The organism is Cupriavidus sp. C2SS-8b (genome assembly GCF_057073745.1).
The window spans coordinates 228,410-342,397 of sequence record NZ_CP172718.1 but is presented as its reverse complement, the minus strand read 5'-3'; the positions used below and the strand labels follow the sequence as shown (position 1 = coordinate 342,397).

The following is a 113,988-nucleotide window of genomic DNA, read 5'->3' as shown; positions in this document are numbered from 1 at the left end:
TTGAGCGCACGGACGTGGAGCTGGAAATCGAACGCGTGGGTGACGAGCTGCGCATCCGGCCGGCACGCCGGCCGCTCGCTGGTGTGCTGAAGAAGTTCGCCAAGTTTGGACCGGATTTCCTGGCCGAAGGTCGGGGCGAGCAAGAGCAAGCTGAACGCGAGGCCCTGTAAATGCCACGCTTCTTGCTCGACACGAACATGTGCATTTACTTGATGAAGAACCAGCCTGAACAAGTCGCAAAGCGCTTTGCACAGTGCTATGTGGGGGATGTGGTCATGTCCGCGATCACGTATGCCGAGTTGGAGTACGGCGTTGCTATGTCCGCGAACCGCGCACGCGAACGCCGGAACCTCGCTGCGCTGATCGAAGACATTCCGGTGGTGCCATTCGATGCATCAGCGGCACAAGCCTACGGCCCGATCCGCGAGGCGACGCGCGAGCGCAAGAAGGATCACTTGGACAAGCTGATTGCTGCGCACGCGGTGGCGCTCGATGCGGTGCTGGTCACCAACAACGAGCGTGACTTTGCCAGTTATCCCGGCGTCAAGCTTGGGAACTGGCTTTACGACTAGGAAAAAGGCATCCAGCAGATTCAGACGGACATGCGCAAGGTGATGGGACTCAACCAGGCCCAACGAAACGGGGCGTCATGCAAGGTAACGGGCTCAAGTTGATGGCCGTCGTAGTCGGGCTCATTGCAGTAATCTCAGCAGTGCGCAAATACCGAGCTTGGAGTACTTGCCATGCATTCGTACTCGGCTTCGGCCATACAACGTATGAAATGATCGCGGCCCTAATCCGTTGACAACATGGTCAAGAAAAGCCGTTGCCCCGGCACTGATGGCAGCAGGAATTTATCAACTTGAGAAGGAGCAAAGCATGACGAAAACCGAACTGATCGACGCCATCGCGGCTGGTGTGGACGGCATGACGAAGGTCAAAGCGGAGCAGGCGCTGAACGTTACCATCAACACCATCATGGCCGCCGTGGCGAAGGGTGACACCCTGAACTTGATCGGCTTCGGCAGCTTCAGCAAGGGCGAACGCGCCGAGCGTATTGCGCGCAACCCTCAGACTGGCGAAGAGATCAAGGTCGAAGCAGCCAAGACCGTGAAGTTCAAGGCGGGCCAAAAGTTCAAGGATGCTGTCAACAACTAAATAGGCGAGCTGACGCCTGATCCTTGCCGCTGCCTTGTGGGTGACTTCAAGTGGGCAGCTTGATCGGAAAAAAGCGGCATGGCAATCAAGATCTACGCAACGCTGCGCAAACGCTTCACAACCGAAGTGCTACGCGTTTGGCTCGCCACTGGCAACAATGAAGAAAAAGCCAAAATGAAGAAAGCGATTAAAGAAGCAGCAACCGAGGGGCTTCGCCTCCACAGTATCGTATTCGTGACCGGCGTGGCCATAATGGCCGGCGCCCTCATCGTTTTCTGCCTGAAGTTTGGGGATGAACCATTTTCGGCCTACTTTGCTTCGATGATCCTCGGGCTCTTGGGTGGCGGGGTCATGCTTCTCGGCAGATCCCTCGAAAAGGATGCCCAATTAGGAAAGGCGCACGCGGGCAATGCGCGTTCTGGCGCCAACCCCGGCAGATCTGGCGCAGCAGGCACAATTGGTTTATCCTTGCGGCTACTTCAGCGTCCCTGACGCATCGACCTCGCACCACCCGGTGCGCAGCTTTTTGCAGTAACTTGGCCTCCCGCTTCGCCGGGCTGCCAATCTCACTTTTCTTACCCCATCGGGAACCTGTTCCCGGTGCGGCAACGGGTTCCCATTTCCGTTTCGGAGAACCCCATCATGCTGAACCCCACCATCGCCATTGGTAAGATCAATCCTGGCCGTAATCCGCGCAAGTATTTCGATCCTGCTGAAATGGCCGAACTCACCGATTCCGTTCGCGAGAACGGCGTCATCCAGCCGATCCTGATTCGCCCGTTGGGCGAGGACGCATTCGAGCTGGTGGCCGGTGAGCGCCGCCTGCGTGCTGCGAAAGCGGCGCACGGCGACGACTACCCGATCCCTGTCACCATCCGCGAGATGACCGAAGAGGAAGCTGACCGGCTCGCCCTCATCGAGAACGTCCAGCGTGCGGACATGGCGCCTTCCGAGGAAGCCGTGGCTGCCGCGCGGATCGTTGGACAACTCAAGGGCGACCGCGAGGAAGCCGCCAAGAACCTGGGCTGGTCCCGCTCCACGCTGGACAAGCGCCTGGCGCTCATGAACTGCAGCACGTCCGTTCTGGACTCGCTCAACACCCGCACCATCCAGCTCGGCCACGCCGAACTGCTGGCGACGCTCGCCAAGGACAAGCAGGACAAACTCCTGCCCGTCATCGTGGGCGAGAAGAAGTCGGTGGCCGAACTGAAGAAGACCATCGAGGCCGCCGCGTGCAGCCTCGCTACGGCGATCTTTGACAAGGCCGACTGCGCTGCCTGCCCGCACAACTCGTCGTTGCAGACGGAAATGTTCGGCGAGGCCATTGCGACCGGCAATTGCACCAACCGCGCATGCTTCACCCAGAAGACCGACAAGCAGTTGGAAACGGTTGCCTACGGCCTGAAGGATGAGTACCCGGTGATCCGGATTGTGCGTGCAGGGGACAACCATACGCGCGTGCAACTGGTGGTGGACGGTCCGACCGGCGTTGGCGAGGAACAGGCGAAGGCCTGCCACGCCTGCGAGCACTACGGCGCGGCCGTCAGTGCGCTGCCGGACAGCATTGGCAAGGTCTTCCGCGGCCAGTGCTTCGACACGGCTTGCAATAGCAAGAAGATCGCAGCACGCCTGAAGGCCGAGCGCGACGCCAAGGCGAACGCGCAGGAGCCTGTCACGGCGGCCGCGGGTGCAACCGCAACTGCCAAAGGCTCGACCAAGGCTCCCGCTGAAGAAAAGGCTGTCACGCGCATCAGTGAGACCGAGAAGGTGAAAACCTACCGGGTCGCGCTGTGGCGCAAAGCGCTGCGCCGCGAGGCAGCAAGCGTTTCCGAGACCGCCAACGTCTATTTGCTGGCGGTGGCGCTGTCCGGCCTCTCGCGCAACATTGGTGGCGACACCATGGGCAAGATCTTCGAGAAGCTGACGGACGAGAAGGTTTCGTCCACCGACCTCAAGAAGAACCTGATCACCGTGCAGGAGCTGGACGCCGGCAAGCGTGCAACGCTGACCACCGCGATGACTGTCGCGGCCATCGAGGGGATCGAAGTCCATCACCTCGTGGCGATGTGCCAGTACCACAAGCTGGACCTGCGCCAGCATTGGAACCTGCAGAAGTCCAAGGACTTCCTGGAACTGCTCACCAAGTCGGAAATGAAGGTGCTGGCCGACGAGCTGGGCCTGCGTGCCGCGCTCGGTGACAGCTTCACCAAGGTCTTCAACAAGTCCAAGCCGGATTTGATCGAGGCGTTGCTCAACGTCGAAGGCTTTGACTATGCGGGCAAGCTGCCGAAAGTTCTGCGCTTCTGATCGCGACCGACCGCCCACCGGCGGTCGGACTTCCCCCTTTATTCCATCTATTCAAGGATCTCCCCATGTTTCAGGAACTCGTTCCGCTCGTCGCCGCGTGCGACAAAGTTGTGCTGACGCTCACCATGAAAGGTGAAGCGATGGCTGTGGTTGTTGCCCCGGTGGTTTCCAAGGCCGCTGACGCGGCACTGGCCACGCCTCTCGCCCTGACCGCATCCCCGGCGGAACTGGATGAAGGTTTCGCCCAGGCGATCGCCTCGGTGTCGGTCTCGCATCGCTCGTTGGCCGACCAAATCGAAGCGACCGCGTCGATCCTGAACGCCGCGACCAGCGCGCAGTCCACCAAGGCACAGAAGGCACTCTCCAAGGCCAACGGCAAGCCGGCCGCATCGTCTTCGGATGATGAGGGCGGGGCTGACGGCACGGAAGACAACGACAACGACGAGGGCGAGGGCAACGCTGCGGCCCCCGCGCCCCAGGCGTCGTCGCCCGAGTCGATCGGCACCAACCTCGCTGACCTGCTGTAACGGACAAGGAGCCAACCGTGAGCCTGACCGTCCAGCAACTGATCCGTGAGTTCACCTACAACGGCATGACCCTGATGGATCCCGGCCCGGCGTTCTCGCCCGACCAGGTGCGCGATATGTACACCGCCCAGTACCCCGAGCTGACCACCGCCACGGTGGACGGCCCGGAGCACAACGGCACCGTCATGCGCTACACGTTCGTGCGCGCCGCCGGCGCCAAGGGCTGCCATGCGTAAGCGTGACTTGATGCAGGCACTGTCCAGTCCGGACTTCTGCCTGCCTTCCAACCAGAAACCGTCCGACAGGGCGGTCTTTTTACATTCTGAGGAGATGGAATCGTGCTGTTCGATCCTCGCCCATCTGATGAAAGCTTCATTACATCAGGGCCCGGCTGGACGTCATCGCGACAGCCTCCCGCTGCCCGTCGTCGACCTGCCCATGGTTTTCTGACGCTGCCCACGCTGCCGGCCGAGATTCCTGCCCACGGTAAGCTGCAGTACAGCGACAGCGCGGACACGCTCAAGCTGATCCGCAAGCAGTTTGAGACCGGCGTGCTGGCGGCCCGGGACGTGCACGGGGCGACCAGTGCCGGCGATGCGTTCGCGCAGGCCATGTTCACCTGGCTGCGCCGGCGCACGCCCAAGTGCAAGCGGCTGAACTTCGGGTTCGCGCTGCTCGACCAGCCTGCCGCAAGGGAGCAGGTCGATCAGTTCGGTCACGACGCCGACCTCCATGCGCCGTTGTACCTGGCGATCGAGCTGGAACAGGAGGATGTGTTCGAGATCGGCGAGCGTGCCGATCTGATGCGCCGCGCCGATCCGGCCTTGCTGTACACGGCCATTTACCTTGTCAACCAGGCGGCGGGCCGCTCGCTCTACGTGCGCACGCCGGACGAGCTGGCGGACATGTTCGCCCGTTGGTGGTGGGAGTGCGATCCGACCATGAGCGACGACGAAGCGCGGGAGTTTCTTGCCGAGCGGTTCGGCGACGACCACTTGTTGGTCGAGCGGTACTTGCCGTCCTCGGTCCTGCCAGTGCTGGCCCCGGATGACGCGGTGCCGGCCTTTGCGCGCCGCGACAAGAGGCTGCGCATCGAATGCCTGCGACCCGCGCAACTGCAAGCGCTGGCGGTGCGCCAGCGTGGCCTGCCGCGCCGCATCTGCCGGGCGCTGCTGAATCTGCAGGCGGTACTTGCCCGCACCACGCGCAGCCGTGCACTCAAAGACTCGCAATGGGCGGAACCGGCCTACTCGGCGACAACGCTCTGCATGTGGAGGGGGCACTGGGTTGGCGAGATCCTCGATGACCACTTTGAGTCCCTGAACTCGGGTGGCGACGCCACGATGTATCAATCTCTGATACCGCTGGCAAACACCCCGCGCGCCATCCGACGCCAGTTCAAGCAACTGGCCGACATGATGGACGTCATTGCGGCATTCGACCGCGTTCTTACCTTAATTTCGGAATAGGAGGGCCACATGGCCAAGATTCAAAGTGCTTCCCGCGACCATGATGTGGCCCTGCAAGGGGCCATTCTGTTTTATGGGACTGGGCTCAGTGCATTTTGCTATGCCACCGCGCATCGCATCGAGACCGACGGTCAGACGGGGCGACCCGTCATTGGGGCCGGCACGCCATTGAACCGGCGTGCACTGATCCAGGCGGTGCGTCAGGTCGCCGAGGCCTCGCTGCCCAAGGGCGAGTTCCTCACGCCCAACGTGCTGTCGATCAGCCCGGAGGCTATCACCTGGTGGTGCCCGCCCGGCAATCGCCGCGTGTTCTTCGACTGTGAGGAACTGGGCCAGCGCAGTGCCGTGGTGCCCCATCCCGGTCTGGTCTTTCATGCGTCGCCTGCTGGCTTTCGTGTGTTCGCCCTGATCGAGGACGAGCGCCCGACGCCGGACTCGATGCTGTACGAGCCGCCTTATTTCAATACCTGGGACCTCGGGAAGATCTGCATCGGTACGGCCCACGTGCCCAAGCAGATCGACGCGGCGTGCATCGCCGGCTGGGAAGAGGCGTTCTTCGCCTCGGCCTTCACCCATCCCAATCACGGCGGCAAGCGTGTCGACTATGCCGATGGCTTCTACGCCTTCTGGCGCGACATGCTGGATGGGAAGTTCCCAACCTTTCCGCAAGTTGCCCTCATCCCCATGAACCAATCCCTCGGCAACCTGATTGCCGGGAAATTCTGAGACTGAACATGCATCCGATGGACATTACCCTGCAGCAATCCTTTCCGACCGTGATGGTGCCTCGCTTCGGCGAACTGGCGCCGCTGGAAACGACCGGAGAACGCATGCTCATCACCGCCAATGGCGTGTTTCTGGAGGTGTCGCGACCCTGGCTGCGGCTCGTGCGCCGTGTGGGCCAGTTCGACGTCAAAACCGCTGTGCCGTATGGCATCGTGGCCGAGGCGACGGATCTGCGCTGCGGCAAGCTTCCTGCGCACCTGATCGGGCAGTTTGCCGAGATGGCGCGTTCGGCCATGCCCAACGAGACGGGCGGCTGGATCGTCTGGAGCCCGGCAACCGGCGCATTCCGGTTGGTGCCAGTCCAGATCCTGTCGTACGGGCACGGTCATTTGAAATACGACCGACCGGTGCTGACCGATGACGAGGTGCTGGTGGTGGACTGCCATTCGCACGGCACCTTCCCGGCGTTCTTCTCATCGACGGACAACGAGGATGACCAGCACGACGTGAAGTTCGCGTTTGTGATGGGCAACTGCCTCGCGGCGACGCCCTCGCTGTGTCTGCGGCTCTGCGCCAAAGGGATCTTCGAGACCGTCGAGCGCGTGCCGGGTGACTGGTACGCGGCGGTCGCTGCGCGGGAGGTGGTGTGATGACGTTCGAGCACCGTATCCCAGAATCGATGCGCAACGACGCCTGGAAGGTGGTGGTGGTGGGCGCCGGCGGTACCGGCAGCGCCTTGCTCCCGGCGCTGGCCCGGCTGCACCACGCCATGCTTGAACTCGGTCACCCGGACGGCATCGAGTGCACGGTTTACGATGACGACACCGTGAGCGAAACCAATGTCGGCCGGCAGGGCTTCTACCCGAACGACGTCGGCCAGCACAAGGCGACGCTACTGGTGAACCGGCTGAACCTGCTGATGGGTACCCGTTGGGAGGCTCGCCCGCGACGGATCGACGGCAAGGACCGCTTTGTTTGCGACATGGTGATCGGTTGTGTGGATTCACGCACGGCCCGCAAGGCCATTCTTGGCGCGATGGAGCGCGGTCCCGGTGGCTACTACCTAGACTGCGGCAACGAGACCGATCGTGGACAGGTGATTCTTGGCCAGGTGCGCGGCGAGCGGAAGACGCGCCTGCCCCACGTGGGGGACCTGTTCCCGGAACTGATCGATCCCAAGGGCGACAAGGCCGATACGGCACCGTCCTGTTCGATGGCCGACGCGCTGCGCAAGCAGTCGCTGGTCATCAATCAGGCGATCGCCGTGCAGGCCTTCAACCTGTTGTGGACGCTCTTCCGGACGGGCACGCTGAAGTACTCGGGCGTGTTCGTCAACCTGGAAGCAGGACGCACCAATCCGTTGCCGATCGACCCCGCCGCATGGGTCCGATTCGGCTACGACGTGACCGCCAAGGCCACGCGCAAGCGTGCCAAGGCGGCATGACGGCGCGTCGCGATTTCATGCACCCACCCCCGAACTCAGTGGGTTTCTTTTCTTCGTCGGCACAATTGCACGGCCCGCATCCAGGCTGCTACCATCACGGCACTTCTCGCGTCCCAGACGCATCGACTTTTTCAATTCTGACCTCGGTCAGGCCTTCATCACCCGCAGGGGCATTGTCCCTTGCGGCTGTGCTCCTGTTTTTTGGGAGCACACACGTGAATCAAACCATCCAGATTGAACCGCGCCAGCTCAAGGCGATCGCGTTGCTCGCGCCCAAGCATGACTGTCGCTATTGGCTCAACGGCGTCTTCGTTGAGGCCATGCCACGTGAAACGCGCCTCGTTGCCATGGACGGCAAACGCATGGGCGTTTTCCGCGCAGAGAAGGCCAACCAGCTTGGCGACGCCATCTGCGTTGGCTGCATCCTGCCCCACAACGTCATCGAGTGCGTGAAGCCGGTGCGTGGCAGGTTCGGCTCGTTGGAACTGCGCCTCGATACTGACCGGCCCGGCTGGGCCGAACTGGTGCACGGCGGCACGCCCTTCGAATTTGTGCGGCCCGATGCGGGCTACCCCATCTACCGCCGTGCCATCGGTCCCCATCGGGGAAGCGGTGAGCCTGGGCAGTGTGATCCGCGCCACCTCTACGACTTCCATCGCGTCCTTCAGGCGCTGGAAGGCAAGTTCGCCGATAACCACAGCCGCGTCTATCTCCATCACAACGGTACCGACAATACGCGCGTCAGCCTCTACGGGCGCGAAGACTTTGTCGGCACCGTGCGACCACGCAAGCCTGACGGCCCGGCACTGCTCTTCTGGGCGGATTCGCCGGCCCCCGTCGCTCGCGTGGAGCCCGCGGACGTACCGACACCAGACAGCCAACGGGCTGCAGCGTGACGGCGTCCGGATTACGGTCACCCCCCGCTCTATCCGCATCGACGGGTACGCCTGATGAGGCTCCACAAGCGGTGCCCAGCCTGCTGATATGACTCCCCGTGTCAATCGAGATTGGTTTGGTTCAGTTTCACAGATTCATATTGCTCCTCACCCAATTTCCTGAAGGCGACGTAGCAGTAAGTCTCGACGGTGGATCACGCTGATATCCGCGGGTTGGTTACCGCATTACAGAGGTCCGCCCAATGAGCCTGCCGCCATCTAACGCCGCAAGTCCGGATGGAATCCGTTGCCTAGCAGGGCCGCGGGTTGCTCGTGTGCCGGGCTACGCCGCCTTCAGGAAACTGGTTTCACAGCAAGGTCAGATAGATTGATACTTCGCGTGCTGGATTACGTTGCCTGTGCCTCGTTCGGTACAGCCAGCGACATCGCGAGCCGGCTGACGTCCCAGATGAATCCGCTCAGTTCGCGGGCCACCGCCACCACTGCAATGTTCGGGTTCTTGCCGCGCGCGGCTAGTTTCCGATAGCGCCGGCACAGTCGAACCTGGGCATCCCAGGATCGGTCGACGATGGCCTTTGGGATGCCTTCGTGCCGGCGCTGGATTCCGAGGCTCACGCGTGCCGGATGCCGGTAACTCCAGGCCGCCTCGACCAGCAGCTTTCGTGCATAGCTATTGCCGTTCTTGGTGATGCTGCCCTGGCGTCGTTTCTCGCCTGATGAGTGCTCGGTGGGCGTCACGCCGAGCCAGGCCATCAGTTGGCGCGGATGCGTGAAGCGCGAGAGGTCACCCAACTCGGCGAGCATGCCAACTGCCGTGGTGAATTGCACGCCGCGCATGGTCTGCAAGCCAAGTACAGCCGGATAGAAACGCCAGTTGACCACGGCCTCACGTAAGGCCGCTTCGAGACGACTGCATTGCGCGAGGCGATCCTCGATCGCACATCGATACTCCTCAAAGGTGAGTTGCTGCCACACGATGTCGAATGCAAAGGTACTGATCCAGCGCCGATGGGCTGGTCCCCAGTCGGCTCTGCCGGCATAGCGCACCCCGTGCGAGAGTAGAAAGGCCTTCAGGCGTTGGCGGGCGCGCTTCAGATCGTCCTTGGCGCTGACCCAGGCGCGTGACAGGTCCCGGAATGCTTCATCCTCGACGCTTGGTACATATACCGCCGACAGGTCGCCGGCGCGCAACGATCGCACGAGCTTGATCGCATCGCGCCGGTCGGTCTTGATGCGCTCACCGGGCTTCTTCGGGATCAGCGACGGTGCGCATACCATGCACTCGATCCCCTTGCTGGCAAGCTGCCGGTAAAGTCCATACCCACATGGCCCCGCCTCGTAGACGACGTGAATGTGTCGTGCCTTGTCCTGCAGACGCTTGCACAAGCGATCGATGTCCGGCTTCGACGTACCGATCTTGCCAAGCAGTTCGACCTCGCCCAGTCCGCGTGCGTAGGCGACGGTGATCGAGTCCTTATGAACATCCAGACCCACGTACAGCGTGCTATCGTGTTCCATGCTGGCCTCCGTGCTGAAAATCGCCGGGTGTGGCCTTGCCCACTCCATGCGGCTCTGGCAGAGATGCTAACCCGCGTTTGATTCCTCACGGCGGCCAGCCCTTGCCTCCACGGGAGTCATACTGACTAACATTGCTGCACTTCTCGCGTCGTTGACGCATCGACCTCGCCGGCATTTCTGCTAGCACAGCTTTTCCCTTCCCCTACGGGCCTTCCTGCCCGTGGGCATGTTGGCCCATTTTCAGGTGAGGCCATCATGTTCCAACGTATCTTCCTGATCGTCGCCATCATCAGCCTGATCACCGGCTGCGCTGCACAAGCTTCGCCAAATGTCTATCGCGGCTCCGACGCCATGCGCGCCGGTTCCGCCGAGCAGGTGACGGTGCTGCGTGTGCGCAATGTCGTCATTGCTGGCGACAGCATGCTATCGGCTGGCTCGGGCGTGCCGGCCATCCTCAGTACGGTGGTTGGCGCGGTACTCGGTGCACGTGTCATCGGCAACGGTGACGGCCGTTACATCGCTGGCGCGCTCTCGGGCACGGCAGCCGGTGTCATCGGCCAAGTGGCGGCCACGCACCTGTCGCAGCGCGACGGCGTGGAGGTCATTGTCCGCACGGACAGCGGTCGCCAGCTCGTCGTGGCACAAGGCGCGAATCAGCAGTTCGTCACCGGCGAGCGGCTGTATCTGGTGTCCTCGGGCGGCGGCTATCGCCTGACGCGTTGATCTGAGCAGCGGCTTGCCGGTGCTCCCATCCCTTGCAAGCCCCGAGAGGGCTTGCCCCAGCCTTCGGGCTTGGGCAAGCGCTTTTGATGGCGTCACAGACGCATCGAAACTCATGCCTGGCACCGCCAGGACATCCTTTGCACCCACGGGGCACCGCCCTCGTGAGCGGCGTCCCGTTATATGGAGCCGACTATGCAAACCGTTACCCCGATCCAAACCGAAGGCAAGACCGTCGACCAGGTCACCAACCTGCTGGCACGCACGCTGCGTGCGATCGAACTCGAACCCGAGTGGATCATCCCGGCGAATTTCCTTGCCGATGCCAACGAAGCGCAATATGGCCTGTTGCCCGACGCGGCCTGGCCGCCGGAGCACGCCCGCCATCGCTTTGCCGTCTCAGTCGAACGCGGCTGCTCGGAAGGATGGCGCGTGCATGTCGATCACATCGAGACCACCTTGGAAGGCGCCACCGGCACCACGACACTGCGCAAGCTGCTCAAGGCCAAGATGTTCAACCGCGAACAGGCGTGGCAGACGGCGCGTGTCATCTACCGTGCGCTGGATCTCGACTGATCTGACGATTCCGGAATGCGTGGCGCCTCCGGGCGCTGCGCTTCCCGCGCGAGTGTGCTTACTCAATTGGTGAGCGATTCGGCAAACACTTTTTGAACGTCTCCGACGCATCGAACCTCCGTCTGGCTTGCCCAGACCTTCACCCTTTGCGGGACACCGTCCCGTTGGGGATGGCTGTCCCGTTTCACCAGAGACTTGCCATGAAGATCCCCAAATCCTTTACCCAACCGCATCAACCCGGCAACGCCGCGGCCTGCGCGACCCTCAAACGCGACGCGTCCCGCGTCATGCACCGCCTGGCGTGCGACCTCGGCCTGCGTCAGCGTGATTTCACCGTCCGCGAGCGCAGGCATCACCGCCACCAGGCAGAGATGTATGCCCTGCATACTGACACACTGTATGTGCAGATTGCCCACGCGCCACAGCAGAACGCGGCCCGCCTGAGCTTTCGTACCTGCCGCGGACGCGATGACCATACGGGTGGACGCGACAATGCGGTCTGCCTGCAGTCGATTGGATCGCCCGAAGGCTATGCCTCGCTCGTTGCCACGCTGCGCGTGGTGGCAGGCCGGCGCAGCTGAGGTGTTACCCATGACGACCCTCAGCAAAGTCACCTTTACGTCCACCTCGGGCGAGGAGACCACCGGCAAGGCCCAGTACGATCATGCCGCTGGCCTCGTGACCTTGCCCGGTAGCTTCCAGGCGCTCGTCAGCAGGCGCGCGCAGCCGGCGGCTGTGCCCCGGTGGCACATGAGAACGGCGACCAGCTGCCGCTCGTCCATCAAGTGGGCGCGGCCTTTCGCATGGATCACAGCCGGCGTGCGGGCCGCGGCCTGCTGCTTCAGGCACGGAAGGCCGTTGCTGAACCGACCAAGGAGCAGCGACAGCAGTCTGGACGTTTCGTCCATACCCTGTCTGCGGCGGCGGTCATCGGTGCCGCCGGCTATCTCGGTACCAACCACGCCTGGTCAGTCCGCGTCGAAGCTGCCGCGGACGCACCGGTCACGGCCTGACCGCAACGCGAGCTGAGCCTCGCACCGCCATTTCCTTTCCACCCAGACGGGGCAACGCCCCGCTGGGCTTGCTCTGTTCGCTCCCGGAGCAAACCATGTACGTTGTTTCCACTGGCCCCGAGCGGGTCGAAACCCGCACGACCCTTGCCGGCGTGCTGGCCTTCCTGAACCTCGAACCCGGGCCCAGGCCAGGCCTGCGCGCCGAAGACATTGCCGTGCGTCATGTTGAACGCGGCGCCATCCCCGTCCTGCGGCTGCCCTCCGGGGAATTCGCGGTGCGGCCCGCCGGCGACCCGAAGGCGATCCTCACGTCCATCCTGGACGAGGTGGAGCGCTTCATTGTCCGTCCGCATGGCAAGGTGCTCCGCCCGCACGAAATGAGCCGCACGTCCTGGCAAGCCGTCTGCGCGGCGGGTCGGCTGGCGGTCTTCACCAGCGAGGCCGTCGGTTCCGACCAGGTCGCGAGCCTCGGATGCGCCAACTTGGATCTGTTTGCCGTGGCCGAGCCGCTCGATGCCTACGCCTTCGTGCAAGGCGAGTTCCACCGGCGCTTCGGCTACGGGACCAACGGGCCGGAGTTTGCACCGGGGGCCGGCATCAACTGCCGCCACGAGGTGCATGTCGCCTACGCCTTGCAACGCGGCGAGCCGGTGCGGGACTGCATCCTCAACGCCTACCGCAGCGGGGGTGACGCCTTTGGCACCGGCCGCCATGACCTGCACTGGCTGTCCACGCTGATTGCGGTACCGGCGCTGCGCGGTGCCCTGTCGGCCGATCAGTTGCAGGCGCTGTGCTCGGTGATGCGCCACGACAAGCTGGCCATCACGGCGCGCAATGCCGCGCGCCTCATTGCACTGGTGAAGCCCCTTGCGCAGGACTGCACGTATGTCGACGTTGACGACGCGCTGTTTGCCGACCAGGTGATTCCGCCGCTGTCGGCGCCGTTGGGCAAGACCCCGACCGGAGACGACGCCGCCCCGGTCTCGCCGCTGGCCGCGCGGCTGCACGCCTTGATTGGTGCCAGGCGCTATGCGGAACGCATTGAGCGGGCGCAGGCAGAACGCGCCAAGGGCAATCTGAGCGAGCGCCGACATCGGCGCGAACTCGCCCTGGCCGCCAGCGAGCGCGATCATGGCAGCTTTAACTGGCCCAACCGGTTCGCGCTAGCCGTGCTGCAGCGTGAGTTGGGTTGCCTGTTGGAAGTCCTGGACACGCCCAGCGACCACAACACGCTGTCCAAGCGCGTGCTGCGCGAGGAATGCGGGGTAGTGCTGACTGGCGTGCCGGCTGCCACGCGTCGCCGTCGCATCTTCGAGCTGTGCGGCTTCTCGGAAGCGGAGCAGCGTCAGTGGGATGCACAGGCGCTAGCCGCGTGCTCGCAGCGTCTGCAGGCGAAGGAGGCCGAACGGGCGCGTGAGCGTGCCGAGGCCTCACGCTGGAACCTGAACGGCACGCTCATGAACGGTCGCGAGTACGTCGATCTGTGCATTGGCGAAGGCTTCCGCCAGATCCAGCATGTCCCGCGCGGCAACTCGCGGGTGTACTACATCGAGCAGCCGGAGACGCGCACCATTCGTCGCCTGCAGGCCGGCGATGGCACGTTGGCGTATGCCCGGGCCCGTCTGAGCGAACCTGAGCCAGCGCTGGCGATGGCCGCCGCGTGAGATTTCTTTCAACCATCCCCCAGGCTACGCGCCGGGGGATCTTCCCCTTTCAAAAGCGATAGCAAATTCGTCGTCTTTCGGCGTGATGCCCGCGCATATTGACTGTAAGCTATGCCGATCGAGCGTTGTTCGCACTGATACGAATCAGTCCAAACCACGTTTTACCCGCGTCTCCCGACGCATCGACCTCTGCCAGCACTGCTGGCGCATTCATTGAAACTTCCCACAGGGACACTCTCCCTGTGCGGAAGATGTCTTTGTGGGACTCCCCTTTAGGATTCCCATGAAGGTCAACCCTTCCCAACTGCACACCCTGCTCGCGGCCTTCATCCCCGCACGCCTGCCCGTCCTGATCACTGGGGCGCCTGGCATCGGCAAGAGCGATATCGTGGATAGCGCCGCCAAGGCTGCCGGCCACGACCTGCTGATCTCCCACCCCGTGGTGGAGGATCCGACTGACTCCAAAGGCTTGCCGTTTCCGGCTAACGATGGTGATGGTGCCAAGTTCCTGCCGTTCGGGGATCTGGCCACGGCGCTCAACAGCACGCGCCCGCTGGTCTGGTTCATCGACGACCTCGGACAGGCCTCACCAGCGGTCCAGGCCGCCAAGATGCAACTGCTGCTCGCACGGCGCATCGGTGAACACGTCCTGCCGGACCACGTCACCTTTGTCGCAGCCACCAACCGTCGTAGCGACAACGCGGCGGTGTCCAACATTCTCGATCCGTTGAAATCCCGCTTCAGCACCATTGTGGAGCTGGAACCGACGATCGAGGACTGGACGCGGTGGGCGGTCACGAACCACGTGCCGCCGGTGCTGATCGCCTTCATTCGCTTCCGCCCGGATCTGCTGCTCTCATCCGAGCGCAGCAAGGAGGTGGAAAACCTGCCTTCGCCTCGAGGCTGGGGGCATGTGGCGCGTCAACTGCCGCTGGTGCCGCCGGGCATGGAAATCATCGTCACGGCCGGCGCGGTAGGCGAGGGCGCAGCGCTCGAGTTCGAGTCGTTCCGCCAGATCTATCGTGAACTGCCCAGTGTCGATTCGGTGCTGGCCGCCCCGGAATCCGCCAGGATCCCGGACAAGGTGGCCGCGCAGTACGCCATCTGCTCGGCGCTCGCCTCCGTTGCCAACGAGAACAACTTCGATCGCGTGATGGTGTATGCCAATCGTCTGTTCGAAGCCCATCTCGGCGAGTTCGCCGTGATGCTCGCCACCGACGCCGCACGCCGCGATTCCCGGATCTGCGCGACGCCTGCGTGGATCAACGCGCAGGGTGGCAAGCTCGGTGAGTTGCTGCTCGGCAACTGATCTATCTTTCTTCTTCATCCCATGACGGCGAGCCACCTGGCTCGCCGTTTGTCTTTTCTGCCGTATCCATCCCATTTCCAGGAATCATCATGAACATTCAAGACATTACCAAGCGCGTCATGCTCGCCACCTTCAACACGTCGGTGTGGCGGGCGCGCAAGTTCGACACCCGGGCGACCGAGGAGGTCGAGGCGAACCACGACACCAAGGACATTGGCCGCTTCAACAAGAAGCTGCTGACCGAGGGGGCGACGTCCTACAAGGAGGTGTGTGCGATCGCCAATCGCGCCCGCGCCTATTTCGATGCGCACAGCCTGGACTACGACCAACTGGGCGTGCGCCTGTTGCCCACCGACGTGTACATGGAGGTGGCCGATCGTCAGCGTCAGTTCCAGGACGAGTTCAACGCCGCGACCGCGGTGTTTCTTGCCGACTATCCGCGCCTGAAGGACGAGGCGCGAGAGGCGCTGAACGGCCTGTTCGACGAGGCGGACTATCCGACCCAGGCGGAACTGGCGAAGAAGTTCGGCATGCGCCTCGCGGTGCTGCCGTTCCCGGACGCGAGCCAGTTCGACATTGCGCTGCCGGCCAACGTGCTGGACGGCCTGAAGGCCGATATGGACCAGCGCGTGCTCGGCGCGGTGAAAACCGCCAACGACGACCTGGTCGGCCGGCTGTTCGAGGCCGTGCAGCACTTCGCGAATCGCCTCTACGGGGCGACGAACGTGCGGCTGGACGTGGCCGACAAGGTTCGCGAACTGAGCGCGCTGCTGCCCAAGCTGAACTTCTCCGGGGATCAGGCGCTCACGCGCATCTTGGGGGACACCCAGCAGCATCTGGCGCGGCACAGCGGCCTTGATCTTCGCAACTCGAGCGACCTGCGCAAGCAGGTATCAGAGAAGGCGATGGAGATCGAGGCACAGATGGCCGCCTTCATGGGAGGCCCGCCCCCGTCGTCAGATGTCGCTGCGCCCGCCTCGCCGATGTTCCAACTGCTGACTGCGTGAGGCCGTTATGCGCGATCGAATCTCGAAGCAGCGTTCCCAGCTCATCCTGTCGCAGCCGTTCTTCGGGGCGTTGCTGATGCGGTTGCAGCTGGTCGAGGATCCGTCGTGCAAGACGTTCTGGGTGGATGGCGTGTCGCTGGGCTACAACCCGGCGTTCGTCACCACCCTGAGCGATCTTGAACTGCGCGGCAGTCTGGCGCACGAGGTCCTGCATCCGGCCAACGGGCATTGCTGGCGCCGCGGCGTGCGTGATCCTGGCCGTTGGAATCAGGCCTGTGACTATGCGATCAATCCGTTGGTGCTCAACGCCGGCCTGCAGTTGCCGGCCGGCGCGCTCATTGACGGACGCTTTCTCGGCAGGTCCGCGGAAGAGATCTATGCCATGTTGCGCCAGAAAGGGTCGGAGCAACCGCAGCAGCAGCCACAACCGGCGCCACAGCCACAATCTCAGTCACAGCCGGACGGCAGCGAGAAAGGCGACGGCAATGAGCCATCCAATCCGGACGGTCAGGGCGGCCAAGGCGATGGCAACGCCGGTGACGATCCGTGGCAGGCATCGCCGGAGTTCTCTCCCGGCGAGGTGCGCCAGCAACCGCAGGCAGACCAGCAAACACTGGCCAACGAGTGGAAGGTGGCGACCATGCAGGCGGCCAAAGCGGCGCAGATGCGCGGCAAGCTGCCGGGCGAGTTGAGTGCGATGGTGGCGTCAGCTACGCGGGCATCGGTGGATTGGCGCTCGGTGCTGCACCGCTTTGCCTTCGAGCAGACCCGATCGGACTACAGCTGGGCCATGCCGAACCGGCGGTACACCCACATGGGCCTGTACCTGCCGGCCCTGCATGATCAGTCGGTCGGCGATGCGGTCTTTGTGCGCGACACCAGCGGTTCGGTGTTCGACGAGACGCAGGCGCAGTTCGGGGCGGAGATCGAAGCGGTTTTCACGTCGCTGCAGCCGCGGCGTTTGTTCGTGCTGGACTGCGACTCACGCATCGCGCAGGTCCAGTGCTTTGAACGGGGCGAGGCGATCGAGCTGGGCCCCATTCGCGGCGGTGGCGGCACGAGCTTCGTGGCGCCATTTGCCTGGCTGGAAGAGCAGGGAATTCACCCGGCCTTCCTTGTCTACCTGACGGACATGGCCGGGAAATTCCCGGCTGCGCCGCCAGCGTATCCCACGTTGTGGGCCTCGACTACGCCGCTGCGGCGGATATCTCCGCCGCCGTTTGGCGAGGCGGTCGAAGTCATCGTTTGAACCCAACCCCGGAGCTTGCTTCCGGGTTTTTTCATTTTGGAATCGCGCCGTGCTGCCGATATTGACGCAGGCGCCGCAGGTTGAAGGACGGCGACCGGCCGGCGCAAGCGCCGGCAGCAATATGCAGTGGAAGCAGTGGGAGGCAGCAGTGGCAGTATTGGCAGTAAGCGACACGCAGATGCTCATCGAGGTCGAGCGGCTATCACGCAGGATCCCCGTGGCATTGCACGCGGCGTGGTTGCGGGCGCAGGGGGCCGGTGACACCGATCTGGACTATGACGGATGGCTGGAGGCGCAACTATGGCCGCGCCCGGTTGTTGAGCACCATTACCGGCAGGGCCTGGCGCAGTTTGGCTTGCGGCACCGCGGCCGGTACCAGGTTGAGGATCCGATCCTCGGCAGGCGGTGTTTCCGCTGCCTGATGGACGGCCAGTACCCGTTTGTGTCCTTTGTCGGCACGCAGGGATATAGCCTGCCATGGCTCACGCTGCCCGGATTGTTCTCGGTCGGCACACTGGTGTCGCTTCAGCGCCTGGCGCGCTAGCCGAGCCGAAAGCAACAAAGCCCGGCAAACCGGGCTGTTGGGACTCATAAGAGATAGGAAATCGTGCGCGTTTCCGTCTACACCCCGGACTCACGTGCTCGGGGTCTCGGTTGTGTCTGCCTTGGCAAGCTCGACGGGATCGGCTGGGCCAGTGGTGACGGCTTCCCGCGCAAAAACGTGGGTGTCCGTTCCGGTGCCGATGGCGGCGACCCGGGTGATCCGCCCTTCAAGATTGGCATTCAGCCCAAGCCGGATCGTGCCGGCGTAGAAGATTTCGCCCTTCACGCGGCCGTTGACTTGCAGCGTGCTACGGGCGGCCACGTCGCCCTCCACGATGCCGTCCACGATCACGTGGTCGCCTTCGACCTTGCCGCGCACGATGCCGCCGTTGCCGACATGGAGCAGTCCCGCAGACGAGGACAGGTTGCCGTCGATGAGGCCAAGGCAGGTAATGCCGTGGTCCGCCGCCACGTCGCCGTGGATGCTCATGCCGCGATTGAGCACGCTGAAGGTTGGGGTCTCTTTCATGGTCGGTCGCCTCAGAACAGCTTGATTTCGGCCGCGCTATTGGCCGGGTGGGAGGCAGCGGATGGCGGCGTGGCCTTCGCCAGCGCCGGGGCTGGGCCGGCCTTGCGTGTGGCCGGGGCGCCAGCCCGGGCGGCCGGAGCGGGGCGCGGCTGCGGACGGGGCGCCGACGCAATGACGGGCGCTGGCGGCTGTGCGGCCGGTTGCGGCGCCTCCATAACTTTGACGGGCACTTCGACCGACTGGGCATTCACAGGCACCGGCGCGGCCTCCACCGCAACGACGGTCACAGCCGGCGCCCGGACGGGATCCCGCGCGTTCGACTTGACCTGCGCCGCCGCGGGCGTCGCGGCCTCTCGCGTGGTGGCGGTGGTTGCCCGTCCATGCTTCCAGTTGGCGACGGACATGCCGAGTGCGCCCGCGGCGACGATGCCAGCCACGATGCCGACGATGAGGCGGGCGTTCCCTGCACGCTCGACCCAATGTCGGGTCAGCCCTGCGCCGGCGTAAGCGCGCGGCGGCAACAGGCGGCTGGCTCGATGGTGCGAGGTCGTCGGCGCTTCCAGGGTGAGCCGGGCGTGTGCAAACTGCTCGTGCAGGCGCTGGATGTCTCGAATGTCCACGGTAATCCTTGGGGTTCGGAAGGGCGGGGGGACAACAGGGGCCGTTAGGCCAGCCGGCTGCCGTCGTCGGCAAATCGGTCGTTGTCCGGGATGCAAAGCGAGTGAATGATGTTGATGCGGCGGCTGGCGATATCGAGCTGCGTATCGCGTTCAGTGCCGGAGATGGAGCGCCCGACGTGCGCGAACAGCGTAGCCGAGGACAGTTTGTCGTACTGGTTGAGTAGGCGCAGCAGCCGTCCGGCGAGTGCGTTGGGCACTTCGAGGGAAACGGACTCGTAGCCAATCGAGAACTCAAGCTGGTTCTTCGTGGCGAGCCACTCGGTCACGCGCGTAAACCAGATTTCAGCATCGCGGAAAGCTTCGTCGAGCGCCTTTACCTTACCGCCGCGCGCCACCGAACACTTGGCCGCGCAAAAATTGTAGTCATCGTGCAGAAACCGGCGCGTGAAGACGGACGAGAACGACACCTCTACTTTCGTTGAGGTCTCGGGAACGATGCGCCCGATGCGATCTTCGCTGATCAACCGCGTGAGGGGCTTAAGTCCAGTGTCTGGCTTGGCTTGCTCGGGTGTGCCCGCCTGAGCCAGGTCGGATTGCAAGTCTGGTGGGATGTGGGGGAATGTTCCCAGCTGCTCGGCCATGTCCTTAAACGCAAGTCTCTCTCGGAGGAGATTCTCGGCCAGGACAAGGGCGGATGCGTATCGTAAGGTTACCGATTTTCGTGAGGTTACGCGCTTTGCCTTGGCGCGCATTCGATACATAATGATCTCACTTCTAGCGTCACCGACGCATCGACCCGACTCCCTCGCGAGTCCATTGCATTTTCAAGTCGTGCTTTAGCGCATGCGCCGACTGGTTGGCTACCAGTGTGGACATTCTCTTGTGATGAGCATTTTCGCCATTTGCTCCCCATCTATCATCCGTAAAACGCGTCCTGCACCAGTGCTGCTTCTTGCATGCGCTGTGGACACCGTTCGAGCTCGGGACCATGTGGGTCTCTCTCTCTTGGCCCCTCCTGGGCAGAGCGGCCGTCGTCGGCTGATCCGTGATCCTGCGGTGAACCTTGTGTTCTAAATGGGTTGATGTGCAGCGTGACCATGCTGCACGGGGACGACTTTACGTCCCCACATAGAGCTTGCGCATTGGCGTATAGCTCCCTGTTTGCCACGCCCCCGGAAGGGGCGTGGCAACGGGCTTCCTGCGAACAAGCTCGCTTCCGCATCGCCGGAGCGGGCTTTTTTTGTTTGTAGGAACCCTCGAACAGGAGCTGATCATGCTGACTGCCATCGACCAGAATTCCCAGATTCGTGCCGCCATTGCGGCCACGCTTGCCCGTAGGCGACCCGACTATGTCGATATGCCGCACGCGTGGCGAAGTTTGTGCGAAGCGGCCCACGTGGCCGGTCTAGCGGAGCCCGCGCGAGCGGCGTTCCTTTCCCAAGTAACGACCCAGCGCGGGGCCGACACAGCCCTGCGCCTTCGGGAGCATGCTGCGTCCATCCGCGTCGCCGTCGTTCAATTTCTTGAACGCAGGAGCAGCGCATCATGCAACGAGCCATTGGCTACAGCGACTTCAGCAGTCCACGCAGTCTCATAGAGGAACGGCCCGCCAGGCCGCCGATCATTGGCAAGATCCGCCCGGGCATCAAGGTGCTCACCAAGGCGGGCAAGGCCAACCCGGAGGCGGTCAAGATCCACGACGCCATGTTGGCGCGTGGCGAGTCGTTCGAATCAATCGGCAACGAAATCGAGCGCAAAGCCAAGCTGCGCAACGCGCTCGTACCCAAGAACACCGGGTGGTTCACGTGTCGCGATTCGGATTTTACCAATCCGGCCACAGCCGAGGAGATCCTCCAGAAGTACGGCGAGGACCGCGGCGACGGGCTCAAGCTGTGGCGCTTCCCGGTGATCTTCGCCTTCGACGACTGGCTGGCCAACATGCCCAATCAGTTGAAGGTGTGGGGCACACGCGGCCTGCAGTACTTTTCGGACTACGGGCCGGACGGCAAGCGGTACTGCAAGATGTACGCAGCGCCGGAGGTCGATCAGCGCGCGCAACGTGCGAAGCGCCTGTTCGGCGGACGGACCATCATCCTGCGCCAGGATGACGCCATTCCCGATGGCGTGTGCGATCCGCACCAGTGCCCACAGTACCAGGAGCGCAAGTGCAATCTCAGTGCAAGCTTCTTCTTCGCGGTTCCCGACATCAAGGGCCTCGGCCTGATCGAATTGCCCACCAACTCCATCTACGTGCTGCAGAAGGCGTACGCCGCCATGCAGACGGTAGCCATGGCACGCGGTGGACGACTCGCCGGCATGCGCTTCTGGCTTTCGAAGAAGGCGGTCGAGATCACCCGTATCGGTGAAGATGGCCTGCCGATTCGGCAGGAACAGATGCTCACCACGCTGGATGCGGAGATCGACCTGGGCGCGCTGCTGGACGGCGCGGACCAGCTCGCCATCGAGGGGGCAAGCCATGCGGTTGCGTTGCTGGAGCGCGCATCGGCAGGAACTGAGGATGCGCCCTTGACGTCGACCGCAGAGTTTGCGGACCCCGTGCCAGTCGCCACGGCATCGGAAGGCATGGCTGGCGCGTCCGACCCCGAAGATCGCGAGAGCATGCTGGCCGACCTTGCGGCCCGCCTCGGCATGGCAGCCGGGCAGGAAAAGATCGATCTGCTGAGCTTTGCCCGCATCGAGTATGGGCAGGGTTGGACCAAGCGGCCCAAGGATATCGATAGCCTGATCGGCGAGATGCAGATGGCGCTGTCCAACCCGATGGCTTTCCGCGAGCAAGTCCGCGCCCGCGTGCGCGAGGCCACCTTGCCGGTCTGACGGCATCGAGGAGGAACGGCGCAGTCGCGTCGTTCTTCCTTCTCGATTTCCCCTCTTTTCCTTCACCTGCGGCCAGATCGGCTGCGCCTTTCCCTGTCTGCGCCTTGCCGGCGCAACGTACCCCTTTGGAGGATCACCTCATGCTCAATGCAAATGAGAGCCTGCTGTTGGCTCACTTTTCTGATTTGCACTACTCGCCCGGCCATCTCGACGAAGCGGATCGCTGCTTTGGCTTCGCGGTCCAACACGCGATCGCCGCGGGCAGTCGGGTTGGCGTCGTCTCCGGCGACTCGACCGACCATCGCTTGGATGCCCACACGCCGGCATTGCGTGTGCTGGCCGAACGGATCCGGCAGCTCTCCGACCACATGGCTGTGGTCATGCTTCAAGGAACATATTCCCACGAGCCGCCCGGCACGCTGGATCTGTTTCGCCTCGTTGGCAGCCGCTACCCGGTCTATATTGCTGACCGCATCCACCAGGTGGCGCTGCGCGATGGAGCGTTCATCCCGTCTGCTGGTGCGCTGTTCATGCCCGCGGAGATTGACGGGTTTCTCGCAAGTGGCGTTCCGGAGGTGGTCTTCACCTGCGTCCCCACGGTCAACAAGGCGACGCTCGCTGCGGCAGTCGGAACGACCGAGGCTGCAACCGCGGTGGGGGACCATCTGGCCACCTACCTGCATGCTGCCGGCACCGTGAATCGTGTTCTGCGGGCCCGGGGCGTTCGCACAGTAGGCATCTCGCACGGCACCGTGAACGGCTGCCAGACCGAGCACGGCGTGCCGATGGCTGGGTTCGACCACGAGTTCACCATTGGGGCGCTGTTCGATGCGGAATGCGACGGCTTCATGCTCGGGCATATCCATCGCGCCCAGCAATGGGACCGCGAAGGCCGACTGGTGGCATATCCGGGTTCAATCGGACGCTTCCACTATGGCGAGATCGGTGACAAGACCTACCTGCAATGGCAGGTCACGCCAGGGTGCGCGGTAACCACCCCAGTGGTGACGCCGGCCCGTGAGACCCTGTGCATCGACTTCGATGGCCCGCCCGACATGTCGGAGCTGGCCCGCGTCGCGGCGCAGGCTTCCGACAAATTCGTGCGTATCCGTTGGGTTGTGGACGAGGAGCACCGTCAGGTCGTCGATCGCGACGCCATTGGCGTGCTGTTTGCGGGCGCTGCCGAAGTGAAGCTCGAAGGCCGTGTGCTGCCTGCCGTGCGCAGCCGAGCGGAAGGCATCAGCCGTGCCGCCAGCCTGTCGGAAAAGATCACGCGGTGGGGTGAGTTGACGCAAGTCGACACTGTCCCGCTGCTGGATCGTCTGTCGATGCTGGAGCATGCAAATCCGCAAGCCATCGCGGACCTGGTGCTGCTGCAGCTCGACAATGCCGGCGGCTCGATCGAAGTTGCCGCAGTGTCTGCGCCTGACGTTGCGTCCTTACCGGTGGCTGACACCAATGTGTCTGCCGCACTGCCAGTGCCGGTCGCGCGTGCCGAACGTTTCCTCGAGGAGATCAGCACACCGCCACAAGCGATGGACTGGCTCACCGATGACCTGTTTGCGGAAGCGACCGCCTATTGAGACTTGCATAAATGCTGACATCACCACAACTCGGCCTGCTTCCAGCACGCGGCTATGATGTTGGCGCGTTGCTGTGCGCTGCGCAGCCGATTGCGGGCGGTCGTTTTGAGTTCGGCGAGCGAGTGTGGGCAGAAGTTGGCCAGGGCATGGCGCTTGAGCCAGGCCCAGAGATACTCCACTGGATTCAGGTCCGGGCTGTAGGGCGGGACAAAGGCCATCTGCACTGCACCACCAGTGCTATCGAGGTAGTCGCGCACGATGCGACTCTTGTGCTGCGCGGCGCCGTCCCAGATGATCATCAGGCGGCGTTTGAGGTGCGCGCGCAGTGCCTTGAGGAACTCCACAATCTGTGCGCTCTTGATCGCGCCGTCGTAAAGGCGGAACAGGCAGTTGTGATAACTCATTCCCGCGATGGCCGAGACATGCTTCCAGTTGAAATGAAACTGGATGACTGGCGTTTGACCTTTCGGAGCCCAGGTGCGCACGCGCGTGGGGCGTTCCGAGAGCCCAGACTCGTCAATGAAAACGATCAGCCGTTGCTCCCGCGTACACTTTTTTTGAGCGCGGGCCAAGTCTTGCGCTTCCACGCCAGAACGGCGTCCTCGTCGCGCTCGATAGCGCGTCGATCTGGGCGTTGGGGCGAGAAGCCGAGCGAATCCAGAATGCGCCAGACATGGGCCTCGTTGTATGACACCCCGAAGCGTTGCTCGATGAGTAGACGCACCCGTTTGAGCGTCCACAGTTCGGTGCCAAAGCCATGCTCGGTGGGGCGCTGCAGCAAGGCACGACACAACTGCTCGCGCTGGGCATCGTCGAGCAACGACGGCCGTCCACGGGCCATGGTGCGCAGCGCATCGATGCCGCCTTCGTCCAGTCGCGCCTTCCACGTGTACACCGTCTGCCGTGCCACGCCCACCGCAGCCGCAACCTCCGCGACCGGCTTGTTCGCTAACAGCATCCGTCCAGCGCGAACCCGCTTTCTGGTCGCTTCGTCCATCTTCCCTGCCATGCAATCGACTCCCGATCAACGCCTTGATCAGATAACGCGTCAGACTCGAATCGGTTGTCATGATTTATACAAGCCTCAATAGACCGTGAACTTGGCCAGAAGCATGTTCCGACAGCCCATTGGGGTTGTCGAAACAAGGTTTACCCCGCGTCCCTCGGACGCATCGACCGCTGTTTCATCCCTTTGACCCCTGACGGGTGCTTCCCGTCCGGGACAGCACTCCGTCTTATCTGGAGTGCACCATGATGTTTTACCCTGCGGGCGCCGATTGGGCCCAAACCTTTGAAACCACCATCGCCGCGTCCGACCTGGCCGCGCGACTGGCAGACGCACATGGCTTTACCCGCAGCACCTTGTTCCAGCCCTTCGGGGCAGGGCGCGGCGCGGTGATTGCCCAGCGCGACCATCTGCTGGTCCTCGCGGTGCACGCCGCCGACGGCCAGCACTGGTACGAGGTCACCCCCTCGCTCGAAATCCAGAACCTGCTCTGGTCGTTCACCAATGGCTACGCCAGCCAGTGGAGCGCGCTGGAGTTGAAGTCGCTGTGCGGCTGCACGGCGTGGCCCGACGTGATTGCGCTGGCTCGCCAGCAATTCGCGGCGGCCGTGCGCTCCCTGGAGCGTGCGCTGGCCGGGCGGCCCGAACATGACGCCCCAGCTGCCGCCCCTGACATGCCGTTCTACGACGGCGACGTGATGGAGTTGCCGGCTGATTACCTGGCATCCATGACCGGTACAGAGGTGTCCGAATGCGTCCACTGAAGCTGACACTCTCGGGCTTTCATGGCGTGCGCGATGGCATGCGCCGTGACAGCGTGACGTTGGACCTGATCCACTTGCCCCCCGGCTTGATCGCGCTAGTCGGTCCCAACGGGGCTGGCAAGACGACGCTGATGGACAACCTGCACCCGTACCCGATCATGCCGAGCCACGCCTCGAAAATGACCGCGGATGGCTTCTCCTACTGGGATCACCTCTGTGGCACCCGTGGCGAGAAGGATCTGGAGTGGGAGCACGCCGGCAAGCTGTACCGTTCGGCGTTCGCTTTCCGGAATCCGGGCAAGAGCCGCAAGGCGGAGTACTACTTGTTCGAGAAAGGCGCCGCAGGTGACTGGGTGCCGCTGCAGCTTCCCGACGGCACGCTGTCGGATGGCAAGGCAGATACCTACAACCGCTGCATTGAGGCGGTGTTGGGGTCGCCCGAAGCGTTCTTCACCAGCGTGTTCTCTGCCCAGAACCGTCGGCCGATCGCCAGCTACCAAGCCAGCGAGATCAAGCGACTGCTGGCTGAGTTGCTTGGGATCGAGCACTTGCGCGACCTGTCGGCGAAGGCCGGCGACGTGGCAAAGTTGCTTGGGCGCAGTCTGGACACCCTGCAGCGCGAGTTGGTGGGTCTCTCCGCCCAGCGTGACCGGGCGGTGCAGTTCGGACGCGAGATCGGCCAGACCGTCGAGGCATTGACTACGGCTCGGCGCGAGCGCGATGCGGAAACAGCCAACGGCGATAAGCTCCTTCAGGAGCGCGCGACGCTGGCCGCCTGGCAAAGCGCGAGTGCAGCGACTGACGCGCGTCTGCGCGAACTCAGGCAACGGGAAACCGAACTGGGGGCGCGCCGGCGGCAACTGGAATCCGACCACCGTGCAACGGCCACCCGTACCGCAACGCGGCGCCGGGAGCTAGAGCAGTTGGTGGCCAGCCGCAAGCTGACCGTGGCCGAAGGGCCGGTGATCCTCGCGGCAGGCGAGCAGCGCGATGCCTTGCAAATGGCCATTGGCCGGAAGCAGGGAGAGCTTGGCACGTTGCAGCAGGCGGTGAGCCAGTTGGAAATGCAAGGGACGCAGCAGGCCGCGCTTTCCACCGAGTTGCAGGGGCTGGAAGCCCGCGGCAAGTCGGCGGCGCAATTTGCTGGCTCGCTGAAGGCCCAGGCCGATGTGATCGACACGGTGCCGTGCCGGGCCGATCCGATGCACAACACCTGCCCGTTGCTGGCGCAGGCGCGCGAAGCCCAAGGCAAGTTGGCCGAACAGGTCATCACGGTGCGGGACTTGCGGGCCAGCTACCAGGCCAAGCAGTTGGCGACGAAGCCGCTGGCCGACGCGCTGGCGGCTCTGCCCGGCCAGCGTACGGCTTTGTCTGCCCTGCAGGCGGAGTTGGCACGTGACCAGCAGGAATTGCAGCGCCTGACCGCGCTGGCGGCCCGCAAGCCGATGCTGGATGTGGCCCGGGAGGGCCTGGCGCAGGCCGAGCGGGACCTCAAGGCACTCGGTGACGAGGAGGCGGCTGCCGCGGCGATTTTTACGCGGGATGTGGCGGATGCCGACGCTCAGCTGTCCGCCGTGCAGCGTGAGCTGTCTGGGCTGGCCACCGAGGACGTGACCGGCATGCTGGCTGCGCTCGATCTGCGCACCCGCCAGAGCCGGGAAGCGGTGGTGGCCCTTGACGGGCGGATCGAAGTCCTGATCCGCCAGCAGGCTACCTTGTCGACCGAACTCGAACGGGTGGAAGCCATGGTTGCCGGCCTGCCCGCGGTTCAGGGCAAGGCCGATCGGCTCTCTGATGAGATCGCGCAGTGGAAGCTGCTCGCCAAGGGATTGGGCAACGACGGCGTCATCGCGCTGTCCATCGATGACGCGGGCCCGGCCCTCACGCGCATCGTCAACGATCTGCTGCTCGCTTGCTACGGACCGCGATTTACCATCGCGATTCAGACGCAGACGACGCTGGCCAATGGCGAGAAGCGTGAAGGGTTCGAGATCGCCGTCAACGACGGGGAAAACGATTCCACGAAGGACTTCTCTGTGATGTCAGGCGGACAGAAGATCTGGATCAACGAGTGCCTGACCCGCGGGATTGCGCTCTACCGGGCGCAGGACACCGGGCAGGCCTTCCAGACGCTGTTCACCGACGAAGCCGATGGCCCGTTGGATCCCGAGCGAAAGCGTGCCTTCATGCGAATGAAGCGCGAAGTGCTGCGCCAGGGCGGGTACGAGCGGGAGTATTTCATTTCCCACACGCCGGACCTGATAGACGAAGCCGACGCCGTCATCGACGTGGCTGCCCTGGCGGCACAGTAGTCCGCATTTCCTTCCTCTTAATCATGGCCCGCACCCCTAAAAGGGGAGCGGCCCTTTTCATTTTGACTTATGAACAAAGCTTCAATCCCGGCCGCGGCCGCACCACATCTGCTGAACGACGAGCAAGAGAAGTTCATCGCCGAAGCGATCGAACTTGGAAAGCGTCAGATTCAGCAAGAGATTGCCACGGGACGGATTCCACCGACCATTACCGAGTTCGCCAGACTTCACAATTACGTGGATGCCAACGAGTTCGGAGGTCTGTGTGAGGACGGCGGTGAGATTCACCGCCTGTTCCCGCGTGCCACCGACGAGGACGCCGAAATTTTCTGCCAGGCGGCCAATAGGGTGCAGGACGCCCTGAATCAATGGCTTGGCTGCGCTGAGCGCAATGCGCTGCTAATCGAGCACCTTGTCGAATCGGCACTGAATGCGGCATGCCTCTCAGTCCAGGAGGGCCTCAAGCTCAACTACGGCGACGTGGCTGGGGTGTTCTTCTCGGGCTCGCAGAAAGAGGCGTTTCAAAAGATGTTCTCCCGGTACGTGCTTTGCGAGATAGCCATAATGGGCGATTCCGAAGAGGGGTGATTCCTCGCCCATTCACACCAAGGAACTGACCACAGCCTCCTTACCAGCGACCCGCTGGATGGAGGCCTGTTCAATTGCTCTGGCGTGTAAGGTCCGCCTGGTTGTAAGGCCAGGCCATTCCTGCCAATGCCCTCCTTCGGAGGGTTCTTCATGTCGCTACTTCGGCCTGCTCCCGTGGCCCGCAAGCGTAGCCAATGAAACCCAAGCGGGAATCCCTTCCTGCGGGAAGGACTCCGCTCAACGCAAACTTGAAAATGGTAAAAAAATACTTCGACGAGACTGGCCTTCTGGCGCTGAAGACAGTTACACCTGTAATCAGAGCGCTGTTCCAGGACTTTTACCTTGATCCCTCGCGTCCCAGCAAGGGCCGAGCATACATCGCGCGATCCTCCGAAAGTAATGTGCCTCAGTGGGAAGACATTCACGAAAGCCTGCGTGAACTTGTTCTCCAACTAGGCCTTAGCGTTCCAAATGACGACACCATAGAGAACCATCTCAATGTCTTGGCCAGGCACTTCGGGGCAGATGGTGACGCCACACTTGCTACCCTGATAGACCGCGCCGCCCCCTTCGATGGGCGCGTCGAGCCTGGCGTGCTGTTCGAAATCGCTCGCCGTCTTGACGATGGCCATGGCCTGAAGGCCTTGAATATCGAGGGATGCTGGCAACGCAGCAATGGCCGCCTTCTCGAGTATGGAGGATACGGCGAATACTATGGTCGCCGCGTCTCTGTGAGCGAATCTTCCAGTACCGCTCTGAACCTTGGTAAGGAGCTGGACTTGGCCTTGGAAGCGGGGGATCTTGGTAAGGCTATCGAAGGCCTGCTGACGCATGTTCGGAGCCTTTTGGCCGGCGTTACCAACGACGAAACTCGGGCAGCTCTGCGTACTGGGATAGCCAAGGAATTGCTCGGCCCGGCGGATACTTCGTATGGACAACGCGTCGAACACGACGGATCGCGCGGCATACCGCGTACAAGGATCGCCTCCAGCTAACCCTTGGATACGACGTTGGGGTCTTACGCAAGCGGACGTCGCCCTTCCGCCGGCGGCACTGTGGCGTGGGGGCAGGTCGCGACGCCACAGCATTCACTGATTGTCGTCAACATGCAGAAAGGCCCCGGAATCGGAGATTCCGGGGCCTTTTCATTTGGTGCGGTTGCGGAGTAATTACGCCGCGGCGTCCTTCAGCTTCTTCAGCGGTCGGACCTTCACCTTCACGCTGGCCGGCTTGGCGGCGAACCACTGGTCTTGACCCGTGAACGGGTTCTTGCCGAAACGCTTCTTGGTGGCCGGCACCTGGATCGCAGCGACCTTGAACAGGCCGGGCAGCGTGAACTCGCCCGCGCCCTTCTTGTTGATGGCGCTGACGATGGTGTTCTCCAGGTGGGCGAGCACGGTCTGGACAGTCTTCTTTTCCAGTTGGGTTTGCTCGACCAGGTGCGCCAGCAGGCTCGACTTGTTGAACGTGTCCTTGATCGGCTTCGCGACCGGAGCAGCAGCGACTGCCTTCTTGGCCGGTGCGGCCTTCTTTGCGGGGGCTGCAGCCTTCTTTGCAGCGGTCTTCGTTGCAGTCTTTGCTACGGGCTTTGCTTTGGTGGCCATGGTCTCTTTGGTTGGAATGCGCGCCAGCCGCGGGATTTGGCTCTCAGCGCTGCCGCGAAGCATAGCAAATGGGGGCCGTCATGCAAGTAGCGCTTACCCATCCACTATCGAACGGTGCGATCTTTGTCTTCCTCGATAGTGGCGGCGATACGGTCGCAGGTGCGAAGGCTGGCCAGGCCCAGCATCTGGCTGACTTCCTCGCGCGAGCGTCCGGCCAGTAAATGCCGCCGGCCGAAGGTGTTGCGCAGCGTGCGTGGGCTCATCTCCGCATCCGACCCGCCGTTCGCTTCGAGCACCGCCGACACGGTGCGTCCGAAGCTCATGTCCGTGATTGGGCGTCCGTCCGGAGTGAGCGTGAACAGTCGATCGCCCTCGATCGGCAACGTCTTGCGCCGCGCCAGCCACGCACGCAGTACGGGCACCGCAAAGTCGGACAGGTGCACCGTGCGGGCGTCTCGTGGCCCGGGCACGAAGAGGTAAGGGGGGCGGGCGTTCGGGACCAGGTCCACGATGCGCGCGGCGCGGGCTTCGGCGGCGGTGATGCCCGTCGCCAGAAACGTGGCGACGATGGCGCGGCTGCGCAGTTGTGCCAGATCGTCGGCAGGGGACTGCAGATAGGCCTGCAGCCGCGCATCGGCGTCGGCGTCGAGATACTGCGGCGTGGGTTCAATGTCCGGCCACCGTTCGACGGCGAGAAGAGGGGCGGCCGGGTTGTCCCGGCGCACGCCGGCGAAGACCAGGTGCCGGCATAGCCGGTCCAGCAGCTTCACGTACCGCATGCGCGTGGCCTGCGAATAGGTGCGGGCCTCCGCGCTCAACCAGAACGCCTCGATGTCGTCGGCGCCAAACGCGACGACGGACGTTTCCCTGGCCACCAGATGTCGGCGGAAGTGCTCGAACATCGCCTGGTGCTGGATGATCGAGCGGGCTGAGAACGGGCGGTGATCGGCGCCGGAGGCCTCGCGTGCCTGCCAGTCCCGGTAGGCCAGGGTGGGATTCTTGAGCCAGAGGGTATCCATGACCGCTGTTATATACTGAATTTGCCCCTCCCCATACCCCTGCCGCCTCGTCGAGGCGGATATTGCCTGTAGGAGACGGGGTCACTCCCGCCGCCGGCCGTAGCGATTCCGACGGGCGCACAGCCTTGCACGCGTTTTGGCATAGTGGGGATAGGCGGCATCCAGCATGCCCGTGAGCCGCTCCAAGCGGTGCTCCTGCGTGAAGCAGCACGCGAGCAGGCATTCCCAGGCGCAGTAGCGCCTGCGGGAACTGGAGATTGCCGACCTTCGCCCGCGCCTTCAGACCTGCGCGTCGGGCGGCGGTTGAGCTGTGCCAGACCGGGTCAGCCACGCCAGACAAACTCGTGGCGTTGGCCCATGCGTCGAAGTCGAAGAGTTCGTACGTGGGCGCGCGAGAATCTGCCCGCACTGGGTCAGCGTTCCATCCTTTCACCGAGGAGCCGGCATGAGCGACTTTGACCGTCAACTGCGATCCAGTCATGCCGGCGATAGAGCGGTGTGCCGTTTAGATTTTGGCCGGTCCTCTCGCCGAATTCCGGCAGAGGTCAATCGCACAAGCCGGCGGTTCCAACTTCGTGCCGGAGCAGGCGAGCAACAACAGGGCCGGTGCATGGGTGAGGGTGTGCGACGGGGTTGAGAACAGGGACAGTCGCGAGGGGGTGGTAAGCATGGGAAGCGGTATTCACGACGATGCTTCCAGATTGCCCACGCACGGGGAACGTCAAGGATGCGCGGCACTCAGGTAGTGTCGAGCAGAGGTCGCCGCATTGTCCGTCCTACGCCAACGCGCGCCACGTGGTTCGGGGCGCATGGGCTTGGGCGCGGGCCGTCCCGATTCGCCCCAATCAACATCGGCGGGCGAAAACGCTCATTCCCGATACCCCAGAGCTCTTAACACCGAGGGCTGGCATGAGGCAGTTCCCCTCCGCAGAGAAGGCAGCCAATCCCGTTTCGGATTATAATTTCACGATCATGAAATCACCTGGCCAGCAGCCTGCTCTCTGGCTTGCCTTCTTCACGGACGGGCCTTTATGCCGCGACCACTACCTGATCCGACGCCGCCTTCGCGCGCGACAATTCGCACCATTCACCAACTGGGCGACCGCATTCGCGCCACGCGGGCAGGGGAGGGGATGCCCATTGACCAGGCGGCGAAGCTTTGCGCTGTCTCGATCGGCATGCTGTCCAAGCTAGAGAACGGCAAGGGCGTCAATCTCGAGCACGTCCTGCGTGTGCTGGACGGACTGGGTTTGGCGATGCTGGTCGTGCCGAAGGCGCATGGTTCTTGGCTCGAGCAGGCTGCGGCCCATGCGGCCAAGGTCGGCGACCAAGCCCCTTGGGAACGCCATGCTTAGCGGGCGGATGGTTGGCCGGTGGCCGATCCGGACCATCCCTGGCGCACTGGAACGTTGCACGGGGGTGAGAAACCGGTCAGTCAGTGCCGGCTTCTCCCGTCAACCGATACCCCATGGCGCGATACCCTCGTTGGCGCTTGTCCCACATCCGCAGCAATGCCGGATGGCCGCTATCGACAAAATCGATGATCCGTACATCAGTCTTGTCGGCATGTTCTCGGTGCAGCCGGCCGGCGTACTGTTGCAGCGTCCCCTTCCACGACACGGCCATCGCGAGCACTAGGGTATCGAGCGGCGGGTGATCGAACCCTTCACCGACCAGCTTGCCGGTCGCCAACAAGACGCGAGCTGCGTCGGCGGGTAGGGCGCCGAGCGCCGTGATCAACGCGGCGCGTTGCGGCTTGGACATCCGCCCGTGCAGAACGAATAGTTGGGAAATCTGGCCAGTCAACGCGGCCTGAAGGACGTCAAGATGTTCGGTGCGTTCTGTCAGTACCAAAATCTTGCGTCCTTGATTGAAGGCCTCTGTCACGGCCGCAGCGATGGCGTCGGTCCGAGTCTGATCGTGGACCAGATGTCGGAACACATCCTGAATGCCAGACTCGGTCGGCAGCTCTATGCGCGCAGGGCGTGTGCGCGGTACGACCACCAAGTCGCAAGGTGAGCTGGGCGCCTTTGCCGCGGTGTACCGGATAGGTCCGCATTGCATAAAGATGATGGGCTGCTGGCCATCGCGGCGAATCGGGGTGGCCGTCAGGCCGAGCACGTACTTTGCCTTGCTCCGTTTCAGAATCGCGTCGAACGAGACCGCGCCGACATGGTGGCACTCATCGACGATGATATGACCGTAGTTCTCGACCAGCGGACTAACCTCGCCCAGCCGCGACAGAGATTGCATCACAGCGATGTCGATCTTGCCGGAAGGCTTGACCTTGCCACCGCCGATGGTGCCGAGCTCGCCTTTGCCGACCCCCAGGAAGGCTTGCAAACGCTCTTGCCATTGCTTGAGCAGTTCGGTGCGATGGACCAGCACCAAGGTGTTGACGCCGCGGCGGGCGATCATGGCGGCCGCTGTGACCGTCTTGCCGAAGGCGGTCGGTGCACACAGCACGCCAGCGTCGTGCTGCAACATCCCGGCAATCGCGGCCTCTTGGTCAAGGCGCAGCATGCCGGAGAAACTGACGTCGATGGGCTCGCCCACGCAGCGCTCGTCGCGCAGATCACAGCGGATGCCGTTATCACGCAGCAGTTCCAACGCAGCTTCGAGACAGCCGCGCGGTAGGGCAATGTGCTGCGGAAAGTTTTCGGCGTTGCCGATCACGCGCGGCTTGTCCCACACCGACATGCGCATCGCTTGCGCCTTGTAGAACTCGGGGTTCTGGAATGCCGCCAAACGGATCAGGCGATTGGCTAGCGGCTGCGGCAGTTGTGCCTTCTCAAAATAGAGTAGGTTAGCCAGCGTCACGGTCAGTGACTCAGGCATAGGGCCCGCCAGGTTGTTTGACGCGAGAGCTTTGCGCTTCCACGGCGTGGACAAGTCCTCGTCGGTGATAAAGGTGACATCCAACGGGTGGACGCCCTCGGTGGCGCGAAAGATTGTTGGCTCGATGTCGTGCGGTGCCATCGGCCGGATTGACGCCAGGAATGCCCACTGGTCGGGATAGGGGCGAAAATCTGCATCGACGAACACGCTGCAGCCTTGCTCACGCGAATGTTTCTGCAGTGGCAGGGCAATCAGATTGCCGAAGCCACCCTTGGGCATCGTGTCCTGGTTGGGGAAAAGGCGGTCATAGGACGCGAGCTTGAGTTGCCGAGTGCGCGAACAGGTGTGACTGATGATCGCTGTGCCAAGGCGGCGCGCATCGCGTGCCGACACCTTGGCCGCAAAGAAGACCCAGGCGTGAGCGCCTTTGCCGGAACGGGAAATCTCCAGCGCGACCGGGACATCGAGTTCGCAGCAAGATTGCGCAAAGGCACGGGCATCGTCCCGCCACTCGGCCTCGTCGAAATCGACGGCGAGGAAATAACAGGTGTCATCTTCCAGCAACGGATAAACGCCCACCGTGTGCTGGCCGGCCAAATGGTCGTAAATGACCTTGTCCGAGAGTAGGACCAGCAATCGGTTGCCGCAGTCGCCGCACTTGATGCGCGGCTTCTCGCAAACGCCGGGACGCCATTCGTTGGCGCAAGCCGGCGCGTAGCCAGATTTTCCTGTGGACTTGCTCTCCCACCGGATCGGGTAGACATCCGTGCGGCCGCGAAACAACCTGCGGAACAGCGTCACCTTGTCGCCCGTGGAAAAGTGCGACGGCTCGGCCTCCTGAACGCGCGGCGCAGGCTTCAGCGGCACGCGCCATTCGATCCCGTGCGATTCCAGTAAGGCAATCAGACGGGCGTTTTCGGCTTGCAGCGCGGCGAACGCATCATGATTGGCCATCGACAGCATACTCGGCAAGCAAACCATCCATGTCGTCGGCCACGCCGTAGCCGAAGTCTTGGCTGACACGACGCACTTCATCCAGGCGTGCCCAGAGTCCCCGCCGCTGCGCATCCGGCAAGATGGCGATCGTTTTCAGCGACTGCTCGAACATCCGCACCAAGGCATCAAAGTAGCCATCGTCCTCGTAGCCAATGTCGGCGCTGAAGCCGGACGCCCGTTCGCAATAGAACACCATCAGTTCGGCAATCCCTGCGGGCTGGCCAATGGCCTTCTTATAGTCCGAAATCCCCTTCTTTGCCTTGGCCACCGAGGTGTCCTGGTTTTTGAACGCATCCGGCCACAGCCAGCGGTCGATGGTTACCTTGTATGGCTTGAGGACATCGCCGCCCAGCGCAAACCGAGCGTGCAGGAAGGCCTGGTTGTCTTTGTTCGCCACATACAAAGCCTGCACCAGTCCGATCAGGTCGGCATGGTCCAAGCTGGTCAGCTTGGCTTTGACATCGCTCCAGGAGGGCGAGGTTTTCCGGGCGGCCTTTGGCCTTACATCAGGCATTGACATGCTCCCCACTATGGAAGAATCGCTCCAGAGCCACTGGTAGGAGGAGCGCGAACGTAGCGGATTGCTGCAGATTGCAGCGCGTCCATCGGCCTGATTGTCCCGGAATTCTGTCGACCTGTCCGCATTTGGCTGGCCATCTCGCCGCCCTGATGCGGGCTGCGCGATTGATCACGCAAGGGCTTGGGGACGGGCGGCGCCAGGCAATAGCAGCTGACGGAGGCTGTCATCCCGCAACGGCAGTTCGACAGCCCGAAGGAGCTTAGCGAGGCTAGGGAGATCGCTGCAAAGGACCGAGCGCGACCTGACAGACCTCAGCCTGACACGAGGCGCGCGCCGGTCTGAGCTGACCGGTGTACCTTCTTCGCTGGTCTTATTTGTGCCCTATCTATACCATGGGTTGTCATGGTTGACATAGTTGCGCAGAAAACCTACGCTGCGTATAAGGCATCAAGAATGGTTTCAATGAAAGCCGCAGTTGCAGTAAAGTCCGACGTCGTCCTCGCGCCCGAGGCTGAAAACTATGTGCGCATTGCCGCCGCCGTTGCTCTCGCTCAAGGGGCGGCGCCGGCGAAAGCGCTGCTTGACGTGCCCGATGCCGAACTGGGCAAACTCCTCAAGAAGGGTATCGCCGTCGTCCTGAAGAACGCCCAGTTCCTTTTCAACACGCCGTCTTTCCAACACGTTAAAGCCGGGCAAAAAGCGCGCAAACAGACCGGTCATTCGGTCAGCGTTCCGCGCACAGCACGCGTGTCCAGTCAAGCCAAGTCCAAATTCCCGAGCGAGGCAGAAGCCATCAACGGCCGCCTGCGGCTTGTTAGAGAGGGGCTGCTTCTGGCGCCAGCCATCATGTGGGAACGACTGGGTGTCACCCGACAAGCCCTGAACAAGGCCCTGTCGTCTGGTCGCATCTTCACGGTAGATGTGGGGGCCGACCAGTACTACCCGGCGTTTTACCTGTCGGAAGAACTCGACCGTCGCAAGTTGGAGGCTGTCACAAAACTGCTTGGCGATTTGCCTGGCTGGAGCAAGTGGCAATTCTTCACAACGGCCAAGGCGTCCCTCGAAAATATTTCACCATTGGAAGCGCTTGAGCGAGGCATGCTCGAGCAGGTCAAGGACGCGGCCGAAGCGTTCGCCGAACGCTAGGAGACCCCTTATCGCTGAATCCGCCCTGCAAGCGTCTCGGCCGAGATCCGCCACGCCCCCTCAAACACGCCGAGATAGCTCTTCATCGAAGAGTGTTCCCCGCAAGCGTTGCAGCGAATCGAGTTCCCGACCAGCCTAGATCCGGTGAGCGCGTAGGGGTTCTTTATTTGCCAACACCTTCGTTGTATCCCAGTACCAACACTCGTCCGGCACCACGTCAGGGCACGGCTCAGCGGAGTCGCTCAAATAACACCGGATTGTGGGCGACGGGTCACCTGTGATACAAGATGGTCACACGCCCGGCGCAGGCCGGCGGCGTCGTCAGCGATGACCTGTTCGCGCACTTCTCCGAGGTTCAGGGAAGCGGCTTCAAATCGCTTCAAGAGGGCCAGAAGGTCAGTTTTGAGGTCAAGCAGGGTCCCAAGGGCAAGCAGGCAGCGAGCATCAAACCGCTGTAAGCTTTCTGCACTGCGAACGCGTCCTGCCAGGGCGGCGATTAGGCCGACGCGTGATCGCTGCGGATCTGAAGCAGGGGCGAAAAGGGATGCATGCCTCCGCCTTTTCTCAATGCTCGAGAAAGGGCCTCAACTTTTCAGCGCGACTGGGATGCATCAGTTTGCGCATCGCCTTGATCTCAATCTGACGGATCCGCTCGCGGGTCACGTCGAACTGCTTGCTGACCTCTTCAAGCGTGCGATCAGAGGTTGTATCGAGGCCGAATCGCAGCCGCAGGACCTTGGCCTCGCGCGGCGATAACCCATCGAGTGCCTCATCGATGGCGGCGCGCATATTCGCCTGGATCGCGGCCTCAGCCGGTGAACTCGCCGAGACATCCTCAATCATGTCGCCGAGCGTCGCGTCGGCGTCGTCGCCCACAGGGGTCTCGAGCGAGACCGGTTGCCTCGCGCTCTTGAGGATACTGCGCACTTTTTCCTCGGACATCTCCATGCGCTCGGCGAGGACGGAGGGATGCGCTTCCTGTCCCGTCTGTTGCAGGAATTCGCGCGAAATCCGGTTCAGCTTGTTGATCATCTCGATCATGTGGACCGGTACACGAATGGTCCGCGCCTGATCGGCAAGCGCACGCGTGACAGCCTGCCGGACCCACCAGGTGGCGTATGTCGAAAACTTCCAGCCGCGGCGGTATTCGAATTTGTCCACCGCCTTCATCAGGCCGATATTGCCTTCCTGGATCAGATCCAGGAACTGCATGCCGCGGTTCACGTATTTCTTGGCGATGGAAATGACCAGGCGAAGATTCGCTTCGATCAGCTCTCGCTTGGCCTGCCGCATTTTCAACTCCGCGGCACTCATCTGGCGATTGATCTGCTTGAGCTGCTGGAGTGGCAGCGAGACCCTGGCCTCGATCTCGATGAGTTTTTGCTGGCCGGCCTGAATGGCCGGCAGATGTCGCTTGAGCGCGGCGCCTAACTGCGGCGAAGTCGCCGCCATGTGGTGGGTCCATTTCAGGTCAGTCTCGTGGCCCGGGAACGACTCGACAAATGCCTCGCGCGGCATGCCGCAACGGTCGACGGCGATCTCCAGGATGCTGCGCTCGATCGCACGAACTTCGGTAACCTGTTCGTGCACACTGGCACACAGGCGGTCGATCGTCTTGGCCGTGAAGCGGATCGGCGCCAGTTCGCGCTGGATCTCCGAGCGCAGTTGCGCAACGGCTGCGGAACGGGCTTTCCCGGTCACGGGCGTGTCCGGCAACTGCTCGAACAGTGCCCGCACGCGCGCGAAAATCGCAAGACTGCCGACCGTGAGTTCTTCGAGGCGGGCTGCGTTCGCTTTCTCCGGACCCCCGGCGTCCGCCTCAGCCTTGTCACCGTCTGAGTCATCGTCGGAGGCGTCTGCTTCCACTTGAACTTCATCGGACTCTAGCGCCATTTCGCTTTCGTTCACGTTTTTGCTGATGCCATCGACCAGCGCGTCGATACGCAGTTCGCCGGCAACGATGCGGTCCACGTCGGCGAGAATCGTGGACACAACTGACGGACACGCGGCGATCGCCTGAATCATGTCCTGCAAGCCGCCTTCAATGCGTTTTGCGATTTCGATTTCGCCGGCGCGAGTGAGCAATTCACTGGCGCCCATTTCGCGCATGTACAGCCGGACCGGATCCGTCGTGCGGCCGAATTCGGAATCGACGGTCGACAGTGCAGCTTCCGCTTCCTCGGCCGCCTGATCGTCGGATGCCGCAGCAGGCGCGGCATCGCTTAACAGGAGCGTCTCCGCGTCGGGCGTCTGCTCGTACACGGTCACCCCCATGTCGCTGAACGTGCTGACGATCGTCTCCATCGCAGCAGTTTGCGTCACGTTGTCGGGGAGGTGATCGTTGATGTCCGCGTGGGTGAGATAGCCACGCTCACGGCCAAGCGCGATCAGCGCGCGCATCTGACGTTGACGCTCCTCGTCCTGATGCGCCATGGACGCTTTGTCCAGCGGTGTTGCGACCGCCTGGATCTTTCTTTTTGGAGAGCGGCGGCCGGTCTTTGACGTGACCGCGATGGTGCGGGGTGCTGAATCGTCGCGAACTGGATTTGCCAATACACTCTCCTCGACGGATTGGCCGACAATCGTCGCGGACATGACGGCTGGTCAAGGCTGCCGGGGTGCGAACGAAATCGTGGAATGACGCACGGATAGTCGAGGCCGGAATGCCTCTCGCGGAATCCGCTGTGCGCAGAATGGGGAATTTGAATTTTACCAGATGTCGTTGTGCGGTGCAACATGTGCCTCGCATGCGGCCAAGATTAGCGAGGGTGCGGCCGCCAGGGACCAGCATGCATGGCCGGAAGCGTAGCCCCCGATCAGGCAAGGCCTCATCCTCGGATGCGGTCCTCGACCTGTGCGGAAATACCATTCGCTTGGCGTGCGGACGCGCCTTACGCCTAAGCTGGTCCATCCGATGCGTTGCTGCTCCCGCGGGCGGCTTTTCCCGGTGCGGCGTGGACGGCAATCCACGCGTGAGGGGGAATCTGCGAGGAAACAATCACTCTGTCCCAGCCCCTCCCACCACCGATGCCCCCAGCGATTCCGTCGTACAAGCCGCAGGTCCTGTGCGCTCAGTACTTAATATATAGTACAAGGCACTCATAACATCTCGTAAACGAGACACCGTTCCATAAATTGGTCTTAATGTCGTGATATCGAGACGTTAATGGCGCATTGTGCTTGCTTCGATGCAAGGTAACGCTATAGTGACGTTAACGTAAAATGGTGGTTAATGTCCCACATAGGTGACGTATGAACCTTGTTGAACTCGGGATGGCTTTCAAGGCCGCCCGTCTCCAGGCGCGCAGGACGCAGCAGGAAGTCGCTGACCTGACTGGTATTTCGCGCTCGCGCATTAGTGCCTTCGAGAACGGTGGACTTCCCGAGCTTGGCGTCGTGAAGGTGTTGTCGCTTTTCGAAACGGTCGGACTCCAGTTGGTCGCTCGTCCCTTGGGGCAAGGCCACACATTGGATGACCTGGTGGCAGAGCAGTTTCAGAGCGTCGGTGGTGCGCATGCCTCCGACATCGAGCACGTTCTCCCGAAGTCGTTATTTGAGCGGAATCGCATTCTGCGGCAGCGGGTCCGCAATGTCCGGGCAGGCGAACAAGATTTCCGACCTGGCCTCGCAAGTTTCCTCAAACCAAACACTGGTAAGAAAGATCCCAAGAAATGACAAAGAACCTCGACGTGTATGTCGACGGCCAGATGGTGGGTCGACTCACGGAAGAAGGGGCGGCCGGGGTTTTCAGCTATTTGCCTGGCGTTGATCCGGACAAGCTCGTCTCTCTCTCCATGCCAGTTCGCCTGCAGTCTTACGTATATCCGCGCGGCATTCATCCTATCTTTCAGATGAATCTTCCGGAAGGCTACAAGAAGGATTTCCTTCGAGAGGCCGTTGGCCCGCACGCGGACATGAGTGAGATCGGTTTGCTTGCGCTCACCGGAGCGAATGGTATCGGTCGCGTGCAGGTCGTGCCGGAAGAATTGGAGCTGGCAAGCGCAAAGGACGTTGAGGACATGGCCAGCGTGCTGGCTTCTGCCGATTCACGCGAAAGCTTGCTGGGCCTCCTCAGAACGGATATCTCTCAAGGCGTTTCTGGGGTCATGCCAAAGTCATTTGCAGTGGAACGTGTCCCAAATCTGCGTGAGCAGGACAAAGTCACCGCCCGAACGCCGAACTACATCCTGAAGACGGGCTCGGCGGAGTTACCTTGGATTGCTATCAACGAATATCTCTGCCTCGAAGTGGCTCGGCATGCTGGCTTGGAAGTGCCAGTGACTCGCCTTTCCAATGATGGGCAGGTGTTGGCCGTGAAGCGATTCGACCGAACTCCTGACGGATCGATGATTGCGTTCGAAGATTTTTGTTCACTCGCAGGCCTTCTTCCAGTGGACAAATACAGCGGCGGTCCTAGCGGGGGAGGGTCACTTGAGGCGCTGGCCAGGATCATCAAGCTACGCGTTCCGCCCGAGCATCAACAAGAGGATATGGCAAGACTGTTTACGCTCCATCTCGTGAACTATGCGTTGAAGAACGGCGACGCGCACCTCAAAAATTTCGCACTTCTTTACACGGCCCACAACAATGCTCGATTTGCGCCGGCGTTCGACATTGTCACTGTGACCGTCTACCTGCACTTGAAGCGAGACACACCCGCGCTCACACTCGCAGGCAAGAAGGTATGGACGTGCGGTAAGACGCTTCATGAAGTTGGCGGTAAAGTCATGGGGCTCCCGGCCTTCGTGAGAAAAGCCTGCCTCGAGAAGGTGGAAGATGCGGTCCAACAAGTCCTGCCGATCATGCGAGAGATGACGGAGCGATTCCCCGATTTTCGGGAGACAGCGAAACTGATGGCGGACGAGTGGGCAAGGGGCTTGGAGGACATCAAGCCGACTGCCAAGCCCGGGAAGACCGAGCCCGCGCCGCTACGCGAGCAAATTGGCTTGTCTGGCCCGAAGGGCACCTCAAAAAAGGAAGTGAACCCCTATATCAACCCGGATGGCGCGTTTAGCCACAAATCACGATAGCGCTGGCCAGGCCGCATGGGAGCCGTTAAAGAGACCGGGCCGTGAAGTCGGTCCAAATCCGTGTATGGCAACGTTCATCGACGATGGTGCACTTCGGGCGCATCCCGCCCAGCGACGTACCGCGGCCGCGCAGGTAGCGCAAGTCGGCTTCGGTCTCCTGATTCATCTCCACCGCGCGAGAGGCTGCCATCAGGTGTGCGAGCTCTAGCAGCGGCGGTGTGCCTCGGCCGTCGTCTTCGATGACCCGCAGGAACTCCTTGGTATTCTGGTCGACGAGCCGGACGGCGCCGATTCGACTCACATCGTCGACGCCCAGCAGGGTAGTCCAACTCGCTCAATTCGGCGGCGGGGACGGGCTTGCCGTCCTGCTGCGCCCGTTTGCGGCGCTTGGCGTGGTCGCGCGCGATGACCCGACAGCCCCAGCCGTCGGGCTCAGTGTCTGCGAACGAGCTCGCCAAGAGCAATCCCGGCCTGGCCCAGCACGACGCTCACCTTCTTTTGTTTGAGGGCCATTAGAGTGCTCCCGTCTTCTTGGCACTCTTGCGCCGCACGCGTTGGGGCAGCCGCTCGTTCATGAGAGACAAGCCAATCTCATCGGACGCCGTGTCCATCAGGTCAGTGATTTTGTTGAGCTCGCCAAGGACGAAGAACGCTTGGACGACTGTCCCGATTTGTACCCGCGAGTCACCCTTTTCCATCCGACGCAGGGTGGCGACCGACGTCTGAATGCGCTCGGCCATGGACTCCTGTGTCAGCTGTCGGCGACGGCGGGCCAGCGACAGGTCGTGGCCCAGTTTTATCAAGGCGCGAGAGACTGGCGTCGGCAAGACGTATTCATCATTAGCGCTCATCTATGAGCGCTTTTGTACGGTACGGGTGGCCATGTGAGCGGTTATGAGGTGACAATACCGCAGTATTTTCGTCAACCATCGTTGATAGGTCCAGTTATCGCTTAGATATAAGCGATAAATATGATTATTCGCTTATAGGTGAGTGCTTATTGCGGGGTTCGGTGAGTTCCAGCTGGGAGCCGTTGTTGTCGTGTCCAGTATAATTTCACGATAGCGAAAGAATTCTGTGAGCCGCCTCCACGCTGGCTCTTCTTGGCTCGAACAGGCATGCGGCTCATGCAGCTAACGGCAGCGACCAGCTGCTTGAGTACCCCATGTGGCCGGCCGATTTATCATGCAAAGGAGCGCCTGCCGTTTCTCATCGAGCGTATTCCGAGATTGGAGAACATATGCATATCAGGCGCGCTAAGACCCTGAAGCCGTCTCAAATTCGTCAATGTGTCCGACGCAGACCTCCGGCCGGCTTCGCACCGAAGTAAGCTTACGTGCAACGATCACAAAGGGTTGCCGGCAGCGCTGCATCTACTTGAGCCACCCGAAGACTGTTCTGGCCCTAAAGCGCTACATCGACTGGCGCTGGGTGCATGACAAGGGCACCGCGATGGATCGCACCAGGTATAGCGGCCTGATGCCACAGACATCCCTCATCCTGACGCACAAGGGCAGTAGGTACGAGCCGAGTGTTAAGCGCCGCACGAACGAGGCCGATGCGCCGGCGGAATACCTGGCTGCCGACAGCCTGCAGAGCTACGTTACAGGTCTGTATCGTGCAGCTGGCTTTGGCCCCGGTTTTGGCAGTCACTCTGGTCGCCGGACTTTTGCCAGCCCCGTGCTCGCGGAAGTAGGCTTCCTGTTTATCGAAAGCTAGGCGACTCCCGATGTGCTCGCACCTCCAGCCGGTCGGGATGTCGCCATCGACTAGGTCGGACAGCAAGTCGAAGTCGCCTTGGTAGTCGAAGCACAGAATCGGCTTGGGCTTAGCGGGCACGGCGAGCAGCCATGCCCGCAGTTCGGCCCTCAGTTGTGAGCCCGACATCGACCGGCCCGCTATCTGACCGAGTTGTGGCAGCACGGCCGCGCGCACGAATTCGCTGCATGCCGACAGATCGAAGTCGGAACACTCACCGTAAAACTCGCGCCCGTCCTCGCCGACAATCGCGATGCTAATAAGCTGGCAGTCCAGAAAATCGGTGAACTCGGTATCGACGAAGTAGCGGCACTTCCAAGGACTGCGCGGTCTCATGGTTTTCGGGAGGCGGCTCAACCGGTAGAGCGCTCGGAGCGCCGCCGGGTCGGGGGTGGCGGTAGTTCCGAATCTCGCATCATGAAAGGCTCAAGCTCTCGAATGTCACGTTCCGAGACGCCGGCCTCTCGGAAGACCTCGCGCCAGCCCGACACCGTGTCCAGGAGTCGCTGGACTTCCATATAAGCTTCGGCAGGCGTCAGCATGAAGCGGCCAGCTTGGGAAAGCGCATTGGTCAGCGTAGGATCGGTTCCTTCATCGCCAACAATGAGTTGCTGGTACTGAATTCCCTGCAACTGCGGCTGAACGTCGTAGACGGGCGACAGTCGCCAACGGTCCGCACCCTGATGCAGGAAGGCATGATTCTTTGCATGGTCGTCCGTGTTCTCGATCAGGATATTCAGGACCATGCGGCGGAACACCTGAAGGCTGTCTTCCGCGGGCGTGGGAGAAAAGCGGCGAGCGAACTCGGCGACGTCCGCATAGGCCATCTGCTCTTCGGGAATCCCGTCTCCGAGCAACATCGTGCGCGCACTCGCAAAGTGAATCCGGCCACCGCCAGGCTCCCGGTCAAATCGCTTCACCAGCAACGTATGGCTGCGGCCCAGCTGAACCAAACGGGACTCCGGAGTCTCGATGCCGCATTCCCTCGCCAAGCGCAAGGAAGCATGTTCAATGGCGCAGAAATCGACATCATCGCCTTCGGCCGGGAATTTTGCGATCCAGGCACTGCCGTCGTCCTCGATGACTGCCTTGGGGCGAGCCCCGCCGGCGGTCCCTCCCGGGCGCAGCAGTTGGCGGAGCCTGTCATCAATCGGCAGCTGAAGCTCTACCGCGCGGGCGGCCTCGATGAGGCTAGGCAGATCGCCGCGGTGAAAAGCGGGAACGTGATTAACCTGGTAGACGTCATCCGAGTCCGAGAAGCCCAAGGCTCCAATTCGGTCCTCGCCCGCGAGAGCGAGGTAGTCGATCGCGGCGCGCCGGCGCGGGTTGAAGGCCCGATCAATGACGCGGCGACCCCAGCGGTCCGGTCCGGCATCCTCGAACACCGGATGCAGCTCCAAGCCGACTGGCGCGGCGTACTGGCCGTCGCGCAACGGCAGGTCGGGGCACAGCGCGATGGCGGCTTGCCGGCTCAGGTACTCGCGCGCATAGGCAAACAGACATTGCCGGCCACCGATTAGATCCAGGCGTCCGCAGAGCTGCGGTTCGTGGCCGTGGGGCGGATAGAACCAGACAAACAGATGGTCATTCATGGCTTTTTCCACTGGGCCTGAGACTTGGCCGCTGGGCGCTGAATGCGGGAGAGCTCAAGGTCGAGCGCCACGTCATCGGCCGCGGGGTTCGCGATCTCCGGAAGCCATTTCAAGCGGCCGACCAACCAGAGCGCCATCGCATAGACCGCCACTGACACTGTCGGATCGCCTTGCTCCATCTTCCGGAGCGTAGGAACGGAGACTTGCATCCGCTCAGCAAATGACGCCATGGTCTCCTTGCGTCGTTTGCGGGCGACTTGGAGGTTGAGGCCGAGCTGAATCAGGGAGCGACTGACCGGTCCTGGCAGCGTCGAGACGGCGTTGGCTTTTCTAGGCATGATGGAATCAATAATATCCAAACTAGCCAGAGGTAGAAACTATTATTTGCTTTTTGAGATCGAAGCACGCGGATCCGCCTACAACGTCTCAGGCCGGCACGTGCAACTAATGTGATGCACAATCAATTTTGCGTCGAATAAGGATTATGTTAAATAGAAAAATGTTCCGATCGATGGGGGTGGCTCGATTCGCTGCTGACTTTCAAGCTTGAAAGTCAGCAGCGGCGTCTGCGGCGATGGTTGGGCACAGGCATATTTTCCGACATGAGTTGTATGGGGCACATATTCAACTAACAGTTGATGGTTCGTTCCAACTGCTCGATTCGCGCAAGGACGTCCTCGAACGAAGGCGGATTCTCATCGAACATCATTGGAGCCATCGCCCGGTAATCGGCGTGCAGGTCCTTAATACGCGCCGCGCTTGGGATGAGCTTCAGCGTGCCGGGACACGCGATGTCGTAACGTGACCAGCTTGATCGGAAGAACGTCGCCTTGTGCGTCACCACTTGTGCGAATAGCTCGAGGTCCCTTGCGGCCGCCTTACCCTCTGGGGTTTCGAGAAGCATGGCGAGGTCATAGTAGTGTCGCGAAAAATACTGTGGTGTCGACGACTCCGCTGGGCGATGTGCCTCCGCATGCAGTGCTGTGGCTTTCTCCCAAAAGGTACGCTGCGCCGAGAGGACCGTGACGGTACAGTCGGCCTCGTCAAAGAAATCGGGATAATCTTCCGCCGCGTAGGGACGAATGACCCGCTGTTCGGTTGGCCAGGGATCGCCGCGCGCGCCAAGTTCGAGCTTTACCCGCGGCGTGATGTACGCCATGCCCGCATATTCGGGGGCAGGCAGCGCGGTCGGATAGTGGAAGTTCACCGTCTGCGCATCGTTTGAGTCAATCTCCAGGGACCAGTGACCTTGATTCGGCTCGCCGAGCTGCGCCACGATCACGGCTCGAAGCGCTGGTAACAGCTTTTCGGCGATGTGGTGCTCGACATCGTCCACCAGCTCCTTGATGAGCTGGTTTGCCTGCTTCCGGCTAATTCCATCTGTCTCGGGATCTCGGTCACCCGTGTAGCCGAGGTCGGCGCGGTCGAAGGACAGATCGATGTCTTCGGAAAAGCGCCGGATCGCGCCAAACGCTTTGGACAGCGATGTGCCTCCTTTGAAGACAAGGGCCGCAGCGTCCTGGCGCTGTAGACTGAACAGCCGCTTCAACGTCCAGCAGACCCAAAAGTCCTTCTCAATGATCGTATTGGCGACCCCCCTTCCAGCGCCGGTTTCGCCAAAGAGCGCGGCCCGATCCTCCGCCGGGAGTCTGGCGACCTTATCCATGGATCTCACCCGTTGCCGCGTTCGCGATCGACACGAGAGTCGGGCGCATCCACGCGGGCGCTTGGACCGCGGTCGATGCAAGCGTCCGCTTGTCGCTTGTCGACAAACGACTCGCTGCGATCTGCACCACATCCGCCGCACGCGAGGGCCCGACATGGCGAAGGGCCTGAAACACGGTCCCCGCTGCGCTGCCCGGGGCAATCAGGTGTTTGGGTGAGGCATGGCGAAGATCGACGATCCTCTTGCCGAGCACGACACGGCGGGCGGGACCGTTGGTCAGGTAAGTGCTTTTCGCCGGAACCTGAGTTGTCAGACCTAACACATTGGCCGCGCGTGCACCTGCGATCTGCACTTGTGACCCGGTCTCCCGCGCAAGTGCCTGCGCGACGTCATCCGGCGCCGGCGAAAGCGGGCCAAGCTTCGGGTGTACCTTCGGATAGTCGTACAGGCCTTGCGCCAAACGACGTAGTTTTCCACCTTTGGTTAATCGCGACAGCGCTTGGTCAATCGCGGCCCTAGCTCCTACGTCCAGAAAATCACTGGGTGTGAAGACTCCGCCACGCCCGACAGCTTGGGCGCGCCGCATGATCTGGTCTGGAACGGTTGGAGTGGTCGTTTTCATATGTCATAAAATAGCCTATATTTTTCTGACATTCAAGCGACGGTGGTCCAGGCCGCGGCAACGACCCGCTGAAAATCAAAGGATGACAGCCGCGAACTCAGAGAGGCGTTCCGTCCAGGTGACAACTGTATAAATATACAGTACCCTGGTGACAGGATCTGCCATGCTCACCGTTGCCCCCGAAACCATCCATCCGTCACTTTGGCTCGCTGCTCAGCTTGCCCGCGGCAACGCGCGCACCGTCTCGACCGGCTATACCGCGCTGGATAAGGAGTTGCCGGGCAGCGGCTGGCCGGTCGGCAGCCAGACGGAGCTGTTGCAGCAGCAGCCCGGCATTGGTGAATTGCGGCTGCTCCGCCCTGCGCTCGTTGCCCGCTCTGCGCGCCCGATCGCGCTCCTGGCTCCCCCCCACGCGCCACAAGCCCTGTCGTTGGCAAATTGGGGAATTCCGCCGGAGCGACTGCTGTGGATTGAGGTGCAACGGACTGCCGACGTCTTATGGGCGGCCGAGCAAACCTTGCGGGCCGGCACTTGCGGTGTTTTGATCCTCTGGCAATCCCACCTTCGAAACGACGCCCTGCGACGCCTACACCTGGCGGCGCAGACGTCGGACACGCTCTTCTTTGTCGTACGCCCCGCGGCGTGCGCGCGGGATGCCTCGCCGTCACCGTTGCGCCTGGCCCTCGAGCCGGCCGCCGGCGGCGTGACCGTCAACTTTGTGAAGCGTCGCGGGCCGCAGCAAGAGACCCCTCTGCTCGTCGCGCTGGAACCGTCCCCCATTCTGTTGTACCGCCATGCTGCGCCTGTGGATCTGCCTACGCCTGCCGTCGCTCCCCCTCGAAGTCTTCCGGCCGACCTGGTCCACCACTGAGCTGGCCGTTGCGGTCCTCGACAAGGAACGGGTCCATCTTGCTACGCCCCTGGCACTGGCCGCAGGCGTAAAGCTGGGCATGCGCCGCGGTGGTGTGCAAACCATCGCGCCGGCCACCATCCTGTTCGACCGCGATTCCGGCCGGGAAGGCGATGCGCTTGCACGAATCACCATGGCGACGCTGCAGTTCTCGCCGAATGTGGCCGCAGCAGAAGAAGCCGCGATCCTGATCGACGTCAGCACCACGCTGCGACTCTTCGGTGGCCCGCGCAAGCTCCGCCGAACGACCTTGGAGACGGTCCAGGCGATGGGCTTCAGCGCGATGGTCGGCAGTGCGCCGACGGCGCAAGGAGCGTGGTTGCTCGCGCGTGCCGGCGGTGGCACCGCTTTGACCATGGCGTCGCTGCAGCGCCAACTGGCCAGCCTGCCGATTCTTACCCTACCCGCGGCGCGCAAGTTTGCCGACTGGTTCGATGGCCTTGGTTGCCGCACGTTGGAGGATCTGCGCCGCCTGCCTCGCGCCGGTCTGCAGCGTCGCTGTGGCGCCGACTTCCTGGATGCACTGGATCGCGCCTACGGGGAAGTGCCGGAAATCTTCGAGTGGGCCGAGGCGCCGCCAGCATTCGATGCGGCGGTGGACCTGCCTGACCGCATCGAGAATGCCGAACAGACACTGGCGTATGTCCGCGGCCTGCTGGTGCAGATGGTCGGCTGGCTAACGGCCCGGCATCTTGCCATCAAGCGGTTCCGAGTGGAATTGCGCCATGAGCGCGGCCGCGCGGCAATCGCGCCGACGACCATCGAGATCGCGCTCGCGGAGCCCAACTGGCATGAGGAACATCTGGTTCGCATCCTCAAGGAGCGGCTCGCCCTCGTTGCCGTTGAAGCGCCGATGATCGCCGTGGCCGTGTCTGCGATCGACACGGAGCCCGTGGCGCCGCCTACGGATTCTCTCTTCCCGGAACCCGGTGGGACGCCTGCCGATCACGCCCGGTTGCTCGAGCTGCTCAGCGCTCGCCTCGGCGCTGACAAGGTTCGTCAGCCCTGCATGCGGGCAGATTACCGACCCGAGGTGGCCAACGACTGGCAGCCGGCTACGGAGAGGCCAGCGCGCATCTCCCTGCCCCCAGCCCTACCGCGGCCGACCTGGCTCCTGGGCAAGCCGGTTCCGCTTATCGAGCGAGATCACCGGCCGTTCTACGGTTCGCCACTACACATCGTCTCGCCGCCAGAACGCATCGAAGCCGGCTGGTGGGGTGGGCAACTGGTCACGCGCGACTACTTCGTGGCGGAAGGCAAGGACCACACCTGCTACTGGATCTTCCAGGAACGTATGGGTAGCCGCGAAGGGGACGAATCGCGGTGGTACCTGCACGGCCTCTTCGGGTAGCCACCATGAGTGAGATCCTCGCAGCAGGCCTGCCCGAGTATGCCGAACTGCATTGTGTGTCCAATTTCTCGTTTCTCACGGGTGCATCCCGTCCTGACGAGCTGGCCGAGCGCGCGGCACAGTTGGGCTACCACGCGCTCGCGATCACGGACGAATGCTCGCTGGCGGGGATCGTGCGCGCCCACAGCGAGGCGAAGAAGGCAGGCATGCGTTTGGTCGTGGGGGCTTCGTTCCGCTTGCAGAATGCCGATGGCTCCCCCGCCCTGTCCTTTTTGGCCCTGGTCAGAAACCGGGACGGCTATGGCAACCTATGCGAGCTCATTACGCTGGCCCGCATGCGCGCCGCCAAAGGCTCGTATGTCTTGACCCCACGCGACCTCGCGGCACCGGAGGCGCCCTACCAGCACCTCAAGGGGTTGCCCGACTGCCTGATTGTCTTCACGCCGGACTACGGCGTGCCGGCCGACAAGCTCGACATGCAAGCGGCATGGGTGAGCACCACCTTCGCCGGTCGGGCCTGGATGGGCCTGAACCTTCTGTACCGCCCGATGGAAGACATCCACCGCGGGACGGTCGAGGCAGCCGCGGCGCGCCACCATCTGCGCCTCGTGGCCACCGGCTGCGTCACCATGCACGTGCGCTCGCGCAAGCCAATGCACGACGTGCTGACGGCGATCCGCGTGGGCCGGCCTGTCCCAGAGTGCGGCTACGACCTGGCACCCAATGCCGAGCAGCATTTGCGTTCGCGTCTGCGCCTGGCGAACATCTACCCGCACCGCTATCTCACCGAGTCCATCCACATCGCCAACCTCTGCCAGTTCTCGCTGGACGAGTTGCGGTATGAATACCCCGACGAAGTGGTTCCGGACGGCACCACCCCAGCGGACTATCTGCGCGCAGAGACTTACACCGGAGCCCACCGCCGCTTCCCCGCCGGCATCCCTCTGGCCGTGCAACAGCAGCTCGAGCATGAACTCGCGCTCGTCCGGGACATGGACTATGAGCGGTACTTCCTGACTGTCCATGACATTGTCCGCTTCGCACGCTCCAACGGTATCCTGTGCCAGGGCCGTGGCTCGGCGGCCAATTCCGCGGTCTGCTACTGCCTGGGCATTACAGAGGTCGACCCCGCGCGCGGCAATCTCCTATTCGAGCGCTTCATTTCCAAGGAGCGCGGCGAGCCCCCGGACATTGACGTCGACTTCGAGCACCAGCGACGCGAAGAGGTCATCCAGTACCTGTACCGCAAATATGGGCGAGATCGGGCAGCGCTCGCAGCTGCGGTGACGACTTACCGCCCGCGCAGCGCCTTGCGCGATAGCGGCAAAGCGCTGGGCGTGGATCCGGCCATTGTGGACCTCGTCGCCAAGTCGCATCACTGGTTCGATGGCAAGGCGGACTTGCTCAAGCGCTTCGCGGAGAGCGGCGTCGACGCCGAAGCCGAGCTGTCCCAACGATGGGCGAATATGGCCGTCTCATTACTCGGCTTTCCGCGCCATCTGTCCCAGCACACTGGCGGCTTCGTGCTCGCGCGCGACAAGTTGTCACGACTCGTGCCCATTGAGAATGCCGCGATGGTGGACCGCAGCGTGATCCAGTGGGACAAGGATGATCTGGACGCCTTGGGTTTGCTCAAGGTGGACGTGCTGGCGCTCGGCATGCTGTCCGCCGTGCGACGCGCGCTGGACCTCGTTGCCGATCAGCGCGGCGAGGCCTTCGAGCTGCAGGACATTCCGGCGGAAGACGCGGCGACCTACGACATGATCTGCCAGGCCGATACGGTGGGCGTCTTCCAGATCGAATCGCGCGCCCAGATGTCGATGCTGCCACGCCTGAAGCCTCGCACGTTCTACGATCTGGTCATTGAGGTCGCTATCGTCCGCCCCGGACCCGTGCAGGGCGGCATGGTGCACCCTTACCTGCGCCGACGGCAGGGCTTCGAGCCAGTCACCTACCCCAGCGCCGAGATGGAAAAGGCGTTGTCGCGCACGCTGGGTGTGCCGATCTTCCAGGAGCAGGTGATGCAGGTGGCCATGCTGGCCGCCGGGTTCTCGGCCGGTGAAGCCGACCAGTTGCGGCGCGCCATGGCCGCGTGGAAGCGCAAGGGAGGTATCGACAAGTACTACGATCGGATCGTCTCGGGCATGCTCGAGCGCGGCTACGACCGCGAGTTCGCCGAAAGCATCTTCCGCCAGATCCAGGGGTTCGGCGAATACGGATTCCCCGAGAGCCACGCGGCCAGTTTCGCCCTGCTCGTCTACGCCAGCGCCTGGCTGAAATGCCATGAGCCCGAGGCCTTCCTTTGCGCGATGCTGAACAGCCAGCCCATGGGCTTCTACACGCCCTCGCAGTTGGTGCAGGATGCGAAGCGCCACGGCGTCATCGTCCTGCCTGCTGATGTGTCGGTGAGTGGCTGGGACTCCGCTCTCGAACATCCGCCGGGAGACGGCATGCGGGCTGCAGTGCGACTCGGCCTGTCCCTGCTGCGCGGGATGCGGCGTGAGGCCGCACACCGGATCGAGGAGGCCCGTGCGATTCGGCCGTTCGCCAGCACGGCGGAGCTGGCTCGGCGTGCCGGGCTCGATCGGAGCGACCTGCAAGCCCTCGCCGCAGGCAATGCCCTGGCATCGATGACGGGCGGCCGCCGACAGGCCCTTTGGCTGGCCGCCGCGGCGGTACCCGACAAGGACATACTTCGGGCCGCTGAACTCGTCGAAGAGCCGGCGGAGTTGGCGCCGGCGACGGAGGGCGAGGAGATCGTCGGGGACTACAGGGCGATGGGCCTGACGCTGCGTCGCCACCCACTCGCTTTGCTGCGCCCAATGCTGACCGAGCGGCGCTTCGTGCCAGCGTCGGAACTGGCGCAATACCAGCCACGGCAGACCGCCCGAGCGGCCGGCATTGTGACGGTACGGCAGCGCCCGAGCACCTCGAATGGCGTCATCTTCATGACGTTGGAAGACGAGACCGGCGTTGTGAACGTGATCGTGTGGCCTGGCGTCTTCGAACGCTTTCGGAAAGAAGTCCTCGGCGCGAGGATGGCCGGCATCTACGGACAGTGGCAATGCGAAGGCGAAGTCCGCCATCTGATTGCGCAGCGCGTCGTGGATCTCTCTGCGCTGCTTGGCCGCCTTGACACCGCCAGCCGCAATTTCTGCTAACACCGACTCGGCGGATTTTTTCCGAGGAGCGGCTTCATCTGCGCGCCATGGGTGCGCGTGCGCGCGAAAGGCCCCTTTCGTGATTCCAAAGATCACGTTTATCGCGGTGTCTGGCAAGGGACTCATGCGGCATGTGAACAGGCATAAGCGCGCGCGTCCCCCGGCGCAGGCGGCTGGATTAACGAGATCGCGGTAGCCTGACACAGCTTGGTATGCTTAACGACTCTGGCATTGACCTCCTTGTCGGTGCCTTAAGTCGACATAATCCACGAACGAGATACTGCATAAGACTTAAATATGAGCTACCCAGGACTGGAAGAAATGTTGCGTCGGGTTGTAACCGGCGATGATAGTGACGGCAAATCGGTGATCATCGTCGACGGCCCACCGTCAGGCGCTTCGGTAGAGGCAGGGCTTGGCGGCTTAATGGAGATCTGGGCTGAGGGGCTTGGCGATACGCTTAGTCCGGGGCTGGTGGAAGACAAGGGGCCGGTGTCAGCGATTCTTGCGCCAGACGACGAGCAGATCAAGGTGCGCTGGTTCGCTATTGAGCCGATGCCAGGCGGCGTTCCCGCTGAAACGCTACGGTCGCTGGCACGAGCAGGTTTTGCCCGGATTGGCGCGGATCACCACATGATTGACCAAAGCCGCCATCCCGGCATGCACGAGACGGACACTTTGGACATCATCTGTCTACTCAAGGGACGAGCAAAACTGATCCTCGAAAATGCAGAGACGGAGCTCGTGCCAGGCAATGTGGTCATCCAGCGCGGTACCAACCACGCTTGGACTGCAGTTGATGGAACTGCGCTGTTTCTGGCCATTCTGATTGATCGAAGGCGTATCTAGCGGTGCGGTATCCGAGCTGGCTGACTACCGTAGCGATTAACCGTAGTCGCTTCTCAAGGTAATTGGCCCAGCGTTACCTATGCGCGCGAGATCGACGCCTTCATTTGGGTTGGATCCCGGTCACGTTTTTCGCGGTATCGGGCAAGCGAGTCGTGCGCCATGGGAACAGCATCGGCTGACGCTCCCCGGTAGCGTAGGCGGCATTTTCCTACAGTTCCCGAATCCACGTAGTCAGGCCGCCAGGCGATGCTCGTAATAGGGCCTGTTGCGGTCTTCCAGAATGGCATCGAGTGCCGGCAGGTTCTTGGGATCTGGGTGCAACCACGCGTCGACGTTCTCGCGGCGGATCGGCACTATGCAACGGTCGTGACCGGCAGCGCTCACTTCGAACGGTGGCTCGTCGGTGATTGCGGCGAACGAGTAGAGGTCAGCTTCGCCCTCCTCCCCCTTTGTAAAGGACCACAGGCAGGCCACCAGCATGTCCTGCTGCGGCTCCGGGCGGAATTCCAATACCACGTTCTCCTCGACCTCGCCCGGCGCTAGCTCGCGATGCTCCATCCGATGCCGAGCTACGTTTTCGTAGAAGGCATTGACGATCACGACGCCGTGCTTGTAGCCATAGAGCTGGCGCCAGGCCTTCTTGAGGTTGTCGCGGCGCGCATTGTAAGTCCCCGGCTTCTGTCGTTCCATCGCCGCAGTCCAACCAGGCAGGCGGCACTGATAGCGCATCGGAATGACGGTGAGCAGGCCATCCTCAACGACGAGCACGGGCGCGTAGTAACCCGGAAATATCCGCGAATCGCGAGGCAGTAATTCGGTGCGCTGTAGATCCGCCAGGTTGCGCTGCGCCCTTGCGATCTTGTCCGTGGCGATGCGGTGGTCGTTCTCCGCCTTCTTCGTTGGCTTGGTGGCCAGCGTGCGCTTGGCAGCCGTCAGACGCGTCTTCTGCTGGAACAGCTCTGCCTCAAAGAGTCCGGCCTGCTCACGTTCGGCCGTGGCGATCAGGTCCGCAATGACACGCTCACCCTCGTTGGTCGGGGCCTCGAATGCGGCGCGCATGGCCTTGGGCAGCTTCGACCAGCCCCCATCGCGTCGCTTTTCCCAGAAAAGATCCACAAAGCGCTCGAGGCTGATGTGCGCACCGAACTCTCGCACGTACCTGCGATAGCTGGCCTGGATTTGGGCGGAATAGCACATCAGTCTTCTCCTGACGAAGGATCCTTCTTGGGACTCGTTGACGGCGTCTGATCGCTGGATCGCTGGCGTGCCGCCTGAAAGTCGGCTACGTAACGGATCGCTTGTACGCACTGTTCATGGCTCAATGCATGAATACTTGGTGTCGACAAATTGAAATTAAGCTTGCTCGCCAGCCACTTGATTGCCTTGCCGCGCGCCTCGAATGGGTTCACGCCATCACGGCGCATCTTTGCGGCCACCAAGGGCTCTAGCGCGTCATGCAAGCGCTTCTTCGCGTCGCGCAGTTCTGCATTCGCAAGTCGACCGAGCGGTATGTTCTGACGGCTGCGAGGACGCGCGCCGATCCAGGCCTGGCATGGCACACAGATCCAAACGGGACCGTGATCCTCAAGGTAGGGATATGCGGAGTCGCCCGTCTGGGCGAACCGGGCAACGTTGCCGCAGTATTCGCAGACGTGCTGTACTGGTGCAGGTATGGGGCGTCCAACGCGCATTGCTGCCGTTTGATGAAGAAGGGCTGGTACCAATATTACCGAGATTCACACTCGGATTCATACGGCCGACTTCGAACTGCAAGTCTGATTGAAAAGGGAAATTGCGGACGAGTGGCACAGCGCGCCAGAGTTGGCGGCCATCTTTGCGGACTGGGCAGGGCAGCGTGCGGTACAGCGCCGGGCGCGCCGCTAATACCTTCGTAAAGACTTAAAGGTTTAGAGTAGAACCCAATCATCGACACGTGTCCGCCTCATACGTGCCCGCGGTTGCGTGAACTCACCGCAACGGTCGTCGGCGCCTCGGCCAGGGGCACAAAATGTCGTGTCGCGCCGTCAAGCGCATCGATATTGCCCGTCTCGATGTCATAGACCCAGCCGTGCAGATTCAGGCGGCCCTGTTCGAGCGCGAGTGCCACAGACGGATGGGTGCGTAGGTTCGCCAGCTGCGCGATCACGTTTTCACGTACGAGTCCGTCGAGCTTGGCACGCGGCGTATCGAACTGATGCGCCGCGTTGATCGCCTTTGCAGCGTCGGAATGACGCAGCCAGTTGGCCACGGCCGGCAGATGGTCGAGACAGGTGCAGCGTGAGATGGCGCCCATCGCGCCACAGTCGGAGTGGCCGCAGATGACGATGTCGTGCACACCCAGCACTGCCATCGCATATTCGACGGTGGCCGACACGCCGCCGGGTTCTGGACCGTACGATGGCACGATGTTGCCTGCGTTGCGGATGACGAACAGTTCGCCCGGCTCACGCTGTGTGAGCAGCTTGGGCACAACGCGGCTGTCCGAGCAGGTCACGAACAGTGCCTTTGGGTTTTGCGCCGTCGCGAGCTGCTTGAAGAGCTCAACGCGCTGCGGAAAGACTTCGCGCTGAAAGCGCAGGAAGCCGTCGATGATGTCGCGCATGGCGTCCTCCCTGGTTCAAATGGAGGCTGGCACGACTGCCCGAGACGCCGCCATGCCGGTGTGGCCGCCATTATTGCCGATCTCGGGCGTTGGCCGAACCTCGGCCCACAGCGAGTGGGGCGATTTCGGGCCGGTGCCGAAAGGGATCGTCCTCACTCGGGCCAAACGGTATCCGACCCGCGCTCCCGCGTGCCGGTCTGCCTGGCCACGAATACCGGCCCGCGTTGCGCCGGGCCGCCACACCCTCGCGCCAGGCGGCGCTCGCCCCGGTTACTGGCATGAGTTGCTACGTGACAACCGCCAAACATCCAAAAAAGTCAGACGACGAGAAAAGTGATGGGGTAAAATCTGATAAGAATTATCTACTTACGTAGACTTTGTCGCTGCATTCAACACATATTTTCGTCTTTTTTGGGGATGAAATATTCTATCGGTTCTACGCCGAAGATGTAATTGTGTGTCTTTTTCGGGAGCGACCGCAGCCGTTGTCATGCTGCCTATGTCTCCGCTGGCGTGTGAGCGCCGCCTACCCGCCCCTACCTCCCTTGAGCTTGCAGGCAAACGGCGAAAGCCTTGGTTCTGCGCTCTTGTCTCAGAGCTCCTAGTAATCGCCTGCAGTTCATGGAGTTCATTCCGCTCCACTCCACACATTGTCCCCGCAACCGAAAGTATTTTTTTGGGGAAAGTCCTTGGGTTTAAATGCGAATTTTGCGATTTTCTGATAATAAAAAATATTAAAATTATGCGCACTATGCAACCAGTTTCATAGGGTTACTGATACCGTTATCTACTCACAAAATTTTCTACCATATATTCTCCAAGACTCGCCGTTGTGACTCATCATGTATCACGCCGCAGACCAGCACAGATTGAGCCCGGCTGAATTTGTTAGAAATCCAAATCGCGGCCACGCGTCGGTCTATTTTTTTGATTCCCCAAAAAATGATCGTCGCTTTGGCATTTTCGGCGTGGTTGCATTTTCGCATTTATTGCTAGCCGAAGGAAATCCTGAAATACTGTCGTATCTTCCATCCAGGCCACCAAAAGAAAAATCTGAAAAAAAATACAAACAAACAGTTGATGTTTTATATCAGTCTGGCAAGACGGAGTGTTGGCACTTCAATCACTCTAGGAACGGGGAACCCACGCGACACAAGAATAGGATAACCAAGACCGAAGGCGAAATCCGAATGGCGCAATGGCTGCCCCATAATTGGATGTTGCTATGTTCCTATCGAACACGCGTTAGAGGAGCTATAGACCCGAATCCCAGGGCCCTCCCAGGATTAATTAGCGCCAGAAGTAGCTTCACGCTCCAGGAGGTTCTCGCACTAGAAGATTGTGATCCCGCACACTTACTTGCTAGTGTGGCGCGCTACTTGGCAAACGGGAAACTTAAAACCGAACTTCGTACTAGCGCATTTCACCGACGTTCCCTTCTAGAACGGGTTGAATAATGGGCGGGGGCGCGCGGAGATCGTTGATTCAACAATATCACGGTGAGCTTGTCGACTGGCCCCATCCCGATATCACCGTTCTTGACGATGCGACTCGTCGAACGTTTCTGAATCGAAAGCTTGCCGTTGAGTTATATGCTGCCGATATTCCCTACGGTGAGATTCAAGAACAGACAAAATTCTCGCCAAACGAAGTGAGGCGCTTGCTCCGACGATGCGTGGCATCAGCAGGGGAGGGGTGTATTGTAGGATTTTATGCGTTGCTTCCGAGTTTTCGCATTAAGCCTTACTTCAGAACGAAACCCATTATTGCGAAGCATCCATTGGCCGATCAACGCTCTAGTGGTTACGCTGGCGCGCTGGCGCAGTTATTCGAAAAGTTTCCTGATGTCAAGAAAGATTTAATACAAAAATTCTTTCTGCAGCCGGATAAACAAAAGAAGTCAAAAAATAGCCGTTCGCCGCAGTTAGGGCCGCAGCCTTATATTGAAATACATGGCGAGTTTCTTTCTGAATTACGGACAAAAGGGGTTGGAGAGAATGAATGGCCCTTCCTGACGGAAGACAAGGGTAGACGATCCCTTTTGCGCTTCCTTCATTCTTTGAAGAATGAAAGATCAGAGCGTGCGGTAAAAGCCAGAATGGGTGCTGAGGCGACTAACAATCTAGGACATGGTATGGGTCCTAATGCTCTCATATCGCCACTTCTCCCGTTTGCAGTCGTAGAGCTTGATTACACAGTTATTGATATTCCCACTCATGTTAGGGTGATTGATCCCAACGGTACAGGGCATTTGATACCTATATCTCGTTGGTATCTAGGGTTGCTGGTCGAGGTAAAAACAAGCGCAATTTTGGGCGCACATATCTCTCTGGAAGTTAACCCGAGCGCCGATTGTGCGTTGCAGACGATGTTGAGCAGTGTGCCTGTCGTGTTAGACGCACGGAATTCTGGTGACGTTCGCATTGAGGTACGTAGCACCAATATGGATTTTGTTGCACGCGGCCCCACCTTGATATGCTCGTTGATACCGCAGTTGGCAGGGCAAGCATTCAGTTTGCTTAGGGTGGATAACGGTTGGTGCAATATTGCAAATGATTTTGTAAATAACGTTATTGATGTATTTGGTTGTGCCATTGAGTTCGGCCCCCCACGTGCCTGGTGGGGAAGGTCGTTAGTCGAAAGGATCATTGGGGTTTCAAAAGAACGCGGAGAGCATCGCCTGAAGGCCACATACGCGTCGGGCCCCGACGATGTTCGCCGGCCCCCCGATGTCGAACAGCTCGGTTTAAATGACGGAATCGACCTTGATTTTGTGGTCGATATGTTGAATGCCGTTGTCCGTGAACATAATACTATCTCAACCGGTGATCGACTTAATGGTGCAACTGTAATTAATGTTCTGCAAAGATTCGTAGATAAGCATGAGCTTCTATGGGTTCCACAGCCTCTACCAAGATCTATCAATTCAAATGATCGACTCCTTATGCACCGACGAAAGGTGGAGGTTAGGGGAGAATGGGGCGTCCATACGCGTAGGCCGTACATTAATACGGCATACTGCCGATATACAAATCCTCGTATCGCTTCTGATTTTTCTATGATAGGAAGAAAAGTGTTTGTCTACATCAATCGTCTCGATGCGAGAGAGGCATGGGCAAGTGACGCGGAAACTGGCGAGAATTTGGGCAAGCTATACGGTGAGGAAAAATGGGAAAACTGGCGATGTGCATTGCGGGTCAGAGAACTGGTAGGCGCAAAAGCAAAGGGACGGCCCCGAGGCCGGAGCCCCGATATTTATGCTAGATCCGGAAAAGTAGATTATGAGTTTGTAACGAGCGAAAATAGCGGCGAAAATATCGGAAAAAAAACTGCGCTTGCGATAGCGAAAGTAGCTCGGGATAGCTTTACTGGTTCGAAATCAGCATCCCTAAAGCCGGCCGAAGAAGATAACCACAATAATAATGTTGGGAGTGATAACGATCTGCTTCCAAATATAAATCCGCGCGGAATATTCAAGCTGGATTCGGGGAATAAGAAATGATTGCGTGCGATCGTGGAGAAAGAAATGGATGAGGGTCATCTTCGAGCATTAATGCTGCAGCACCCGATTATATCCAAGAAGAGCAGAGCGGAATCACCATTATGGACACTCCCGATATCGAATTTTTATGACAACGCCAGAACTTTATTGTTTCTCAGGCAAAGTTTTTTCATAGAAGAGATCGCTGGCGAGGGAAAAACCATCATGATGAATGTCCTTCGTGAGCGGTTACCAAGAGATCTCAGCGAAATTCACGTACTCTCTTATAGAGGCTTAAATAGGGAAATATTTTCTCATGGTGGATTTGTGAGGGATTTGCTTTATACGGTTAATCATGCTGCTCTTGATGGAAATTCATACGAATTAAGTCGGAGATTGATTAATGACATTGTGGCTTCTGCACTGGAGACTAATTGGAAGCTAATTGTGATGCTGGTTGACGAAGCGCAGGCCCTTCGTCCTATAGATTTCGGTTTTATCAAAGATCTGCATAATGAATTAGAAGAGGTGAGGATTGATTTCGTCGTGATTTGTTGTGGCGAGTCTCCAAAAATTCGTGAATTATTCAGAACCTTATCCAGTGAGCAGCAAATAGGCTGCCTGGATCGGTATTTTAGGCATCGGCTGAGACTCAGCGGATATGGATTGGAAGAGCTGCAAGATCTGCTTGAGGTGATCGACGTGAAAAGATGGCCGACGGATTTTGGACCAACATGGACAGAATTTTGTTTTCCACTCGGATATGCCTCTGGCTTTCGCCTAGCTAATCAAGCCAGTTTATTTTGGCAGGCAATGAAGGAGGTACATCTTATAAGAGACGATAAAATATCAGAACCAAGTCAAAATGGAAAATTGCTTTCGAGGCGTATTTTCGATGCTCTTGGGTTTTTAGCGTTTAAGGGTATGGATAAAGATTGCCCAAACTTCGAGTTTCCAAAGGAAGATTGGCAGAGTGCCGCTAAGTTTGCAGCTAAATCGGCCTGGGATGAAAAACCGGATGCCACGGATAGACCAGACTGCTCTCAAGCTTAGGCATGAAAGACGCTCACTGGTGCGGTGGTGGATTAGATTCGATACCAAATGAGTCTTCATTCGGGTATTTTCATCGGTTGTGTTGGCTGAATGCAGTTGGCATGCAAGCCGCAATGAGGTTACTCGATGCTCCGAATTTTCCCACGCGCACGCAGACTTTTTTCGGCAAGCTGAAACGAATCCGCCATGTCATAGAGCGAGTTAACTTCAATAGTACTAGGTTTCCAGAGGAGCGTTCGCTGGTGGCTGGGGAGGTTTCAAATTTGTTGGGCGCCATTTTTACTAGTCGCCTTAGATTTTGTCCCGTTTGTTTGGAGTCCGGATATCACTCGATCTGGTTTCAGTGTAGCAAGTTAGCGCGATGCCCGATTCACAATGTTGATATACATGATCGTTGCATGAAGTGTAGTAGCCTTCTCTCCGATATAGGTATTTTGGAAAACTTCAGAGAGGCGCTTCATTGTCCGGTATGTCACTGTGCATTATCGGGGGCGCCCCTTAGTCCAGGAGTTTTTGTCGAAAGCTACCTCCACGAACATCGAACCCACGTAAAAATATATCGACAAGCATTCTCTACGTTGAATGAGTGGGTAGAGGATGTCTCCGCTCGCGGTGACAGTTGGATCGCCTACTCCAACGTCGAAATATGGGCCGCGGATGCGGAATGTGCCTTTGCGATTGCATGTGCGCTGGCAAAGCCTCCGGAGATATTGGAACGGCCATCATGCAACGGCGTAGCCCTGTTCTGGCAACGACATTTGGCGGGAAATATGTCATTCGTGCCTTTGTTTACTATTAGACGGCGCGAAGACGAGCTTATACGCGTTGTCTATTGCTGCACTTTGCGGCTTCTGCGTTCTTATGCTGCGGGTATTGCGAGCTCCGGGAGGGTTCCGCTGAAGCAATTTGTCGTCTTCAGGAAGGGCGACGGAATACAAGTCAGCACAGGGGATGCACGAGTACAGGCCTACCTGCTGCTACGCTATTTTGTGGAACAACCTGCCAATAGTGTTATCGCGCTTGATTCAGCAGTAGAACAGGTGTCGCCAAGTAGAGATTTGGGATGGTTTCTCTCCAGGGACGAGAACTCGAGAGCATCGACCCGAGCAGGAATTCTATTGGCGTATGCGACAATGCATCGTGCGATTCGAGAAGCAGCGACCTCCGGATTTGTGAAATGGGATCGTCTGATCGAACTGGTACAAGGTGTCGTCATGGCCCATCAATACTCGGAGACTGTCGAGCGGGGAGTCGTAGTATTCCGGATGCCCGTGGGAATGCCTTTGGCTCCGTTTCGGCCTTTGCCGAATCTTCCCCGCATTTCTGCGTAAGAAATCTGAAATCGGGCATCGCACGGTGGTGGTCGGAGTCATGCGCCAACTCGCCAGCAGCGAAAGCACCTTGAAAGCGGGAAAGCCAGCACGCCCCTTATGATCCCGAGAGGGCGTGGTCGGACCTTCAACGGGCCGATATTTGAGGCTGTGTGGCCGAAGGAAGCACAGTTTAGACGTCCGGCCGTTTCTCATGAACTCGCCGGGCTTTGCGTCAGTGCCGCTGCAGCGTTTCGAGCTTCCTTGGCGGGTATCCGCCATCACTTTGTTTTCGTTGGAGGCAGGCTGGAACGAAAACTAGTTCCGGAGGTAGCGAATGTCACCCGATCGGCAGCGATGTCTTGCCTCGAACTGTTATGGATTCTGTGCGGGCCAGCTTCTCCAGGGCATACCGACCAGTAGGCCGAGTGCCCGATCAACTCTCGGCAACTGACCCAACGTTGGACATTGATCGGCGCTTTCAATGGCTGGAACGCCGCCGCACGCTCCAATACGAGTGATTCTAAGAAAGCTGACGGTACATGCGACGTGAGCCACTCCGCGTACGCGCTGGTTGCGCTAGCGTAATTCGTATTGTGCAGAGCCGGTCCAACCCTGTGCATGGGAGCACGTGCGATACAACTTGTTGCCTCGGATTTCATATTGAGGAACTGCGCTCCAGCTGTCTGCATGCGACACGGTACGGTACACCTTATCGCCACGGATCTCATACTGAGGCAGGCCAGTTCAACCGCTAACATGGGACACCGCCCGGTAGACCTTGTTGTCGCGAATCTCGTATTGCGGGAGGCCAGTCCAGCCATCGACGTGGCTCACCGTTCGGTAGCTTTTTGCCATCACTTTCGCCAGATATGTCCCACACCAAAGCCACATCGGCCCAGTCATTCGGCAATGCCTGACGCGCGTGCTAGGTCGGGAGCGTCAGGGAGGCTTGATAGCCGCCGCCAAACGCGCCCTCGAAGTCATACTCATACAAGGTTGTTCGTCCCATACCCGGCTGACGCTGGCCCAGGAAGAACGTAAAGGCGTTGGGCGCCGCAATAAAAATATGCATTGGAGGTTTCACGTCCTTCCGCTCCATATTGATGCGCTGAACCAAGGCTTCGGCGAGTTCGAAAGCGTGCCTGCCGCTTGCGACCGACTGCGCTCCCGATCCGCACGACGGTTTCGCGACTAATAGCTTGCTGACGCCAGGCAAGGCGGTGGCAATATAGCCGCGCACCGCGTCGGGAATATCGTGGGTGAGCGCAACAGCCACGGCCATCTCTCCTGACTCTGACGTCAAGTCTTCCACTTCAAAGTTCCACGTCGGCCAGTCTGGATTGGTGAAAGTGTCCGTCGCGCTCCAGCTTTGCCGGTCGATCGTACGCTGCTCGATTTCCACGTGCCGTCCAGACTTGATGTTGACGACGGACCCAGCGGCAAACGCCAGCGTCAAGTGGGCGTCTAGCGCCAGGAGTAACGGTTGCGGTTCGCGCGCCGCGTCAATGAGAAAGCGCTTGAGCGCGGGGTACAGGTTGCCGGTCCAATCTTGCTGGTCGCGAATGGCCCGATCGTTGAAATACGGTATCAAGTCCAGGACGGTGCTGCATCGTTCCTCTAGTCGGTCGAACGCGTGCTCGAACGACTTGACACCCACTAGTGTCCTTGGAGAGTTCCTTTTCGCAAACAGATTCTCGCGCTGGCAGGCGTCCCGAAAGGTGTCCCGCGTGAACTCGAGGCGACCCTGGGCGAGCCATTGGAAGACGATGTCGTCATACCGGAAGCTACTCTCGTTCAGCGGTATGCGAAGCAGTCCCCGGTTCTCGAAGTGCATGTCCAACAGTTCGCGGAGGTCATCCAGCGATGTGGAGTCGGTGTCGAGCGAAAGCGTGCGGGCCAGTAGACGCAATTCGGCATCGTCGATGCCCAGATGTTCCCGCCACAGTTTCCGGATCCGGCCTGTCGCCGACGCATCGGTCTTCGTGCCAAACAACTGCTCCAGGCGAATGGCTTTGTGACGCTGATGGATAAGGGGTCGGAGCGGGTCGGTCTGCGCGATCCGCCAGTTGGTTAGCAATTTGAATCGGACCCCGATCCCGTCTTTCGCGTGGGCGTGCTGAGCATTTCGGGCCCGCTGAAGAAAGGAAAAACGATTGGCGTTGATCCACTCGGGATCTATGAGGTCGCTATGTCCGAAGTCGCTTACCGAAACGTGCCACTTGCATTGCGTGTACTCCCGCAGGATTGGTTTTCCTTCTGGGTCATTTGGTGCACGGCTGGGGTCATATTCCACCCATACGTCGTCGAAGCCTTTGGGACCGGATTCGAAACCCACGCGAATGACGGGGCTGTTAGGGTCAAGCAGGCAAACGGCCTTGCGCCAGAAAATCCGGGCCTGGAAGTTGTCGCCGTCCCGACGCACAGGCGCTTTAGTTATCGGCAGTCGATAGCTGACGCGCGGCGGGACATGCATCCGCATCGATGCCGTAGCCCAGCAAATGCAGGGCCGCGGCATGGATCGACGCGTGTTCGTTCGATATAGCTCCCGCGAAGCTTCCATAATTGCGAACTTACGATAATTTCGATTATGGAAGGGCTTCCATAATCGAAAGGCATGGCTCTTCGCAGACACCGTGGCCGGCGCCAAGGCAAGCGCCATGATCTATAGCCTGATGCTGACGTGCCGGGCCTGTGACGTCGAGCCATATGCCTATCTGCTCCACGTGCTCACAGAGTTGCCACAGCGAACGCCAGACGCCGACATCAGCGACCTGTTGCCGTTCAGCTTCGCCCCGCCGAAAGCCGCCCCGCCGCATCCTGCCTGAATACGCTCGTCGCACTCAAGGTGTGCCGAAACTGGCGCTTACGATGGGCAAGCCCTTTCGATGCCGGGCGCCATAGTTGACCAACGTAGACGCGTTGCTCCGCAGGTACCCGCAGACCTTATCTAGATTCCACCACAGCGTACTGAATTCATACCCCGCTCTGGTCAGGAGCTGCGCGTCCAATGCCTTGATGCGCTCCAACGCTTTGCGGCCCTTGCCATGCCACGCGAGCCACTTGGCGTGCGTGATTTCGGTCTCTATCGACTCTCGTTCCAGTGAATCGATAACCTTACTGCCGAACACGGAACGCTGCGCCGCTTTGAACTTCATAGCGATGTGGAACCAATCGAGAATCCTGCCGCGTGCGAGCTGACTGCCCCGGATGGTCTTCTCAAATTCACCGGCGTCGTCGCTGATCACGGTAACGCGCTCGTCGGTCGCCACACCGTTTCGAGTGAGAAATTGATCCAGCCGCGCTACTGCCGAGGTAACTTCCCGGTGCACATAGGCATAGAACTTTGGCGGCCTGTCGGTGAACGTCGCTCGTCCAGCGATGAGGTTGACATGTCGGCCAAGGCCCCTCACCGAGTCGCAATGCCGCAACCACGCCGAGTCAACGCTCACGGTCGCGACATGGCTGGATTCGCGAACCTGGACGCCTCCGTCGAAAGGGGGCAGCTTCGCAATATCACGCTCGATGTCAGCGTCGAGTTGCTTTCCGATAGCACGAATCCGATTTCGAGTGCCGCTGAACGAAATGCCCTTGTCCAGAGGCAGTATTTCCTTCAGCATCGCCGTGGCCTGCCGATATGGCAGATGGCTTGCCCACTTCGCCTGGAGGTATTCCAGCTCTGGCGTGGCGCGATTAGTCAGCGCTTTAGACAAGGGATGGATCACGGATCGTGGCGTCGGCACAGTCCGTTGGCAAGCACACGACCACAGCCTCGGACTGTTCACCATCACCTTGCCATACACCGTGCGCACCACCGTCGAGCGCTGGTCCTTGTGGCTCAAAGCCGCCCCGCAACTCCTGCAATGAGTCTGGCCCGAAAGCCATCCCGCGACTTGTTTCGAAACCAGCTCGGTCTGAACCTTGGCCAACAGCGAGCGGCCCTCCGCGAGGGTCAGGCCCAGATCCGCAAGACTACCGTCACGGCGCTCGATCACTGCCAAAACGCCCTCACCGGCATGGCCAATATCGCTGCCCTCGTCCGCCAACCTGGCTTCGATGATCAACCGCATGGCTTGCTCCCACCGTTGCGATACCGATCAGCCTAGTTCACATACAACCGGCGCGGTGCCTAAGCGGCACTTTCTTGGTGTCCTCCCCAACCTTTGCACGCTCTCCAACGGATAGCGAGAAGATGTTGTTCGAGCGTGAGAAACGCAAATACAATGCGATGCATAGGCCAGTCTGTTCTGGTTGTCGTGTGGCGCCTGGAAAACATCGCACGATATCAGAGCAGTACTGGCCTTCCTTATGTCCGTTGCGTCTCGCGCTGATTGCGGAGATGTTCAGAAAATCGCCCCAGCCGTTCGCGGGATAAACGGCCCTCCCCAAACCTCAGATTGCGCGGGACGTAACAACCCGCAGCCGCAGAAGCTCGATATTGGCGCGGCCATACATTTGGCGCTTGAGGAGCTTGAGCCTGTTGACATGACCCTCCGTCTGGCCATTGCTCCATTGCAGCCTGACACGCGCGGTGGAGCCTGCATGCCCCCATGCCCTTCATGTCGCCTGTTTGGAAGCACAATCCGTTTCTGCCGCGGGAAGAACACTCTCGGAGACGCTGCGCAGCTTGTGAAGCAAGGCAACAGAGTCGCGCTCAATTCGCTTACGCAAAACCAGCCGATCAGCCATGCGGGCCACCACACTGGAAAACCGATACTCCAGCGTCCGCACGAAGCGCGTGCCAGTGGCTGTGCCGATGCACTCATACGTGACGAACATCTCAAGACCCCGGTTGCCACGGGCCCGGGTTCGCCAGAGCCGATCCGGAAGACTTTCCACGACTTCCCACTGCAACTTGCCTGCACGGCCGCCGACGTACGCAAAGTGGCTCCCAACCGGCAGCGACCCTCCCTGCCCGGTGATCGCTACGTGGTAAGGATGCCACTCGTGCCAACGAAGCGGAGTACTCACGTAGGCCAGTACCTGGCTTGGCGTCCGGGCGATATCAATGGAATGCTGCATCTTGACGGTGGGGACCAGGCTCTCGCTTGCTTCTTCGGGCTCCCAATGAAGGGTTCCATAGATCCAGTCCCACAGTGGAAACACTACGGCGAAGTTCTTGGTCTGCATCAGGTCACGGCGGTGATGCAACTCATGCAACCGCCGCATGTGGCGAATCCACGGCAGGCGACAGATCGGATTCTGCGGCGGGAGGTGCTCGCAGGCATGAAAGATCTCGTAGCTGAGATAGCCGCCCAGTAGCGTGGCGGCAAACAGCGCAGCGACGTTCGCATTGACCAGGCCGATGATCGACCAAGCGAGCAGCGCGCCAATGCTGTAGACAACGATCAGCCATGCCGGGAACAGAATCACCCGCCAGTCCTTGGCGAACTCGTAGCGCATCTGGTCATCTGCGAAAAAACTATGATGGTCGCCCGTGTGGCGCTGGTAGAACGCCTTCGCGAATCGCTTCTTGTTGTGCCCGAGACCCTTATGGGTGCGGTACTCGCCACTGCTGTAGAAAATTAAGGTGGCCGGCACAGTTAGCCACTCCACCGCGCTGACGTGGTCCAACTTGTTCAGCAAGAAGAGGATCAAGGTCACGCCGAAAACAAGAACGAAGCCAGCATGCAGCCAGGGGTTGTAGTAAGGCGAAATGTTCGCCCGGTATTTCTTCCGGAAGGTTTGGGTATCAAAAGACATGATCGGCTCTCAAAGACTGTTGCGCTGTCGGGCTCGCGATACGTGGCCAGTTCCGCCAAGCCCCCGCGGACCTTTCTGACGTCTGGCGCCAGTAGGTCGCTTGGTGTTGTAGTCTATTGGTGCGATCATTTTCATTCCAATGGATATTGATGATGAGAATTATTGATGAATCAGAATTTGCAGCAGATTGATCTCAATCTCCTCTTCGTGTTCGACATGCTGATGCAGGAGCGCAACCTGTCACGCGCGGCCGAGCGACTGCACAAGAGCCAGCCGGCGGTGAGCAATGCGCTCAGTCGTCTGCGCGAGCAACTGGGGCAACCTCTTTTCCGCCGTACCGCTAAGGGACTCGAGCCCACTGCCGGGGCGATGACGCTGCACGTGCCGGTACGGCAAGCCCTGCGCTTGCTGCAGGCAGGGCTTGCCGTTCAAGAGAGTTTTCAGCCGGACACGGAGCGAACCTTCCGACTGTCGATGAATGACTATGGGCAGCTACGGCTGTTACCGAGCCTGATGACCCGGCTGATGGCGCTGGCGCCGCAGGTGAAGCTGCAGGTACTGTCGGACGAAGGTGCCCTGATCCCGCAGCGACTGGCCAGCGGAGATCTGGACTTGGCGATTGATTACCTGTACTTCGACGACGCCGATTTGCTCTACCAACCGATTCACGAAGAGCGCCTCGCAGTTATCGGCCGACCGGGCCACCCTGCATTCAGGGAAGGCCTCGACAAGACGGCGTATCTGGCCGCACAGCACGTCTCGCTCTTGCCGCGAGCCGGCCGCGGCAGTCCGCTCGAGATCGTCCTGGGCTCGGCCAAAGTGCAGCGCCATGTGCAGTTGCAAGTTCCGCACTACCTGACCATTCCAGCCATCGTCGCCAGCACCGATTTGCTGGGTACCGTGCCCTGGCACTTGGCCAGGCATTTCGTGCACAACTATGGCTTGCAGCTCGCGGAGCTTCCTTTCGAAACGCCTGCGGTGCAGGTCAGCTTGATATGGCACCGTCAACAACAACACATGTCTGGTCTGCAATGGCTGAAGGAGCAAATTGCGCAAGTTGCACAGACCGAATCGAGCTGATGTGGCGGGCCTCATTGGGCTGCCTGCGCGATGGATCTTTGAATCCATAGTGGCGCTGCCTGCGCTGTGTCGGGAAATCGGGCGGCGCGTTCGAGCCCTGCAGCCGCACCAATAAAATCAAGGGTTTACAGGGGTTTTCCTGTAAACCCTTGTGCATTTTGCGGTCTATGTAACCGCCATGTAACCCGATTGGATCGCCGCGATCCATCTGGAACCATGTCCTGCCTGCGCCTACAGTTGCTTCGTGCCCCATTTGCTCGTGTGGCACATAGGTCTCGCGCGATAAAATCCTACCCACTGCATCAAAGGGGACCGGGGTCGTGTCACAAGCAACAACGCCACAAGAATGCGTCGCTGCCGCAAGGCAGCTTTATGCCGTTTTGAAAGGGCATCTCGATCGTCCAACTTGCACCAGCAGGATGTGCGGAATTCCCTCGTGAGGCGATGGGCCTCGATGGAAGACCGTTCAACGTCATCGACCGTCAGACCAAGGCTCGCGAAATCATGCGGCTATGGGAAGCCTTGGGACGATCAGGACAGTAATGCATGATGGCAAGGTGTTGCACTTTTGATTTGAGGCCGCCATTTATTGTCGAGGTGGCGCAGTACTTTCGCGAATTACTAGGTCAGGCTCGAACTCGGTCTGGATGTTTTTGGCTCCTCCTTCGATCTGCTCAATCAAGTTGCGCGAAGTAAGCTCGCCAATCAGAACGGGATTCGAGTGCACTGTCGTTAGCGCGGGTGTTACCAGTTCCGCCATCTGCCAGTCGCCGAAGCCTGTGACAGAGATGTCGCTCGGAACCGAAAGTCCCAATGTGCGGCACTCCGCGATCGCCGCCACAGCAATGAAGTCATTGATGCATATCAGGGCGGTCGGCTGTTCCCGATGCAACAGCAAGTCCTTGCGCTGCAGGCAGACGCGCACCGCTTGTCGCACAGCAGATGCATCGTAAGGGGTCGGAAAAATGCGGTTATCGGGTAAGGAAATGTCGTTCTCGCTGAGGACGTCTCGGATCCCCAGAAGCCGTTGAGACGATAGAAACTGAGTTTCGAGAGGACCTGGGAGCACTGCAAACTGCCGGTGTCCTTGTTTGACTAAGTAGGTGGTTAGCCTGCGCATAGCCAAGCGGTTGTCATACCCCACCGTCGGATGCATCCCTTCGCGGTCCACGGCCCACATTAGTACATACGGGATAGCGTGCTTGTGTATCAGCGAGAAGACTTCGGGATGATGTTGTGAACCGATTATTGCGATCCCGTCCACTCTACGCTCCAATAGGGCGCGGGCGCAGCGCAATTCGGTCTCACTGTCGTCCCGATGGCAAGTCAACAGAACGGTATATCCAAGCCGGTCGAGCTGGGCCTCCAAGGTATCTACTGCTTTGGCGTAAAGTTCATTCATCAGTGTCGGCGCAATTATGCCCACCGATCGCGTGCGCCCCTGACGTAGTTCGCGAGCCGCCGAGAAGGGAACGTAGTTGAGGCTTGCAATAGCGTTCTGCACTCGCTCCAGCGTGTCAGGTCGCAGCCTATCCGGCGATGTCAGTGCACGGGAGACTGTTGCCGAGGAAACGCCGGCGAGGAGGGCGACTTGCTTGACATTCACCATATCGGGTCAGATGTTATCTTCAGCCGGAATGACGGCCGTCTGCCATCCATTGTAACGATTGGTAGTCGAAAGCAGTTCCCGTCGTTGGAGGGTTCCCGAAGACGGATCGACATCCCTGGTGAGGCTAGTCGAGCCGGACCTTTGCTGAATCTGCCACTCGCTTCCACTTCGAAACTTCGGCGCGAAGCAACGCATTGAACGCCTCAGGCGTGCCGCCTGCGATCTGCGCTCCTTGAGCCATCAGCTTGTCGCGGACCTCCGGATCCTGAAGGGCTTTGTTGAACTCGCTGTTCATCTTAGCAATGATGGCCTGTGATGTCCCGCTCGGGACCATGAACCCGCCCCAGGAAACGGCTTCGTAGCCGTTTATCCCGAGTGCTTCATCTACCGTGGGCACATCGGGCAGTGACGGTAATCGAGTCTTGCTCGTGACCGCGAGCGCCCTGAGCTTTCCACTCTTGACTTGCGGCATTCCCGCGAGCGAGGTGGGAAGGGCAACATTGATCTGCTGACCGAGCACGTCTGTGAGCGAAGGCGCGTCTCCCTTATAGGGAACGTGGTTCATCTTGACGCCAGCCATGGTACTATTGAGGCTTGTATAAATCATGACAACCGATTCGAGTCTGACGCGTTATCTGATCAAGGCGTTGATCGGGAGTCGATTGCATGGCAGGGAAGATGGACGAAGCGACCAGAAAGCGGGTTCGCGCTGGACGGATGCTGTTAGCGAACAAGCCGGTCGCGGAGGTTGCGGCTGCGGTGGGCGTGGCACGGCAGACGGTGTACACGTGGAAGGCGCGACTGGACGAAGGCGGCATCGATGCGCTGCGCACCATGGCCCGTGGACGGCCGTCGTTGCTCGACGATGCCCAGCGCGAGCAGTTGTGTCGTGCCTTGCTGCAGCGCCCCACCGAGCATGGCTTTGGCACCGAACTGTGGACGCTCAAACGGGTGCGTCTACTCATCGAGCAACGCTTCGGGGTGTCATACAACGAGGCCCATGTCTGGCGCATTCTGGATTCGCTCGGCTTCTCGCCCCAACGCCCAGATCGACGCGCTATCGAGCGCGACGAGGACGCCGTTCTGGCGTGGAAGCGCAAGACTTGGCCCGCGCTCAAAAAAAGTGTACGCGGGAGCAACGGCTGATCGTTTTCATTGACGAGTCTGGGCTCTCGGAACGCCCCACGCGCGTGCGCACCTGGGCTCCGAAAGGTCAAACGCCAGTCATCCAGTTTCATTTCAACTGGAAGCATGTCTCGGCCATCGCGGGAATGAGTTATCACAACTGCCTGTTCCGCCTTTACGACGGCGCGATCAAGAGCGCACAGATTGTGGAGTTCCTCAAGGCACTGCGCGCGCACCTCAAACGCCGCCTGATGATCATCTGGGACGGCGCCGCGCAGCACAAGAGTCGCATCGTGCGCGACTACCTCGATAGCACTGGTGGTGCAGTGCAGATGGCCTTTGTCCCGCCCTACAGCCCGGACCTGAATCCAGTGGAGTATCTCTGGGCCTGGCTCAAGCGCCATGCCCTGGCCAACTTCTGCCCACACTCGCTCGCCGAACTCAAAACGACCGCCCGCAATCGGCTGCGCAGCGCACAGCAACGCGCCAACATCATAGCCGCGTGCTGGAAGCAGGCCGAGTTGTGGTGATGTCAGCATTTATGCAAGTCTCAATAAGGAGTTCCCCGGCCAGATGGCTGCCCGAACCATTGCCGGCGCATCCAAAGGTGATCTGCCCTGGCCTAGCCTTTGCCATCGAGACTAGTTGGCGCAGGTCCTTTATTGGCGAATTTGCTGCTGTGACGATAATGAGCGGCACCGTTGTCACTAAGGAATTGCTGATCAATGAGGTTTGCGCTTGATGTTGCACAAGCCAAGGACTTCAGCTTTCGCAATCCGGGAGAGATGGGCCGATTCAAGCCGTCTTTCTCGCGTTTCGCACCTTTCCTGGTCGCGCTTTTGCGCGCTCAGGACGGATTGCTCCCCTCTAAGGACAACAACAGCCTCCTGGCGAACACCAGATTCGCCAAACCAAACAGGCTGAACAACTGCGCCGTGTTCTTGAACAGGCCCTTGTAGCGAACCTTGCGATGACCAAACAGATTCTTGATAACGTGGAACGGATGCTCAACCCGCGACCGAATCTGTGCCTTGACCCGCTCGACGGCGATCAGCAAGTCCTTGACGGCTCCGTCACACATCGCCTTGATCTTGCCGCGCTTGACGGCCACCTGCCACTTCACGGTCTTGCCTTGCATCTCCTCGCGCTTGTCCACGCCCGTGTAGCCCGCGTCGCCAAACGCATGCTCCTCGTGGCCATGCAGCAAGGCATGGGCCTGCGACACGTCCGACTCTTGGCCGCTGTGCCCACCACGCTATGCACCAGCCCAGAGGCCGCATCCACGCCGACGTCGGGTAGCAGCGGCGCATTTCTGCGCCACTGCCCCCTAAGGTAGGGTCGAGAACTGGCGCGCGCACCTTCAGGTGCCGGTGGTGATTCCACCGCTTTCGCGATGGCCCGCAATCCGGCGACCATAGTCACGTTTCCAACTCCCGCCACGTCAAACGCAGCATGCGGTTTTCCCGCACTACGCTTTCCTGTTTGCTTCATGTCAAGGTATATGGGACCTATCATGCCGGGGCCGCTTTCGTCGATGGTCGACGACGAACCCGATAGCCGTTGAACAGCTTCAGTTCGTCATAGAGCCACCGCCTACTCCACGTCTTCCAGCCGAAGCCCCGACGATTCCGGGAGCGCTCCAGATGGCGCCTGACCTTCTTTTCCACCCAGTCCTGGATGAAGCTGAAGCACTCACTGGAGTGTCCGACCGCGAAGTAGTTCACCCAGCCACGTAGCACCGGATTTATCAGTTGCACCACCCGATCCACCGGCTGCGACTGGTATCGCCTGAACACCTCCTTGAGTTTGCGCAGCAACGCCGTGCGTTTCTTCAACTTGGGCGTATAGTGCGCTCGCCACACCTGTCTCTTTATGCTGCGCAATCGACGGAAGTCGAATCCCAGAAAGCCAAAGCTCTCACCGCAGTCCAAATCCACCGTGCGACTCTTCTCTTCATTGACCTCGACCTGCAACTTGGCAAACTCTTCCCGAAGCCGTCGGCTTTCGCGTCAGTTCATGCTCGACGAGCAGGCGGCGAAACTTCAGCAGCGTGGTCGCGTCTGGCACCGCCTCGACTGCCAGGTCGATCCCGGCAAACGCCCGCATCGCCATGCTGTCGTACAGCGCGTCTTCCAGTGCCTCGTCCGACAGCCCGTACCACTGCAGGAGGAAGTAAATGCGCAGCATCCGCTCAAGGCCGATCGGCGGCCGGCCACGTTTGCCCTTGGGGTAGTACGGCTCGACCGCCGCAATCAGGCGCGCCCACGGCACCACGCTCTCCATCTCCGACAGGAAGCGCTGGCGGCGCGTCACACGCTTCTTGCCGTGACTTTCCGCTTCCGCAAAACTGATCTGTCGCTTCATCACAGGACCTGAATCATGGACACGCTCATGACAACGCGCTCACCCAATGCCTCGATGACTCGCGCACTGATTTAATCAGATGGTATGGACGCCTCCCCCCGGCAACGGGGCGCCGCTTACCTGCAAGAGTAACTGTAAGGGTCCTCGCTGCCATGGCATCCCTATGCCAAAGTGGAGGTGTCGATTGCAAACGACCCTGATCGGGACGATCCAAAATGAAGCTTACCGTCATCGGCATGGATATTGCCAAGCATGTCTTCCAACTTCATGCGGTGAATGCCAACACCGGTGAAATCGAGCGCATCAAGTTGAAGCGGAGCCAGGTCACCGACTTCCTTGCTCAGCGGGAGCGTTCACTCATTGCCATCGAAGCTTGCGGCAGCGCCCACCGTTGGGCACGAGAACTGCAGAAGCTCGGCCACGAAGTGAAGCTCATCTCTGTGCGATCGGTTCGTCCCTTTGTGTTGCGTAATAAAACCGACGCTGCCGATGCCAGAGCTATCTGGACAGCAGTCCAGCAGCCCGAGGCGCGGTTTGTTGCGATCAAGAGCGAGCAGCAACAGACCATTCTGGCGCTGCACCGCATCCGGGCTCAACTGATGAAGTTCCGGATCATGCAGACGAACGCATTGCGCGGCTTACTCTATGAGTTTGGTGAAGTCCTTCCGGAAGGATCTCGGGAATTTGCCGAAAAAATTTCTGGTGCGCTTGCCAAGATCGCGAATCGCTTGCCAGCCATACTGATCGACAGCCTACGAGAGCAATGGGCACGCGTGCAGGCAACCGACAAGGAAATCGCTGTGCTGGAACGTCGGCTCAAGGTTGCGCTTTGCGACAATCAGGAATGCCAGAAGATCGCTGAAATTCCTGGCGTGGGGCTGCTAACCGCCACGGCTGCGGTGGCTGCGATCGGCGATGCCAAAACGTTTCGCTCCGGGCGTGAGTTCGCTGCCTGGTTAGGCTTGGTACCGAAACAAACGGGCACCGGTGGTCACGTGCGCCAGCTTGGCATTAGCAAGCGAGGTGACACCTACCTGCGCACCCTACTCATACACGGCGCCAGATCGGTGATCATCAAAGGCGCATGAACCGCCTGGCTCGACGGATTGCTTCAGCGACGTCCTTTCAATGTAGTGGTGGCTGCCGTAGCCAACAAACTCGCCCGGACCATCTGGGCGGTGCTAGCAAGGGATACGAGATACACGGCACCCGCCATGGCTGCATAGCCAGGTGCGTGGCCCGCCTGAACTGACTTCTTCTCAAGGAGCGCAAGCATTGATCGCATGATGGCTAACAGGTTGGACCGGGGCGAGGAAAACCCGATAGGGAATGTGAGCAGCAACGCTCGATGATCAGATGAGGACCTCGCCAGCGAATTCCATATGGGCCAGCAGGCTGAGCGGCCTGCACAAAAGGGCCGGACATAGGCGTGCTGCCTTCACCTGTCGACCACCATGTCAATCGGCTTGCAATCCGGGAGGCGTCCACATAAGGCGATTCCCTAGTGACGGATCGCGCCGCAGCAACTATGACAGTTGTGCATCGCCAGAACACCGGGTTGTCGCGCCATCATCAGTACGAGCACGCTGACAACCAAGGTGGCCGCATTGATCTGGAGTATCGGATGCGGGCTCAAAGTACTGGCTACTGAGCGGCCCCAGATCTCAATGCCTTTACGTTGACCGCCAGCCAAAGCGGCAGTGTCGCAGACACCACGCATCAGAACAGCTTCGAAGATTGATCCTGCCCGGCAACTTTCATGTCGCAGAATCGTCTGCGTAGCTAGGTACGCCTCCGCTACTCCCAAATTAGGGCGTCATCTCCTGGATGCAGCTTGATGCGGGTTTCAACGTGCGTTCCTTCGGCGCGAGTATGCCTGCGGACGGTCCATTCTCGATCGTCTGTTGCGAAGATATTGGCGCCAACATGGGCGTTGCCGTACGGGGCGTTAGTATGCGCAAGTGATCTGCTAATGCGATTTCCAGCGTCCCATTGCCAGTTGCAGCTAGTAGAACGACCACGCCTGGGTTACGGTGAAATGGGAAGCGCTGATCATCCAAGAAATCAGAATCGTGCGTCAGTATGATGCGTCGCGTTTCACAAGCCGTCGCGAAACTGGCCTCGTCGGCGTGTCCAATGAGCGCCATGCTAGGGTAAGCCGCCTACTTTTCCGATGAGAGTAAGGCGTCCGGGCCAGCCCTTGCGCCCGCAGCGCTCGTGCCGCCGTGATGCCGTGATGCCGTGATGCCGGCGGCGGGTGTCCCGACGACTACGATGTGCTCACGGGAAATCATCAGAGATCCTCGTGAACCTCGATTGCAAGCGCCGGACAGATCCCAGCGGCCAAGCGGGCAGATTCGTGTTGATCAGTCGACGGTTCCGCACCCGGGGCGATGAGCGAACTCCCTACGCTGGCCCCATCCCAACAAGCCTTGAGACCATCGCTGCGGCATTCTGAAGTGTTGGAATGATTTCATTCTCGATCCTTTCGGGTGTCGCCTCGGCTGGCGATGTGGAAATCCCGATAGCCAGCTGGCGGTTGCCAACCCGAGCAAGCGGGACTGCAACTGAGATCTGATTGCTCTCTGGATACTCGACCATCGCCCATTCACCGACCCCGAGGGTCAACGCCTGTGTGAGCGCGCTACTTGGAGGCAGGATGCTTCCAACCCGGAGATTCATCACCACGAGGCGACGGCGTTCCGCGAGTGCCATCGCCCTTCCAATAATGATCACCCCGTCGGGGTTCGCTTCACCCAGGTTGGATGTTCCTGCGTACGTGTCAGCCAGTTGCTGGAGCATCTGCTGAACCGAGTCTGTCACTCCCAAACTTTCCAAAGCAGCAAAGCCGATTTCGAAGACTCGGGTAGTCAAGCGCCATTGGTTGCCCTCGCGCGCGACATATCCCTCCTCCTCCAAAGTCAATAGAAAGCGCAGAACGGTCGGGTGCGGCAGGTCTACGGCACGCGACAACTCCGCCAACGTAGGTCGCCCGTTCTCTCGGAAAGCGCGCAGCACCGCTAGACAGCGTTGGATCGATCTATTATTCTTCATTCGTACACCCTGTGTACCGCTAGTTCACCTAGTGAACATCATAAACCAGGTGCCCTTGAGATGCAACCTGCTTCTTGAGGTCAGGAGACAACGAATGAAACGATGGATATTGGGCTTTAGCGCCGCTGTGGTGGGGTGCTGGGCAGCGACCGGTCAATCTGTTGCGAACGCCAGCGAGTCCTGGCCGAGTCGCCCGATCAAGTGGGTCGTGCCGTATCCGCCGGGCGGCACCACTGACATGCTGGCACGTATCGTCGGTGCCAAGCTCTCTGAACGACTCGGGCAGCCCGTGGTGATCGAGAACAAGCCAGGCGCTGGGGGCGATGTTGGCACGGCCTATGTTGCGAAACAGCCCGCTGATGGATACACCATCGTTATGGGCAATATTGGTCCTATTGCCATCAACCCCACGCTTACTCCCGACGCTCGCTTTTCTCCCACGCGAGATCTCGCGCCGGTGACGCTCCTGGCGGAGGTTCCCAACCTGCTGGTGGTCAACCCGCAACTGCCGGTCAAATCGGTGAAGGAACTCGTTCAGTACGCGAAGCAACAGCCCAATCCCTTGTCGTACGCAACGCCTGGCAACGGAACATCTTTGCACTTGGCGGGTGAACTGTTCGCTTCGACAGCGGGCCTGCGCATGGTTCATGTGCCATACCGCGGTAGCGGCCCCGGCCTGAACGACACGATGGCAGGCCATGTACCGATCATGTTTGACAACATGCCTTCGGCATTGAATCTCGTAAAAGGCGGAAAGGTTCGCGCACTCGCCATCACGAGTGCTGTCCGTTCCCCGTTGCTGCCGGACGTCCCAACGATGACTGAAGCTGGTCTGAGCAACTATCAGATCACTGGTTGGTTCGGCGTCTTGGTACCTGCCGCAACGCCGAAGCCGATCGTCACCCGTTTGGATGCCGAAATTCAAGCTGTACTCAAGATGCCTGACGTCCGCAGCAAGATTGGCGACATCGGCGGAATCATCTCTGGCGCAGGACGAGATGAGTTCGGCCGATTCATCCAGCAGGAGTCGGCGAAATGGCAAAAGCTCATTCGTACCGCGCACATCACCGTGCAGTAGGTCAGTTACTTTAAGGAAGAAGCAATGTTGAACTCGGTTGACAGAATCCTCGTTGCGGTGCGCGACCTCGATCAAGCAGAGCAGAACTACAGGGAAGTACTTGGGGCGCAGTATCTTGATGAGCTTGCAAGCGACCATCTGAATGCCCGTGGCCGTAGCCTGGTAATCGGCGAAAGCACGGTCGAACTTTGGACCCCGCGGGGAGCAGGGGTCGTAAGTGATCATCTTGATAGCTTCGGGGAAGGCCTCTTCTTTGGAGGGGTCTCGACAGCTAGCCTGGCTGAATGCCAGAGGTTCCTTGCCGAGCAAGGTATCCGATTTGCTGAAGCCGACGGCCGTCTCTATTTGAACGCGGGCGGCCTCTATGGCATGCCACTCGTTGTCAGCGAAGCGGCAGCGCGGGTTCGAGCGAATGGTCCTGTGTCGTTTCTGTACGAGCTCACCATGGTTCTCAGCACCGACTGGCGAGAAGTCGCGGATTGCTACGCGCGAAAACTGGGCCTGCAGCGCGACAAGGCAGTAGACATCACGTTCGCGCGATTTGGCTATGAAGGCACGCTGCTGATGTTCGCGCCGGATCGTCTCGATCGCATCGAATTGGCTGAAGCGCATGATCCCGCCTTTGCCATGGGCAGGTTTTCGGGCAAGCGAGGTGACGCACTTTACATGTGCTACATCGAAACGCATGATTTGGCGGACGTAATCAGGCGACTCGAATCGCGCAACGCAAAGTGGACCCGAAGGACCGACACGGGCAAGCCCGAGCAGGACGGCCTCTGGATCCATCCGAGCGCGCTGAATGGCGTCCTACTTGGTGTATCCCGAACCTCGTTGGCGTGGGGATGGTCCGGTAGCCCCGAGAAAGTCGAAGAGATTTCAGAGGTGCAGTCGTGATGCCGGAGATCTTCGATCAGCAATACATCGGGGGATCGTGGCGCCGTGCTTCTGGCACACAGCTCATCGACGTAGAGGACCCGAATACTGGCCTGGTATCGGCCCAAATTCTTCCAGGTACCGAGGAGGACGTCGGTCTCGCCTTGGGTGCCGCGCAGAACGCATTGGCCAGCTGGTCCGCAACATCCGTGTCGGACAAATGCGCAATTCTTAATCGCCTAAAAGACCAACTCACAAATCGGCAGGAGTCGTTGGCCGATGCTATCGCGGCTGAGGTTGGCACGCCCTTGAAGATCTCACGCATCGTTCAAGTCGACTCGCCCATTCGGAACATTGGGAACTTCGTAAAGCTGGCGGAAGGATTTCCATGGCAATCGCGAACGGGCCCATCTGTCATCGTCCGGGAGCCATTCGGCGTCGTGGCATGTATCACGCCATGGAATTTCCCGCTTCATCAGATCATTCTGAAGGTGGTGCCCGCGCTTCTGGCCGGGAACACAGTCGTGCTCAAACCAAGTGAATTGACGCCCCGAACAACGCGCCTTATCTGCGATGCCATCAATGACGCAGGCTTTCCTTCGGGCGTGGTGAACGTTGTGAACGGCTTGGGTGCGGTAGTGGGCGCAGCGTTGGCGCGAGCTGACGGCGTGGACATGGTTAGCTTCACAGGATCCACGGAAGCGGGTCGTGCAGTGTCTTGCTTGGCCGCGTCGACCATTAAGAAGGTGACGCTGGAATTGGGCGGCAAGTCGCCTTCCTTGGTATTGCCGGGTGCGGACCTGACTGTGGCCGTCAAGGGAACGCTCGCTTCCTGCTTCCTCAACAACGGTCAGACTTGCAGCGCGCTGACCAGGTTGATTGTTCACTCGCGTGATGTGTCGGCCGTCGAAGCCCTGGTGAAGCAAGAACTCGCCAAGTTCTCTGTCGGATCCAGCCTCGTCGAAGGCCATCGGATCGGCCCGCTCATTTCTGGCAAGCAGCGTGACCGCGTGCAGGAACTAGCGGAAAAAGGGGTAGCGGAGGGCGCCACGCTCATCGCGTCAGGCCAGGATGTTCCGCCTGCAGGATTCTTCGTCAGCCCGAAGGTGTTTCTCACAGATCAACATAACTATCTGGCCAAGGAAGAGGTGTTTGGCCCCGTGCTCTGCGTGATTCCCTACGACGAAATCGACGACGGCATCCGCATCGCCAACGCAACGGTGTATGGCCTGGCGGCGGCCGTTTGGGGCGATCCTGACCTCGCACTCGACGCCGCTAAGAAGATTCGTGCAGGACAGGTCGATATTAACGGCGCCCGATTCAACCCCGTAGCGCCCTTCGGCGGCTTCAAACAAAGCGGTGTTGGCCGGGAGGCGGGTCACGTCGGTTTGGATGAGTTCCTCGAGTACAAATCTATCCAAATGAACGAGGGATGACGGGATGTCTCTTATGCAGAAACAAGCTCTAGGGAACATTCGCGTATTGGATATGACGCGAGTGCTCGCAGGGCCATGGTGTACCCAGATGCTGGGCGACATGGGAGCCGATGTCATCAAGATTGAGCACCCATCGCGAGGGGATGATACGCGGCAGTGGGGGCCGCCGTATGCGATGACGAGTGAAGCGGAAGTGCTTGAGGATTCCACCTACTTCGCTTCCGCAAATCGGAACAAACGATCGGTTGGCGTGGACATCGCCAACCCAGACGGTGCGGATCTGATCCGTAAGCTCGTTCTTGAGTGCGACATCTTTGTAGAGAACTTTAAGGTTGGTGATCTGGCTCGTCGAGGGCTTGACTACGACAGTCTGAAAAAGATCAATCCGCGCCTGATCTATTGCTCTATCACCGGGTACGGCCAATCCGGGCCGTACGCTGACCGCCCCGGCTACGACTTCGTTTTCCAGGGGGAAAGCGGGCTGATGAGCATAACGGGCGAGCGTGATGACGAGCCTGGTGGTGGGCCACAGAAGGTCGGGATCGCCATTGCTGATCTGACGACGGGACTGTATGCGACGGTCGCGATCCTCGCCGCGTTGAACCACAGGAATGTCACGGGAGAAGGTCAGCACATCGATTTGGCACTGCTCGATTGTCTGGTTGGCTTGTCGTCGAATCAGGGATTGTCGTGCCTGATCAATGGCGCCGAACCGCACCGGTGGGGGAACGCGCATCCGTCTCTCGTACCGTATCAAGTCTTTGATACGGCAGACGGTAAGGTGGTAGTTGCTGTGGGGAACGATTCCCAGTGGCAACGCTTTTGCCAAGCGATCGACGCCAAAGAACTGGCCCGGGATTCGACGTTCTATTCCGCATCCGGACGCATTCGGAATCGAGAGGCGCTAATTGCGCAGGTGTCGTCGGTTCTTGCGGCGCGCCAAACCGAGCATTGGCTTGCCGCGTTCTCCGCAGCGGATATCCCGCACGGTCGTATCAATACCTACAAGGAAGCCTTTGCTCACCCACAGGTCATCCACCGTCAGATGGCGATCGACGTGCCGGTTGACAAAGGTATCGGCTCGGTACGGGGCATCGCCAATCCCATCAAATTCAGTAAAACGCCGGTGCACTACGTTCGGGCGCCCGCGAAACTCGGTCAGCACACAGAAGACGTGCTTTCCGACTTGCTAGAACTTTCCGCGGACCACATCGCCGGTCTCGAAGAACGTGGGGTGATTAGTTGCCAAACGTCAAAAAAGACACTTCAGGAGCAATCATGAGCATCCAAGCTAATAATGTCGGAAACGTCCTGGAGATTTGCATTGCGCGTCCAGAAAAGCGCAATGCGATCAGCGCCGCGATGTACCAGGAACTGACCCGTCTTCTGGATGAGGCCAACGCGGACAAGGAATGTGCCGCAGTCATCGTGCATGGTGCGGGCGGACACTTCACTGTCGGTGCCGATATCAATGATTTCCAGACCCGGCGGGGTAATGAAGATTCCCCTGCTGTCACGCTTCTCCGGAAGATGGCCGCGATCGATGTGCCGCTAATCGCAGCAGTCGAGGGACTGGCGATTGGAATCGGCGCCACGATGCTGCAACACGTCGATTTTGCCTACGCATCCCAAGATGCGCGCTTCCGCATGCCGTTCGTATCGCTGGGTCTGTGCCCCGAGGGCGCATCCAGCTACCTGCTCGAATCGCTGGTAGGTGTCCGGAAGGCACGTGAGTGGTTGATGCTTGGAAAGTTCTTTGATGCAGAAGAAGCTTTCGATGCCGGGCTTCTGACGTCGCTGACGCAGGACGGGGAAGCCCTTGCACGGGCGCGCGAAACGGCTGCCGAACTGGCAAAGCTTCCCAAGGCTTCGGTACGCGCGACAAAGCGGATGTTGAACCACGAGAATCGTGCCGCTGTGGGTTCTGCGCTCGACCTGGAAGTGAAGATGTTCGCCGAACTCTTGAATACCGAAGCCACTCAGGAAATCTTCAAATCCTTCCTGAACAAGAAGCGTTAAGAACGCCATGGCCGAGTTGATAAAAATCGAATCAGAAAATTTCGTCCGGGTCATTACGATGAATCGGCCGGATAAGAGAAACGCGCTGAACTCGGAAATGTGCGACGCGTTGCACGACGCGTGGCAAGACTTCGCGGGCTCAGAGGATCGCGTTGCCCTGCTACGTGCAGAGGGGTCGGTGTTTACGGCAGGCCTCGACACGAACGATCCACCGGATTCCTTTTGGCATGCCATTCCCAATGTCGCATTTGACATTGGAAAGCCGGTTATTGCAGCGGTTAATGGCCCCGTGATAGCGGCGGGCGTATCGATGCTTGCATTCTGCGATCTTTGTGTAGCGACTTCGGCAACGACCTTCGTTTATCCCGAAGGTCGCCTAGGCATGGCAGCCGGCTTGATTAGCTCGCTGGTCGGTCGGATTCCCCACAAGATCGCGATGGAGCTCATGTTGACCGGGCGCCCGGTATCCGCCCAACGGGCCTATGAAGTCGGATTCGTAAACGAACTCTGTGAACCAGGAAGCGAAACAGAGGCAGCTCTAGTGACAGCGCGTCAGATTGCGAGCGCAGCGCCGCTGGTACTGCGTTTCCTCAAACAGGCGGCGAGACACTCGATTCCGGTAGGACTGGTTGAGGCAGGCTATAGCGCCCAGTACCAAGCTCAGATGCTGGCCAGGAGTGAAGACGCCCGGGAAGGGGCGTTGGCGGCCAAGGAGCGTCGCGCTCCCGTTTTCGTGGGCCGCTAGGACTAACTAACACAGTAGGGGACTGAGAAATGGATCTGAATTTCACAGAAGAAGAGCAGGAATTTAGAAAAGAGGTACATGCGTGGATCGACGCCCATTTGCCGAAGGAGATCTCGCACAAGGTGCACAACGGACTGCAGCTATCCCGCACCGATATGCAGCGTTGGCACCAAATTCTGGGGAAAAAGGGTTGGCTGACGTATAAGTGGCCAGTCGAGTTCGGCGGCACGGGCTGGACACCAGTGCAGCGGCACATATTCGAGGAAGAGTGCGCGTTGGCAGGAGCACCGCGACTCGTGCCCTATGGGCCTGTCATGGTGGCACCAGTCATCATGGCATTTGGTAACGCTGAGCAACAGGCGCGCTTCTTGCCCGGCATTGTGACGGGCGATGTTTGGTGGAGCCAGGGTTACAGCGAGCCGGGATCGGGTTCCGACCTGGCTTCGCTCAAGACACGAGCGGAGCGAAAGGGAGACAAGTACATAGTCAATGGTCAAAAGATCTGGACCACGTTGGCTCAGTACGGGGAGTGGATTTTCTGTCTCGTCCGGACCAATACAGAAGGGAAGCCGCAGGCAGGGATCAGTTTCCTGCTCATTGACATGCGTTCGCCTGGCGTCACGGTTCGGCCCATTAAGCTGCTGGACGGCGAGTGCGAGGTCAATGAGGTCTGGTTCGACAATGTTGAGGTCCCCGTTGAGAACCTGATTGGCGAAGAAAATAAGGGCTGGACCTATGCCAAACACCTTCTCAGTCACGAACGCTCGAACATTGCAGAAGTCGGGCGTGCCAAGCGTGAGCTCCGACGCCTGAAGCGAATCGCGGCTGCAGAAGGCATGATGGACGACCCTCGTTTCAAAGACGAGGTTTCGAAGCTCGAGGTAGATATTATCGCGCTCGAAATGCTGGTTCTTCGCGTTATCTCGGCAGAAAAATCCGGGAAGAATCCATTGGATATCGCAGGCCTACTGAAAATCCGAGGCAGTGAGATTCAACAGCGCTACAGTGAATTGATGATGCTGGCTGCAGGTCCCTATAGCCTCCCATTTATTCAAGACGCTATGTTGACGGAGTGGGATGGCGAGTTCCCAGGTGGAGAGCGACGGAACGCTCCGCTTGCCGCGACATATTTTAATCTGCGGAAAACCACTATCTACGGTGGCTCCAATGAAGTGCAGCGTAACATTGTTTCGCAAGTGGTCCTCGGATAAAGGAGTAGAGCATGGATTTCGAATTCACTGACGACCAGGACCAACTGCGAGATGCAGTAAGAAAGTGGGTAAAGCGTAGCTATACGTTTGAGCACCGTCGCAGTTCCGAGAGCAGCGGCGGATTTTCCCCGGACGCGTATTCGGAGCTTGCGGAGCTTGGGCTGACTGGACTTTACGTCCCAGAAGAGTATGGCGGCGTCGGTATGGGGCCGGTCGACGTTATGGTGGTTATGGAGGAACTGGGGCGGGGCATCGTACTCGAACCGCTGGCGCAAGTTCTACTTGCGGGTGCAGTGCTGTCGAACTACGCCGAAGCAAGCGTACGTGCGGCGTGGCTGCCTACGATCGCTTCTGGAGAAAGTCTGGTCGTACTGGCCCAGCAGGAGCGCGCGAATCGTTATCGCATCGATACGTGCGAGACGCGAGCAGTCGAGACGGCGGAAGGTTGGGAGCTTACTGGGAGTAAGAGCCTCGTGCCGGTTGGCGATCATGCTGCTGCGTACATTGTACCCGCCATGATTGCTGACACTCTCGGAGCGTTCCTTGTGGAGCGCTCCGCCCCAGGTGTATTGGTACACCCTTATCAAACTGTCGACGGCTCGCGCGCCGCGGAGCTGACGTTGTCGAAGGCGCCGGGCACGCTAGTCACCCGCGAAGGCCAGGATTGCCTGTCGTATGCCGTGGATCTTGGCATTGCAATGACGTGTGCAGAGGCCGTGGGCGTGATGGACGTAACCCTGGAGGCTCTGGTGGATTACATGAAGACGCGCAAGCAGTTCGGCGTCGCTATCGCGAGCTTCCAAGCGTTGCGTCACCGCGTCGCAGATATGAAGATGAGTCTAGAGCTCGCGAGGTCTATGAGCTACTACGCCTCGCTCAACGTCAACGCGCCGGCGAACCAGAGACGTCGCGCCATGGCACAAGCGAAATATCAGTTGGGCGGGTCGATGCGATTCGTCGGCCAGCAGGCCGTGCAATTGCACGGTGGGATTGGAATGACGGATGAGTATATCGTCAGCCACTATTTTAGACGCCTTACCCAAATGGAATCGGTGTTCGGAGATACGCTGCATCATCTGGCGCAGATGTCGGACTCCATGCATCCCGAGCTTGACAAGGCTGCCTAAGGCGCCGCGAAGAGTAAGTGCTCGATGAATTGCGATGGCGGGTGACCCTCATCGTTTCCGGCAGCGCGGTGGTACATCCTCGCGCTGCTCATAGTATCGGACCGGGATAGTAGCGTAATTGATGCAGACGCAACTTCAGTCACGAAGCCAAGTCGGGATCCATGATATTTTTCTTCCAATTCCAATGAAAGTGACTTCGTTGAGTGGCGAGCAGATAATCATCCGACAAGGCTATTCACGCGTAATTAAAGAGGGGAAGTTCGTGAAGCTCCCCGCTTTTTCTCCTGCGAGTCTGTTCTTGGGCGGCTCTATTTTTAAGAGCTCGCATTGCAGCTTCGATCTGGATGTAACTAGTTATTCTGTGGTGCGTGATCAACCAATGCACGATCTGTGGGATTCCAGGCCGCTTTGGGAGGCAATTTCATTGTCGGTGTTTATGAATCCAAAGGAAGCTTGGAATATTGCAGATATAGCGGATAGTTTGCAGACAACATCCTCGAGAGTCAGGCGGACCCTCTTCAGCCCATTTGATTACACACATCTCAGTCGTCAAGTTCACGCGCGTACCTGAGGCCTGCGGCGAAATCCACCACTCGCTGCAGGCCTTGCCAGATAGTCTTGACTCCGGGTTCGCCGTCGCCTTTGCGCGCCAGGAAGCCACCGAGCATAGCGACCAAGCGCACGACTTCGTTCAGACGCGGTGACGTCTTCGGTGGTTTCTTCTTGTTGAGAATGAATGCCGCGCGCCATTCATCCCGCTCGAACAGCAGTCCTGCATCCAGGTCCGGGCAAGTTCGGCCCAGTCGCATCAACCGAGCGATGCGCCATGCCACCACCATGAACAGTGCCAAGGCACGCTCAAGCCGCGCCATCGATGCGAGTTGCAACGCCTCGACCCGACAGCCGTTCTTGAGCACGTGAAAGAACAGTTCCACCTCCCAACGCGCGCGGTACCAGTCAATAAGCTGCGCCGCTGCGTCAAGGTCGCCCACCTCGCGATTACTCAGCAGTCGCCATTCAATCGGTTTGACGCCGGCCGGCGGGTCGACCTCCCGGGCGACGATACAAGTGGCACTCACCACGCCGCCTGCAGCATCAGGCAACGCGACACGTTGCGCCCACACCTGCTGCCGTACTGCGCGCGCCGGCTGAGCCTGACGGGCTGCCAGCGTAAAGTGAATCCTGCCCACTGGCTCACCCGCGGTTACCTGGTCCCACAGCTTGCCGCCGCCAGGCAAGGTGCGATTGTGCTGCGAGCGCAGTAACCAATCCGCCGGGTGGCCCAACTCCTTTGCTTTGACCATCAGCGCCATGATGTCCGATTCCCGGTCAGCCACATAGACGAGTCGCGTGGCAGGCAGTGCGGCCGCCTGTTCGGCGACCCGCTCATATCCTTCGGTCCAGCGGGTACTTTCCTTGATGCCGGGGCGCACGCCATCCGCACCCTTGGGCTCGCGTGCCCACATGTAGGCGTCAAGCACGCCCAGCGGTTCGCGCGCTGGCGTTACCGCGTATGTCGGGTGCAGATATAGCCCGCGTTGCGCCTCATACGACAGCGGTCCCAAGCCGGCGATGGCCTGGCCGTTAAAGTCCAGCTCCGTGGTGTCTTGGATGCATAGCACCACTTCGCAAGCTCGCATCCGCTCGGCTGAGTTCTGCCAGTGGGGAGCCAGAATATCGCGCCAGTCCAGTTCATCCTGAGCCAGGAAGCGGTATGCCGCAGCCGTTTCCGCCCAGCCGCCGCATGCGCTGGGGATGCTTGCCGCCGGCTTCTCTGCGAGCCGCTCCGCTAGCAGCACCGCCCGCTTGTTCAGGCGCTGGTCGCCCAAGTCAATGTCCTTGAATTCTGCCGCTGCCCAACTCGTTGCCTCTCGCTTCATGTGCCGCCCAAAATGCAAGAGTGAACGACAATCCGAAAGAGTTTACAACCCCACCCGCTATGTCATTGACCGTAAACGACTTTCTGCGGAGCACCAGCCGCCAGGAGTTGTGTGTAATGAGGTGTCTTCAGCCAGGGCAATTGCTTCACGGAAATATGTAACACGCAGCGGCTTATGCGTTCGCTGTTCGAATTGGCAGGACTGGAAAGATCTATACCGGATATTTCGAACAGAATTGGGTGGAGCCAATCCTATGACTTTGAGTCATCTTTCTATAATAGATTTAAAGTTTCGGCAGATGTTATTTGCGGAATGAAATTTTATGCCCGCTAGGCGATCTATTTAGAGGAGCTCTACTGAACGTTTGCCAGCCATCAACCGCTTCGAAAGAGATGGGCGGCCGTTGGGCAGGCCGCCCTCTTTTGCGATGGAAGTACCATCCGCCCCAGCCTCGCGCGCGCAGGCTGCTCGTGCCGCCGTGATGCCGGCGGCCGTTGCCCCGATGACTACGATTTGCTTAGGGGAATCATCAGAGAGCCTCGTGAATCTCGATTGCCAACGCCGGACAGATCCCAGCAGCCAAGCGTGCAGATTTTGTATTGATCGGCCGACGGATCGGCATTCAAAAGAATGACGATTCCGTCATCCTTTTGGTCGAACAGATCCGGCGCATTGACGACGCATTGGCCGGAACCGCAGCATTTTTCGGGATAGATTGTGATTTTCATCGTGATTCGCCGTAGTGGATTTACCAGCTAACGGGCAGTGCCCTAACACCATACATGAGCGAATCGCTCTTGAACGCGAGGCTCTCGATGGGCACGGCCAGCCGAAGATTCGGCAGGCGCTTCAGTAGGGCGGTGAACATGATCTGCATTTCGACTCTGGCGAGAACTTGTCCCATGCACTGATGCGGGCCGTATCCGAATGCGATCTGTGTCCGGGCATCACGGCGGAGGTCAAAGACGTGGGGATCTTTGAACTGCTCCTGGTCGCGATTTGCGGAAATACTAAGCACGACAACGGGATCACCGGCTCGGATCAATTGCCCATTCACGACAACGTCCTCCAGTGCGACACGTCGCGTCCCGGACTGTATGACATCCAGGAAGCGTAGCATCTCCTCCACCGCGTTTGGAACGAGGCTTGGATTCTGGCGAAGCTCTTCCCAGATGTCCGGCCTCTGAAGTAGGAAGAGCACCCCCATCGACGTCGTATTTGCCGTCGTCTCGTGCCCGGCAATCAGCAGAAGCCTTCCAAGCGAGACCACGTCTGTTTCAGTGATATCGCCCTTCCGTACATGATTAACGATAAGGCGACTGAGGATGTCCTCCCCGGGGCTTTCGGATCTCTTCGCCACCAGTTCACGCAGGTATTCGCACAACGCTTGATTCGCGGCGCTAGCCTCTTCCCTCGTCGCGGTGCTCGACGTCATGATCATCGCCTGTTCTTGGAAGAAGTCGTGATCGTCGTATGGAACACCAAGCAACTCTGAGATAGCCAATGCTGGTGTCGCCAATGTAAAGGCGCTAACCAGGTCAGAAGGCTGCGGCCCCATCGCAAAATCTTCCAAGAGCTTGTCCACGATGGCCTGAAGTCGCGGCCGCAGATTCTCGATCTTTCGGATCGTGAATTCGCTGGTCAGCATCCGCCGTTGCTCTGAATGCTTGGGTTCATCCATGGTAATGAAGGTCCGGTTACTACTCCGAACAACCTTTACTGCGGCGCTGGAAGAGGGAAATCCCGGATGTGAGACGTCGGAGCTAAAGCGAGAGTCCGACAAGACAGCGCGAACATCGTCATAACGCGTGACAAGCCAAGCGATCTTTCCGTCCCAAAGCTTACCTTGTGCCAATTCGCCCTTCTGTTGCATCTGGAAGAACACCGGCGGCGGCGCCAAGGGATCTACGCGCTTAGGGGGGAAATCTGGGATTCCGCCGCTGTCGCCCTCAGCGTGAAAAGGACACGCTGATTTCGGCTCGTTCGCAGCCGCATCAAAAGGACAGCGCCCTTCTACCGCGGAAGATGGGTTGGAGGAAGGGGTGGGAGCAGGCGACTCCGTCATGGAAATATCTCCGAGGGCGATTGGTGGCTAATGTTAGGTAGCCTACCTATGTGGCGCAAAGGGGGGTTTACCCTCAACAACAGAATCGAAGGTCGACCCGTAGACATCAGAAGAAAGCGGAGAACCCATATGTGGCGATATGCCCGCCGACGTTGGAGTGCTTGCCCGCCCGCAACACCATCGCCATGGCATTCCAGCGCGCCATGGCGGCCAGTCGGCGCTCGATCGAGGTGTCGCCTGGGTACGGCTGCTCGCCCGATTCGGCAATCGTATTGACGTAGGGCGTCGTGATTGCGCCATGGAAATCCCCGTGTCGGGCCGCGTCCGATTCATGCAGGCGGCCGATCAGGTAGTGGGCGCGTTCGCGGCCTTCCACTTCGGTCACGGCGGCCAGGGCCTCAATCCATTCCTGGGTTTCCTGCGGGTCCACATCCAGCGGCAATACGTGTAGCGGCAACACCGGGGCATTCATCTCTGTCTCCATGGGATTGACGGGGCTTCGGTTCGCATCAGGCCCGGTCGGATAGGCGTGGCCATTGCGCTTCAAATAAATTGCAGTTGCAATCGTCTGGGCATTGTGAGCGCTCTGCGGCATAATTGCAACTGCAACTATTGGAGATACCATGTCGACTGAGAAGCCGGATTTGTGGTTTTCGTTTGTACGGTCGCACCGGGCCTTGATACGTGAGGTGGATCGGCGTCTTGCCGAGGCTGGACTGCCTGTCTACGCGTGGTACGACGTGCTGTGGGGGATTGAAAGCGGGCCGGAGGAAAGCCGCCGGATGCATGAGCTGGCCGATGTGCTTGCCATCGAGCGGTACAACCTGACTCGCCTGATTGACCGGCTGGAGCGTGAAGAGCTGGTGACCCGTATCCGGTCAGAGGAAGACGGCCGCGCCGCGTTCGTGTCCGTCACACGGCAAGGTAAGGCCTTGCGCAAGAAGATGTGGGGCATCTACGAGGCGGCGGTCAAAGAACTGTTTCTGGCCGAGTTCCGGCCGGAAGACATCGGGCGATTTTCTCGTGCGCTGGATGCGGCGGCAGCCAAAGCGGGGTGGCCGAAATAGGTTCGAACTCCCTTTTCGTGCGGTGACGCTTCTGGCTCGCGCCGGAGGGGACGAATGTGTCCGCTTTTTGGGACACGTTCGACTTAGTTGGCAACGGCGGTACCCTGACGCCTCAATCAAAGGTCAGTGGCATGACCGGCGCTTACCGGCCCACCCTAAGCGGACATCAGGATGGAGCAGAGACTGATATCCATTAGGCGCCCCGCATGACTGAAGAATTCCCTCAGAACGTTGTCTGCAACGCTTCATTTAATAGCTGGACAACGTATGCTTCGACCGCTTTGTGCCCGGTGAGGGCCTAGCTAGAGCGACGGCTGAGTTCCGTCCGTAGCGACAAAACGTAGTTTGGCTCACCAACTATTGGGGCGGCGCCGTACTTTCGCGAACTACAAGGTCAGGCTCGAACTCGGTCTGAATGCGTTTGGACCCGCCTTCAATCTGATCAACCAGGTTACGAGAAGTAAGTTCGCCAATCAGAACGGGATTCGAGTGTACGGTCGTGAGTGCGGGCGTCATCAGTTCCGCCATCTGCCAGTCGCCGAAGCCTGTAACTGAGATGTCGCTCGGAACCGATAGTCCCAATGTGCGGCACTCCGCGATCGCTGCCACAGCAACGAAGTCATTGATGCATATCAGGGCAGTCGGCTGTTCCTGATGCGGCAGCGAGTCATTACGCTCGAGACAGGTCCGAACCGCTTGCCGGACGGCAGATGCTTCGTACGGTGTCGGGAGAATGCGGTCGTCGGGTATCGAAATGCCGTTCTCACTGAGGACGTCTTGGATGCCCAGAAGTCGTTGAGAGGAGAGAAATTGAGTCTCTAGTGGCCCTGGGAGGACGGCAAACTTTCGATGTCCCTGTTTGACCAAATAGCTCGTCAACCTGCGCATCGCCAAGCGATTGTCATATCCCACCGTGGGATGCATACCCTCACGATCGACGGCCCACATTAGGACATACGGAATGGCATGCTTGTGGATTAGCGAGAAGACGTCAGGGTGATGCTGTGACCCGATAATGGCGATTCCGTCGACTCTGCGCTCCAAAAGCGCGCGCGCGCAGCGTAGTTCTGTCTCACTGTCGTCCCGGTGGCACGTCAATAAAACGGTGTATCCGAGCCGATCGAGCTGCGCCTCTAAGGTATCGACCGCTTTCGCGTAAAGCTCGTTCATCAGTGTCGGCGCAATGATGCCGACCGATCGCGTGCGCCCTTGACGCAGGTCCCGAGCCGAGGAAGACGGGACGTAGTTGAGGCTTGCGATGGCGTTCTGCACGCGCTCCAGCGTGTCAGGTCGCAGCCGATCCGGCGATGTCAGTGCACGGGAGACTGTTGCCGAGGAAACGCCGGCGAGGAGGGCGACTTGCTTGACATTCACCATATCGGATCAGCGGTTATCTTCAGCCTGGGATATCGGCCGACTGCCGTCATTGTAACGACCTTGGTAGTCCACAGGCAGTTTCCGTCGTCGGGGGGTATCCCGACGACGGACCGGCATTCCCGGTGAGGGCTAGTCGAGCCGGACCTTTGCTGAATCAGCCACGCGCTTCCATTTCGTAACTTCGGTGCGCAGAAACGCATCGAATGCTTCCGGGGTGCCGCCTGCGATCTGCGCGCCTTGAGCCATCAGCTTGTCGCGGACCTCCGGATCCTGAAGGGCTTTGTTGAACTGGCTGTTCATCTTAGCAACGATGGCTGGTGAGGTCCCGGTCGGCACCATAAATCCACCCCAAGAAACGGCTTCGTATCCGCTTATCCCGAGCGCTTCATCTACCGTCGGCACATCGGGCAGTGCCGGCAATCGAGTCTTGCTCGTGACCGCAAGAGCCCTGAGTTTTCCACTCTTGACATGTGGCATTCCAGCAAGCGCGGTGGGAAGGGCAACATTGATCTGCTGACCGAGCACGTCTGTGAGCGAAGGCGCGTCTCCCTTATAGGGAACGTGGTTCATCTTGACGCCAGCCATGGTACTAAGGAGTTCCCCGGCCAGATGGCTGCCCGAACCGTTGCCTGCAGATCCAAAGGTAATCTGTCCTGGCTTGGCCTTTGCTAATGAGACCAGTTGGCGCAGGTCCTTCACCGGCGAATTTGCTGCCGTGACGATAATGAGCGGCACCTTTGTCACCAAGACAACTGGCGTAAAGTCTTTCAGCGTGTCATAAGGAAGTCTCCCGTATACGGCCGGGTTGATGGCATTCGGCCCAAGGTTGGCCATCAGCACGGTGTAGCCGTCAGGCTGCGCCTTCGCAACGGCTTCATTAGCGATGATGCCGTTTGCGCCAGGCCGGTTCTCCACAACAACAGACTCTCCCCATGCCTGGCTAAGCTTAGCGCTTAGGAGCCTGGCGGTCACGTCTGAGGCGCCGCCAGGGGGATATGGAAGAACGACCCGAATCGGCTGGACCGGCCATTCCTTAGCGTGGGCGGCGGCCAGACCGATGGTCAGTGTCACTCCGCAAACGGCTAATGCCCCCGCAATTCGTAGCAATCGATGCATGTCTGTCTCCTTTGAACGTGATCTTTATGGTGATCACTGTGGTCGGGCGGATTACACGTCAGATCGTCCCATCGCGGCGCATTGCCTCAATTTGCTCCACAGACTTCCCGAGCTCATTTTTCAGGATGGTTTCAGTGTGTTCGCCCAGCGCTGGGGGCGCGCGAAGGTAGTCGATACTGCTGCGAGAGAACTTGATAGGGTTCGCAACCTGGGGCGCGCTTGCACCGCTGCTGTGGGGCAAAGAGAAAACCATTTCACGCGCCCGGATATGGGGATCCTCCAGTGCTTCTGGAATGCTCTGGATCGGGCCACAAGGTACGCCGACCGATTCCAGCAGTTTGAGCCACGTGTCTCTCTCTTCTTCTTCAAAGCGAGCCGAGAGCACCTCCACAAGACTTTCACGGTTCTTTAGACGATCCGCATTGCGTCGATAGCGGTCATCATCCGGAAGATTGATTAAACCCAGCGCTTCGCACATGGCTCGGAACTGCCGGTCATTACCGACTGCTACGATCAGAGAGCCATCGCTTGCAGGGAATGACTGATAAGGTGCGAGATTGGGGTGCGCGTTGCCCCAACGACGCGGGTGGCTCCCGCCCACCAAATAGTTCGAGGCCTGGTTTGCCAGCCACGCCACCTGCGTATCCAGCAGGCTCATATCGATGTACTGCCCGCGGCCACTGCCGACTCGCTCAAATAGCGCGCTGACAATTGCAACGCTTGCATACATGCCAGTCATCAAGTCCGATATGGGCACCCCGCATTTTTGCGGGCCGCCACCGGGGACGCCGTCGCGCTCGCCTGTGATGCTCATCAGCCCGCCCATGGCTTGCACCACGAAATCGTATCCAGCCCGCTTGCGGTATGGGCCCGTCTGCCCGAAGCCGGTGATGGAGCAGTAGACGAGCCGAGGATTGATCTCACTCAGGGTCTTGAAGTCCAACCCGTAACGTTGCATATCGCCGAACTTGTAGTTCTCAACGAAGACGTCGCAATCTTTGACTAGCTCGTGCAGCAAATCCTGACCGACCTTGCTGCTGACATCCAGAGTGATCGAACGCTTCCCGCGATTGGCGCAAAGGAAGTACGCCGACTCTTCCGTCGTCGTGCCATCCTCACGAGTAAGGAACGGCGGGCCCCAAGCTCGCGTGTCATCGCCGGTGCCGGGACGCTCAACCTTCATCACGTCAGCGCCCAGGTCGGACAATAGTTGCGTGCTCCAGGGTCCAGCAAGGATCCGGCTCAAGTCTAGGACCTTGATACCTGCAAGGGGGCCTGCCATATCTCCTACTCCTCTTTTTTGAGTTTCTAACTAATTAGCTCGGGTCGAACAGCACGCCAGGGTTCAAGACCTGGTGCGGATCAAAGGCCTGCTTGGCGGCCTTTAGCGCGGTGCAGAACAGCTCCGGCCGTTCCTTGTCGTACCAAGGGCGATGGTCCCGACCAAGCGCATGGTGGTGGGTCACCGTACCGCCTGCGTCCACCATGGCTTGCTCTCCAATGCGTTTGATCGCTTGGAACTGCTCGGGCAATCGAGCCTTATCGCCATAGGCAAACCACGTGAAATATGGCGCAGGGCCATCAGGGTAGAGGTGGGTAAAGCGGCAAGTCACCGAACCCGGGCGGCCGGTAACTTCGCGAATGGCCCGATGCGTTTCTGCCTTGACGTGCGCGTGAAGAGCGGCGAACTTGTCCCACGTGCACGCGGTTTCCATGGTCTCGCGCATGACGCCGCGAGCAATGGCGTACTCGCGCAGGTATGGGCCGCGCAGGAACTTGTTTCGCCAGCTCGATGTCGCAGCGTCCGCACCACCTTGGTTTCCGCTGACCGGATCATCGTCCCATTCGCCGCCGCACTCCGCGCAAATTTCCAGTGCTCGCTTCAGGCGTGCCTCGACCGGGTGGTCGGCGGACTCGAATCCCAGCACGAGAATGTCATAGCTGCCGTCGCTCGAACCCGTGTACAAGGCTTCTTCGCGTTCCACAAGGCGGGCATTGGCAGGGTTCAGTCCAGATTGAGACAGTACCCGTGTGGCCTCGACAGCGCGCGCATAGTCACGGAAACGTACGGTCACCTGCTTGCGGAAGACCGGCCGGCGGTGAAGCTTGACCCACGCCTCGGTAATGATGCCCAGTGCGCCTTCGGAGCCGAGGAAAAGTCGATCCGGATTGGGTCCCGAACCCGATACCGGGAAACGTCGGGATTCAATGGCACCCTGGGGCGTTACCACTCGCATGCTCTCGACGTGGTCGTCGATCTGAGTGAACGCGGTCGCAAAGTGGCCTGCTGCTCGCGTTGCGATCCAACCCCCCAGTGACGAGAACTCCCACGCTTGCAGGAAGAATCGCATGGTCAGGCCGGTGGGCTTGAGCTGTCGTTCCAGCTCCGGGCCAAGGACGCCCGCTTGAATGCGCGCGGCCTGCGATGTTTGGTCTACCTCCAGCACTTTGTTGAAGTGCTTCATGTCGATGGACACCACGCCACGGTAACGATCGTGCTCGGGCGGATTCACGCCGGCCACGACGCTGGTGCCGCCGCCGTACGGAACTGCAGCAACGTTCTGGCGCCCGCACCAGTCGAACAGGTCCACGATGTCCTGCTCAGTGCGCGGGTAGGCGATGACGTCCGGCGGGTTGGAAAATTCCCGGCGCATTGCGCGCGCAACATCCATGGTGCCCGCGCCGTAGGTGTGATACAGGCGGTCGTAATGATCGCTTGTGCAGATTTCGCGAAGCGACGCGGGCAGCTGTACGCGAGGTTTGCGCAGCGAAATTTCTTCGGGCGTCGGAAAAGGTGTCGCTTCGAAGTGCTCGACACCCAGCAAGCGTGTCCACGCTGCCTCGAACTCCCGGATTTCGTCCGGCGTGACGGTGTCACCCTCATAGCCCCACCCGTAAAACTTACGACGACGTTCCTGCATTGTTGCCTCCTGTGTGATGTGGTAATCGATTACATACGTTACGGTAACCTGCATCAGAGACTGTAAATAACCAATGCCAGTACGGTGATGAGGCGAAAACAGCACTGCGTGCAATCGATTACATAAGTTTAGATTGGTGCGGCATAATGTCAAGCAGTTAACGCAGTCGCGGCCATGGGTTGGAGCAGGAGTCGACGAAGAGATCGGATCGCTAAGAGACCTTCCCGCGGCGAGGTCACTGTGGGTTGGAGAGCGACTTACTTGGTGGTCTTCCCTTGCAGGGCGTCACGTACGTCCTTGCCTGAGGACCCAGTGAGTCGATCCTGAGCAAGCAATCTGGGGGCGCTTGCTCGTTGCAGCGTTGGCATGGTGCTCGAGCGACAGAGCAGCAAGAAGTGTGGCCGCTCCCTAGGCCTCAAGCGATGACATGCGGCATATCCGCCCTGGGTAGCCCACCAAACGGAGAGAAGATATGGCCCTGCAACACATCCCGCCCATTCAATGTCTTGTCACCTTCGAGACGGTTGCAAGGCTTCGGAGCGCCACACGTGCCGCCGACGAGTTGTGTGTAACAACCAGCGCCGTGAGTCATCGAATCCGCCAGCTTGAATCTCACCTCGGTGTTGAACTCTTCGGGCGGAGTGACTTCACGCTTTCTGCACATGGTGCAGCGTACCTGGCGAATGTCCGAAGCGGCCTCGCTGCGCTACAGCAGATGCCGGTCAAAAATGGAAAAGCCTCTTCCACGCGACTGCGGGTCGCGGTGACCCCAACTTTCTCCAGGCAGTTCCTGATGCCCAAACTGGAACTGTTCCGCAACAAGTATCCGGACATCGACCTTATCTTGCAGGTCTCCATCCCATTCCTGGACGTCACAGCCGAGCCATCCGATTTGGAAATCCGGTACGGCGCCGGCGGATATGCGGACGTCGATCATCGCGTCGTTCTCTCGGAGGAGGTGGCGCCGGCTTGCAGCCCTACCTATCTCAACGAGTTCGGCCCCTTCGAAGGCTTCGAAATGGCGGGTGAAATCGACCAGGCGCGTCTGATACGTAGCCCGCTTGAGCCTTGGACGACATGGTTCTCCTCATGTGGATTGACGAGAACGGAGCCGCATGTGGGCGCTCAATTCAACGATCTAGGGCTTCTCTATGACGCAGCCGCGTGCGGGTTCGGCGTGGCACTAGTGAGGACCCGTATGGCGCAGTCATGGCTAGAGGGGGGGCGACTCATCCGCATATCGGATCGATCCGTGCCTTCACCGATGGCGCACTACTTATGCTGGGAACCTGGGGCCCTGGAGAGATGGGAGTGCGCCGCCTTTATGGAGTGGCTCACCGACTCGCTAAGTTGAGCGGCCCAAACACGGCAATCAAGTTTTCTGCAACTCAACCGCAAATAACTCTCAACCTGCTATATCGCGTGATTGTCTACAGTCAAGTCATGGCGTCTCGTCGACGCCTTTGACAGAAGTGTATTAGAACCTCCCCACACAATGCATCGCATTCATCGCTCAACGTTTGAGCCTCAGCGCCCGGAAGCAACGCTCCGCCTTGGAGCTGCAGCATCCGTCCAGGCTGATTGCGCGGTTCGCCGGCTCGCTACGGTCGCGCCGTCGCTCCGCACTGATTATCCAATAGACCGGCACAGCACGACGCAGCTTCATCGCACCAGGAGGGCAAAGTCATGAATGCGACGCGTGACGGCTGGTTGGCACATCCTACTGACGCTGAGCGGAGGGAAGCCCGGCGTGCGGAAGTGGTTTCCGCGCTAGAAGGCGTGCTGCCTAGGGACCTTATCCTGTCGCAGCGCGAGGACACCCAGCCATTTGAATGCGATGGCCTTACGGCCTATCGGGCGCAGCCGCTCGTCGTGGTGCTTCCCGAAACAGAAGAGCAGGTTGTTGCCATTCTGCGAACGTGCAAGACGCTCGGTGCGCCCGTCGTGGCTCGGGGCGCAGGCACGGGATTGTCAGGCGGTGCGCTCCCACATGAGATGGGCGTGCTCCTTTCGCTCGCTCGTTTTAACCGGATCGTCAGGGTAGATCCTGTGAGTTGTACCGCAGTGGTCCAATGCGGTGTACGCAACGCCGCAATCAGTGAGGCAGCCGCTACGTATGGGCTGTACTACGCCCCCGATCCGTCCAGCCAGATTGCCTGCACGATCGGTGGAAACGTGGCCGAGAATTCCGGAGGCGTCCATTGCCTCAAGTACGGACTCACGTTGCAGAACGTAATGAAAGTACGGGGATACACCATTCAGGGCGAGGCGATAGAGTTTGGATCGGAAGCCCTTGATGTCCCTGGGCTCGATTTGCTCGGCGTCGTTGTAGGCAGTGAAGGGATGCTCGCAGTGACATTGGAAGTCACCGTCAAGTTAATTCCTAAGCCAGAACTTGCGCGATGCATCGTTGCAAGCTTCGACACCGTCGAAGCCGCTGGTGACGCCGTAGCCAACGTCATCGCGGCCGGCATCATCCCAGCCGGCCTGGAACTGATGGACAAGCCGATGACCGCCGCCGTAGAGGACTTCGTGCATGCTGGCTATGACCTGGACGCGGCCGCAATCCTATTGTGCGAGAGTGATGGGACGGCGTTGGAGGTCGAGGACGAGATTGTGAAGATGAATGCCGTCCTCACCGCCAGCGGGGCCACTCGTCTTGAAGCAAGTCAGGACGAGGCGCAGCGTCTTCGTTTCTGGAGCGGGCGAAAGAATGCATTTCCCGCGACGGGGCGCATGAGCCCGGATTACCTGTGCATGGATTCCACGATTCCTCGCAAGAGTCTCGCTGCGATCCTTCGAGCAATCAGCGAGATGGAGGTGCGCTATGGGCTTCGCTGCGTGAACGTGTTCCACGCCGGCGACGGGAATCTACATCCGCTGATCCTTTTCGACGCCAACAATCCCGAAGAACTGCACCAGGCGGAGCAATTCGGCGCTGAGATTCTGGAAACAAGCGTCACGCTTGGCGGGACGGTGACCGGAGAGCACGGTGTGGGCGTGGAGAAGCTGAACTCAATGTGCGTTCAGTTCTCAGGCGCAGAGCGAGAACAAATGTTTGCGCTGAAACGTGCATTCGATCCGCAATCGCTCTTGAATCCTGGGAAGGTAATTCCGACGCTGCATCGATGTGCCGAATATGGTCGCATGACTGTTCGGCGTGGGATGCTGCCGCATCCAGAAATCCCGAGGTTCTAGAATGACGACGATCCCCACGGAAGTGTCTCATCTGATTGAGACAGTCCTGCATGCAAGAAAAACGAAGACCTCTCTCAACATCGTTGGCGGCGGTACGAAATGCTTCTACGGTGAAGAGCCGTCGGGTGAACCGTGTGATGTCCGGCGCCTCAGCGGAATTTGCAGCTATGAACCGTCTGAGCTGGTTGTCACCGCTCGTGCAGGCACACCGCTAGAAGAACTTGAGGCCGTGCTGGCCGAGCACAATCAGTACCTTGCCTTTGAGCCGCCACGCTTTGCTAAAGGAAGTACTGTCGGAGGAGCGGTCGCGGCAGGTCTGAGCGGGCCAGCACGCGTCGGGGTAGGGTCCATTCGGGACTTCGTTCTCGGCGCGACCATGATTAACGGCAAAGGCGAGCTTCTGACATTCGGCGGGCAAGTGATGAAGAACGTTGCCGGTTATGACGTTTCGCGTCTCCTGGCGGGCTCAATGGGAACACTCGGTGTTATCTGTGAGGTCTCGCTGAAGGTTCTGCCCATTCATTCATCGAGGATCACCCTGTTCATTGAACGCGACGAAGCAGGGGCGTTGTCTCTCTTAAACGGGCTGACTCGGCAAGCATTGCCAGTCAATGCGAGTGCCTGGCACGACGGAAAGCTGTTCCTCCGACTGAGTGGTGCAGCCTCTGCTGTCACGGAAGCCAGAAAGCGTTTGGGCGGGACTGAGCTGGAACCAGACGAAGCGTTGTCCTGGTGGGATGCCGTCCGCGACCACCGCCACGACTTCTTTTCACAGAGCGACGCGCCTCTCTGGCGTGTTTCCGTTCCGGCAGTCTCCCAACCCTTCTTGGCCGCGAATCAGCTTATTGAATGGGGTGGTGCATTGAGATGGCTATACACCGACGATCCCATCGAGGACGTTCGGGAAATGGCGTCATCGCTTGGTGGTCACGCCACGCTGTTCAGGGATCCGCATCATAGGAGCGGCGTGTTCACGCCACCGAGCGATGCGCTCTTCGAGATTCATCGCAATCTCAAGCAAGCGTTTGATCCCGATGGCATCTTCAATGTTGGTCGACTCTACCCCGGCCTGTAAGGGGCTCCATATGCAGACAAAACTAAGTCATGAGTTTGCCAACACTCCAGAAGGGGCGGAGGCCGAAGAGATTCTGCGCAAGTGCGTGCATTGCGGCTTTTGTACGGCAACGTGTCCGACTTACCTGCTTCTGGGCGATGAACGTAACGGACCCCGGGGACGCATCTACTTGATGAAGCAGTTGCTTGAGGGGGAAGAGGTCACAGCAAGCACCCAACAGAATCTAGACCGCTGCTTGACGTGCCGGAACTGTGAAAGCACCTGTCCCAGCGGTGTCGAGTACGGCAAGCTAGTTCACATTGGGCGGAAGCTAGTCGATGAGCGAATTCCTCGTCCGCCAAAAGACCGCGCGGTGCGTTGGCTGCTGCGTGAGGGGCTAACTTCGCCATTGTTCTTGCCGGCCATGAAGATTGGCCGAATGGTTCGGCCGCTACTTCCTTCCAAGCTCGCCAACAAGCTTACGCCGAGCAGACCTGCGGGTCAGCGCCCAACGCGCCGCCACGCCAGGAAAGTGCTCATGCTCGAAGGTTGTGTGCAGCCGGCGATGATGCCGAACATCAATTCTGCGACCGCGCGGGTACTCGATGCAGCCGACTTTCAGGTTGTAAGTGTTCCTCGAGCCGGTTGCTGTGGCGCGATCCGGCTGCACACCGGAGATCACAAGGGCGGCCTCGATGATATGCGCAGAAACATCGACGCCTGGTGGCCGGCGATTTCCAGCGGTGAAGTCGAGGCAATTGTCATGAACGCGTCCGGCTGCGGCGCGACCGTGAAGGACTACGCCGACTTGCTAAAGCATGACGCGGAGTACGCCGAGAAGGCAGCTCGGGTTAGCGAGTTGACCCGCGACCTGAGCGAATTGCTTCCTGAACTTCTGCCAAGACTGCGCGGCAAAGTCAAAGCGTGCGACAAGCCGGCCTTGGCGTTCCATCCGCCGTGCACGCTGCAACACGGCCAGAAGCTGCGGGGAGTGGTGGAGGAGCATCTGGGACAGTTGGGCTTTTCCGTTCATCGTGCCAGCGTGGAGAGTCACCTTTGTTGCGGCTCAGCCGGCACCTACTCCGTTCTGCAGCCCGAAATTTCACTCCAGCTCAGAGACCGCAAGATCGAGCATCTGAGCGAGAAGCAACCTGACTGCATCGTGTCCGCGAACATCGGTTGCATCCAGCATTTGCAAAGTGGAACGCCCACGCCAGTAAAGCACTGGATCGAGGTACTGGATGATGCAATCGAGCCGGCAGTCCAACCAGAGGAACAAGTATTTATCTAGCGGCAGGGCAAGAAACGGCGTCGAAGTCGGCACGGGCTGCGAGAGCGGCCCATGCAGTAGTGTTTCGCCTCCTGCAAGTAACGCGGTCGGCGAAAAGTTAGTCACATCAAGATAAGAGGAGCATTTTGTGGCGATCTATCGAATTGGAGAGAAAGAACCGACAATTCATCCGAGCTCGTATGTATCCGAGCATGCGGTAATCATCGGCGACGTGGAAATCGCCGAAGACGTGTCCATCTGGCCCGGCGCTGTGATCCGCGGCGACAATGAAAAGATCACGATTAGGCGAGGCGTGAACGTCCAGGAGGGGGCTGTGTTGCACACCGATCCTGGCTTTCCCGTCGAGGTAGGCGAGATGGTCTCCATTGGACACCAGGCGATGCTTCACGGTTGCAAGGTCGGAGCACGTAGTCTGGTCGGCATTCAGGCTGTGATCCTGAATGGATCCGAACTCGGACAACAATGCCTCGTGGGGGCCGGATCCTTGATCGGCGAGCGCAAGAACTTCCCGGCAGGAGGCTTGGTCATGGGCACACCTGCAAAGCAGGTACGTGAACTAACGGAGGAAGTCAAAGCTGCGATCGAGAAGAACGCTGACGACTACATTAACAAGGCGAAGACGTACAAGAAGGACCTGGTCAAGCTGAGTTAGCAAGCTCCGCGCGTCGGCGGATCAAGCGTCGACGCCTTGAGACGAGAGCGCCAGCCAGCGCCTCGTCTCGTCATCCCTCTCCATCAAGATTGGTGCTCCGGCCATCGCGAACGAACGCGACAAGGCCCGGCCTTGAGTTGCTACCCGGCCACAGGCACAGAACCCCTTCACGCGCCGCCGCTGTCTGCGTGGTCGCTACCCTCACCAGTCGGACCATATCGACTCGGTGCCTCCAGGTACTTCGCGCGATCATTCTTCACTGAATCGTTATATCATCTGCTCAGTGATTGCCCCCTTTTTGTAGACATGACAGAACCTACGGTTGAAATGCTTGCGGACGAACTTAGACCCCGCTTGATGCGGATCGTTGTAGCGCTGCGGCGGGAAATGAGAGCGGCGCACGTGCCCCCCGCGCAGAGCGCTGTTCTTAGTGCATTGCTCGTAAGAGGGCCGATGCGAGTTAGCGATCTGGCCAGGAATGAAGGCGTCAGATTGCCTACGATGACGCAGATTGTCGGGCGGATGGTCGACGCCGAGTTAATCGCGCGCTCCGCACCCGTCGGCTCGTACAACAACATGATTCAGATTACTGATGAAGGCCGGGCTGTGGCCGGCAAATTGGCCGCACAGCGGACGGCGGCACTGGGCAAGCGCATGGAGGGATTGACGCCCGAGGAGTTGCAGACGGTGATCGCGATGTTCCCCATCATCGATAAGATGTTCAAAAGAGAACCGTGGCTGGACCACGAGTAATACCAACGAAATCTTCCTGGAAGACGACACGATTCGAGAAGGCTTATCGCTAGCCGGCCGCGCTTGCGCTGCAACTGCGGAGCCATGCAGGGAGTTGTCAGAGTCGCCGAGAGCAACCGCATCGCCCAATATGGGGCGCACTGCCGCGACCTATACGCTAATAAAAAAGGCGCCTAACACTCACTTAGGCGCCAAAACCTGACTGGGAACGTAGCTTCGGGGGAAAGGGCGACGTATCGCCCTTTGCGGCCCCCGATCTACACTTGAGTTACAAATTTCGTGACGAGATAGCCGTCGAACGTCTCGGTCCCACCCTCACTCCCGATACCGCTATCTTTAATGCCTCCAAACGGTGTTTCGGCGAGAGCGCTTCCAAAGTGGTTGATGTTGACCATGCCGGCCTCAAGGCGGGTAGAGACAGCATGCGCTGTCTTCGCTGACTCGGTAAACACGTAAGACGACAGGCCGTAAGTCAGTTTGTTCGCCCGTGCCAGCACCTCATCCAGATCGTCGAACGCTACAACCGGGGCGACAGGGCCGAATGGCTCGCAAGTCATGAGCATGGAGTCGTCTGAAATGTCTATAACGACGCTGGGCGCGAAGAAATGTCCTGTGTCGCTGCACCTGGTCCCTCCCACGACAACCTTTCCGCCGCGCGCTTTGGAGTCGGCAATCAACCCTTCCATTGCAGCAACACGGCGTTGGTTTGCGAGCGGTCCCATCTGTGTCGAGCTGTCTATACCGTTGCCGACCCGCACTGCGCCAATGACGTCCGTAAAACGCCTGAGGAACCTATCGTAAGCCCCGCGCTGGACGAAGAAGCGGGAGGGCGAGACGCATACCTGACCAGCGTTTCGCAGCTTGTAGTTTGCAAGCATCTCGGCGGCGGTATGGACATCCGCATCGTCGAAGACGATTGCAGGGGAGTGACCACCAAGCTCCATAGTGATTCGCTTCATATGGGATCCTGCTAGAGCTGCTAGTTGTTTGCCAACAGCAGTGGACCCCGTAAAGGAGATCTTCTGGACCAGCGGAGATGCAATGAGGTGTGCTGACACCTCCGCCGGGACGCCAAATACAATGTTTAAGCAACCAGGAGGAAGGCCCGCATCATGGAACAGTTGAGCGATCGCCAGCACGGCACTCGGTGTCTCTTCTGGTCCCTTCAGAATGATCGTACAGCCTGCGCCAAGCGCGGCAGAGATTTTCCGGATCGCCTGATTGAAGGGAAAATTCCAAGGGGTGAAGGCTGCGCAGACTCCGACCGGCTGACGTAGCACGAGCTGGCGGACGTTAGGGTTGCGGCTGGGGATCACGCGGCCGTAGATCCGCCGAGCCTCTTCTGCATGCCAGTCCGCATGCTCTGCACAAACCGTTACTTCGCCCACGGCTTCGTGCAGAGGCTTCCCCTGGTCAATGGTCATGTTGCGGCCGATTTCCGGCGCCCTTTGACGGGCGAGCTCCGCAACTTTACGCAAGATTGCACTGCGTTCCAAAGGCGATGAGTCGCGCCACGTCAGGAAAGCTCGATGAGCCGCCTCGACGGCGGTGTCGAGGTCCTCGCGGGTGGCGAGCGGCAGTCGCCCAACGACCTCCTCCGTCGCAGGATTGACTACGTCCTGGTGTCGCCGGCCTTCAATGCCGAGAAATTCGCCATTGATGTAAAGGGATAATTCTGGATACACAGCGTGTACTCCAATGACTAAGAGGTTAGCTACGAAATTCTGTGCTTGTGACGGAGGTCGATCTATTCGAGCTTAAAATCACCGACCTTAATTACTGCATCAATGCTCTTCTTGCGCTGCTTAAGGTAGCCCTCGAAATCCTCCGGGGACTGCGTAATGACTTCCATTCCAGTGCCTTGCATCCGCGTGCGAAGCTCGCCGTTCTTCAAAATCGTAGCGACATCGCTCTGCATTTTTTTGATTGCGTTCTGGGGCATCTTGGCAGGCGCATACAGGGCGATGGTTCCCGTAAGCTGGACGTCAATCCCCGCTTCCTTGAATGTAGGGACGTTTGGCAGCATAGGCGAGCGTTCTGGCGTCGACACGGCAAAGGCCTTCACTTTTCCAGCCTTAACGAGTTGCGCGATCGGTGCCATATCGATCATGAGCATATCGATCTCGCCTGAAACGATAGCGGGGACACTTTGCCCAGCACTCTTGTAGCCGACTGGGGTCATCTTTACCCCGGTCTTTTGCGCGAACTCCTCCATACCGACACGCATGCCCAAGTTGGCCCATCCGTACGTGAACTTCCCGTTGGCCGCACGAGCTGCCTTAATGAGGTCAGCGAGGTTGTTGTATGGCGCGGAAGCCGGGGTCACCACAACGAGTGGGGTTGCGGCTAGCCCGCTCACAAGGGTGAGTTCCTTGGTGGGATCGACAGCAACAGTGGGGCGCAAGTTTGCGTCGATGATCAACGTGGACGGGGGCATGACCAGAAGGATCGAACCGTCCGGTTCAGCTCGCGCGACAGCCTTGCTGGCGATCGCCCCGTTTGCGCCTGGCCGATTTTCGACGATTACGGGCCGATTCCAGATTTTTGCCAGCTCTTCGCCAACTGCGCGTGCAACTACGTCGGTGCCACCGCCCGGTCCGTAGCCAACAAAGAGCCGGACCGGCAACGGGCCAGATTGCTGGGCGTACAGGATGGAGGGCAGGGCCAGGGAGCAGAGTAGGACTGCTCTGCGGATAGCCGAAGCGGGTTTTGTCATGTTGTCTCCTCTTTTATTATGAAATACAGCCTTAACCTGCTACCGCAGCTGGAGCGTGGCTCTTCGTCCACTCCTCCTTCAACAGCTTGATGTGCTCACGCGCTTTTCTACTGGCGTTCCAACTAAGAACGCCCATCAAAACGTCTCCCTGGTAGTAGCGAAAGATGCAGGAGTCGTCTTTCAGTTGATCCCCTTCGACAACTTCAACGGTGTATTGAGGGCCGATGCGTCCGTAGCTGTGGATTTGGACCTGGTACTGATCCGACCAGAAGAACGGCAGCGGAGCGTATTCAACGCGAGAGCCGAGCATGTTCTTTGCCGCGGCCATCGCCTGTTCGCTTGCATTCGTCCGGTGTTCAATACGCATGTGCTCGCCGTAGCCTTTGTGAAACCACTCTGCAGCATCGCCGGCGGCATATACGTTCGGGGCTGCTTCACAGTATTCATTGCAGACTACGCCGCTGCGGATGTTTAATCCGCTGCACCACTGCACGCTGGGAACTGCGCCGATAGCCACAACAATTACGTCGCAAGCAATCACAACCCCAGTGTCCAAGCGGACTTCGGTAATGGTGCGGTCACGCCATTTCACCTCCCTGAGTTCGCAGTCGTTGTGGAAAACCACGCCGTTGGCTTCATGGAGTTTTTCGATCCGCTTCCCAACGATATCCCCGACTCGCGCCCCGAGAGGAACTTTCGACTTGTCGATGACGGTCACCTCACAGCCGCTGGTCTTTGCAATCGCCGCTAACTCTGTGCCGATGAAGCCCGCGCCGACTACTAGTGCCCGCTTTCCGGCAGTCAGATGTTCCCGAATCGCCAGCGCGTCGTTTAAGTTGCGCAGGCTGTAGCAGTTCGCCGCCTGGCTGAGGTTGGGAATCACTCGAGCGTCCGCGCCCGTGGCGATCAGCAAGCGATCATATTGAAGTGTGGAGCCGTTGCTGAGTTGCAGTGAACTGGCGTCCGTATCGAGGCCGGTGGCCGATGTCCCGTCCAGGTAGTGCAGGTTCAGCGCCTTCATGCCGTCTTCGGACACAAGGTTGAGCGCCTCTACCGGACATTCTCCTGCCATCAGCCGCTTTGAAAGAGGAGGGCGGTCATAGGGCATGCCGCCTTCCTTTCCAATCAGCGTGAGCCGCCCTCCCCAGCCCTGTGCGCGCAGCGCTCGTGCTGCCGTGATGCCGGCGGCCGAGGCGCCGACAACGACGATGTGCTCGGGGGAGTTCATCACTGATCCTCGTGAATCTCGATGGCGAGCGCTGGGCAGATGCCAGCCGCCAGGCGTGCTGATTCGAATTGGTCAGCCGACGGCTCTGCGTTCAAGAGAATGACGATGCCATTGTCCTTTTGGTCGAACAGATCCGGCGCGTTGACGACACATTGACCAGAACCGCAGCACTTTTCGGGGTAGATTGTGATTTTCATGATGCTTCTCATTTAAGTCGGGATTACCAGCGAACAGGGAGTTCCTTGACGCCATACATGAGTGAATCGCCCTTGAACTCAAGGCTTTCCACGGGAACAGCAAGCTCGAGGTTCGGAAACCGCTCCAGCAAGGCGGTGAACATGATCTGCATTTCGAGCCGTGCGAGGGGTTGACCGATGCACTGATGCGGGCCGTATCCGAACGAGACCTGCGTCCTTGAATCTCGGCGAAGGTCGAACACATTCGGATCTTCAAATTTCGAGCTGTCGCGATTGGCCGAGACACTCAGCACTACAACGGGGTCGCCCGCCTGGATCATTTGTCCGTTCACGACAATGTCCTCGGTCGCGACACGACGCTTTCCTGAATGTGTGACATCCAGATAGCGCAGAATTTCTTCCACCGCATTTGGAACGAGGCTTGTGTCTTGTCGAAGCTCATTCCAGATATCCGGTCGTTGCAGGAGGAAAAGCACTCCCATTGCGGTCGTATTCGCCGTGGTCTCGTGGCCGGCAATCAGCAAGAGCCTTGCAAGGGAAACAACGTCCGTTTCGGTGATATCGCCCTTTCGTACGTGATTGACGATGAGGCGGCTGAGGATATCTTCCCCGGGGTTCTCCGATCTCTTCGCCACCAGGCCCTTCAGGTACACCTCGCACAACTCATGATTTGCGGCGATGGCCTCCTCAAGCGTCGCACTACTCGACGTCAGGACCATCGCCAGTTCCTGAAAGAAGTCATGGTCTTCGTACGGAACGCCAAGCAACTCTGAGATCGCCAATGCCGGCGTAGCCAACGTAAAGGCGCTAACCAGGTCGGAGGGTTGAGGCTTTGTTGCGAAGTCGTCCAGCAGCTTGTCTACGATCGCCTGAATCCGCGGGCGAAGGGCCTCGATTTTGCGGATCGAGAATTCACCTGTCAGCATGCGCCGATGCTCTGCATGCTTGGGTGCATCCATGGTGATGAAGGTCCGGTTACTACCCCGGGCAACTTTCATTGCAGCACTGACAGTGGGATAGCCGGGATTCGTAATGTCAGAACTAAAGCGAGGGTCAGACAGGACCGAGCGGACGTCGTCATAGCGCGTAATCAGCCAGGCGATCTTTCCGTCCCAGAGCCTAGCTTGCCCCAAGCCGCTTCCTTGCTGCATCTGGAAGTACACCGGCGGCGGCGACAAAGGATCGACCCGTTCGGGCGGAAAGTCGGGGATGCCGCTGTCCCCGCCAGCGTGCATCGGACACGTGGACTGCGCAGGTGAGGCCGCGTGAAACGGGCAGCCAGTCGACTGCGTGGGGGTTTGGGGGGCGGTCATGAATATGTCTCCGATGGGAAATTGTGAGTACATATTAGGTAGCCTACCTACTATATGCAAAAGGGGTTTACCCTAATCGGTGCAGAGGATTGACCTCGCGTCACAAATCTCGAGCGGGACCAGGGGTGGGAGAGGAGGGCGTGGCTAGACTGGGGGAGCCCAGTTGGCCTGAAGGCGGGCGACCGCCGATTTCAGTGGTCAAGATATGCCGCCGGTGACCCACTGGGTATGCGCGAGGACTGTTTGCCTTCTGGTTGTTATAGCTCGTCCCAGGGTAGATATGCGGTCCGGCCGGGCTGGCTGACGACAGAGGTCGGTACCGAGTGAGGCGCGGCCGGAGGCCCGCTTGGGACCTGCTGGAGGCCACCTTTGACGCCGGGACCTTCCGTAAGGTCGGGATCGCAGGGCTTCGGTTCTTACCTATGCATAGGCGTGAAAAAACACCCGCATGGACGTGGGGTTAGAAGTGCGCGATCGCCACCACTCGCTGACCAAGGGGGCAGCCTCACGACGCGTTGTTAAAGAGGCGCGGGGGGACAGTGAAGCCGGTGCAAGAAGGCAAGCGAGAAAGCCGAAGCGACCTCGCTTTGGCAGCCTACAAATCAAATAAATAGGCTCCAGCTCTCCCCTAACTCGGCACTGAGGTACTCGAACATCGACATGAATCGAAAGCGCTCCCATTGATTGAACGCCTCGCGTACCGCTGCCATCAGTGACATAGCTACCTCCGGGGTGATCGACTTTAGTTAGGGGGGCCACCGCAAGAAAAAAGCAGGTCTTTCAACACTCGTTCGCATCGGCGCATAGCCCATTCCACGATGCAATCGATTACATAGAGCGTAGGTCGCCACGATGGTCTGTCAAGATAAAGCGTAAAAGTGTCATTTGCGGCTCAAAATCAGCCACCTGACTTCGTTGATGGGAGGGTAAACGCCTATTTGATTGTAATAGGTAGGCTACCTAATATTTACCACAAATAAGAGTAAGCGCGCTTCGGTTTTTCAAACATTGCTTATAGAAGTGGAGACAAAATCAATGCAACATCATCCCCGAAGAGGTTCGACCCCCACCCCCCAGCGGGTCCGGGATGTTCTCAAGCCGATCTCCGGTGCCGCCGTGGGAAACATGCTGGAGTGGTTTGACTACTCGTTGTATGGCTATCTTTCCGCCACCCTGGCGAAGGTGTTCTTCCCAAGCAGCGACCCGATCGTTAGCCTGATAGCGGCTTTCGCGGCATTCTCCGTCGCATTCGTTACCCGACCACTCGGCGCTCTGTTTTTTGGATCGCTGGGAGACCGGCTTGGACGGCGCGATACGCTCGCGATTGTCGTTGGTTTGATCAGCGTTTCGACGGGGTTGGTCGGTGTCCTACCGGGATACGAGGCGATTGGCATCGCCGCTCCTTTGCTGCTGGTAGCCCTACGCATGATTCAGGGATTTTCCGCGGGAGGCGAAGCAGGTGGAGCACTCGCATTCCTTGCCGAGTACGCCCCGACACGCCGGCGTGGCGTTGTGATCGGGTTCTTCGGTATGTCGGCTGGAATTGGTGCGTTGAGCGGATCCGGTCTTGTTCTGGCGATCACCAGCATTTTTGGTCAGACGGCAGTTGAGGCATGGGCCTGGCGATTGCCCTTCCTGATCGCTGGTCCGATTGGGTTGGGTGCGTTCTGGCTGCGGCTGCGCATCGAGGAAACACCGGCATTCCGGTTGCACTTGGAACGCGAGGGCGCGGCACAAGCACCATTGCGCGAAGCCCTTCGTGACGACTGGCGAAGCATTGTCAAATGTCTTGGCGTAGCGATCTCACACGGCATCCCTTACTACTTGATCCTGGCGTATCTCCCGTCTTATCTCGTGTCAACTGGACGGTTGAGTAGCGGGCAAGCTCTAGCGGCGTCCGGCCTGGCCTTTCTGGGTTCAGTGATTGTGATCCCATTCGCTGCAGCGCTATCCGACCGCGTGGGTCGACGACCCGTCGCCTTTACGGCGGCATTGGCATACCTCGTCGTTGCGCTTCCTTTGTTCCGGATCGTCGTGGGCTCGACACCAGAGGTGGTAATTGCCACGATGGCTAGCGTCGGGGTATTGATGGGGATGTATGGCAGCGCGCCGTTCTGCATGATGACGGAGTTGTTTCCGACACGCACACGCTACAGCGCCATGTCGGTAGGCTACAACGTGGCCATGGTGCTATTTGGCGGCACCGCTCCTTTAATCAGCGCTTCTCTGACGAAGCTGACCGGAAACCCTTCATCACCCGCCTATTTCATGATGGGGGGCGCAGTGTTGTCTATTTTTGCCATCTTGGCGTCTCCTGAAACGTCACGAGTACCGATTGATGAGCTCGGACAGTCGGACGAGCACATTCGCCGCGTGCGCATGGCGCTCAAGGCATCGGCTCGCGTTGAGTGATCTCCTGATTATGAAAACCGCTACATACGACTACATTGTTATCGGCGCCGGCTCGGCAGGGTGTGTTCTCGCTTCTCGGCTGAGTGAAGATCCCAGCGTCAAGGTACTGCTGATAGAGGCGGGCGCTCCCGCGTCATCCATCTTTGTTCAGATGCCGGCAGGGATCCGGGTTCTCTATAAGAGCCAAAAATTCAACTGGCGCTATTGGACGGAGCCCCAGACACAACTGGACAATCGGAATATTTATATACCCCGGGGCAAGGTGGTGGGCGGTTCATCCTCGATCAATTCCATGATTGCTATCCGGGGGAACCGATCCGATTACGACAACTGGGCATCTCAGGGCCTGTCGGGCTGGGACTATGAATCCCTTCGTCCGTACTTTCGAAAGATTGAGGATGCATCACTGGTAACGAAGGCGAGGAATGACGATCGCGGGTACGCGGGTCCGATTCGCCTGTCATACGGCACGCAGCAAAACGCCATATCGACTGCGTTCATAGAGAGCGCAGTATCGGCCGGTATGCCGGAGAACAACGGATTCAATGGGGCGTCGCAGGTAGGCGCAGGATTCTACGAGCTTACGATTGCCGAGGGAAAGCGATCCGGTGCTTATCGTTACCTGGATCGAGCAGGTAACCGATCCAATCTGACATTGATGGCGAACTGTAAAGTCCGCAGGATTCTCCTTGCCGGAAAGCGAGCGCAAGGCGTAGTGATTGAGGATGGATGGGAGGAGGTGGAGCTTCGCGCGGACCGCGAAGTGATTCTGACAGCAGGGGCCATTGCCTCACCGCAACTCCTGATGCTTTCGGGGATCGGACCGGCCAAACATCTGCAGTCGATTGGTATCGCTCCCGTGGTCGATCTGCAAGGCGTCGGTGAGAACCTTCAGGACCATCTTGATTGCGCGATTCGCTTAGAAGCGTCGCAGCCCAATACGCTCACGCCCTATATCGGCCTGGTAAGAGGCGGAATGGCAGGAGCTCGCTATCTTCTTTCAGGAGGCGGGCCGGCTTCCTCTCAAGGCGTTGAGGCAGGAGCATTTTACAACTCCGACAGAAATCCGGATCTGCCTGAGTGGCAGGCCCATCTGATCATTGCGCTGCGCAATCCACCGCCTAACGAAAAAGTTCCCCACGGATTTGCAGTCCGCGTATGCCAGCTGCGTCCAAAAAGTAGAGGCGTGCTGCGACTGCGTTCTTCAGATCCGTCCGATTCTCCCCGAATCGACCCTCGCTTCCTCTCAGACGAGTCTGACCTGGAGAGTTTGGTGCGCGGCGTGGAACGCACGTGCGAGATTGTCGACCAGCCGGCGCTCCGGAAGTACATCAAACGAAGGCTCGACATCGATGCTTTCTCCACCGGTGCAGCCCGTAAGGCATGGATACGCTCGCATGCGGAAACCATCTATCACCCGGTTGGCACGTGTCGCATGGGAGTCGACGACAACGCTGTTGTTGACGAGGAGTTGAAAGTGCGCGGGGTTGAGAACTTGAGAGTAATTGATGGATCTGTGATGCCAACGATCATCAGTGGGAACACGAACCTTCCCATTATGGCCATGGCAGAGAAGGCCGCAGACTTGATACGAAATTCACGCACATCCGCTCGTTGAAGTTTTCGGAGAACTCTGTTCACTGGCGTTTCGAGCTTGCTCCGTCGCCTTCTTCCCGGTTGTCCCCTTACACGGGGACGAAAGGTTGCAGCATAGATTTCCCAGCATCGAATGGGAACGTCTACGGGCTTGCGTCGTTTGATGGAAGCGTTGGGCCACACCCTTTCTCTCAAGCGCCGAAACCGCCGGAATGCCAAAGCGCGGGTTCCAGCAAAGAGGACCACGTGAACAAGGGACTCGCCAGTCAACACATACCCATCACGGGCGCGTCACAGGGCATCGGCCGCTGGACATTCCCTGTACTTCAATAACCTTAAGGAGATAAGAATGGTCAAGTTCACCTATCTGGTACTCACGAACGCGGTTCCGGGGCGTGAAGAAGAGTTCAATCGCTGGTATACCGAGCAGCACCTTCCAGACGTGTTGCGCGTACCGGGCGTGGTGAGCGCACAGCGCTTCAGTCGCACGGAGCAGCAGCGAAAAGCGGGGCCTCATCCGTGGCAGTACCTGGCACTCTATAACTGCGAGGCCGCTGACCCGCAGGTCGTCACAGATGGGATCCAGGCTCGCGTCAACACAGCGGAGATGCAAATGAGTGACACGGTGGGCGATGTCAAATATGGTTGCTATTTCGAGCCAATCACCGAGGTGATTCGCAGTAAGTAGACGGCATGGAAGTACCTGCTTTCCCGTCGTCTCAAAGATGAGTCGGGTAGAAGCTCAACAGCTTCTCCGCCACGTGAGGCGACGGGCCAGGGCGGGTCGCTTACTCCGCCGTAGCGGCGATGGAAGGCCATGCAACCCGGTGCGAGAGCTTGGGACTTGGGCCGAGGAGGCCAGCCTAAAACCTTCAGCGCTGCAATCACATGGGCGACTGCGCTGTTGCCCGTAGCGGATCACGCATCCATTTCGCGGCGCCAGGCTTGCGGGCTCTGCGATGTCCATCTCCGGAATGCGCGAGTAAATGCACTGTGCTCCGAGTACCCAAGTATCCAGGCCACCTCAGCGAGCGAAAGCCGTGGATCTTTTAGGTAATTCTCTGCAATCCGGCGTCTCGTGTCGTCACGTAGCTCGCGAAATTTCAGACCCAGTTTGTCGAGTCGCCGCTGCAACGTGCGGGGGGTCATGTGCATGGAGGAAGCCACTGTTTCAAGGCTCACTTCGCCTTGACGCGCGAGCCCGGCTACCGCTTGCCTGATGGCATGTTCCATGTCATCCATCTTCGGCATGGCACCCAGCAGAGCCTGTACCTGAAGCTCCATGATTCGCAGTAGCGCTTCATCAGGTTGACGCAGAGGCGCCTGCAAAAGGTCGACGGGGAAGCGCAGACTCGTCTCCGGTTGGTCGAACTTCACCGGGCAGCCGAAGTATGCAAGATAAGGGGTGGTGTCTTGAGGTGTTGCGTTAACAAAGCACACCTCCTCCAGCCTCACATCACCATCTGTCATGGCTCGCGTGAAACGGGTCATCGCAGCCAAGGCCGTTTCGTCAACGAGCGGCCCCGTTGGTTCCGTCGAACGGGGCCACGTCATCACGACGGACTTACCTTCGGTTCTTAGCTCCGCCGGCGTAACGTTTGCAACCACACGGTCGTACTGTTGCCAGCGTTGCAAGACAGCCCCGACGTCAGGGCAAGCCCCAAGTGCGTATCCAAGCACGCCGAGATGCGCAGGCGCAATGCGCTGGCCAACGTGCAATCCGAGGAGCGGATCATTGCAAACCTCGGCGGCACGCTCAAGCAAACGCCGCCAGTGATCGAGCGCGTAGAGTCGCACTTCCTGGCAATTAGGGCTGGATTCCCCCAGCACATGCACGGCATCCAGCCCTTGGTCCTG

Annotated in this window: 101 protein-coding genes and 8 pseudogenes (2 of these 109 only partly in view); 62 read left to right on the top strand and 47 right to left on the bottom strand. The window is 59.7% G+C overall.

Annotated features, from left to right (window positions below):
• From vapB to ACIGJB_RS31185, 12 genes are all read left to right on the top strand, one after another.
• Positions 1–170: the 3' portion of a type II toxin-antitoxin system VapB family antitoxin gene (gene vapB, locus ACIGJB_RS31240; protein ID WP_483734784.1), read on the top strand. The gene continues 67 nt to the left of window position 1, outside the view; only the last 170 of its 237 coding nucleotides appear in the window; its start codon lies off the left edge, out of view; its stop codon occupies positions 168–170.
• Complete coding sequence (locus tag ACIGJB_RS31235) at positions 171–572, top strand: PIN domain-containing protein (protein WP_483734783.1); 402 nt, start codon at positions 171–173, stop codon at positions 570–572.
• Positions 573–879: 307 nt separating this feature from the next.
• The gene (locus ACIGJB_RS31230; RefSeq protein WP_483734782.1) at positions 880–1,158 is read left to right on the top strand and encodes an HU family DNA-binding protein; all 279 of its coding nucleotides are present in this window, start codon (positions 880–882) and stop codon (positions 1,156–1,158) included.
• A 78-nt stretch (positions 1,159–1,236) separates the two neighbouring features.
• Positions 1,237–1,650 carry a hypothetical protein gene (locus ACIGJB_RS31225; protein ID WP_483734781.1) on the top strand — a complete coding sequence of 138 codons (414 nt, stop codon included), beginning with the start codon at positions 1,237–1,239 and terminating at the stop codon, positions 1,648–1,650.
• Positions 1,651–1,800: 150 nt separating this feature from the next.
• Positions 1,801–3,465 (top strand): PRTRC system ParB family protein, encoded by a 1,665-nt coding sequence (locus ACIGJB_RS31220; protein WP_483734780.1) that lies wholly within the window; start codon positions 1,801–1,803, stop codon positions 3,463–3,465.
• Positions 3,466–3,530: 65 nt separating this feature from the next.
• Positions 3,531–3,992 (top strand): PRTRC system protein E, encoded by a 462-nt coding sequence (locus tag ACIGJB_RS31215; protein WP_483734779.1) that lies wholly within the window; start codon positions 3,531–3,533, stop codon positions 3,990–3,992.
• 17 nt (positions 3,993–4,009) lie between these two features.
• Positions 4,010–4,228, top strand: a complete 219-nt coding sequence (locus ACIGJB_RS31210; protein ID WP_483734778.1) for a PRTRC system protein C — start codon at positions 4,010–4,012, stop codon at positions 4,226–4,228.
• Positions 4,229–4,330: 102 nt separating this feature from the next.
• Positions 4,331–5,461, top strand: a complete 1,131-nt coding sequence (locus ACIGJB_RS31205) for a PRTRC system protein F (RefSeq protein ID WP_483734777.1) — start codon at positions 4,331–4,333, stop codon at positions 5,459–5,461.
• A gap of 9 nt (positions 5,462–5,470) precedes the next feature.
• Positions 5,471–6,187, top strand: a complete 717-nt coding sequence (locus ACIGJB_RS31200; protein ID WP_483734776.1) for a PRTRC system protein B — start codon at positions 5,471–5,473, stop codon at positions 6,185–6,187.
• Between the two features lie 8 nt (positions 6,188–6,195).
• Positions 6,196–6,837: a PRTRC system protein A gene (locus tag ACIGJB_RS31195; protein WP_483734775.1), complete on the top strand. Its 642-nt coding sequence runs from the start codon at positions 6,196–6,198 to the stop codon at positions 6,835–6,837.
• Positions 6,837–7,631 carry a PRTRC system ThiF family protein gene (locus ACIGJB_RS31190; protein ID WP_483734774.1) on the top strand — a complete coding sequence of 265 codons (795 nt, stop codon included), beginning with the start codon at positions 6,837–6,839 and terminating at the stop codon, positions 7,629–7,631. The genes ACIGJB_RS31195 and ACIGJB_RS31190 overlap by 1 nt, the downstream gene beginning before the upstream one ends.
• Before the next feature lie 215 nt (positions 7,632–7,846).
• A complete protein-coding gene (locus ACIGJB_RS31185) occupies positions 7,847–8,527 on the top strand; it encodes a hypothetical protein (protein ID WP_483734773.1) in 681 nt (226 codons plus the stop codon).
• A 387-nt stretch (positions 8,528–8,914) separates the two neighbouring features.
• Here the strand turns inward: ACIGJB_RS31185 and ACIGJB_RS31180 are convergent, their stop codons facing one another.
• Positions 8,915–10,045, bottom strand: coding sequence for an IS110 family RNA-guided transposase (locus ACIGJB_RS31180; RefSeq protein WP_483735175.1), 1,131 nt, complete (start codon positions 10,043–10,045; stop codon positions 8,915–8,917).
• 255 nt (positions 10,046–10,300) lie between these two features.
• Between ACIGJB_RS31180 and ACIGJB_RS31175 the strand changes: the two genes are divergently transcribed.
• The 3 genes from ACIGJB_RS31175 to ACIGJB_RS31165 all read left to right on the top strand — a co-directional run bounded on the left by ACIGJB_RS31175 (position 10,301) and on the right by ACIGJB_RS31165 (position 11,922).
• Positions 10,301–10,768: an outer membrane lipoprotein gene (locus ACIGJB_RS31175; protein ID WP_483735174.1), complete on the top strand. Its 468-nt coding sequence runs from the start codon at positions 10,301–10,303 to the stop codon at positions 10,766–10,768.
• A 192-nt stretch (positions 10,769–10,960) separates the two neighbouring features.
• Positions 10,961–11,341 (top strand): hypothetical protein, encoded by a 381-nt coding sequence (locus ACIGJB_RS31170; protein ID WP_483735173.1) that lies wholly within the window; start codon positions 10,961–10,963, stop codon positions 11,339–11,341.
• Positions 11,342–11,541: 200 nt separating this feature from the next.
• Positions 11,542–11,922 (top strand): hypothetical protein, encoded by a 381-nt coding sequence (locus ACIGJB_RS31165; RefSeq protein ID WP_483735172.1) that lies wholly within the window; start codon positions 11,542–11,544, stop codon positions 11,920–11,922.
• Positions 11,923–12,003: 81 nt separating this feature from the next.
• Here the strand turns inward: ACIGJB_RS31165 and ACIGJB_RS31160 are convergent, their stop codons facing one another.
• Positions 12,004–12,249 (bottom strand): hypothetical protein, encoded by a 246-nt coding sequence (locus ACIGJB_RS31160; protein WP_483735171.1) that lies wholly within the window; start codon positions 12,247–12,249, stop codon positions 12,004–12,006.
• A 200-nt stretch (positions 12,250–12,449) separates the two neighbouring features.
• On the opposite strand from ACIGJB_RS31160, the gene ACIGJB_RS31155 reads away from it, so the two are divergent.
• The 5 genes from ACIGJB_RS31155 (at position 12,450) to ACIGJB_RS31135 (ending at position 18,127) form a co-directional block, all read left to right on the top strand.
• A complete protein-coding gene (locus ACIGJB_RS31155) occupies positions 12,450–14,018 on the top strand; it encodes a hypothetical protein (protein WP_483735170.1) in 1,569 nt (522 codons plus the stop codon).
• A gap of 283 nt (positions 14,019–14,301) precedes the next feature.
• Entirely contained in the window at positions 14,302–15,327 is a 1,026-nt protein-coding gene (locus tag ACIGJB_RS31150) for an ATP-binding protein (protein WP_483735169.1), read from the top strand.
• Positions 15,328–15,416: 89 nt separating this feature from the next.
• Positions 15,417–16,334, top strand: a complete 918-nt coding sequence (locus ACIGJB_RS31145) for a hypothetical protein (RefSeq protein ID WP_483735168.1) — start codon at positions 15,417–15,419, stop codon at positions 16,332–16,334.
• Between the two features lie 7 nt (positions 16,335–16,341).
• Positions 16,342–17,583, top strand: a complete 1,242-nt coding sequence (locus ACIGJB_RS31140) for a vWA domain-containing protein (protein ID WP_483735167.1) — start codon at positions 16,342–16,344, stop codon at positions 17,581–17,583.
• A gap of 49 nt (positions 17,584–17,632) precedes the next feature.
• Positions 17,633–18,127 (top strand): hypothetical protein, encoded by a 495-nt coding sequence (locus tag ACIGJB_RS31135; protein ID WP_483735166.1) that lies wholly within the window; start codon positions 17,633–17,635, stop codon positions 18,125–18,127.
• Positions 18,128–18,217: 90 nt separating this feature from the next.
• On the opposite strand, the gene ACIGJB_RS31130 is transcribed toward ACIGJB_RS31135, so the two are convergent.
• The 3 genes from ACIGJB_RS31130 to ACIGJB_RS31120 are packed head-to-tail and all read right to left on the bottom strand — an operon-like array spanning position 18,218 to position 19,916.
• Positions 18,218–18,655 (bottom strand): bactofilin family protein, encoded by a 438-nt coding sequence (locus ACIGJB_RS31130; RefSeq protein ID WP_483735165.1) that lies wholly within the window; start codon positions 18,653–18,655, stop codon positions 18,218–18,220.
• Positions 18,656–18,666: 11 nt separating this feature from the next.
• The gene (locus ACIGJB_RS31125; protein WP_483735164.1) at positions 18,667–19,275 is read right to left on the bottom strand and encodes a hypothetical protein; all 609 of its coding nucleotides are present in this window, start codon (positions 19,273–19,275) and stop codon (positions 18,667–18,669) included.
• Positions 19,276–19,319: 44 nt separating this feature from the next.
• Complete coding sequence (locus ACIGJB_RS31120; protein ID WP_483735163.1) at positions 19,320–19,916, bottom strand: hypothetical protein; 597 nt, start codon at positions 19,914–19,916, stop codon at positions 19,320–19,322.
• Between the two features lie 632 nt (positions 19,917–20,548).
• Between ACIGJB_RS31120 and ACIGJB_RS31115 the strand changes: the two genes are divergently transcribed.
• The 3 genes from ACIGJB_RS31115 (at position 20,549) to ACIGJB_RS31105 (ending at position 23,693) form a co-directional block, all read left to right on the top strand.
• Entirely contained in the window at positions 20,549–20,872 is a 324-nt protein-coding gene (locus ACIGJB_RS31115) for a DUF7696 family protein (RefSeq protein ID WP_483735162.1), read from the top strand.
• Positions 20,821–22,110: a recombination directionality factor gene (locus ACIGJB_RS31110; protein ID WP_483735161.1), complete on the top strand. Its 1,290-nt coding sequence runs from the start codon at positions 20,821–20,823 to the stop codon at positions 22,108–22,110. Before ACIGJB_RS31115 ends, ACIGJB_RS31110 begins: the two co-directional genes overlap by 52 nt.
• Positions 22,111–22,250: 140 nt before the next feature.
• Positions 22,251–23,693 (top strand): metallophosphoesterase family protein, encoded by a 1,443-nt coding sequence (locus ACIGJB_RS31105; protein ID WP_483735160.1) that lies wholly within the window; start codon positions 22,251–22,253, stop codon positions 23,691–23,693.
• Between the two features lie 20 nt (positions 23,694–23,713).
• Here the strand turns inward: ACIGJB_RS31105 and ACIGJB_RS31100 are convergent, their stop codons facing one another.
• Positions 23,714–24,433: an IS630 family transposase gene (locus ACIGJB_RS31100; RefSeq protein ID WP_483735159.1), complete on the bottom strand. Its 720-nt coding sequence runs from the start codon at positions 24,431–24,433 to the stop codon at positions 23,714–23,716.
• Positions 24,328–24,651, bottom strand: a pseudogene (locus tag ACIGJB_RS31095) (helix-turn-helix domain-containing protein); the annotation flags it as partial. The gene ACIGJB_RS31100 and the pseudogene ACIGJB_RS31095, both read right to left, overlap by 106 nt.
• Positions 24,652–24,944: 293 nt before the next feature.
• Between ACIGJB_RS31095 and ACIGJB_RS31090 the strand changes: the two are divergent.
• From ACIGJB_RS31090 to ACIGJB_RS31075, 4 genes are all read left to right on the top strand, one after another.
• A complete protein-coding gene (locus tag ACIGJB_RS31090) occupies positions 24,945–25,463 on the top strand; it encodes a hypothetical protein (protein ID WP_483735158.1) in 519 nt (172 codons plus the stop codon).
• Positions 25,451–27,775: an SMC family ATPase gene (locus tag ACIGJB_RS31085; RefSeq protein ID WP_483735157.1), complete on the top strand. Its 2,325-nt coding sequence runs from the start codon at positions 25,451–25,453 to the stop codon at positions 27,773–27,775. The genes ACIGJB_RS31090 and ACIGJB_RS31085 overlap by 13 nt, the downstream gene beginning before the upstream one ends.
• A gap of 69 nt (positions 27,776–27,844) precedes the next feature.
• Positions 27,845–28,363 carry a hypothetical protein gene (locus ACIGJB_RS31080; RefSeq protein ID WP_483735156.1) on the top strand — a complete coding sequence of 173 codons (519 nt, stop codon included), beginning with the start codon at positions 27,845–27,847 and terminating at the stop codon, positions 28,361–28,363.
• A gap of 194 nt (positions 28,364–28,557) precedes the next feature.
• Complete coding sequence (locus ACIGJB_RS31075; RefSeq protein ID WP_483735155.1) at positions 28,558–29,358, top strand: hypothetical protein; 801 nt, start codon at positions 28,558–28,560, stop codon at positions 29,356–29,358.
• Between the two features lie 174 nt (positions 29,359–29,532).
• Here the strand turns inward: ACIGJB_RS31075 and ACIGJB_RS31070 are convergent, their stop codons facing one another.
• Both ACIGJB_RS31070 and ACIGJB_RS31065 read right to left on the bottom strand, forming a co-directional pair.
• Positions 29,533–29,967, bottom strand: a complete 435-nt coding sequence (locus ACIGJB_RS31070; RefSeq protein WP_483735154.1) for an HU family DNA-binding protein — start codon at positions 29,965–29,967, stop codon at positions 29,533–29,535.
• A gap of 104 nt (positions 29,968–30,071) precedes the next feature.
• Positions 30,072–30,986 carry a tyrosine-type recombinase/integrase gene (locus ACIGJB_RS31065; RefSeq protein WP_483735153.1) on the bottom strand — a complete coding sequence of 305 codons (915 nt, stop codon included), beginning with the start codon at positions 30,984–30,986 and terminating at the stop codon, positions 30,072–30,074.
• A 1,133-nt stretch (positions 30,987–32,119) separates the two neighbouring features.
• Here ACIGJB_RS31065 and ACIGJB_RS31060 point away from each other — a divergent pair.
• Positions 32,120–32,341: a helix-turn-helix domain-containing protein gene (locus ACIGJB_RS31060; protein ID WP_483735152.1), complete on the top strand. Its 222-nt coding sequence runs from the start codon at positions 32,120–32,122 to the stop codon at positions 32,339–32,341.
• A gap of 76 nt (positions 32,342–32,417) precedes the next feature.
• On the opposite strand, the gene ACIGJB_RS31055 is transcribed toward ACIGJB_RS31060, so the two are convergent.
• Positions 32,418–34,778, bottom strand: coding sequence for a TOTE conflict system archaeo-eukaryotic primase domain-containing protein (locus ACIGJB_RS31055; protein WP_483735151.1), 2,361 nt, complete (start codon positions 34,776–34,778; stop codon positions 32,418–32,420).
• The gene (locus ACIGJB_RS31050; protein ID WP_483735150.1) at positions 34,765–35,334 is read right to left on the bottom strand and encodes a hypothetical protein; all 570 of its coding nucleotides are present in this window, start codon (positions 35,332–35,334) and stop codon (positions 34,765–34,767) included. Before ACIGJB_RS31050 ends, ACIGJB_RS31055 begins: the two co-directional genes overlap by 14 nt.
• A gap of 468 nt (positions 35,335–35,802) precedes the next feature.
• On the opposite strand from ACIGJB_RS31050, the gene ACIGJB_RS31045 reads away from it, so the two are divergent.
• Both ACIGJB_RS31045 and ACIGJB_RS31040 read left to right on the top strand, forming a co-directional pair.
• A complete protein-coding gene (locus ACIGJB_RS31045; RefSeq protein WP_483735149.1) occupies positions 35,803–36,486 on the top strand; it encodes a hypothetical protein in 684 nt (227 codons plus the stop codon).
• Positions 36,487–36,773: 287 nt separating this feature from the next.
• Positions 36,774–36,944 (top strand): cold-shock protein, encoded by a 171-nt coding sequence (locus ACIGJB_RS31040; protein WP_483735148.1) that lies wholly within the window; start codon positions 36,774–36,776, stop codon positions 36,942–36,944.
• A 106-nt stretch (positions 36,945–37,050) separates the two neighbouring features.
• Here the strand turns inward: ACIGJB_RS31040 and rpoD are convergent, their stop codons facing one another.
• Complete coding sequence (rpoD, locus tag ACIGJB_RS31035; RefSeq protein WP_483735147.1) at positions 37,051–39,081, bottom strand: RNA polymerase sigma factor RpoD; 2,031 nt, start codon at positions 39,079–39,081, stop codon at positions 37,051–37,053.
• Positions 39,082–39,738: 657 nt separating this feature from the next.
• Between rpoD and ACIGJB_RS31030 the strand changes: the two genes are divergently transcribed.
• Together ACIGJB_RS31030 and ACIGJB_RS31025 are read left to right on the top strand one after the other, a co-directional pair.
• On the top strand, positions 39,739–40,161 hold the full coding sequence (locus tag ACIGJB_RS31030; protein ID WP_483735146.1) for a helix-turn-helix domain-containing protein: 423 nt from the start codon (positions 39,739–39,741) through the stop codon (positions 40,159–40,161).
• Positions 40,158–41,516, top strand: coding sequence for a type II toxin-antitoxin system HipA family toxin (locus tag ACIGJB_RS31025; protein WP_483735145.1), 1,359 nt, complete (start codon positions 40,158–40,160; stop codon positions 41,514–41,516). Before ACIGJB_RS31030 ends, ACIGJB_RS31025 begins: the two co-directional genes overlap by 4 nt.
• A 25-nt stretch (positions 41,517–41,541) precedes the next feature.
• Here the strand turns inward: ACIGJB_RS31025 and ACIGJB_RS31020 are convergent, their stop codons facing one another.
• Both ACIGJB_RS31020 and ACIGJB_RS31015 read right to left on the bottom strand, forming a co-directional pair.
• Entirely contained in the window at positions 41,542–41,817 is a 276-nt protein-coding gene (locus ACIGJB_RS31020) for a hypothetical protein (protein WP_483735144.1), read from the bottom strand.
• Positions 41,818–42,028: 211 nt separating this feature from the next.
• Entirely contained in the window at positions 42,029–42,367 is a 339-nt protein-coding gene (locus ACIGJB_RS31015; RefSeq protein ID WP_483735143.1) for a helix-turn-helix domain-containing protein, read from the bottom strand.
• Between the two features lie 526 nt (positions 42,368–42,893).
• Here ACIGJB_RS31015 and ACIGJB_RS31010 point away from each other — a divergent pair.
• Positions 42,894–43,235 carry a hypothetical protein gene (locus ACIGJB_RS31010; protein ID WP_483735142.1) on the top strand — a complete coding sequence of 114 codons (342 nt, stop codon included), beginning with the start codon at positions 42,894–42,896 and terminating at the stop codon, positions 43,233–43,235.
• Positions 43,236–43,627: 392 nt separating this feature from the next.
• Here ACIGJB_RS31010 and ACIGJB_RS31005 read toward each other — a convergent pair whose 3' ends face one another.
• The 4 genes from ACIGJB_RS31005 to ACIGJB_RS30990 form a co-directional block, all read right to left on the bottom strand.
• Positions 43,628–44,866: a type II toxin-antitoxin system HipA family toxin gene (locus ACIGJB_RS31005; RefSeq protein ID WP_483735141.1), complete on the bottom strand. Its 1,239-nt coding sequence runs from the start codon at positions 44,864–44,866 to the stop codon at positions 43,628–43,630.
• On the bottom strand, positions 44,863–45,225 hold the full coding sequence (locus tag ACIGJB_RS31000) for a helix-turn-helix domain-containing protein (RefSeq protein WP_483735140.1): 363 nt from the start codon (positions 45,223–45,225) through the stop codon (positions 44,863–44,865). The genes ACIGJB_RS31005 and ACIGJB_RS31000 overlap by 4 nt, the downstream gene beginning before the upstream one ends.
• Before the next feature lie 269 nt (positions 45,226–45,494).
• Positions 45,495–46,532, bottom strand: coding sequence for a nucleotidyl transferase AbiEii/AbiGii toxin family protein (locus ACIGJB_RS30995; protein ID WP_483735139.1), 1,038 nt, complete (start codon positions 46,530–46,532; stop codon positions 45,495–45,497).
• Positions 46,525–47,118, bottom strand: coding sequence for a DUF6088 family protein (locus tag ACIGJB_RS30990; RefSeq protein WP_483735184.1), 594 nt, complete (start codon positions 47,116–47,118; stop codon positions 46,525–46,527). The genes ACIGJB_RS30995 and ACIGJB_RS30990 overlap by 8 nt, the downstream gene beginning before the upstream one ends.
• Positions 47,119–47,317: 199 nt before the next feature.
• Between ACIGJB_RS30990 and imuA the strand changes: the two genes are divergently transcribed.
• The 4 genes from imuA (at position 47,318) to ACIGJB_RS30970 (ending at position 53,425) form a co-directional block, all read left to right on the top strand.
• Positions 47,318–48,025 carry a translesion DNA synthesis-associated protein ImuA gene (gene imuA / locus ACIGJB_RS30985; RefSeq protein WP_483735138.1) on the top strand — a complete coding sequence of 236 codons (708 nt, stop codon included), beginning with the start codon at positions 47,318–47,320 and terminating at the stop codon, positions 48,023–48,025.
• On the top strand, positions 47,949–49,415 hold the full coding sequence (locus ACIGJB_RS30980) for a Y-family DNA polymerase (protein ID WP_483735137.1): 1,467 nt from the start codon (positions 47,949–47,951) through the stop codon (positions 49,413–49,415). Before imuA ends, ACIGJB_RS30980 begins: the two co-directional genes overlap by 77 nt.
• A gap of 5 nt (positions 49,416–49,420) precedes the next feature.
• On the top strand, positions 49,421–52,576 hold the full coding sequence (locus ACIGJB_RS30975) for an error-prone DNA polymerase (protein ID WP_483735136.1): 3,156 nt from the start codon (positions 49,421–49,423) through the stop codon (positions 52,574–52,576).
• Positions 52,577–52,873: 297 nt separating this feature from the next.
• Positions 52,874–53,425, top strand: a complete 552-nt coding sequence (locus ACIGJB_RS30970; protein ID WP_483735135.1) for a hypothetical protein — start codon at positions 52,874–52,876, stop codon at positions 53,423–53,425.
• 231 nt (positions 53,426–53,656) lie between these two features.
• Here ACIGJB_RS30970 and ACIGJB_RS30965 read toward each other — a convergent pair whose 3' ends face one another.
• The 3 genes from ACIGJB_RS30965 to ACIGJB_RS30955 all read right to left on the bottom strand — a co-directional run bounded on the left by ACIGJB_RS30965 (position 53,657) and on the right by ACIGJB_RS30955 (position 56,027).
• Complete coding sequence (locus ACIGJB_RS30965; protein WP_483735134.1) at positions 53,657–54,622, bottom strand: SOS response-associated peptidase family protein; 966 nt, start codon at positions 54,620–54,622, stop codon at positions 53,657–53,659.
• Positions 54,622–55,116, bottom strand: coding sequence for a zinc-finger-containing protein (locus tag ACIGJB_RS30960; protein ID WP_483735133.1), 495 nt, complete (start codon positions 55,114–55,116; stop codon positions 54,622–54,624). Before ACIGJB_RS30960 ends, ACIGJB_RS30965 begins: the two co-directional genes overlap by 1 nt.
• A gap of 251 nt (positions 55,117–55,367) precedes the next feature.
• The gene (locus tag ACIGJB_RS30955) at positions 55,368–56,027 is read right to left on the bottom strand and encodes a carbonic anhydrase (protein WP_483735132.1); all 660 of its coding nucleotides are present in this window, start codon (positions 56,025–56,027) and stop codon (positions 55,368–55,370) included.
• A 1,480-nt stretch (positions 56,028–57,507) separates the two neighbouring features.
• Here ACIGJB_RS30955 and ACIGJB_RS30950 point away from each other — a divergent pair.
• The 3 genes from ACIGJB_RS30950 to ACIGJB_RS30940 all read left to right on the top strand — a co-directional run bounded on the left by ACIGJB_RS30950 (position 57,508) and on the right by ACIGJB_RS30940 (position 61,892).
• Entirely contained in the window at positions 57,508–59,529 is a 2,022-nt protein-coding gene (locus ACIGJB_RS30950; RefSeq protein ID WP_124684261.1) for a hypothetical protein, read from the top strand.
• A gap of 24 nt (positions 59,530–59,553) precedes the next feature.
• Positions 59,554–60,561, top strand: coding sequence for an ATP-binding protein (locus ACIGJB_RS30945; protein ID WP_124684262.1), 1,008 nt, complete (start codon positions 59,554–59,556; stop codon positions 60,559–60,561).
• Positions 60,562–61,139: 578 nt separating this feature from the next.
• A complete protein-coding gene (locus ACIGJB_RS30940) occupies positions 61,140–61,892 on the top strand; it encodes a hypothetical protein (protein WP_137924358.1) in 753 nt (250 codons plus the stop codon).
• 907 nt (positions 61,893–62,799) lie between these two features.
• On the opposite strand, the gene ACIGJB_RS30935 is transcribed toward ACIGJB_RS30940, so the two are convergent.
• Complete coding sequence (locus ACIGJB_RS30935; protein ID WP_224039289.1) at positions 62,800–64,533, bottom strand: SAVED domain-containing protein; 1,734 nt, start codon at positions 64,531–64,533, stop codon at positions 62,800–62,802.
• Here ACIGJB_RS30935 and ACIGJB_RS30930 point away from each other — a divergent pair.
• Positions 64,481–64,699: pseudogene (locus tag ACIGJB_RS30930) on the top strand (transposase domain-containing protein); the annotation flags it as partial. The gene ACIGJB_RS30935 and the pseudogene ACIGJB_RS30930 overlap by 53 nt on opposite strands.
• 15 nt (positions 64,700–64,714) lie before the next feature.
• Here ACIGJB_RS30930 and ACIGJB_RS30925 read toward each other — a convergent pair.
• From ACIGJB_RS30925 to ACIGJB_RS30915, 3 genes and pseudogenes are all read right to left on the bottom strand, one after another.
• Complete coding sequence (locus ACIGJB_RS30925) at positions 64,715–65,941, bottom strand: hypothetical protein (RefSeq protein WP_043355374.1); 1,227 nt, start codon at positions 65,939–65,941, stop codon at positions 64,715–64,717.
• Between the two features lie 322 nt (positions 65,942–66,263).
• Positions 66,264–66,386: pseudogene (locus ACIGJB_RS30920) on the bottom strand (hypothetical protein); the annotation flags it as partial.
• 42 nt (positions 66,387–66,428) lie between these two features.
• A complete protein-coding gene (locus ACIGJB_RS30915) occupies positions 66,429–67,574 on the bottom strand; it encodes a sterol desaturase/SRPBCC family protein (RefSeq protein ID WP_043355372.1) in 1,146 nt (381 codons plus the stop codon).
• Positions 67,575–67,739: 165 nt separating this feature from the next.
• On the opposite strand from ACIGJB_RS30915, the gene bsrA reads away from it, so the two are divergent.
• Positions 67,740–68,654: a LysR family transcriptional regulator BsrA gene (bsrA, locus tag ACIGJB_RS30910; RefSeq protein ID WP_043355370.1), complete on the top strand. Its 915-nt coding sequence runs from the start codon at positions 67,740–67,742 to the stop codon at positions 68,652–68,654.
• A gap of 586 nt (positions 68,655–69,240) precedes the next feature.
• Here bsrA and ACIGJB_RS30905 read toward each other — a convergent pair.
• Both ACIGJB_RS30905 and ACIGJB_RS30900 read right to left on the bottom strand, forming a co-directional pair.
• The gene (locus tag ACIGJB_RS30905) at positions 69,241–70,263 is read right to left on the bottom strand and encodes a LacI family DNA-binding transcriptional regulator (RefSeq protein WP_043355368.1); all 1,023 of its coding nucleotides are present in this window, start codon (positions 70,261–70,263) and stop codon (positions 69,241–69,243) included.
• A 124-nt stretch (positions 70,264–70,387) separates the two neighbouring features.
• Positions 70,388–70,843, bottom strand: coding sequence for a tripartite tricarboxylate transporter substrate-binding protein (locus ACIGJB_RS30900; protein ID WP_483735183.1), 456 nt, complete (start codon positions 70,841–70,843; stop codon positions 70,388–70,390).
• Between the two features lie 86 nt (positions 70,844–70,929).
• Between ACIGJB_RS30900 and ACIGJB_RS30895 the strand changes: the two genes are divergently transcribed.
• Positions 70,930–71,918 (top strand): IS630 family transposase gene (locus ACIGJB_RS30895; protein ID WP_483734921.1). Its coding sequence is split into 2 segments (ribosomal slippage): positions 70,930–71,392 and positions 71,392–71,918, totalling 990 coding nucleotides; the frame shifts between segments, so codons are not numbered across the junction.
• On the opposite strand, the gene ACIGJB_RS30890 is transcribed toward ACIGJB_RS30895, so the two are convergent.
• From ACIGJB_RS30890 to ACIGJB_RS30875, 4 genes and pseudogenes are all read right to left on the bottom strand, one after another.
• Complete coding sequence (locus ACIGJB_RS30890; RefSeq protein ID WP_483735131.1) at positions 71,881–72,138, bottom strand: tripartite tricarboxylate transporter substrate-binding protein; 258 nt, start codon at positions 72,136–72,138, stop codon at positions 71,881–71,883. The genes ACIGJB_RS30895 and ACIGJB_RS30890 overlap by 38 nt on opposite strands.
• 97 nt (positions 72,139–72,235) lie before the next feature.
• Positions 72,236–72,678, bottom strand: a pseudogene (locus ACIGJB_RS30885) (transposase); the annotation flags it as partial.
• A gap of 221 nt (positions 72,679–72,899) precedes the next feature.
• On the bottom strand, positions 72,900–73,361 hold the full coding sequence (locus ACIGJB_RS30880) for a group II intron maturase-specific domain-containing protein (protein WP_224039293.1): 462 nt from the start codon (positions 73,359–73,361) through the stop codon (positions 72,900–72,902).
• Positions 73,362–73,389: 28 nt separating this feature from the next.
• A pseudogene (locus tag ACIGJB_RS30875) lies at positions 73,390–73,752 on the bottom strand (IS5/IS1182 family transposase); the annotation flags it as partial.
• 215 nt (positions 73,753–73,967) lie between these two features.
• Here ACIGJB_RS30875 and ACIGJB_RS30870 point away from each other — a divergent pair.
• A pseudogene (locus ACIGJB_RS30870) lies at positions 73,968–74,978 on the top strand (IS110 family RNA-guided transposase).
• A 582-nt stretch (positions 74,979–75,560) separates the two neighbouring features.
• Here the strand turns inward: ACIGJB_RS30870 and ACIGJB_RS30865 are convergent.
• Positions 75,561–75,899 carry a DUF5615 family PIN-like protein gene (locus ACIGJB_RS30865; protein ID WP_373424146.1) on the bottom strand — a complete coding sequence of 113 codons (339 nt, stop codon included), beginning with the start codon at positions 75,897–75,899 and terminating at the stop codon, positions 75,561–75,563.
• A 259-nt stretch (positions 75,900–76,158) separates the two neighbouring features.
• Entirely contained in the window at positions 76,159–76,806 is a 648-nt protein-coding gene (locus tag ACIGJB_RS30860) for an IclR family transcriptional regulator (protein WP_043355366.1), read from the bottom strand.
• Between the two features lie 94 nt (positions 76,807–76,900).
• Here ACIGJB_RS30860 and ACIGJB_RS30855 point away from each other — a divergent pair, with 94 nt between their 5' ends.
• From ACIGJB_RS30855 to ACIGJB_RS30820, 8 genes are read left to right on the top strand one after another with little or no spacing between them, the layout of a single operon-like run.
• Positions 76,901–77,884: a Bug family tripartite tricarboxylate transporter substrate binding protein gene (locus tag ACIGJB_RS30855; protein ID WP_043355363.1), complete on the top strand. Its 984-nt coding sequence runs from the start codon at positions 76,901–76,903 to the stop codon at positions 77,882–77,884.
• A gap of 24 nt (positions 77,885–77,908) precedes the next feature.
• Entirely contained in the window at positions 77,909–78,778 is an 870-nt protein-coding gene (locus ACIGJB_RS30850) for a VOC family protein (protein WP_052495072.1), read from the top strand.
• Positions 78,778–80,193 carry an aldehyde dehydrogenase family protein gene (locus tag ACIGJB_RS30845; protein WP_043355360.1) on the top strand — a complete coding sequence of 472 codons (1,416 nt, stop codon included), beginning with the start codon at positions 78,778–78,780 and terminating at the stop codon, positions 80,191–80,193. The genes ACIGJB_RS30850 and ACIGJB_RS30845 overlap by 1 nt, the downstream gene beginning before the upstream one ends.
• 13 nt (positions 80,194–80,206) lie before the next feature.
• Positions 80,207–81,475 carry a CaiB/BaiF CoA transferase family protein gene (locus ACIGJB_RS30840; RefSeq protein WP_043358200.1) on the top strand — a complete coding sequence of 423 codons (1,269 nt, stop codon included), beginning with the start codon at positions 80,207–80,209 and terminating at the stop codon, positions 81,473–81,475.
• Positions 81,472–82,212 (top strand): enoyl-CoA hydratase/isomerase family protein, encoded by a 741-nt coding sequence (locus ACIGJB_RS30835; protein ID WP_043355358.1) that lies wholly within the window; start codon positions 81,472–81,474, stop codon positions 82,210–82,212. Before ACIGJB_RS30840 ends, ACIGJB_RS30835 begins: the two co-directional genes overlap by 4 nt.
• A 7-nt stretch (positions 82,213–82,219) precedes the next feature.
• Positions 82,220–82,957 (top strand): enoyl-CoA hydratase/isomerase family protein, encoded by a 738-nt coding sequence (locus ACIGJB_RS30830; RefSeq protein WP_043355356.1) that lies wholly within the window; start codon positions 82,220–82,222, stop codon positions 82,955–82,957.
• Between the two features lie 29 nt (positions 82,958–82,986).
• Complete coding sequence (locus tag ACIGJB_RS30825; RefSeq protein WP_043355354.1) at positions 82,987–84,168, top strand: acyl-CoA dehydrogenase family protein; 1,182 nt, start codon at positions 82,987–82,989, stop codon at positions 84,166–84,168.
• A gap of 11 nt (positions 84,169–84,179) precedes the next feature.
• Positions 84,180–85,295, top strand: a complete 1,116-nt coding sequence (locus ACIGJB_RS30820; RefSeq protein WP_043355352.1) for an acyl-CoA dehydrogenase family protein — start codon at positions 84,180–84,182, stop codon at positions 85,293–85,295.
• Positions 85,296–85,837: 542 nt separating this feature from the next.
• On the opposite strand, the gene ACIGJB_RS30815 is transcribed toward ACIGJB_RS30820, so the two are convergent.
• The 4 genes and pseudogenes from ACIGJB_RS30815 to aceE all read right to left on the bottom strand — a co-directional run.
• Complete coding sequence (locus tag ACIGJB_RS30815; RefSeq protein ID WP_483734868.1) at positions 85,838–87,175, bottom strand: IS4 family transposase; 1,338 nt, start codon at positions 87,173–87,175, stop codon at positions 85,838–85,840.
• Positions 87,176–87,704: 529 nt separating this feature from the next.
• Positions 87,705–87,903, bottom strand: a pseudogene (locus ACIGJB_RS30810) (ferredoxin).
• A 20-nt stretch (positions 87,904–87,923) separates the two neighbouring features.
• A complete protein-coding gene (locus tag ACIGJB_RS30805; RefSeq protein WP_081201625.1) occupies positions 87,924–89,240 on the bottom strand; it encodes a cytochrome P450 in 1,317 nt (438 codons plus the stop codon).
• Between the two features lie 115 nt (positions 89,241–89,355).
• Positions 89,356–89,712: pseudogene (gene aceE / locus ACIGJB_RS30800) on the bottom strand (pyruvate dehydrogenase (acetyl-transferring), homodimeric type); the annotation flags it as partial.
• A 151-nt stretch (positions 89,713–89,863) separates the two neighbouring features.
• Here aceE and ACIGJB_RS30795 point away from each other — a divergent pair.
• Positions 89,864–90,307, top strand: a complete 444-nt coding sequence (locus tag ACIGJB_RS30795; RefSeq protein ID WP_043355349.1) for a MarR family winged helix-turn-helix transcriptional regulator — start codon at positions 89,864–89,866, stop codon at positions 90,305–90,307.
• 357 nt (positions 90,308–90,664) lie between these two features.
• On the opposite strand, the gene ACIGJB_RS30790 is transcribed toward ACIGJB_RS30795, so the two are convergent.
• The 4 genes from ACIGJB_RS30790 to ACIGJB_RS30775 all read right to left on the bottom strand — a co-directional run bounded on the left by ACIGJB_RS30790 (position 90,665) and on the right by ACIGJB_RS30775 (position 95,721).
• On the bottom strand, positions 90,665–91,684 hold the full coding sequence (locus tag ACIGJB_RS30790; RefSeq protein WP_043355348.1) for a LacI family DNA-binding transcriptional regulator: 1,020 nt from the start codon (positions 91,682–91,684) through the stop codon (positions 90,665–90,667).
• A 129-nt stretch (positions 91,685–91,813) separates the two neighbouring features.
• The gene (locus ACIGJB_RS30785) at positions 91,814–92,800 is read right to left on the bottom strand and encodes a Bug family tripartite tricarboxylate transporter substrate binding protein (protein WP_043355346.1); all 987 of its coding nucleotides are present in this window, start codon (positions 92,798–92,800) and stop codon (positions 91,814–91,816) included.
• A gap of 58 nt (positions 92,801–92,858) precedes the next feature.
• Positions 92,859–94,082: a CaiB/BaiF CoA transferase family protein gene (locus tag ACIGJB_RS30780; protein ID WP_043355344.1), complete on the bottom strand. Its 1,224-nt coding sequence runs from the start codon at positions 94,080–94,082 to the stop codon at positions 92,859–92,861.
• Between the two features lie 34 nt (positions 94,083–94,116).
• Positions 94,117–95,721 (bottom strand): FAD-binding oxidoreductase, encoded by a 1,605-nt coding sequence (locus ACIGJB_RS30775; protein WP_043355342.1) that lies wholly within the window; start codon positions 95,719–95,721, stop codon positions 94,117–94,119.
• Between the two features lie 472 nt (positions 95,722–96,193).
• On the opposite strand from ACIGJB_RS30775, the gene ACIGJB_RS30770 reads away from it, so the two are divergent.
• The 6 genes from ACIGJB_RS30770 (at position 96,194) to ACIGJB_RS30745 (ending at position 102,669) form a co-directional block, all read left to right on the top strand.
• Complete coding sequence (locus ACIGJB_RS30770) at positions 96,194–97,075, top strand: LysR substrate-binding domain-containing protein (RefSeq protein WP_043355340.1); 882 nt, start codon at positions 96,194–96,196, stop codon at positions 97,073–97,075.
• A 332-nt stretch (positions 97,076–97,407) separates the two neighbouring features.
• Positions 97,408–98,919, top strand: a complete 1,512-nt coding sequence (locus ACIGJB_RS30765; RefSeq protein WP_043355338.1) for an FAD-linked oxidase C-terminal domain-containing protein — start codon at positions 97,408–97,410, stop codon at positions 98,917–98,919.
• A gap of 1 nt (position 98,920) precedes the next feature.
• The gene (glcE, locus tag ACIGJB_RS30760; RefSeq protein WP_062794395.1) at positions 98,921–99,994 is read left to right on the top strand and encodes a glycolate oxidase subunit GlcE; all 1,074 of its coding nucleotides are present in this window, start codon (positions 98,921–98,923) and stop codon (positions 99,992–99,994) included.
• Between the two features lie 10 nt (positions 99,995–100,004).
• Positions 100,005–101,264: a glycolate oxidase subunit GlcF gene (gene glcF, locus ACIGJB_RS30755; RefSeq protein WP_043358198.1), complete on the top strand. Its 1,260-nt coding sequence runs from the start codon at positions 100,005–100,007 to the stop codon at positions 101,262–101,264.
• Between the two features lie 127 nt (positions 101,265–101,391).
• Positions 101,392–101,916 carry a gamma carbonic anhydrase family protein gene (locus tag ACIGJB_RS30750; RefSeq protein ID WP_043355330.1) on the top strand — a complete coding sequence of 175 codons (525 nt, stop codon included), beginning with the start codon at positions 101,392–101,394 and terminating at the stop codon, positions 101,914–101,916.
• A 306-nt stretch (positions 101,917–102,222) separates the two neighbouring features.
• A complete protein-coding gene (locus tag ACIGJB_RS30745; RefSeq protein WP_081050314.1) occupies positions 102,223–102,669 on the top strand; it encodes a MarR family winged helix-turn-helix transcriptional regulator in 447 nt (148 codons plus the stop codon).
• 257 nt (positions 102,670–102,926) lie between these two features.
• On the opposite strand, the gene ACIGJB_RS30740 is transcribed toward ACIGJB_RS30745, so the two are convergent.
• The 5 genes from ACIGJB_RS30740 to ACIGJB_RS30720 all read right to left on the bottom strand — a co-directional run bounded on the left by ACIGJB_RS30740 (position 102,927) and on the right by ACIGJB_RS30720 (position 108,123).
• On the bottom strand, positions 102,927–104,354 hold the full coding sequence (locus ACIGJB_RS30740; protein ID WP_062794397.1) for an NAD-dependent succinate-semialdehyde dehydrogenase: 1,428 nt from the start codon (positions 104,352–104,354) through the stop codon (positions 102,927–102,929).
• Between the two features lie 62 nt (positions 104,355–104,416).
• Complete coding sequence (locus ACIGJB_RS30735; protein WP_043355327.1) at positions 104,417–105,385, bottom strand: Bug family tripartite tricarboxylate transporter substrate binding protein; 969 nt, start codon at positions 105,383–105,385, stop codon at positions 104,417–104,419.
• 31 nt (positions 105,386–105,416) lie between these two features.
• Positions 105,417–106,613: an NAD(P)/FAD-dependent oxidoreductase gene (locus ACIGJB_RS30730; RefSeq protein WP_062794398.1), complete on the bottom strand. Its 1,197-nt coding sequence runs from the start codon at positions 106,611–106,613 to the stop codon at positions 105,417–105,419.
• A complete protein-coding gene (locus ACIGJB_RS30725) occupies positions 106,613–106,810 on the bottom strand; it encodes a ferredoxin (protein ID WP_043355325.1) in 198 nt (65 codons plus the stop codon). The genes ACIGJB_RS30730 and ACIGJB_RS30725 overlap by 1 nt, the downstream gene beginning before the upstream one ends.
• 23 nt (positions 106,811–106,833) lie before the next feature.
• Positions 106,834–108,123: a cytochrome P450 gene (locus ACIGJB_RS30720; protein WP_196765234.1), complete on the bottom strand. Its 1,290-nt coding sequence runs from the start codon at positions 108,121–108,123 to the stop codon at positions 106,834–106,836.
• A gap of 1,035 nt (positions 108,124–109,158) precedes the next feature.
• Between ACIGJB_RS30720 and ACIGJB_RS30715 the strand changes: the two genes are divergently transcribed.
• The 3 genes from ACIGJB_RS30715 (at position 109,159) to ACIGJB_RS30705 (ending at position 112,819) form a co-directional block, all read left to right on the top strand.
• Complete coding sequence (locus ACIGJB_RS30715; protein WP_063778466.1) at positions 109,159–110,535, top strand: MFS transporter; 1,377 nt, start codon at positions 109,159–109,161, stop codon at positions 110,533–110,535.
• Between the two features lie 10 nt (positions 110,536–110,545).
• Positions 110,546–112,153 (top strand): GMC family oxidoreductase, encoded by a 1,608-nt coding sequence (locus tag ACIGJB_RS30710; protein ID WP_043358193.1) that lies wholly within the window; start codon positions 110,546–110,548, stop codon positions 112,151–112,153.
• 327 nt (positions 112,154–112,480) lie between these two features.
• Positions 112,481–112,819 carry an EthD domain-containing protein gene (locus tag ACIGJB_RS30705; RefSeq protein ID WP_052495067.1) on the top strand — a complete coding sequence of 113 codons (339 nt, stop codon included), beginning with the start codon at positions 112,481–112,483 and terminating at the stop codon, positions 112,817–112,819.
• A 230-nt stretch (positions 112,820–113,049) separates the two neighbouring features.
• Here the strand turns inward: ACIGJB_RS30705 and ACIGJB_RS30700 are convergent, their stop codons facing one another.
• On the bottom strand, positions 113,050–113,988 hold the 3' portion of the coding sequence (locus tag ACIGJB_RS30700; RefSeq protein WP_043355323.1) for an AraC family transcriptional regulator. 60 nt of this gene lie beyond the right edge of the window; the window shows 939 of its 999 coding nt (coding positions 61–999); the start codon falls outside the window, past its right edge; its stop codon occupies positions 113,050–113,052.

Bases quoted from the DNA above. Each gene is read 5' to 3' on its own strand.
- ACIGJB_RS31235 (WP_483734783.1), top strand. From the start codon at position 171: ATGCCACGCTTCTTGCTCGACACGAACATGTGCATTTACTTGATGAAG.
- ACIGJB_RS31230 (WP_483734782.1), top strand. From the start codon at position 880: ATGACGAAAACCGAACTGATCGACGCCATCGCGGCTGGTGTGGACGGC.
- ACIGJB_RS31225 (WP_483734781.1), top strand. From the start codon at position 1,237: ATGGCAATCAAGATCTACGCAACGCTGCGCAAACGCTTCACAACCGAA.
- ACIGJB_RS31220 (WP_483734780.1), top strand. From the start codon at position 1,801: ATGCTGAACCCCACCATCGCCATTGGTAAGATCAATCCTGGCCGTAAT.
- ACIGJB_RS31215 (WP_483734779.1), top strand. From the start codon at position 3,531: ATGTTTCAGGAACTCGTTCCGCTCGTCGCCGCGTGCGACAAAGTTGTG.
- ACIGJB_RS31200 (WP_483734776.1), top strand. From the start codon at position 5,471: ATGGCCAAGATTCAAAGTGCTTCCCGCGACCATGATGTGGCCCTGCAA.
- ACIGJB_RS31195 (WP_483734775.1), top strand. From the start codon at position 6,196: ATGCATCCGATGGACATTACCCTGCAGCAATCCTTTCCGACCGTGATG.
- ACIGJB_RS31190 (WP_483734774.1), top strand. From the start codon at position 6,837: ATGACGTTCGAGCACCGTATCCCAGAATCGATGCGCAACGACGCCTGG.
- ACIGJB_RS31180 (WP_483735175.1), bottom strand. From the start codon at position 10,045: ATGGAACACGATAGCACGCTGTACGTGGGTCTGGATGTTCATAAGGAC.
- ACIGJB_RS31175 (WP_483735174.1), top strand. From the start codon at position 10,301: ATGTTCCAACGTATCTTCCTGATCGTCGCCATCATCAGCCTGATCACC.
- ACIGJB_RS31170 (WP_483735173.1), top strand. From the start codon at position 10,961: ATGCAAACCGTTACCCCGATCCAAACCGAAGGCAAGACCGTCGACCAG.
- ACIGJB_RS31165 (WP_483735172.1), top strand. From the start codon at position 11,542: ATGAAGATCCCCAAATCCTTTACCCAACCGCATCAACCCGGCAACGCC.
- ACIGJB_RS31160 (WP_483735171.1), bottom strand. From the start codon at position 12,249: ATGGACGAAACGTCCAGACTGCTGTCGCTGCTCCTTGGTCGGTTCAGC.
- ACIGJB_RS31155 (WP_483735170.1), top strand. From the start codon at position 12,450: ATGTACGTTGTTTCCACTGGCCCCGAGCGGGTCGAAACCCGCACGACC.
- ACIGJB_RS31150 (WP_483735169.1), top strand. From the start codon at position 14,302: ATGAAGGTCAACCCTTCCCAACTGCACACCCTGCTCGCGGCCTTCATC.
- ACIGJB_RS31145 (WP_483735168.1), top strand. From the start codon at position 15,417: ATGAACATTCAAGACATTACCAAGCGCGTCATGCTCGCCACCTTCAAC.
- ACIGJB_RS31140 (WP_483735167.1), top strand. From the start codon at position 16,342: ATGCGCGATCGAATCTCGAAGCAGCGTTCCCAGCTCATCCTGTCGCAG.
- ACIGJB_RS31130 (WP_483735165.1), bottom strand. From the start codon at position 18,655: ATGAAAGAGACCCCAACCTTCAGCGTGCTCAATCGCGGCATGAGCATC.
- ACIGJB_RS31120 (WP_483735163.1), bottom strand. From the start codon at position 19,916: ATGGCCGAGCAGCTGGGAACATTCCCCCACATCCCACCAGACTTGCAA.
- ACIGJB_RS31115 (WP_483735162.1), top strand. From the start codon at position 20,549: ATGCTGACTGCCATCGACCAGAATTCCCAGATTCGTGCCGCCATTGCG.
- ACIGJB_RS31110 (WP_483735161.1), top strand. From the start codon at position 20,821: ATGCAACGAGCCATTGGCTACAGCGACTTCAGCAGTCCACGCAGTCTC.
- ACIGJB_RS31105 (WP_483735160.1), top strand. From the start codon at position 22,251: ATGCTCAATGCAAATGAGAGCCTGCTGTTGGCTCACTTTTCTGATTTG.
- ACIGJB_RS31090 (WP_483735158.1), top strand. From the start codon at position 24,945: ATGATGTTTTACCCTGCGGGCGCCGATTGGGCCCAAACCTTTGAAACC.
- ACIGJB_RS31085 (WP_483735157.1), top strand. From the start codon at position 25,451: ATGCGTCCACTGAAGCTGACACTCTCGGGCTTTCATGGCGTGCGCGAT.
- ACIGJB_RS31080 (WP_483735156.1), top strand. From the start codon at position 27,845: ATGAACAAAGCTTCAATCCCGGCCGCGGCCGCACCACATCTGCTGAAC.
- ACIGJB_RS31075 (WP_483735155.1), top strand. From the start codon at position 28,558: ATGAAACCCAAGCGGGAATCCCTTCCTGCGGGAAGGACTCCGCTCAAC.
- ACIGJB_RS31070 (WP_483735154.1), bottom strand. From the start codon at position 29,967: ATGGCCACCAAAGCAAAGCCCGTAGCAAAGACTGCAACGAAGACCGCT.
- ACIGJB_RS31065 (WP_483735153.1), bottom strand. From the start codon at position 30,986: ATGGATACCCTCTGGCTCAAGAATCCCACCCTGGCCTACCGGGACTGG.
- ACIGJB_RS31060 (WP_483735152.1), top strand. From the start codon at position 32,120: ATGCCCATTGACCAGGCGGCGAAGCTTTGCGCTGTCTCGATCGGCATG.
- ACIGJB_RS31055 (WP_483735151.1), bottom strand. From the start codon at position 34,778: ATGGCCAATCATGATGCGTTCGCCGCGCTGCAAGCCGAAAACGCCCGT.
- ACIGJB_RS31050 (WP_483735150.1), bottom strand. From the start codon at position 35,334: ATGCCTGATGTAAGGCCAAAGGCCGCCCGGAAAACCTCGCCCTCCTGG.
- ACIGJB_RS31045 (WP_483735149.1), top strand. From the start codon at position 35,803: ATGAAAGCCGCAGTTGCAGTAAAGTCCGACGTCGTCCTCGCGCCCGAG.
- ACIGJB_RS31040 (WP_483735148.1), top strand. From the start codon at position 36,774: ATGGTCACACGCCCGGCGCAGGCCGGCGGCGTCGTCAGCGATGACCTG.
- rpoD (WP_483735147.1), bottom strand. From the start codon at position 39,081: ATGTCCGCGACGATTGTCGGCCAATCCGTCGAGGAGAGTGTATTGGCA.
- ACIGJB_RS31030 (WP_483735146.1), top strand. From the start codon at position 39,739: ATGAACCTTGTTGAACTCGGGATGGCTTTCAAGGCCGCCCGTCTCCAG.
- ACIGJB_RS31025 (WP_483735145.1), top strand. From the start codon at position 40,158: ATGACAAAGAACCTCGACGTGTATGTCGACGGCCAGATGGTGGGTCGA.
- ACIGJB_RS31015 (WP_483735143.1), bottom strand. From the start codon at position 42,367: ATGAGCGCTAATGATGAATACGTCTTGCCGACGCCAGTCTCTCGCGCC.
- ACIGJB_RS31005 (WP_483735141.1), bottom strand. From the start codon at position 44,866: ATGAATGACCATCTGTTTGTCTGGTTCTATCCGCCCCACGGCCACGAA.
- ACIGJB_RS30995 (WP_483735139.1), bottom strand. From the start codon at position 46,532: ATGGATAAGGTCGCCAGACTCCCGGCGGAGGATCGGGCCGCGCTCTTT.
- ACIGJB_RS30990 (WP_483735184.1), bottom strand. From the start codon at position 47,118: ATGCGGCGCGCCCAAGCTGTCGGGCGTGGCGGAGTCTTCACACCCAGT.
- imuA (WP_483735138.1), top strand. From the start codon at position 47,318: ATGCTCACCGTTGCCCCCGAAACCATCCATCCGTCACTTTGGCTCGCT.
- ACIGJB_RS30980 (WP_483735137.1), top strand. From the start codon at position 47,949: ATGCTGCGCCTGTGGATCTGCCTACGCCTGCCGTCGCTCCCCCTCGAA.
- ACIGJB_RS30975 (WP_483735136.1), top strand. From the start codon at position 49,421: ATGAGTGAGATCCTCGCAGCAGGCCTGCCCGAGTATGCCGAACTGCAT.
- ACIGJB_RS30970 (WP_483735135.1), top strand. From the start codon at position 52,874: ATGAGCTACCCAGGACTGGAAGAAATGTTGCGTCGGGTTGTAACCGGC.
- ACIGJB_RS30965 (WP_483735134.1), bottom strand. From the start codon at position 54,622: ATGTGCTATTCCGCCCAAATCCAGGCCAGCTATCGCAGGTACGTGCGA.
- ACIGJB_RS30960 (WP_483735133.1), bottom strand. From the start codon at position 55,116: ATGCGCGTTGGACGCCCCATACCTGCACCAGTACAGCACGTCTGCGAA.
- ACIGJB_RS30955 (WP_483735132.1), bottom strand. From the start codon at position 56,027: ATGCGCGACATCATCGACGGCTTCCTGCGCTTTCAGCGCGAAGTCTTT.
- ACIGJB_RS30945 (WP_124684262.1), top strand. From the start codon at position 59,554: ATGGATGAGGGTCATCTTCGAGCATTAATGCTGCAGCACCCGATTATA.
- ACIGJB_RS30935 (WP_224039289.1), bottom strand. From the start codon at position 64,533: ATGGCGCTTGCCTTGGCGCCGGCCACGGTGTCTGCGAAGAGCCATGCC.
- ACIGJB_RS30925 (WP_043355374.1), bottom strand. From the start codon at position 65,941: ATGCGGTTGATCATCGAAGCCAGGTTGGCGGACGAGGGCAGCGATATT.
- ACIGJB_RS30915 (WP_043355372.1), bottom strand. From the start codon at position 67,574: ATGTCTTTTGATACCCAAACCTTCCGGAAGAAATACCGGGCGAACATT.
- bsrA (WP_043355370.1), top strand. From the start codon at position 67,740: ATGAATCAGAATTTGCAGCAGATTGATCTCAATCTCCTCTTCGTGTTC.
- ACIGJB_RS30905 (WP_043355368.1), bottom strand. From the start codon at position 70,263: ATGGTGAATGTCAAGCAAGTCGCCCTCCTCGCCGGCGTTTCCTCGGCA.
- ACIGJB_RS30900 (WP_483735183.1), bottom strand. From the start codon at position 70,843: ATGGCTGGCGTCAAGATGAACCACGTTCCCTATAAGGGAGACGCGCCT.
- ACIGJB_RS30865 (WP_373424146.1), bottom strand. From the start codon at position 75,899: ATGGCGCTCATTGGACACGCCGACGAGGCCAGTTTCGCGACGGCTTGT.
- ACIGJB_RS30860 (WP_043355366.1), bottom strand. From the start codon at position 76,806: ATGAAGAATAATAGATCGATCCAACGCTGTCTAGCGGTGCTGCGCGCT.
- ACIGJB_RS30855 (WP_043355363.1), top strand. From the start codon at position 76,901: ATGAAACGATGGATATTGGGCTTTAGCGCCGCTGTGGTGGGGTGCTGG.
- ACIGJB_RS30850 (WP_052495072.1), top strand. From the start codon at position 77,909: ATGTTGAACTCGGTTGACAGAATCCTCGTTGCGGTGCGCGACCTCGAT.
- ACIGJB_RS30845 (WP_043355360.1), top strand. From the start codon at position 78,778: ATGCCGGAGATCTTCGATCAGCAATACATCGGGGGATCGTGGCGCCGT.
- ACIGJB_RS30840 (WP_043358200.1), top strand. From the start codon at position 80,207: ATGCAGAAACAAGCTCTAGGGAACATTCGCGTATTGGATATGACGCGA.
- ACIGJB_RS30835 (WP_043355358.1), top strand. From the start codon at position 81,472: ATGAGCATCCAAGCTAATAATGTCGGAAACGTCCTGGAGATTTGCATT.
- ACIGJB_RS30830 (WP_043355356.1), top strand. From the start codon at position 82,220: ATGGCCGAGTTGATAAAAATCGAATCAGAAAATTTCGTCCGGGTCATT.
- ACIGJB_RS30825 (WP_043355354.1), top strand. From the start codon at position 82,987: ATGGATCTGAATTTCACAGAAGAAGAGCAGGAATTTAGAAAAGAGGTA.
- ACIGJB_RS30820 (WP_043355352.1), top strand. From the start codon at position 84,180: ATGGATTTCGAATTCACTGACGACCAGGACCAACTGCGAGATGCAGTA.
- ACIGJB_RS30815 (WP_483734868.1), bottom strand. From the start codon at position 87,175: ATGAAGCGAGAGGCAACGAGTTGGGCAGCGGCAGAATTCAAGGACATT.
- ACIGJB_RS30805 (WP_081201625.1), bottom strand. From the start codon at position 89,240: ATGACGGAGTCGCCTGCTCCCACCCCTTCCTCCAACCCATCTTCCGCG.
- ACIGJB_RS30795 (WP_043355349.1), top strand. From the start codon at position 89,864: ATGTCGACTGAGAAGCCGGATTTGTGGTTTTCGTTTGTACGGTCGCAC.
- ACIGJB_RS30790 (WP_043355348.1), bottom strand. From the start codon at position 91,684: ATGGTGAATGTCAAGCAAGTCGCCCTCCTCGCCGGCGTTTCCTCGGCA.
- ACIGJB_RS30785 (WP_043355346.1), bottom strand. From the start codon at position 92,800: ATGCATCGATTGCTACGAATTGCGGGGGCATTAGCCGTTTGCGGAGTG.
- ACIGJB_RS30780 (WP_043355344.1), bottom strand. From the start codon at position 94,082: ATGGCAGGCCCCCTTGCAGGTATCAAGGTCCTAGACTTGAGCCGGATC.
- ACIGJB_RS30775 (WP_043355342.1), bottom strand. From the start codon at position 95,721: ATGCAGGAACGTCGTCGTAAGTTTTACGGGTGGGGCTATGAGGGTGAC.
- ACIGJB_RS30770 (WP_043355340.1), top strand. From the start codon at position 96,194: ATGGCCCTGCAACACATCCCGCCCATTCAATGTCTTGTCACCTTCGAG.
- ACIGJB_RS30765 (WP_043355338.1), top strand. From the start codon at position 97,408: ATGAATGCGACGCGTGACGGCTGGTTGGCACATCCTACTGACGCTGAG.
- glcE (WP_062794395.1), top strand. From the start codon at position 98,921: ATGACGACGATCCCCACGGAAGTGTCTCATCTGATTGAGACAGTCCTG.
- glcF (WP_043358198.1), top strand. From the start codon at position 100,005: ATGCAGACAAAACTAAGTCATGAGTTTGCCAACACTCCAGAAGGGGCG.
- ACIGJB_RS30745 (WP_081050314.1), top strand. From the start codon at position 102,223: ATGACAGAACCTACGGTTGAAATGCTTGCGGACGAACTTAGACCCCGC.
- ACIGJB_RS30735 (WP_043355327.1), bottom strand. From the start codon at position 105,385: ATGACAAAACCCGCTTCGGCTATCCGCAGAGCAGTCCTACTCTGCTCC.
- ACIGJB_RS30730 (WP_062794398.1), bottom strand. From the start codon at position 106,613: ATGAACTCCCCCGAGCACATCGTCGTTGTCGGCGCCTCGGCCGCCGGC.
- ACIGJB_RS30725 (WP_043355325.1), bottom strand. From the start codon at position 106,810: ATGAAAATCACAATCTACCCCGAAAAGTGCTGCGGTTCTGGTCAATGT.
- ACIGJB_RS30720 (WP_196765234.1), bottom strand. From the start codon at position 108,123: ATGACCGCCCCCCAAACCCCCACGCAGTCGACTGGCTGCCCGTTTCAC.
- ACIGJB_RS30715 (WP_063778466.1), top strand. From the start codon at position 109,159: ATGCAACATCATCCCCGAAGAGGTTCGACCCCCACCCCCCAGCGGGTC.
- ACIGJB_RS30710 (WP_043358193.1), top strand. From the start codon at position 110,546: ATGAAAACCGCTACATACGACTACATTGTTATCGGCGCCGGCTCGGCA.
- ACIGJB_RS30705 (WP_052495067.1), top strand. From the start codon at position 112,481: ATGGTCAAGTTCACCTATCTGGTACTCACGAACGCGGTTCCGGGGCGT.